82 protein-coding genes and 1 pseudogene (1 of these 83 running past the window's edge) are annotated in these 115,343 nt (G+C 48.4%); 49 read left to right on the forward strand and 34 right to left on the reverse strand.

The annotated features are described in order from the left end of the window. Positions 1–125 precede the first annotated feature (125 nt). Positions 126–1,019 (reverse strand): LysR substrate-binding domain-containing protein, encoded by an 894-nt coding sequence (locus ACLHR0_RS25250; RefSeq protein ID WP_436490379.1) that lies wholly within the window; start codon positions 1,017–1,019, stop codon positions 126–128. Positions 1,020–1,093: 74 nt separating this feature from the next. Here ACLHR0_RS25250 and ACLHR0_RS25255 point away from each other — a divergent pair, with 74 nt between their 5' ends. The 7 genes from ACLHR0_RS25255 (at position 1,094) to rpiA (ending at position 8,856) form a co-directional block, all read left to right on the forward strand. After that, complete coding sequence (locus ACLHR0_RS25255; protein ID WP_436490381.1) at positions 1,094–1,270, forward strand: hypothetical protein; 177 nt, start codon at positions 1,094–1,096, stop codon at positions 1,268–1,270. A gap of 3 nt (positions 1,271–1,273) precedes the next feature. Continuing rightward, the gene (locus tag ACLHR0_RS25260; RefSeq protein WP_429050629.1) at positions 1,274–1,660 is read left to right on the forward strand and encodes a tautomerase family protein; all 387 of its coding nucleotides are present in this window, start codon (positions 1,274–1,276) and stop codon (positions 1,658–1,660) included. Between the two features lie 73 nt (positions 1,661–1,733). Beyond that, positions 1,734–2,660 (forward strand): YihY/virulence factor BrkB family protein, encoded by a 927-nt coding sequence (locus ACLHR0_RS25265; RefSeq protein WP_429050628.1) that lies wholly within the window; start codon positions 1,734–1,736, stop codon positions 2,658–2,660. 115 nt (positions 2,661–2,775) lie between these two features. Then, complete coding sequence (locus ACLHR0_RS25270) at positions 2,776–4,155, forward strand: MFS transporter (protein ID WP_436490384.1); 1,380 nt, start codon at positions 2,776–2,778, stop codon at positions 4,153–4,155. Continuing rightward, positions 4,155–5,363 carry an AGE family epimerase/isomerase gene (locus tag ACLHR0_RS25275; RefSeq protein WP_436490386.1) on the forward strand — a complete coding sequence of 403 codons (1,209 nt, stop codon included), beginning with the start codon at positions 4,155–4,157 and terminating at the stop codon, positions 5,361–5,363. The genes ACLHR0_RS25270 and ACLHR0_RS25275 overlap by 1 nt, the downstream gene beginning before the upstream one ends. Before the next feature lie 268 nt (positions 5,364–5,631). Further along, positions 5,632–8,076, forward strand: a complete 2,445-nt coding sequence (locus tag ACLHR0_RS25280; protein WP_436490388.1) for a glycosyl hydrolase family 95 catalytic domain-containing protein — start codon at positions 5,632–5,634, stop codon at positions 8,074–8,076. Between the two features lie 78 nt (positions 8,077–8,154). Continuing rightward, positions 8,155–8,856, forward strand: a complete 702-nt coding sequence (gene rpiA, locus ACLHR0_RS25285; RefSeq protein ID WP_436490390.1) for a ribose-5-phosphate isomerase RpiA — start codon at positions 8,155–8,157, stop codon at positions 8,854–8,856. On the opposite strand, the gene ACLHR0_RS25290 is transcribed toward rpiA, so the two are convergent. After that, the gene (locus ACLHR0_RS25290) at positions 8,844–11,540 is read right to left on the reverse strand and encodes a family 78 glycoside hydrolase catalytic domain (RefSeq protein ID WP_436490392.1); all 2,697 of its coding nucleotides are present in this window, start codon (positions 11,538–11,540) and stop codon (positions 8,844–8,846) included. The genes rpiA and ACLHR0_RS25290 overlap by 13 nt on opposite strands. Positions 11,541–11,656: 116 nt before the next feature. Here ACLHR0_RS25290 and ACLHR0_RS25295 point away from each other — a divergent pair, with 116 nt between their 5' ends. The 4 genes from ACLHR0_RS25295 to ACLHR0_RS25310 all read left to right on the forward strand — a co-directional run bounded on the left by ACLHR0_RS25295 (position 11,657) and on the right by ACLHR0_RS25310 (position 14,667). Then, positions 11,657–12,199 carry a TetR/AcrR family transcriptional regulator gene (locus ACLHR0_RS25295; RefSeq protein WP_436490393.1) on the forward strand — a complete coding sequence of 181 codons (543 nt, stop codon included), beginning with the start codon at positions 11,657–11,659 and terminating at the stop codon, positions 12,197–12,199. Positions 12,200–12,325: 126 nt separating this feature from the next. Continuing rightward, the gene (locus tag ACLHR0_RS25300; protein WP_370908195.1) at positions 12,326–12,766 is read left to right on the forward strand and encodes a DUF1348 family protein; all 441 of its coding nucleotides are present in this window, start codon (positions 12,326–12,328) and stop codon (positions 12,764–12,766) included. Between the two features lie 79 nt (positions 12,767–12,845). Continuing rightward, positions 12,846–13,748 carry a helix-turn-helix domain-containing protein gene (locus ACLHR0_RS25305; protein ID WP_429050621.1) on the forward strand — a complete coding sequence of 301 codons (903 nt, stop codon included), beginning with the start codon at positions 12,846–12,848 and terminating at the stop codon, positions 13,746–13,748. An 82-nt stretch (positions 13,749–13,830) separates the two neighbouring features. Beyond that, complete coding sequence (locus ACLHR0_RS25310; RefSeq protein WP_436490395.1) at positions 13,831–14,667, forward strand: oxidoreductase; 837 nt, start codon at positions 13,831–13,833, stop codon at positions 14,665–14,667. Between the two features lie 244 nt (positions 14,668–14,911). Here ACLHR0_RS25310 and ACLHR0_RS25315 read toward each other — a convergent pair whose 3' ends face one another. Further along, positions 14,912–17,029, reverse strand: a complete 2,118-nt coding sequence (locus ACLHR0_RS25315; protein ID WP_429050619.1) for a DNA topoisomerase 3 — start codon at positions 17,027–17,029, stop codon at positions 14,912–14,914. A 161-nt stretch (positions 17,030–17,190) separates the two neighbouring features. Between ACLHR0_RS25315 and ACLHR0_RS25320 the strand changes: the two genes are divergently transcribed. Further along, the gene (locus ACLHR0_RS25320) at positions 17,191–19,389 is read left to right on the forward strand and encodes a S41 family peptidase (protein ID WP_436490397.1); all 2,199 of its coding nucleotides are present in this window, start codon (positions 17,191–17,193) and stop codon (positions 19,387–19,389) included. A 1-nt stretch (position 19,390) separates the two neighbouring features. Here the strand turns inward: ACLHR0_RS25320 and ACLHR0_RS25325 are convergent, their stop codons facing one another. Further along, positions 19,391–23,092 (reverse strand): hypothetical protein, encoded by a 3,702-nt coding sequence (locus ACLHR0_RS25325; protein ID WP_436490399.1) that lies wholly within the window; start codon positions 23,090–23,092, stop codon positions 19,391–19,393. A gap of 58 nt (positions 23,093–23,150) precedes the next feature. Next, a complete protein-coding gene (locus ACLHR0_RS25330; RefSeq protein ID WP_370908189.1) occupies positions 23,151–23,834 on the reverse strand; it encodes a VIT1/CCC1 transporter family protein in 684 nt (227 codons plus the stop codon). A gap of 105 nt (positions 23,835–23,939) precedes the next feature. Between ACLHR0_RS25330 and ACLHR0_RS25335 the strand changes: the two genes are divergently transcribed. Then, entirely contained in the window at positions 23,940–24,824 is an 885-nt protein-coding gene (locus tag ACLHR0_RS25335; RefSeq protein WP_436490401.1) for a carbohydrate kinase family protein, read from the forward strand. Positions 24,825–24,858: 34 nt separating this feature from the next. On the opposite strand, the gene ACLHR0_RS25340 is transcribed toward ACLHR0_RS25335, so the two are convergent. Next, complete coding sequence (locus tag ACLHR0_RS25340) at positions 24,859–25,431, reverse strand: DUF1579 domain-containing protein (protein WP_436490403.1); 573 nt, start codon at positions 25,429–25,431, stop codon at positions 24,859–24,861. 154 nt (positions 25,432–25,585) lie between these two features. Between ACLHR0_RS25340 and ACLHR0_RS25345 the strand changes: the two genes are divergently transcribed. The 5 genes from ACLHR0_RS25345 to ACLHR0_RS25365 all read left to right on the forward strand — a co-directional run bounded on the left by ACLHR0_RS25345 (position 25,586) and on the right by ACLHR0_RS25365 (position 34,106). Further along, on the forward strand, positions 25,586–27,922 hold the full coding sequence (locus ACLHR0_RS25345) for a GAF domain-containing protein (RefSeq protein WP_436490405.1): 2,337 nt from the start codon (positions 25,586–25,588) through the stop codon (positions 27,920–27,922). A 108-nt stretch (positions 27,923–28,030) separates the two neighbouring features. After that, complete coding sequence (locus ACLHR0_RS25350; RefSeq protein ID WP_436490407.1) at positions 28,031–29,449, forward strand: phytoene desaturase family protein; 1,419 nt, start codon at positions 28,031–28,033, stop codon at positions 29,447–29,449. 25 nt (positions 29,450–29,474) lie between these two features. Beyond that, the gene (locus tag ACLHR0_RS25355; protein WP_436490409.1) at positions 29,475–30,728 is read left to right on the forward strand and encodes a YeiH family protein; all 1,254 of its coding nucleotides are present in this window, start codon (positions 29,475–29,477) and stop codon (positions 30,726–30,728) included. Positions 30,729–30,764: 36 nt separating this feature from the next. Continuing rightward, a complete protein-coding gene (locus ACLHR0_RS25360) occupies positions 30,765–32,429 on the forward strand; it encodes a hypothetical protein (RefSeq protein WP_436490410.1) in 1,665 nt (554 codons plus the stop codon). A 27-nt stretch (positions 32,430–32,456) separates the two neighbouring features. Continuing rightward, entirely contained in the window at positions 32,457–34,106 is a 1,650-nt protein-coding gene (locus ACLHR0_RS25365; RefSeq protein WP_436490412.1) for a hypothetical protein, read from the forward strand. On the opposite strand, the gene ACLHR0_RS25370 is transcribed toward ACLHR0_RS25365, so the two are convergent. Beyond that, entirely contained in the window at positions 34,103–36,601 is a 2,499-nt protein-coding gene (locus ACLHR0_RS25370) for an Hsp70 family protein (RefSeq protein WP_436490414.1), read from the reverse strand. The two genes, ACLHR0_RS25365 and ACLHR0_RS25370, sit on opposite strands and share 4 nt — an antisense overlap. Before the next feature lie 4 nt (positions 36,602–36,605). After that, positions 36,606–36,929: a hypothetical protein gene (locus ACLHR0_RS25375; RefSeq protein WP_370908180.1), complete on the reverse strand. Its 324-nt coding sequence runs from the start codon at positions 36,927–36,929 to the stop codon at positions 36,606–36,608. Positions 36,930–37,076: 147 nt separating this feature from the next. Here ACLHR0_RS25375 and glgX point away from each other — a divergent pair, with 147 nt between their 5' ends. After that, complete coding sequence (glgX, locus tag ACLHR0_RS25380) at positions 37,077–39,200, forward strand: glycogen debranching protein GlgX (RefSeq protein WP_436490416.1); 2,124 nt, start codon at positions 37,077–37,079, stop codon at positions 39,198–39,200. On the opposite strand, the gene treY is transcribed toward glgX, so the two are convergent. Genes treY through ACLHR0_RS25400 form a run of 4 tightly spaced genes read right to left on the reverse strand, consistent with a single transcriptional unit; the run spans position 39,192 to position 45,695 of the window. Further along, positions 39,192–41,846 carry a malto-oligosyltrehalose synthase gene (treY, locus tag ACLHR0_RS25385; protein ID WP_436490418.1) on the reverse strand — a complete coding sequence of 885 codons (2,655 nt, stop codon included), beginning with the start codon at positions 41,844–41,846 and terminating at the stop codon, positions 39,192–39,194. The two genes, glgX and treY, sit on opposite strands and share 9 nt — an antisense overlap. Further along, a complete protein-coding gene (gene treZ / locus ACLHR0_RS25390) occupies positions 41,836–43,650 on the reverse strand; it encodes a malto-oligosyltrehalose trehalohydrolase (protein WP_436490420.1) in 1,815 nt (604 codons plus the stop codon). The genes treY and treZ overlap by 11 nt, the downstream gene beginning before the upstream one ends. Before the next feature lie 4 nt (positions 43,651–43,654). After that, the gene (malQ, locus tag ACLHR0_RS25395; protein ID WP_436490421.1) at positions 43,655–45,163 is read right to left on the reverse strand and encodes a 4-alpha-glucanotransferase; all 1,509 of its coding nucleotides are present in this window, start codon (positions 45,161–45,163) and stop codon (positions 43,655–43,657) included. 22 nt (positions 45,164–45,185) lie between these two features. Continuing rightward, entirely contained in the window at positions 45,186–45,695 is a 510-nt protein-coding gene (locus ACLHR0_RS25400; protein WP_436490423.1) for a hypothetical protein, read from the reverse strand. Positions 45,696–45,961: 266 nt separating this feature from the next. Here ACLHR0_RS25400 and ligD point away from each other — a divergent pair, with 266 nt between their 5' ends. The 6 genes from ligD (at position 45,962) to ACLHR0_RS25430 (ending at position 54,520) form a co-directional block, all read left to right on the forward strand. After that, positions 45,962–48,031 carry a DNA ligase D gene (ligD, locus tag ACLHR0_RS25405; protein ID WP_436490425.1) on the forward strand — a complete coding sequence of 690 codons (2,070 nt, stop codon included), beginning with the start codon at positions 45,962–45,964 and terminating at the stop codon, positions 48,029–48,031. Between the two features lie 57 nt (positions 48,032–48,088). Beyond that, entirely contained in the window at positions 48,089–49,804 is a 1,716-nt protein-coding gene (locus ACLHR0_RS25410) for a GMC oxidoreductase (protein WP_436490427.1), read from the forward strand. Positions 49,805–49,869: 65 nt separating this feature from the next. Beyond that, a complete protein-coding gene (locus ACLHR0_RS25415) occupies positions 49,870–50,214 on the forward strand; it encodes a hypothetical protein (RefSeq protein WP_429050599.1) in 345 nt (114 codons plus the stop codon). A gap of 473 nt (positions 50,215–50,687) precedes the next feature. Then, positions 50,688–51,545 carry a sugar phosphate isomerase/epimerase family protein gene (locus tag ACLHR0_RS25420; protein ID WP_436490429.1) on the forward strand — a complete coding sequence of 286 codons (858 nt, stop codon included), beginning with the start codon at positions 50,688–50,690 and terminating at the stop codon, positions 51,543–51,545. A gap of 27 nt (positions 51,546–51,572) precedes the next feature. After that, positions 51,573–52,937 (forward strand): Gfo/Idh/MocA family protein, encoded by a 1,365-nt coding sequence (locus ACLHR0_RS25425; RefSeq protein WP_429050597.1) that lies wholly within the window; start codon positions 51,573–51,575, stop codon positions 52,935–52,937. A gap of 146 nt (positions 52,938–53,083) precedes the next feature. Next, positions 53,084–54,520, forward strand: a complete 1,437-nt coding sequence (locus tag ACLHR0_RS25430; RefSeq protein WP_436490432.1) for an arylsulfatase — start codon at positions 53,084–53,086, stop codon at positions 54,518–54,520. A gap of 222 nt (positions 54,521–54,742) precedes the next feature. On the opposite strand, the gene ACLHR0_RS25435 is transcribed toward ACLHR0_RS25430, so the two are convergent. Continuing rightward, positions 54,743–55,732: an aldo/keto reductase gene (locus tag ACLHR0_RS25435; protein WP_429050595.1), complete on the reverse strand. Its 990-nt coding sequence runs from the start codon at positions 55,730–55,732 to the stop codon at positions 54,743–54,745. A gap of 149 nt (positions 55,733–55,881) precedes the next feature. On the opposite strand from ACLHR0_RS25435, the gene ACLHR0_RS25440 reads away from it, so the two are divergent. The 5 genes from ACLHR0_RS25440 to ACLHR0_RS25460 all read left to right on the forward strand — a co-directional run bounded on the left by ACLHR0_RS25440 (position 55,882) and on the right by ACLHR0_RS25460 (position 60,944). Continuing rightward, positions 55,882–56,787, forward strand: coding sequence for a helix-turn-helix domain-containing protein (locus tag ACLHR0_RS25440; protein WP_429050594.1), 906 nt, complete (start codon positions 55,882–55,884; stop codon positions 56,785–56,787). Positions 56,788–56,844: 57 nt separating this feature from the next. Continuing rightward, positions 56,845–57,273, forward strand: a complete 429-nt coding sequence (locus tag ACLHR0_RS25445; RefSeq protein WP_429050593.1) for an SRPBCC family protein — start codon at positions 56,845–56,847, stop codon at positions 57,271–57,273. A 292-nt stretch (positions 57,274–57,565) separates the two neighbouring features. Next, positions 57,566–58,612 carry a type II asparaginase gene (locus tag ACLHR0_RS25450; protein WP_436490435.1) on the forward strand — a complete coding sequence of 349 codons (1,047 nt, stop codon included), beginning with the start codon at positions 57,566–57,568 and terminating at the stop codon, positions 58,610–58,612. A 17-nt stretch (positions 58,613–58,629) separates the two neighbouring features. Continuing rightward, positions 58,630–60,273, forward strand: a complete 1,644-nt coding sequence (gene aspD, locus ACLHR0_RS25455) for an aspartate 4-decarboxylase (protein ID WP_436490437.1) — start codon at positions 58,630–58,632, stop codon at positions 60,271–60,273. A 104-nt stretch (positions 60,274–60,377) separates the two neighbouring features. Next, a complete protein-coding gene (locus ACLHR0_RS25460; RefSeq protein WP_436490439.1) occupies positions 60,378–60,944 on the forward strand; it encodes a YceI family protein in 567 nt (188 codons plus the stop codon). 50 nt (positions 60,945–60,994) lie between these two features. Here ACLHR0_RS25460 and ACLHR0_RS25465 read toward each other — a convergent pair whose 3' ends face one another. Beyond that, positions 60,995–61,426 carry a GNAT family N-acetyltransferase gene (locus ACLHR0_RS25465; RefSeq protein WP_429050589.1) on the reverse strand — a complete coding sequence of 144 codons (432 nt, stop codon included), beginning with the start codon at positions 61,424–61,426 and terminating at the stop codon, positions 60,995–60,997. A gap of 20 nt (positions 61,427–61,446) precedes the next feature. Continuing rightward, on the reverse strand, positions 61,447–61,884 hold the full coding sequence (locus tag ACLHR0_RS25470; RefSeq protein WP_370908161.1) for a carboxymuconolactone decarboxylase family protein: 438 nt from the start codon (positions 61,882–61,884) through the stop codon (positions 61,447–61,449). Between the two features lie 90 nt (positions 61,885–61,974). Between ACLHR0_RS25470 and ACLHR0_RS25475 the strand changes: the two genes are divergently transcribed. Further along, positions 61,975–63,462, forward strand: a complete 1,488-nt coding sequence (locus ACLHR0_RS25475) for a PLP-dependent aminotransferase family protein (RefSeq protein ID WP_436490441.1) — start codon at positions 61,975–61,977, stop codon at positions 63,460–63,462. Between the two features lie 189 nt (positions 63,463–63,651). Here ACLHR0_RS25475 and ACLHR0_RS25480 read toward each other — a convergent pair whose 3' ends face one another. The 6 genes from ACLHR0_RS25480 to ACLHR0_RS25505 form a co-directional block, all read right to left on the reverse strand. After that, the gene (locus ACLHR0_RS25480) at positions 63,652–66,270 is read right to left on the reverse strand and encodes a putative LPS assembly protein LptD (RefSeq protein ID WP_436490443.1); all 2,619 of its coding nucleotides are present in this window, start codon (positions 66,268–66,270) and stop codon (positions 63,652–63,654) included. Positions 66,271–66,710: 440 nt separating this feature from the next. Continuing rightward, the gene (locus ACLHR0_RS25485) at positions 66,711–67,112 is read right to left on the reverse strand and encodes a hypothetical protein (protein WP_429050586.1); all 402 of its coding nucleotides are present in this window, start codon (positions 67,110–67,112) and stop codon (positions 66,711–66,713) included. Between the two features lie 23 nt (positions 67,113–67,135). Beyond that, a complete protein-coding gene (locus ACLHR0_RS25490; protein WP_436490445.1) occupies positions 67,136–68,533 on the reverse strand; it encodes a DUF4302 domain-containing protein in 1,398 nt (465 codons plus the stop codon). Between the two features lie 26 nt (positions 68,534–68,559). Beyond that, the gene (locus ACLHR0_RS25495; RefSeq protein WP_429050585.1) at positions 68,560–69,447 is read right to left on the reverse strand and encodes a substrate import-associated zinc metallohydrolase lipoprotein; all 888 of its coding nucleotides are present in this window, start codon (positions 69,445–69,447) and stop codon (positions 68,560–68,562) included. Positions 69,448–69,480: 33 nt separating this feature from the next. Further along, positions 69,481–70,908, reverse strand: coding sequence for a RagB/SusD family nutrient uptake outer membrane protein (locus tag ACLHR0_RS25500; RefSeq protein ID WP_429050584.1), 1,428 nt, complete (start codon positions 70,906–70,908; stop codon positions 69,481–69,483). A 17-nt stretch (positions 70,909–70,925) separates the two neighbouring features. Further along, complete coding sequence (locus ACLHR0_RS25505) at positions 70,926–74,288, reverse strand: SusC/RagA family TonB-linked outer membrane protein (protein ID WP_429063198.1); 3,363 nt, start codon at positions 74,286–74,288, stop codon at positions 70,926–70,928. Positions 74,289–74,666: 378 nt separating this feature from the next. Between ACLHR0_RS25505 and ACLHR0_RS25510 the strand changes: the two genes are divergently transcribed. Together ACLHR0_RS25510 and ACLHR0_RS25515 are read left to right on the forward strand one after the other, a co-directional pair. Then, positions 74,667–75,248, forward strand: coding sequence for an RNA polymerase sigma factor (locus ACLHR0_RS25510; RefSeq protein WP_370908153.1), 582 nt, complete (start codon positions 74,667–74,669; stop codon positions 75,246–75,248). A gap of 156 nt (positions 75,249–75,404) precedes the next feature. Beyond that, the gene (locus ACLHR0_RS25515; RefSeq protein WP_436490448.1) at positions 75,405–76,052 is read left to right on the forward strand and encodes a hypothetical protein; all 648 of its coding nucleotides are present in this window, start codon (positions 75,405–75,407) and stop codon (positions 76,050–76,052) included. A gap of 170 nt (positions 76,053–76,222) precedes the next feature. On the opposite strand, the gene ACLHR0_RS25520 is transcribed toward ACLHR0_RS25515, so the two are convergent. Then, positions 76,223–78,061 (reverse strand): hypothetical protein, encoded by a 1,839-nt coding sequence (locus ACLHR0_RS25520; RefSeq protein ID WP_436490450.1) that lies wholly within the window; start codon positions 78,059–78,061, stop codon positions 76,223–76,225. 272 nt (positions 78,062–78,333) lie between these two features. Between ACLHR0_RS25520 and ACLHR0_RS25525 the strand changes: the two genes are divergently transcribed. The 15 genes and pseudogenes from ACLHR0_RS25525 to ACLHR0_RS25595 all read left to right on the forward strand — a co-directional run bounded on the left by ACLHR0_RS25525 (position 78,334) and on the right by ACLHR0_RS25595 (position 102,561). Next, positions 78,334–78,906 (forward strand): sigma-70 family RNA polymerase sigma factor, encoded by a 573-nt coding sequence (locus tag ACLHR0_RS25525; RefSeq protein WP_370908150.1) that lies wholly within the window; start codon positions 78,334–78,336, stop codon positions 78,904–78,906. A 67-nt stretch (positions 78,907–78,973) separates the two neighbouring features. Next, positions 78,974–80,014, forward strand: a complete 1,041-nt coding sequence (locus ACLHR0_RS25530; protein ID WP_436490452.1) for a FecR family protein — start codon at positions 78,974–78,976, stop codon at positions 80,012–80,014. 178 nt (positions 80,015–80,192) lie between these two features. Further along, entirely contained in the window at positions 80,193–83,366 is a 3,174-nt protein-coding gene (locus tag ACLHR0_RS25535) for a SusC/RagA family TonB-linked outer membrane protein (protein ID WP_436490453.1), read from the forward strand. Positions 83,367–83,390: 24 nt separating this feature from the next. After that, positions 83,391–84,791, forward strand: a complete 1,401-nt coding sequence (locus tag ACLHR0_RS25540; protein ID WP_436490455.1) for a RagB/SusD family nutrient uptake outer membrane protein — start codon at positions 83,391–83,393, stop codon at positions 84,789–84,791. A gap of 72 nt (positions 84,792–84,863) precedes the next feature. Next, positions 84,864–86,324 carry a glycoside hydrolase family 30 protein gene (locus ACLHR0_RS25545; RefSeq protein WP_436490457.1) on the forward strand — a complete coding sequence of 487 codons (1,461 nt, stop codon included), beginning with the start codon at positions 84,864–84,866 and terminating at the stop codon, positions 86,322–86,324. 228 nt (positions 86,325–86,552) lie between these two features. Further along, positions 86,553–86,696 (forward strand): DUF6934 family protein, encoded by a 144-nt coding sequence (locus ACLHR0_RS25550; protein ID WP_436490459.1) that lies wholly within the window; start codon positions 86,553–86,555, stop codon positions 86,694–86,696. A gap of 2 nt (positions 86,697–86,698) precedes the next feature. Then, positions 86,699–87,010: pseudogene (locus ACLHR0_RS25555) on the forward strand (DUF6934 family protein); the annotation flags it as partial. A 392-nt stretch (positions 87,011–87,402) separates the two neighbouring features. Next, positions 87,403–89,781, forward strand: coding sequence for an ABC transporter permease (locus ACLHR0_RS25560; protein ID WP_436490461.1), 2,379 nt, complete (start codon positions 87,403–87,405; stop codon positions 89,779–89,781). A gap of 274 nt (positions 89,782–90,055) precedes the next feature. Continuing rightward, entirely contained in the window at positions 90,056–92,527 is a 2,472-nt protein-coding gene (locus ACLHR0_RS25565; RefSeq protein ID WP_436490462.1) for a glycoside hydrolase family 95 protein, read from the forward strand. Positions 92,528–92,709: 182 nt separating this feature from the next. Continuing rightward, positions 92,710–93,300, forward strand: a complete 591-nt coding sequence (locus tag ACLHR0_RS25570; protein WP_370908142.1) for an RNA polymerase sigma factor — start codon at positions 92,710–92,712, stop codon at positions 93,298–93,300. A 90-nt stretch (positions 93,301–93,390) separates the two neighbouring features. Continuing rightward, positions 93,391–94,383, forward strand: a complete 993-nt coding sequence (locus tag ACLHR0_RS25575) for a FecR family protein (protein WP_436490465.1) — start codon at positions 93,391–93,393, stop codon at positions 94,381–94,383. 299 nt (positions 94,384–94,682) lie between these two features. Further along, positions 94,683–98,105, forward strand: a complete 3,423-nt coding sequence (locus ACLHR0_RS25580; RefSeq protein WP_436490466.1) for a TonB-dependent receptor — start codon at positions 94,683–94,685, stop codon at positions 98,103–98,105. A gap of 20 nt (positions 98,106–98,125) precedes the next feature. Beyond that, positions 98,126–99,892 (forward strand): RagB/SusD family nutrient uptake outer membrane protein, encoded by a 1,767-nt coding sequence (locus ACLHR0_RS25585; protein WP_436490467.1) that lies wholly within the window; start codon positions 98,126–98,128, stop codon positions 99,890–99,892. A 32-nt stretch (positions 99,893–99,924) separates the two neighbouring features. Further along, positions 99,925–100,908 (forward strand): BT_3987 domain-containing protein, encoded by a 984-nt coding sequence (locus ACLHR0_RS25590; RefSeq protein WP_436490469.1) that lies wholly within the window; start codon positions 99,925–99,927, stop codon positions 100,906–100,908. Positions 100,909–100,962: 54 nt separating this feature from the next. Continuing rightward, positions 100,963–102,561, forward strand: coding sequence for a GxGYxYP domain-containing protein (locus tag ACLHR0_RS25595; RefSeq protein WP_436490471.1), 1,599 nt, complete (start codon positions 100,963–100,965; stop codon positions 102,559–102,561). Positions 102,562–102,785: 224 nt separating this feature from the next. On the opposite strand, the gene ACLHR0_RS25600 is transcribed toward ACLHR0_RS25595, so the two are convergent. The 4 genes from ACLHR0_RS25600 to ACLHR0_RS25615 all read right to left on the reverse strand — a co-directional run bounded on the left by ACLHR0_RS25600 (position 102,786) and on the right by ACLHR0_RS25615 (position 106,098). Further along, positions 102,786–103,172, reverse strand: coding sequence for a DUF3037 domain-containing protein (locus ACLHR0_RS25600; protein WP_436490473.1), 387 nt, complete (start codon positions 103,170–103,172; stop codon positions 102,786–102,788). Further along, complete coding sequence (locus ACLHR0_RS25605; RefSeq protein ID WP_429050574.1) at positions 103,150–103,953, reverse strand: HipA family kinase; 804 nt, start codon at positions 103,951–103,953, stop codon at positions 103,150–103,152. Before ACLHR0_RS25605 ends, ACLHR0_RS25600 begins: the two co-directional genes overlap by 23 nt. Before the next feature lie 82 nt (positions 103,954–104,035). Further along, positions 104,036–105,103 (reverse strand): winged helix DNA-binding domain-containing protein, encoded by a 1,068-nt coding sequence (locus ACLHR0_RS25610; RefSeq protein ID WP_436490475.1) that lies wholly within the window; start codon positions 105,101–105,103, stop codon positions 104,036–104,038. Positions 105,104–105,156: 53 nt separating this feature from the next. Continuing rightward, positions 105,157–106,098 (reverse strand): helix-turn-helix transcriptional regulator, encoded by a 942-nt coding sequence (locus tag ACLHR0_RS25615; RefSeq protein WP_436490476.1) that lies wholly within the window; start codon positions 106,096–106,098, stop codon positions 105,157–105,159. 106 nt (positions 106,099–106,204) lie between these two features. Here ACLHR0_RS25615 and ACLHR0_RS25620 point away from each other — a divergent pair, with 106 nt between their 5' ends. Beyond that, positions 106,205–107,158, forward strand: a complete 954-nt coding sequence (locus tag ACLHR0_RS25620; RefSeq protein WP_436490478.1) for a hypothetical protein — start codon at positions 106,205–106,207, stop codon at positions 107,156–107,158. Here the strand turns inward: ACLHR0_RS25620 and ACLHR0_RS25625 are convergent. The 8 genes from ACLHR0_RS25625 to ACLHR0_RS25660 form a co-directional block, all read right to left on the reverse strand. Then, on the reverse strand, positions 107,147–107,536 hold the full coding sequence (locus ACLHR0_RS25625) for a winged helix-turn-helix transcriptional regulator (RefSeq protein WP_436490480.1): 390 nt from the start codon (positions 107,534–107,536) through the stop codon (positions 107,147–107,149). The two genes, ACLHR0_RS25620 and ACLHR0_RS25625, sit on opposite strands and share 12 nt — an antisense overlap. A 366-nt stretch (positions 107,537–107,902) precedes the next feature. Next, positions 107,903–108,754, reverse strand: coding sequence for an aldo/keto reductase (locus ACLHR0_RS25630; protein ID WP_436490482.1), 852 nt, complete (start codon positions 108,752–108,754; stop codon positions 107,903–107,905). A 195-nt stretch (positions 108,755–108,949) separates the two neighbouring features. Then, the gene (locus ACLHR0_RS25635) at positions 108,950–109,531 is read right to left on the reverse strand and encodes a zeta toxin family protein (RefSeq protein ID WP_436490484.1); all 582 of its coding nucleotides are present in this window, start codon (positions 109,529–109,531) and stop codon (positions 108,950–108,952) included. Beyond that, positions 109,518–109,799, reverse strand: a complete 282-nt coding sequence (locus ACLHR0_RS25640) for a hypothetical protein (RefSeq protein ID WP_429050566.1) — start codon at positions 109,797–109,799, stop codon at positions 109,518–109,520. Before ACLHR0_RS25640 ends, ACLHR0_RS25635 begins: the two co-directional genes overlap by 14 nt. Before the next feature lie 128 nt (positions 109,800–109,927). Beyond that, positions 109,928–111,745, reverse strand: coding sequence for a cytochrome-c peroxidase (locus ACLHR0_RS25645; RefSeq protein ID WP_436490487.1), 1,818 nt, complete (start codon positions 111,743–111,745; stop codon positions 109,928–109,930). Continuing rightward, complete coding sequence (locus ACLHR0_RS25650; protein ID WP_436490489.1) at positions 111,732–113,300, reverse strand: purple acid phosphatase family protein; 1,569 nt, start codon at positions 113,298–113,300, stop codon at positions 111,732–111,734. The genes ACLHR0_RS25645 and ACLHR0_RS25650 overlap by 14 nt, the downstream gene beginning before the upstream one ends. Positions 113,301–113,310: 10 nt before the next feature. Beyond that, positions 113,311–114,396 carry a phytase gene (locus ACLHR0_RS25655; protein WP_436490491.1) on the reverse strand — a complete coding sequence of 362 codons (1,086 nt, stop codon included), beginning with the start codon at positions 114,394–114,396 and terminating at the stop codon, positions 113,311–113,313. 18 nt (positions 114,397–114,414) lie between these two features. Further along, positions 114,415–115,343 carry the 3' portion of a hypothetical protein gene (locus ACLHR0_RS25660; RefSeq protein ID WP_436490493.1) on the reverse strand. Its footprint extends 337 nt past the window's final position, so only the last 929 of its 1,266 coding nucleotides appear in the window; its start codon lies beyond the right edge, outside the window; its stop codon occupies positions 114,415–114,417.

A 115,343-nucleotide genomic window follows, 5' to 3' on the forward strand; every position in this document is an offset into this window, starting at 1 on the left:
TGCTAAAGCAAGCTGACATTAACTATTTATTCTCTTAAAAAACACCTGATCATCATAATGATTATTAGGCCATCTTTTGGCTAAAACAAAGAAGCTGTCTCAATTAATTATGAGACAGCTTCTTTTTATTTTTTCTTCGCTCGTTTCCGAAGCTCATTCACCTGTGCAGTGATGGTTTCAAAGAGGATATCGGTAAGCCGTTTTACAGCCGGGGAGGGCGTTTTTTTACGGATGAGCATAAACACGGCAACATCAGGTAGTGCTGGCAAACCACTGGTCTTTGTGAGTGCTACACAGCCTGCAGGCAGTCCCATTTCTGTGCGGATGGTGATACCCAATCCGGCCTGGGCTGCAGCCCACATCCCTGCTACGCTGCTGCTGGTGAGCGCCGGCCGCCACGTACGTTTAGCTTTTTCCAGCGCTGCCAGCCCCGCACTGCGGAACAGGCATGGCGCTTCAAACAGCAGCAGCGGCAACGGCCGCAGCTGCGCGATGTGCTTTTGCGTGTTACCAATCCATCGTATAGGTACATGCCCTATCAGGATGGCATCATCTGGTATATCTTTTCCAAAGGAAAGTACCACATCCAGTTTACCGCGTTGCAGCTGCTGTTGCAGCACCGCCTGCCGGTCGATCGTCACCTCCACTTCCATGTGCGGATGTACAGCGGCAAACCGTGCCAGCACCACCGGAAGACCACTTTCCGCAAAGTCTGCCGGCAATCCCAGTTTTACCTTCCCTGCTATATGCGTGGCCGTTAGGGCATTGATCGCCTGCTGGTTAACATCCAGCAGTTGCCGGGCATATCCCAGCAATATTTCGCCGGCAGGAGTGAGCTGCCAGCCTCGTCCCTGCCTGATAAATAACTGTTGGCCGGTAATTTCCTCCAGCCGCTGCATCTGCAAACTTACAGCCGATTGCGACCTCGCTACCTGGTCGGCCGCCCGCGCAAAACTATCCAGATCCACTGCCAGCACAAAAGTACGGAGCAGGTCCATCTCCAGGAGGTCTGTTATCATAGTTTAGTTTTATTAAAGTATAATGTTAAATGTTTCAATATTGCAAATGTATAAAACCATAGTAAATTTGATTCATGAAAAACAAATTACTGATCATGAGCATGCTAACTACCGGGGCAGCGGCCGCACAAATGCCAACTGCCCGCAAAACATTGTTGCAGCAGGACCTGACTGGCCTGACTGTAGAAACAGTAAAGATGGACCAGGCCACTTTGGCGCCGGAGCAGCCTACTATCATCATAAATAAATAAGCCATGCCTTTTGTACAGATCTACCTGGGAAAACATCTTTCCCAACAAAATAAAAAAGATATTTCCCTCGCTGTTCATCAGAGTCTCGTGGATATCTTCAGTATTCCTGTAACGGATTATTTCCAGGTGATCCATGCCATGGAACCCGGCGATATTCTTTACCCGGAAAGCTACTTTGAGGTGCCGCACACCGAAAACCTGCTCTTTATCCGTATCACCGCCAGGGCCGGCAGAACACCGGATATGAAACAGGCGCTGTATGAAAAGATAGCCAGCCGTATAGCAGCCGCTACACCAGTAAGTGCAGATGACGTTATCATCATCTTCGTGGAAAATGACCTGGCGGATTGGTCTTTCGGCCGCGGTATTGCGCAGATGGTGAAGAAATAGCAATATCGCCGGTTTTAATTTCCTGCAACCATTTAACCGGCAAAGCAAATTTATCGGTAAATTGGGCGCAGGTATGGACACTGTTACAACAGAAAAACAATTGCCGCGCTGGCAGCTTTTCCTGCTTTCCTTCAAAGAAGCATACAAGGCACTGCAGGCCAGCGATCCGCTGCGGATGGCGGGTGCCACTGCCTTTTTTACCACTTTTGCCTTACCAGCTATCCTGATCATTATTATCCAGTTGTTACGTATTATTTTCCGGATACAACATGCCGGTCAGCGTCTTATGATCCAGCTGGAAGGAATGTTTGGAAAGGAAACAACCGAAGCCATCCTGGGAACACTGAGAGCCTTCCGGAGCATTGCGCAGAACTGGATCATCGCCATTGCCGGCTTTATTTTCCTGTTGTTTGTGGCCACTACGCTCTTCAAAATTATTAAAGGCTCGCTGAATGAACTGTGGAAAATAAGATTGATCCATAAAAGCAGTTTTGGAGAAATTATGGTATCCCGGCTGAAAGCAGTATTGGTGATCGTTTTCGCAGGAGTTTTGTTTATCATCGACCTGGTGGCGGAAACTGCGCGCATCTTTCTTGGAAAGTATATAGACCTGTATCTGCCTGCCCTGGGCAGTTATTATAACAGCACGCTCAACTATGTTATTTCTGTGATCATTGTTACCATCTGGTTTTTCCTGGTGTTCCATTTCCTGCCGGACGGCCGCCCGCGATGGAGGGTAGGGATTACCGGCGCACTGGTAACCAGCATCCTGTTTAACATCGGGAAAATGGTGTTGAAAGTAATGCTCACCTACAGCAGTATTAACAGCATTTATGGGGCTTCTGCGTCTACTGTGCTGGTGCTGTTGTTTATGTTTTATTCTTCCCTGATCTTTTATTTCGGCGCCTGCTTTACCTATGCCTGGGGCGCTCTTACCGGCAGACCCGTGGAGCCATTGCATTACGCCGGCAGGTTTGAAATTACTCCTGCGGAAGACTAATCTCCTCAATGGATAACAAAGCACCCTGAATAGATAAATAAGTATTATAAAAATGATCTTTTATAGAGATAGATTTGCTGATTGTATAAAGTAATTTTTAAGCAGAATTCCACCTATGGGCGACACAATTTCTTTAAAGGAAAAAATAGGGTATGGCTTTGGAGATATGGCTTCTTCCATGTTCTGGAAGTTGTTTGGTATGTACCTGTTGTTTTTTTATACAGATGTGATGGGCATCGCTGCTGCTGCTGTAGGCACTATGTTCCTGATTACCCGTATATGGGATACTTTCTTTGACCCGGTAGTAGGTACTTTGTCTGACAGAACCCATTCCAGGTGGGGGAAGTTCAGACCCTACATTTTATATATGGCAGTGCCTTTTGGCGTTATAGGCGTACTTACTTTCACTACGCCGGATTACGGCGCCACCGGCAAACTGGTATACGCTTACATTACCTATTCCGCCATGATGATGATCTATTCCCTGATTAACGTGCCTTACGCATCGTTACTGGGAGTGATCTCTGCCGACGGAAAGGAAAGGAATACGCTGGCCTCTTTCAGGATGGCCTTTGCTTTTGGTGGCAGTCTTATTGCGCTGGCGTTGATAGAGCCGCTGGTAAATTTTTTTAGTAAAGCCGGAGGAGAAAATAACCTGCAAATGGGCTGGCAGCTGGGCGTGGCAGTGATCGCCGTAATTTGTGTGATCTTATTTCTGCTATGCTTTGCCTGGGTAAAAGAAAGAGTGCAGCCTATAAAAGAGGAGCAGTCGTCACTGAAAGAAGACGTAAAGGATCTCTGGAAAAATAAGCCCTGGTGGATATTGCTGGGAGCGGGTATTGCCGCACTGATCTTCAACTCTATCCGCGACGGCGCCACCCTGTACTATTTCAAATATTATATACAGAATGCGCAGGCTTTTAAACTGGGCAGTGTCAGCATTACCTATTCCACGCTGTACCTTGTACTAGGCCAGGCGGCAAATATAGCAGGCGTAATCCTGGCTTCTCCCATTGGTAATAAAATAGGTAAGAAGAATACTTACCTGGGCGCTATGCTGATAGCTTCTATCCTGAGTATCGGGTTTTACTGGCTGGGCCGCGGACAACTCACCCTGATCTTTATATTCCAGTTCCTGATTAGTATTTGCGCAGGTATTATTTTCCCATTGTTATGGTCGATGTACGCAGATATCGCGGACTATTCCGAGTGGAAAAACGGTCGCCGTGCCACTGGCCTGATCTTCTCTTCCTCGTCGATGTCGCAGAAGTTTGGCTGGACGATCGGCGGAGCGCTCACCGGCTGGCTGCTGGGCGCCTTTGGTTTTAAAGCCAACGAAGTACAGGCCGATGCTGCACAAAACGGCATACTGTTAATGCTTAGTTTTTTACCGGCCATCGGGTCGGTATTGTCTATCATATTTATCGCCATGTACCCGCTCTCTGAAGAGCGCATCGCTACTATCTCTGCTGAACTGGAACAAAGAAGGAAATAATGCAACAGGAATTAAAGACATCACTGGAAAAAGAACTTACCGCCATCCTGGACTACTGGATGAAATATACGCCGGACGAAACATATGGCGGCTTCCTTGGCAAGCTGGGAAATGATAATGTTCCCATACCGGGAGCGGCAAAGGGTGCGGTATTAAATGCCCGCATCCTGTGGACATTTGCAGCCGCCTACAACACTACTCGCAACCCGGCCTACCTGGCAATAGCAGATCGTGCATACCGGTATTTTAATACACACTTTATTGATCCTGCTTACGGGGGCGTATACTGGACGGTAGACTATACCGGCCAGCCGGCCGAAACAAAGAAACAGGTATATGCCATTGCATTTGCCCTTTACGCATACAGTGAATACTACAAAGCGGCGCCACACCCGGAGGTACTGTCTACCGCCATTTCCCTGTACAACAACATAGAACAGCACAGTTATGATCCGGTTCATGATGGTTACTTTGAAGCATTCACACGGGAGTGGCAGGAAATAGTGGATCTGCGTCTCAGTGCAAAAGATGCCAATGAAAAGAAAACCATGAATACCCACCTGCATGTAGTGGAAGCGTATGCGAATCTATACACCGTTTGGCCGGACGAGAAACTACGTATACAAATACAACGGTTATTGCAGGTATTTCACGATAAGATCATCGATAAAAAAAGCGGGCATCTGCATTTGTTTTTTGATGAACAATGGCAGGTAAAAGGTAATCATGTATCATACGGACATGACATTGAAGCCAGCTGGCTCCTGCTGGAAGCAGCAGAAATTATCGGCGATCCCACACTCACTGAACAATACCGCAAACTGGCCCTGGTGATCACCAATGCCACCCTGCAGGGCGGCATAGATAAGGATGGTGGCCTCTGGTACGAATATGAGACCTCCCGGCGCCACATGAATACAGAGAAACACTGGTGGCCACAAGCCGAAGCGCTGGTGGGCTTTATCAACGCCTGGCAACTGCAACCACATGGCCGTTACCTGCAACACGCACAAAACACCTGGAACTTTATAACGCAACACATCATCGACAAAACCAACGGCGAATGGTTCTGGGGCGTGTACGCGGATTACAGCATCATCCCGGAAGACAAAGCCGGACTATGGAAATGCCCTTACCACAATGCGCGGGCGTGCATGGAAGGAATAAAGCGGTTATGCGAAGGTTGTCTTGGCTCAGGATTACGCTGATTATACTGATTACCTTGATTTTACTTTTTGGGATTTTATAAAGGATTTTAGTTGATTTTGGGAGATATAAGCGAAAATATCCGCTTATATCTCCCAAAATCCTTTACAAAATCCAAAAAGTAAAATCAAGGTAATCAGTATAATCAGCGTAATCCTGAGCCAAGACAACCTTCGCACACCAATACAGAATTCGCATTTTTTAATTTGTAATTAGCAATTACTCCTTATAGGTTTCCCCAGCATAACTATTTTATATATCTTGAAGCATATGAACTGCAAGATATATTCCACGCTGCAAGCTGCATTTTTATTGGGCGCCCTTACGTTATCGGCGCAATCTGATGTAACGGTACGGTTCAGTGAACCAGCCCGGCATTTCACGGCATCTGCCCCGTTGGGAAATGGGCGTATGGGAGCTATGGTATTTGGCAACACCAACAGGGAACGGATTGTATTAAACGAAATATCGATGTGGGCTGGCGGTGTGCAGGATGCCGACAGCAAAGAAGCAGGCAATTACCTGCCACAGATAAGGACATTACTGCTGGAAGGGAAAAATATTGAAGCGCAGAAAATGCTGCAGCAATATTTTGTGTGCAAAGGCCCCGGAAGCAGTGGTGGCGCCAATGTGAAGTTTGGTTGCTATCAAACCCTGGGCGACCTTTTTATCCAGTGGAAAGATACCACGTCGGCGGTAAGCAACTACCAGCGGCAACTAAGGCTGGATAGCGCCATCAGCGCCGTAAGCTGGGAAAAGAACGGGGTTACTTTTAAGGAAGAAGTACTGGTATCAGCTCCAGGGCAGGTGGCCGTAGTACGCCTCAGCGCCAGCAAACCTGGCAGTCTTTCTTTCAGTACCGGCTTATACCGGAAGGAACGCGCCGCCCTGAAAGTGGTAAACGGCAACCTGGAAATGAGCGGTACGCTCAATGGCGGCAACAACGACCCCGGTGTTCAGTATGCAGCCGTACTGAAAGTAATACCCAAAGGCGGTACCCGTACACAAAGCAATGACCAGATCATCATTACCGGCGCTACTGAATGTTTATTACTGGTAGCCGCCCGTACCAATATGAACTGGCCGGAGGTGGAAACACCAGGTCCGGCCCCGCTGCCGAAAACGCTGGCAGATATCAATAAAGCCACCACATCTTCCTGGCAGGCGTTATTACAGTCGCACGTAAAGGACTATACGTCGTTCTTTAACCGTTGTCGTATATCCTTTACCGATAACAGCAATGATGAGGTGAAGACCCTCGCTACCATCGACCGGCTGCAACGCCTGCACGATGGTAAAAAGGACGCTTCCCTGGCCTCCCTGTATTTTAATTTCGGACGGTACCTGCTGATCAGCTCCTCCCGCAATGGCGGCATGCCGGCCAACTTACAGGGGCTTTGGGCAGAAGAATACCAGACACCATGGAACGCCGATTATCATCTCAACATTAATGTACAGATGAACTATTGGCCGGCAGAAGTAACAAACCTGTCGGATTGCCACCAGCCACTGTTTACACTGGCCAGGCAAATGGCGAAATACGGTCAGCGCACCGCCCGCACCTACTATAAAGCAGATGGCTGGGTGGCGCATGTGATCAACAACCCATGGGGCTTTACTTCTCCCGGTGAAGGGGCCGACTGGGGTTCTACGTTAACCGGTGGCGCCTGGGTAGCTACCCATCTCTGGAAACATTACCAGTATACCAACGATAAAAAATTCCTGAAAGAAATATACCCGGTACTGAAAGGCGCCGCTGTTTTTTATAAAGATATCCTGATCACAGAACCATCGCATCAGTGGCTGGTGACTGCGCCATCCAACTCGCCGGAAAATGCGTACATCCTGCCCAACGGGCAGCAGGGACAAACCTGCATGGGACCAACCATGGATATGCAGATCGGAAGGGATTTACTCAAAGCCAACCAGGAAGCGGCCCGCATCCTGCAAACGGATAAAGGCTGGGCAGATACGCTGCAGGGAGTACTGGCCAAACTGGCGCCAAACCAGGTGAGCCCCAGTACCGGCGGTGTGCAGGAATGGCTGGAAGATTATAAAGAAGCAGATCCGCATCACCGGCACGTATCACCATTGTATGGTTTGTATCCGTATGACGAAATTACACCGTGGGATACACCGGAATTAGCTGCGGCAGCAGAAAAAACACTGCTTAGAAGAGGCGATGGTGGCACCGGCTGGTCGCGCGCCTGGAAAATTGCTTTCTGGGCCCGCTTAGGCAACGGTAATCACGCCTATACCATGTTGCAGGAATTATTGGCGCCTGCCGCCGCTACCAGCGAAATCAGTATGCGCTCCGGGGCAGGTACTTACGCCAACCTGTTCTGCTCACATCCGCCGTTCCAGATTGATGGTAACTTAGGCGCCGTGGCCGGTATCGCGGAAATGCTGCTGCAAAGCCATGGGGGCGATAACGTAATCCGCCTGCTACCCGCCCTGCCGGATAAGGAGGAATTTGCTGCCGGCCAGGTAAAGGGACTTTGCGCTATCAATGGTTTTGTAGTGGATTTCAGCTGGAAAAATAAAACAGTGCAGGAACTCAACCTGCTCTCCAATACCGGTGCGGAGTGCCGCCTGTTGCTGCCGGAAAGCGCTGTGGTAAAGGATCGAAGCGGAGCAGTGATACCGCATCAGTATAGTAACGGCGTATTGCGCTTCGCTACAAAGAAAGGAATGAAGTATCATATAGCAGTATAAAGTGGCGGAGTTTTGTCTTACTCAGTCTAACCTGAGTAAGACAAAAAAATCGCATCTTTACCTTTCATAACAACCCATATGGAAGATCTGAAACAAGTGGCTGCAAAGGCAGCGTTGGATTATATAAAACCCGGCAATACCATCGGGCTGGGTGCAGGCAGTACCATTGCACACCTGGTGAACTACCTGAAAACGGAGGAAACGTTATTTAAAAGCATTACCACGGTTACCTCTTCCTTTAACACACAGCAACTACTGCAGGAACACGGATTCAACACTAAACAACCAGGAGACGTATCCCGGCTGGATATTTATTTTGACGGATGCGATCAGTTTGATCATCAGCTGAATGCCCTGAAGAGCGGTGGTGGTATTCATACACGGGAAAAATTGCTGGCCGCAATGGCAGATAAATTCATCCTTATCGGCGATGGCTCCAAATACGTAGCGCAGTTGTACACTACTTTTCCCGTAGTGATAGAAGTGATCCCGGAAGCAGTTCCCTTTGTGCTGAAGCAGCTGAAGAAAATATTTTCACTAGCTAACCCGGTGATCCGGCTTAGTAATAAAAAAGATGGGGCAGTGATTACCGAGAATGGCAACATGCTTGTTGATATCTGGTTCCGTTCCTTCCCGCCATTAGACAGCCTCAATTATCGTTTAAAGGACATTCCGGGTATTCTCGAAACATCGCTTTTCTATAATATGGCGCATGCTGCCATCATAGCGGGAAAGAAGGGAGTAGAAATTATTCAGAAAGACCCTGCTTACCTGATCTGAAACTCTTTCGTACCTGCGGTTACATGATAACGTAACCCTTTACCGGTGTTTTCTGTAATTACCGGTTTATCGTTTTCATATATTTTTTGTGTGGGTGAGATGTGAAAAAAGATGTCTGCACCGGCATTTGCGGGCACTGTCACACGGTAGGTGATGGCCGTACCGTTTCTTTTCCAGGAAGAAACCACGGTTCCGTAAGGGCTGTCATGACTTCCTTCAAAATGATCCAGGCCTTCTACGAAATTAGGAGATAACAGGATGTTTTTAAACCCGGGCGCATTTTCATCCGGCTTAATACCAGCGAGTCCCTTGTACAGCCAGGCGCCTATTTCACCAAACATGATGTGATTGCGCGAAAGATCTGAAGAGGCATTGATATCCCAGTTTTCGAAGAGGGTAGTAGCGCCGTTCATGATCCACCAGCCCCACGATGGAAAAGTGCGTTGCGCGGCCAGTTTCCAGGCTACATCTGCATAGCCGTTTTCGCTCAGCGCATTCAGGATACTTTTGGTGCCCAGCAAACCCACGTCGAGGTGAAAGTTATCTGCGGCCACTCTCTTTGCGAGATTGGCGGCTACCTTGCTTTTCATGGCATCGGGCACTAATCCCCAGTACAGGGCAACGCTTTGCTCTGTTTGTACGCCTTCTCCATAGATACCGGTTTCACGGTTCAGGTATTTGGCATTAAAAGCGGTTTTGATCTTCTCTGCCAGTGCGCTGTATTTACTATGGTCTGATGTTCTGCCAAACAATTTCGCCGCTTTGGCCAGGATCAGCGCGTCGGCATAGTAGTAAGCCGAGGATGTGAATTCCACGGGTGATTTTGATTTTACCGGCACCCAGTCGCCGAGGCCCCAGGTGGTTAGTCCGGACGGACTAATCGCCGTGATCCGGTCCACATAACGGCGCATGTTATCATAGGAGGCCGAGAGCAGTGTAGTATCTCCGTAAAACAGGTAGATGTTCCACGGAATGATGGCGATGGTGCTGGTCCAGTCCGGGCCATTGCCCCATTCATATCCCCAGCCGCCGGTGGGAATGATAGAGGGCAGCACCCCGTTGGGCTGCTGCTCGTCGCGGTGGTCTGCCAGCCATTTTTCATAGATGGTGATGCCATCGTAACTATACAACCCGGTTTCAATGGCAATCTGTGCATCTCCTGTCCAGCCGTTCTTTTCGCGCTGCGGGCAATCCGTTGGATAACCGAACAGGTTGGAGAGATAGGCATTATTGGTGGCCGTGAATAATTTATTGATCATGGTATCGGAGCCATGAATGTGGCCTGCCGGAGGTACATTGCTGTGCATGAAATAGCCGGTGAGACTTTCCTTATTGAGCTGTACCGGTTTACTGCTGGTCACTTCCACATATTGAAAGCCTTTATAGTTGAAGCGGGGCATAAAGGTTTCTTCTCCTTTGCCGCCGAGGATAAAAATATCTGTCTGGAAAGGATCGGTGTCATCTGTAGGGCGATAATGCACTATAATATTGGAGAGGTCTACAAATCCTTTTTTATCCAGTTGCTCGCCGTGCTTCAGCTTAATGATAGTACCGGCTGCACCGCTTACGCGGATCTTACTTACGCCGGCAATATTTCTGCCCAGGTCATATATCCAGGTGCTGTCGTTGGGATGGGTAACGGCGGCAGCAGGAATTTCCTCCACATTTTCGATGGGATATAATTGTTGCGATACAATGTTTTGGGAAGGCGCGGCACGGTAAATAACCTCTTTCCATTTGTTGTCGTCGAAATTAACGGTGTTCCATCCTGGTTGTTCTTTGCGGGCGTCATAATGTTCTGCGGTATAAATGCTGTTAAATACGATAGGTCCCAATGCCGTTTTCCAGTCTTTCCCAGAGGTAACAGTTTCCACGGTGCCATCAGTATAGGTTACCCGCAGATCGAGGCAGAATGCCGGCCGGCCGCGCCACGGCGCTTCATGAAAGTTCCATACGGCGGTGGACTGGTGATTATACCAGCCATTACCAAGCATTACGCCGATGGCGTTTTTACCGGATTGCAGCAGGGAGGTAACATCGTAGGTAACGTATAGCGTGCGGCGATCGAAGCGGGTGTACATGGGATCGAGGCGATGGTTGCCTGCTTTTTCCCCGTTGATATACAGTTCATACAGGCCTGCTACGGCGATATAGGCGCGGGCAGACTTTATGGATTTCGTAGCGGTGAAAATTTTTCTGAAGTTGGCGGCGGGTTTCAGGCGGGTGTCCTCACCGTCGCTGATCCAGGCGCCTTTCCAGTTGCTTTGCTGCAACATGCCTGTTTCAAACCAGGAGCGGCGGGGAGTGGATTTTACGCCGTCTTTATCCCATATTTCCACGCTCCAGTAGTAGCGGGTAAATGGTTGCAGCGGTTTCCCGGAGTAGCTGGTAAGTATATCTGCGCGGTTAATTTTGCCGGAAGTCCACAACGGGTGGGTGTCCAGGGTCAGTGAATCGGTGGATATGCGGATCTGGTAGGCCGTTTGGCGCGCGCCCGGGCGCGCATCTTCCAGTTGCCACGACAGCCGCGGATGAGCAGCGTCTACACCGAGCGGCATTACCAGGTGTTCGCATTTCAGATGGGAAGCTTCACAGGTAGTGGCTTTTGCACCGGCGTACACCGTTGATACTGCACACCATAAAATTAAAAGATACAGAAATAGTTTCCGGAATGTTGAATACATGCTAAACGCTTGATTATTTTGCCAACAAGATAAAGTAAGCCGTACTTTTTTTTAATTGTTTTATGTAAATGGAAAAAAGATAGATCGATCTGTCTATTTTGTACTATCTTTGTTCCATGAAGAAGAAAACAGGAGATCCAAAGCAGCGTTTGCTGGATACTGCCACTGCACTTTTCTATAACCAGGGATATCACGCCACAGGCATTAACCAGGTGATTGAGGAAGCTGGTGTGGCGAGAGCCAGTTTGTACCTGCATTATGAATCGAAGGAATCTTTGCTCCTGGCGTTTTTACATCAGCGTCATATCGACTGGATGGCCGGGCTGAAAAGCTTTACAGACGAGGCCGGCAAGCCGAAGGATAAAATTGCGGCAGCGTTTGACTTCCTGTTTGATAATAATGAAAGGGAGCATTTCAGGGGCTGCGCCTTTTTGAATATCCTGTCGGAAACTACGGAGAAGGACACAGCGGTGTTGACGGTCATACAGGATCATAAAAAAGATCTGCGTGCTTTTTTAGGTGAGATCCTCACCAATGAGAAGCAATTGGTAAAGGATCATGTATACCTGTTGTTTGAATCCGCGATCGTGGAAAGTCAGCTTTACCGGAACCAGTGGCCGGTGCAGGAAGCGAGGAAAATGGCATTGGGATTGTTGTAATGCGGACCACGTGCATATTTCATCTCTATAAATTTAAAGATGCCCGGCATCTTTTTTTTAATCTTTTAAAATAGACAGATCGATCTATCTGTAATATTATACTGATCACTTTTAAACAATTATCTCATGGAACAGAAATTCCCCCTTCCTCCATTTACGCATGAAACCGCCCTGCAAAAAGTGCAGATGGCAGAAGACGCCTGGAACAGCCGTGATCCGCAAAAGGTATCACTGGTATACACGCCCGACACCGTATGGCGCAACCGCGACCAGTTTATCAACGGCCGGGAAGAAGTAGTGGCCTTTCTTACAAAGAAATGGCAGCGGGAGCTGGACTACCGCCTGAAAAAAGAACTCTGGAGCTTTACAGATAACCACATTGCCGTATGCTTTGAGTATGAATGGCATGATCATGCCGGTAACTGGTTCCGGTCGTACGGCAATGAGCTGTGGGAGTTTAATGCCGATGGATTCATGCAACGCAGGCTGGCTGCCATAAACGATGTGCCTATTAAAAGCAGCGAACGGAAATTCCGTGAACCGGAAGATTTAATACTGGCCTGTTAAAGAGATGTGATTATTATGGTTACCCGGGAAATCATAATAATCACTACTAATCATAGTGTGAATTTTGTAACTTCGCTGAATGAACAAAACAGAAACACTCCAGGAGTTTTACGAACATAAGTTCCAGGCAGTACCTGATAAGTTACAGCAGGATATAGGTCACTTTAATGTATTCCGGCTGGAGGACTGCATTGTAGACGGCGCTTCAACGGTGAAATACAGCCGCCGTGACTTTTACAAGGTAAGCCTGCTAAGGGGAGCCAACCTTTATCACTATGCAGATAAAACCATTGAAGTAAAAGGCAGCACCCTGATTTTCTTTAACCCGCAGGTCCCTTACGGATGGGAGCCCCTGACGAACGACATCAGCGGCTATTTCTGCATATTCCGGGAGTCCTTTTTTACAGGCGCCACCCGTGGCAACATCCACGACCTGCCCATGATGATGCCGGGGGGTATTCCTTCTTATATACTGACAAAGGCCCAGGACAAAGAAGTATCACAGCTCTTTAAAAAGATGCTCACAGAAATCAATACGGACTACGTTTATAAATACGACCTGCTGCGTAGCTACCTTACAGAAATCATCCACTACGCCTTAAAGATGCAGCCCTCCGAAACCCTGTACCAGCACGCAGATGCGAAGTCGCGTATCACGGCGGTATTTACCGACCTGCTGGAGCGGCAATTCCCTATTGAATCGCCGGCACAGCGGTTTGCATTGCGTTCTGCCAACGATTTCGCAAAACAGTTGTCTGTGCACGTGAATCACCTGAACCGGGCCATCCGCGAAACCACAGGAAAAACCACCACGGCGCACATTGCAGAGCGCGTAACGGCAGAAGCAAAGGCTTTATTAAAGCATACTAACTGGAATGTGGCAGAAATCAGCTATGCCCTTGGATTTGAGGAACCTGCTCACTTCAGCAACTTTTTCAAAAAACAAACCAGTATCCCTCCCGGCGCTTTCCGCGTTGTTTGATTTTTGCAATTATTGGTTTGAATAGCGTAACACGCAGCAGCATTCCCTGTTCTACTTTTGTGTTAACAAAAAACACAAGATCATGGACAACAAAAAAGTATGGTTTGTAACCGGCGCCTCCAAAGGATTAGGCCGCTCCCTCGTAAAACAATTATTAAACAAAGGATATAAAGTAGCCGCCACCTCACGTAGTATCGACGACCTGCGCAAAATTGCAACGGACGCGGATTTCCTGCCCCTGGCCGTTGACCTTAATAATGAAAATAGCATACAGGCAGCAGTAAAGGAAACTATCAGCCGTTTCGGTCGCATCGACGTACTGGTGAACAACGCCGGGTACGGACAATTAGGCAGCATTGAAGAGCTGTCGGATGCAGAATCACGAAGCAATTTTGATGTGAATGTATTTGGCCTCCTGAATGTAACCCGCAGTATCCTGCCACAAATGAGAACGCAACAGTCCGGGCACATCATCAACATTTCCTCTATCGCTGGTCTTACCGGTAGCTTCCCCGGCTTCGGTATCTATTGCGCTACCAAGTTCGCGGTAAACGGTTTATCTGAATCGTTGGCGGTTGAAGTGAAACCTTTTGGCATCTCTGTAACCATCGTTTCCCCTGGTTATTTCAGAACCGATTTCCTCTCTTCCGGCTCCCTGGGCCTGCCTGTGAACCAACTGGCCGCATACGAGTCGGTTCGTGCTGCCCAGCACGCGCATCAGGAGGAGATTAACGGCAACCAGCCAGGTGATCCCGAAAAAGCAGTAGCCGCCATTATCGACGTAGCCGCTGCAGACAATGCACCGCTGCATCTCTTCCTCGGAGAAGACGCCTACAATCTCGCGTATCAAAAAATAGCCACGTTGGAAGCTGACCTGGAGCAGTGGAAGGATGTGACGGTGGGAACGGCGATTGTGTAGGATGGATCGCAGCGTATTTTGTCTTGGCTCAGGATTACGCTGATTATACTGATTAACTGGATTTTTACTTTTTTGATTTTATAAAGGATTAAGGGAGATAGCAGCGGATATTCGCTCTTATCTCCCTTAATTATTATTTTAAGAAAATCAAAAAAATCTAAAAAAATCCAAAAGTAAAAATCCAGTTAATCAGTATAATCAGCGTAATCCTGAGCCAAGACAAAATACGCTGCGATCCCCCGCACTAAGTCAACGTGACATTAAAGTCCGCCCCCAGCTCGAGCCTCCCTTCGCGCTCCTCCGTGCTGCCAGGAACCTGGAGCCCTTTTATTTTGGCGGTTTTGCCTTTGGTCAGCAGGTCCGCAATGTGTTTGTCGGTTAATTTTTTGCCCAGTATTTCGAACGGAAGTTTGAAGCCGCATTCTTTAAAATTGGCGCAGCCATAGGCGGTGTTGCCTTTTTTGAGCGGATGCGTTTTGCATTTCGGGCATTGCATTTCCGCTATCACTACGGCCTTTTTGGGCTTAGGTTCCTTTTTGGGTTTCTCTTTTTCTTCCGGTACAGGCGGCGGATCAGGGGCAATGGTGATGAACTTGTAGCTGGATGTTTTTACTTCTTTGGTAAGGTCAACTACCATCTGGATCAGTTCATCTTTGAAGGTGTCCATCGCGTACTCGCCTTTTTCTATGAGGCGTAGTTTACGTTCCCACTGACCGGTTAGTTCGGCGCTTTTCAGCAGCTCTGTTTGTATGGTGTCAATGAGATCCATGCCGGTTTGGGTGGCATAGATATTTTTCTTTTTCTTCTCGATATATTTTCTGCGGAACAGGGTTTCGATGATATTGGCGCGGGTGGAAGGCCGGCCGATGCCATTGTCTTTCAGCAATTCCCTCATTTCCTCATCATCTACCTGCTTGCCGGCAGTTTCCATTGCTCGCAGCAAGGTCGCTTCTGTAAAGGCTTTGGGCGGAGAGGTTTTGCCCTGGTGGATGCGTGGGGTATGTGGCCCGCTTTCACCCACTTCAAAGTGAGGGAGTATTTTCTCTTCTTCTTCCCCTTCCTTTTTCTCTTTTACATCGTTGGCATATACTTCTTTCCATCCCGGTTCTATAATCTGTTTACCGGTTACTTTGAAAGGTACCTGTCCTACTTTACCGAGTACGGTGGTATTGGAGATCTTACATTCCGGGTAGAAAGCGGCAATAAAGCGGCGGGCTACCAGGTCGTAGATCCTTTTTTCTTCCAGGGGAAGACCACCGGGATGCTGACCGGTCGGTATGATGGCATGGTGATCTGTTACTTTTTTATCGTCGAAAACAGTCTTTAGCTTTGGGATAGGAGCAGCCAGCAGCGGTGCGGTGAGCGCGTTGTAGGGCGTCATATCCTGCAGGATACCGGCAATTTTCGGGTGCAGGTCTTCCGAGAGATAAGTGGTATCCACCCTGGGGTAGGTAGTCAGCTTTTTCTCGTAAAGGTTCTGAATATATTTGAGCGTATCATCTGCAGAGAAGCCGAATTTTTTATTGGCTTCCACCTGCAGGGCGGTGAGGTCAAACAGGCGCGGGTTGCCTTCTTTTCCGTCTTTCTTTTCGAAGGAAGTCACCTCAAACGGGTGTTCTTTGAGATAGGCGAGCCCTTTGGCGGCTTTATCCGGTGTTTTCAGGCGGTCGATGGCCGCGGTGAATTCTGTTTCCCGGTAAATGGTTTTCAGTTCCCAGTAGTCTTCCGACACAAAGGCATTGATTTCCTTTTGCCGCTGCACAATCATGGCCAGGGTAGGTGTTTGCACCCTTCCGATGGACAGTACCACCTTACCCTGCGCGAATTTTTTAGTGAACAGCCGGGTGGCGTTCATGCCCAGGAGCCAGTCGCCGATAGCGCGTGCGCTGCCTGCGGCGTACAGGTTGTTATATTGCTCGGATGCTTTCAGGTTTTGAAAGCCATCGCGGATAGCCTCCACTGTCAGAGATGAAATCCAGAGCCTTTTAATGGGGGCGGCGCATTTCGCTTTCAGCAGCACCCAGCGCTGGATTAGTTCTCCTTCCTGCCCGGCATCCCCGCAATTTATCACTTCTTCACACGCCTGCACCAGGCTTTCTATAATTTTAAACTGTTTTTGTACACCTGAATTTTCAATTAGTTTGATACCGAAGCTGGGAGGGATCATGGGCAGATCTTCCAGTCGCCAGAACTTCCATTGCTCGTAATAATCGTGCGGCTCCTTGAGGGTACAGAAATGTCCGAAAGTCCAGGTTACCTGGTAGCCATTGCCCTCATAGTAGCCATCTTTGCGTTGTTTCGCACCGATCACTTCTGCAATATCCCTTGCCACGCTTGGTTTTTCAGCAATGCAAACTTTCATATTCGTTTAAAATTGGGTAACAAATGTCGGATAAAAAGTTGTAAATGAAAGAAGGTTAAAATACGCCAAAAATCTTAAAATAATCAAGTACACACTTTAACTTTTAGTCTGCAAAAATACCTGTTATTTTAAGGAAGATTTGAAACTAACATCTTTTCCTTATGCGCTTTCCTGCCCTTGTATTATCGTGTGCCTTATCGCTTCCCGCTGTAGCACAATACCCTGCATCTTTTGACGGAAGCTTCGAAAGTAAAAAACCGGGAGGCGCTTTGCCTGACGGGTGGGTCGACTGGGGCGGTAAATACCGACTGGCCGTCGACGACAGCATCTATTACGAAGGACATGGAGCATTGCGCATTACACCATTTGAAAAAAGAGGGATGAATGATTATGGTTGTACCGTGATACGTATACCGGTTACTTTTGCCGGGAAAACCATTTCGCTCAAAGGCTACCTGAAGCTGGATGCAGTTACCGATGGCTATGCCGGCCTGTTTATGCGGGTAGACGATAAATCGGGTGCCGTATACAAAATGGATAATATGCAGAAGCGGCGGCTGCAGGGAACTACCGGCTGGCAGCAATACAACATTACCCTTTCCCTCCCGTCCGGTGGCGGCACAGTATACGCCGGCGCCATTAATCACAGCAATGGTAACGTATGGGCGGATAACCTGGAAGTATTGATTGATGGCAAACCATTGAAGGAAGCACCACCGCTCCACGTGTATAAAGCCGACAGTGATCATGCGTTTGACAAAGGCTCGGGTATCAGTATTTCCAGTCTTACCCCGCTGCAGGCAACACACCTGGAAGTACTTGGAAAGGTTTGGGGCTTCCTGAAATATTATCATCCTGCGATAATGGCCGGGGAGTACAACTGGGACTATGAATTATTCCGGATCTTACCGGCAGTATTGAGCAGTACCAGCGAAACGGCCAGGAATGAGGTCCTGCTTCGGTGGACCAACCAGCTTACGGCGCCGCAGGAGTTCCGGCGTATGCACACCGGTAAAATGGTGATTAAATTCACCCCTGATCTCGACTGGATTTCAGATGAGAAAACATTAGGTACGGCATTATCGGCAGCCCTGAAGACAGTGGCCGCCATGAACCGCGATGATGCCAGTTATTACCTCGGACTGGAGCCTGCTGGTAATCCGGCATTTAAAAATGAGCAGGCCTATAACACCATGGCCTATCCTGACGCCGGTTTCCGCCTGCTGGCATTATACCGCTACTGGAATATCATACAGTATTGGTTTCCTTATAAGCACCTGATCACCGAAGGCTGGAATAATAAACTGGCGGAGTATATACCGGCAATGATTAACGCGGCAGATACTGCGGCATACCAAACTGCGCTGCTGCGGCTGATTGCAGGTATCCACGATTCGCATGCCGGTATATATGGCGCCAATGTGGTGATTCGCAATACAGACAGGTTTAGAACGTTGCCACTGCGGGCACGGTTTGTGGAAAACAAGGCGGTGCTGGTGAAAGTGGGTGATGAAAAATACGGATTGCAGGTTGGTGATGTGATTACCGCTGTTAATAAAGAGCCGGTGACGGCTATGGTACAACGATTATTGCCGCTTGCTTCTGCTTCCAACTATGCCACGCAACTGAACAGGATTGAACGGATCCTGTTTCAAACGCAGGACAGTACCCTGCAGCTGGAATACGAAAGAGAGGGTAAGATCAGCAGTGTAACGCTCGCTACCACTACTTATAAACAAGCCATCATAGCGGGCGACCGCCCATCTGTTTCCTGGAAGATGATCGGGGAAGACGTAGGATATGTATATCCCGGTTATTTTAAGAATACACAAATGGATTCGGTAGGTGAAGCTTTTAAAAACACCAAAGGAATGGTGATAGATATGCGTTCTTATCCCGCAGACAACCTCCTGGCTTCACTTGTGAAGTATGTGCTGCCGTCGCCTGTACCTTTTGCCAAGTTTACTGTTGGCAGTGTACAGCAGCCAGGGTTGTTTGGCGTGACAGGTGAAATGAAGGCCGGCGCAAAGAACAAAGATTATTACAGAGGCAAGATAGTTATCCTGGTGGATGCCACCACGCAAAGCAACGCCGAGTTTGTAACCATGGCGCTCCGGCTGGCGCCGCGTGCTGTGGTGCTGGGCAGTACTACCGCCGGTGCAGATGGAAATGTTTCTTATTTCGCACTTCCCGGTGGCGTGCAAACGCTCATCACCGGCATTGGCGTGTACTATCCTGATGGACGGGAAACGCAACGGGTGGGGATTGTACCGGATATTGTAATGGAGCCAACGGTGAAGGGTATACGTGAAAACAGGGACGAGCTGCTGGACAAGGCCCTGGCTATTATCAGGGAATAAGTTACTTTTTTGGTAAAGAATATTTCTTTGCTACTTTATTATATTTCTTCAGGTACTTCCGGTCTTTTTTAACGCCTACGGCTGTTACAATACCGGAAGTTTCTGCTTTTACCCAATAGTTGAAAATGAACTTTTCCCGGTCGCGGATAAAGAACATCCGGGTGGGCCGTTGATTGCGGTTTTTCAGGAAGAGGTTGGCCAGGAACGTTTCCAGGTTAGCCATGAAACCCTGCCGCGTGGAATCCTTTTTATTCAGCACCTGTACGTTCAGGTTGTGATAATAAAAATTCATGGCGCCAAGTGTAGCGTATTTATTTCCGGACCATTGTGAGAAGATCGTATCCGCATAACCGCGTCTTACTTTTACAGCTGCCATCGGGATGGCTACGGCATTAAAATCTTTCAGGTCCATTGGAGCAAGATAGCTTTCTGCTGTAAAGCCGGAAAGGGAATCTCCATAGGATTCATGATAGGAAAAGTAACGGATAGGATTTTCCAGGAGCCTGCCGGTAGCCTGTACCAGGAGGCTGTCGGCGTTGCCGTAGGTGTTGCCGAAATGGGTGATCAGGGCGTTGATATCCGTAATGGGTACGGCTGACCATTTGTTCGTGGACTTCGACGATTCATTGACCGTTACCGCAGATTGTTGTACCACAATGGAATCTACCCGGAGCGCAAATGGAATGGTATGAATTAATTTTGTGGGCATCCATTTTTCAATGCCGTGTTCAAACGGAATTCGTTTATCCCTCGCCGTTGTCAGCTGTGTATTGTCCACCGTAATTTTACGGATCGCAATGGTGGTGTCGCCGGGTTGGTGATGCATATTGATACCGCTGATCTGCAATGCATCTCCTTTCACTGTAATGTAATCGCGTTGCCAGTGGGCAGTCCGGAAAGTTTCCTCTGCCGAAAGGTTGGGCGTCACTTCAAAGTTACGCACCTGAAATGTTTGGGTGGCCGGATCCAGTTTAAAGTTCTCCGCGTTGACATGAACCTGTTTATTGCGATAGTGCAATCCGCCGTCACGGAGCGTGGTATTGTTGATGAATGAGGTCCACTTTATTTTATGACCCTGGCTCCAGGAGAAGGATGCATCTTTAAACATGCCCGATAATTTTTGTAATACCAGTTCAAGCGTATCGGCCTGGTGCAGGGAGAACTGTGCCTCCTGCCAGGCGAGGTCCACACCTGAGCGGAGCGACAGGTGACCGGACTTCTCCTTATGCAACGAACCTTTACTGAGTTGCAGGGATAGCTGCGGAACGGAAGCAGTTGTACCGGTATGACTGTAGGAGAGCGCCGATAACTGTATGTTCATATCGCCATATTGTAACAGGTGTTGACTGCCGGTATTTACTTCCAGTTGGTTCCCCGTTAGCCAGGCCTGTGTTTCCAGGTGGGTGGTGTCGTGTTCTTTGATGCTGGTATGCGAAACAGCGGCATTGCCCGTAGCCAGTTTACTAATGGCTATCCTGCTGAAGTCAGTGTTATGGATGTTGGTTTGTATATCGAGAGAAGGGGTGGTTATTTTAGTATGCCCGTTACTGTTATGCAGTGTGGCTGCGGCATCGGTAATGTACGTATAACCGTTGCTGTTAAACCGCACGTTGCCAATGGTAGCATCCATTTTTTTACTGTGATGGCTGATGTGGTTAAGCTGGCCTGTGGCGGATGCCCAGGTAAAGAAGTGCTGCCGGGTGCGCATATCTTTCAAAGCTATTTTATCCGCATTAAAACTACTGTGTTCACCGGCGCCTTCGCTGTTGAACTGCACCTTGCCTATATCCAGCCGGGCAACCCGTATTACCGGCAAATCCTTTGCAGGACCTTCTTTTTTAGCGCCATTGTGACGTGCCTGTATATCGATGGCCCCGATCCTTAACACATCTACCTGTATATCCTTTGATTGCTGAAATACGTCCCAGTCGAATACTTCCCAGTAAAGATCCCTTGCCGCTATGCGGGTGCCGTTTTCCAGTGCCACGGCCACTTTCGTGGCTTTGTTATGCCGGTGTGTACCATCGAAACTGTAGTTATCCATGGTGATATTAGCTTTATCGGATATTACATTCACCTGCAGAATATGCAGGTTAGGCATGGAATGTTTGATATCCACCAGCGAATCGCTGAGCAGGAAGTTATGCAGCAGGATATCGGTGTTCAGGTTTTTTACCATCAGCGTTACCTTTGATTTGCCGGTGGAAGTAAAATTGATATTGCCATCTACTATCCGGAAGGTGTTCACCTGTATCAGTTCACTGAGGCCATGCAGCGTTTGGTAGAAGGCCGGCATTTTAATAGCGGTGCTGTCTATAGGAACTTTGCCTTTAACCCGTTTCTTTGCTTTGGTAAGAAAGGTAATACCCGGTTGATAGAGCACTGCGCTGGTGGCTTTTAAACGCTTTCTCAGCAGGTGTTCCAGGCTTACGTTGTTGAGCCGCAGGGAAGGAGCGCGGAATGTTAATCCTTTGCCGGAATGGTTCATCGGCGTGGGGCTGTATTCCACGTTGTTAAAGATCACATCGTTCCGTTGCAGGATAAATTCGTCCACACTGAGCTGGAACATGCTGTCGAGCGAATAGAACTTTATTTTATCGAGGTTGAGTGCGATGCTGTCGGCGGTGATGGCTGGTGTGGAATCATGTGCAATATTGAGGTTATAAATATTCAGGTTGGTACGTTTGGTGGTGCCGGTAGACACATTTCCACGAAGCAGCAGTTCGCCGTCTTTTACTTCGATGTACCGGAAGTTCATTCGTTTGAACAGGGTATTGGGCAGGCTGTCCAGCGCTATCTTTTTATCTTTGGTGCTCACCTTCTTGCCAGGGAGTTTCAATACTGGGCGGATACATACAAGCGTATCAATCAGTAATTCTTCCCGCATATAAATAGCGGGAAGATGCCGGGCGTTAAAGTAGAACTTATCTGCCTGCAGCGACATTTCCCCTTTTGTGGCAGTGGCGGCACTGAAGATGGTCGCCGAGTCGAGTTCAAAAATCTGTTTTTTACCGGAGAAGTGCAGCCGCCTGAAGCTGATAGTATTCCTGCCATCCGGGAGGATCCAGTGTTGGCGGTCGAATGAGAAGTCCACATCATCAGATCCAAGAATATGATTATCGGAGTTGGTAACCTTGGAGAAGTTGAGGATAGAGAAATTAAAATGATCGACGTGCAGGGGTGGCGGCCCATTTACCTTGCTGTATACCAGGGAACCGTTTTGCAGGTGAACGATGCGGGCATTTACATATTGCAGGGTTTGTTCCAGGTGCTGTACTAAAGATGAAAGCTGGAATCCTTCCTGGCGGGAGCCGCGCGCCACATGTTCATGGATAATGAGCGCAGGGCTGATCACGGAGAGGCTGTCGACCAGCAGTTTTTTATGCAATATCAGCGCGCGCCAGGATTGTATGGAAAGATACACCCTGGGAATGGACACATCGAAATGAGCGGCCACGTTAACGGTGTCTTTCCCGGTGAGCCGTGCGCCGCTGATTACAATATTTCTTTTGAAAAGGGAGAAGTCAATATCATCCGCGTCGAACCTATAGGCGTTCCCGGATTCTTTGCTGACGATGTATTGTATGATGTTTACGAACTTATGTTCTACAAGATAATATAACAGCACACCAATGGCTATCCTGAGGATGAGCAGGACCACCAATACTTTCAGCCATATTTTTGCTTTGGGCGATATCTTCATATTCCTGGTATGCGAATGATCTGATTACAAACAGCCGGGCCTTGTATATGTTCATTTTTCAGGAAACCAATTTTGCGATGGCAAAAGCTGCTGCTGCAGCAAGCACACCTATCATGGTTACTTTCAGGGCTCCCTGCACGGGAGGTTGACCGGTTACTTTACTTTTAAAATAGCCAAATACAAACAGGCAGATGATGGTGAGCGCAGTGGAACCTATCAAACCGCGTTGAGGCGTGTCCGTGAAAAGATAAGCCGATAGTGGCAGCAGTCCTCCTACAAAATAGGAGGCGCCGATGGTGAGCGCGCTTTGCCGCGCCCTGTTTGGGTTGGGTGCTTCCAGTCCCAGTTCAAATTTCATCATGAAGTTCACCCATTTGGTTTTGTCTTTCGACAGTTCAGTGGCAATCAGGTGTTGTACTTCGGGACTGAGGCCATATTCCGCAAACACTTCCTTCACTTCTTCCATTTCTTTGTCGGGTACAGTTTCCACTTCTGTATATTCTCTTCTTAATTCGCTTTCATAGTGTTCCAGTTCTGTTTTCCCGGCGAGGTATCCGCCGAGGCCCATGGCGATACAGCCGGCTACGATTTCGGCGATACCAGCAGTGAGGATGATGTTGTTGCTGCTCACGGCGCCGCTGAGTCCTGCGGCCAGGGCAAAGGGCACGGTTAATCCGTCGCTCATGCCAATGACCATGTCTGTGATAAAATCTGAGCTTTTTAAGTGTTCTTCCTGGTGCATCTTTTTCCGGGTTTTAGGGGGCTTCGCGTTATAAATATAAGTGCTTTATCGTATTTTGTCTGAACAATGTAAGGGATCATCACCTTTAATCAAAATAGGAAAGTTATGGCAAACGGGATTGTATGTTTTGGTGAAATGCTCTGGGATATTTTACCGGAGAAAGAATTACCCGGTGGCGCGGTGATGAATGTAGCTTACCACCTGCAGAAGCTGGGAGAGCAGGTGTCGCTGGTATCCCGTGTGGGACGCGATGCCCGCGGGCAGGGGTTGCTGGACATGCTGCACCGGTATGGGCTGGATACCAGCCTGGTTCAGACCGATGAACAGCAGGAAACGGGGAAAGTATATGCGGATATGACTGATCCGCATAATGTGCATTATGATATCGTATACCCGGCGGCGTGGGATTTTATTGATTACACACCGGCATTGGCGGCGCGGCTAAAGGATACGGCTACACGTTATTTTATATTCGGAAGTCTTTGTTCGCGCGACAAGGTATCGTTGCATACGTTGCAGCAGGCATTGAAGGAGGAAGTGGTGAAGGTGCTGGATATTAATTTAAGGGAGCCGCATTATACGCAGGCGCATGTGGAATGGTTACTGGCGGAGTGTGATATCCTGAAGCTGAATACGGATGAACTGGCGCTGATCAGCGGATGGTATCATCCTTATGTGGATAAGGAGCAGGCCGTGCGTATGTTATCGGAGCGTTTTGGGATTGCGACTATCGTGGTAACGATGGGCGGTGAGGGTGCGTTGTTGTTTATGAATGATATTTTTTATGTGGAACCTGGTATTGTGGTGAAGGTGGCAGATACCATCGGAAGCGGGGACGCGTTCCTGGCGGGGTTCCTGCATAGTGTGATCCGTGGGCGTGCGGCGCGGGAGTGCCTGGTGTTTGCCAATGCCCTCGGAGCGCTGGTGGCATCTTATGCGGGAGGTGCACCGGACTATGAGGTGAATGATATTTTAAAGCAGAGGAAATAGCTTCCACCCGGAAGTTAATTCCCCTGCCAGATTGTTATTTGCGGGTGTATTTGATTTCCATGTCTTTTGTTTCTTTCCCGTCGGTTAACCGGTACATTTCCATGGTGTGATGGTCTTTATCCTGCCATTTTAATACCTGGCGTACGTTGTGTTCTTTGCCGGTGGCAGGGTCCAGGCCTTTGCCGGTAAATTCAAGTCCATCGCCGGATTTGAGGGGTTCACCTTCCATCACCATGATGCCGGTGCCCATGTTATCCACCCAGGTGGAAAAGTATTTTTTCTTTGCATTGTCGTACGCCATGGTACTAATGCCTTCGAAGTCCATGCCCATCATGTTGGCAGTGTAACGGCCTTCACAATAGCGGCCGCCGAGGATCATCTTGTAAGTGGCGGTGCCGGTTGATTTGCTGGGCGGTGCATCCGGTTTTTCCCAGAAGGTCATGTCGGCTGTCCATTCGCCATCGGTTTCTGCCATTTTCTGGTGTGCGGGGCCTGGTGTCATGTAGTCTGCCCACGCTTTCATCATGGCGGCAGAGTCTTGCTGGGCAAAGGTTGCGGAGTTAATTAACAGGCATAACGCAGCTGTTAACAGGTAAATTGTTTTCATGATTTGCAGCTGTTTAAGAGATGTTCGTAATGGGGTGAAATTACAGTCCAACAAGGTAAGATATTTATTGCTTTCCGCGATCGCATGCGTGTTACACCTCGTAAATAGCCAGGATTTCCCCTACCTTTGATCCTGAAAAAGAATTTTCCCCTTTATGCAAACAACCATCTTGGATGTGTCAGGAAATAAGGCGCAGCCACTGGCCATAGATGCAGCCATTTCCTTTGAACCATTTATCGCCTATCTCAGGCAGCGGATCCACGAAGAACCCACCGTGAAAGCCCGGTTGTATAAAGAAGCGCTGGCCGCGTTTGAAGCATCGGATATTGGCCGGCGGGATATTCCCCTGGAAGAAACCCCTCAGTATTCCGGCCTGCTGGAATATGTATATGCCTGCCTTTCTCCGGCCATGAGCCCGGAATATCAGCTGGCCTGGGGACTCAGCTTCCCGTTCCTTCCCACTACTTTTTATGGTACAGACCTTATCTATCAACTGCTGGCAAATAATTCGCCGGAGTATAATTACGAAGTAACCCGCACACCGGCAGATTACCACCGGGAGCGCCTGCAGCTGGTGTATTCACTGATCCTGCAACGGCTGTATAATTTCCAGGCGCCGGTAAAAACGGAGCAACACCATGCAGGAGTAAATACAGCTACCGGTTTGCTGCAATATTATGCGGTGGCCATCAGCACCGACTTTGTTGACGTGACGGCGAAGGGTGAGCTGCCGGACATTGACTTTGTGCAGTTGTATACGCATTTTAGTGAAGGCGGTGGTGAAGAGATACTGGAAGATATGTTGCCGCTGGACCTGTTCAGCTTCCGTGGATTTTGTGTGATCACCGTAACAGATGTAACGGCGGAGAAAGCGGTGGAGAATATTGCCGGTATGCGGTTATCGCGTACTACATTGATTGATGAACAGAATTACGAACGGGTGATCTTATCGCTTAAATCGCTGGTGCGTGACAGCAGGATTGAATTCGACCTGTTTCCTTTCCTGCGCGTAAATGATAATCCCGTATATAGTTTTGAAAAAGGTGGAACGGGTGTATTGTTTGCCGTGTGGGGTGAAAGCCGCCTGTCGCCGGAAGAATTCAGCAGGAATGCGAAAGCCTTTATGTCGAAACCACTTTTCTTTTTTTCCGGGGATATCGTAAAAGAAACGCGGGAAGAATATTCCTTCCTGGAACATTTCCGTCAGCAGGGGGTAAAGTCGCTGGCTATTATGCCCATTTTCCATATGGGTGAACCGGTGGGGGCATTTGCGGCACATACCTGGAGCGATCATAGTTTTGACGAGAAAACGCTGTCGCTGCTGGAACCTGCCATAGGCGCAATAGGCCAGCTACTACAGATCTATATAGACGAATTTAACGGGGAGATAGAGCAGGTGATCAAAGAGAAATTTACTTCCATACAACCGGCCGTGCAGTGGAAATTTAATGAGGCAGCCTGGCATTACCTGTACAGGGTGAAAAAGAACCGGCCGGCTGTCATCACCAATATATTGTTTAAAGAAGTATACCCTTTGTATGGCGCCATTGATATCCGGAATTCTACTATAGAAAGAAATAAGGCCATCATCGCTGACCTGGACAGTCATTTAAGCATCCTTGCCAATACCCTGGACTTGCTGCGCAAGTACCAGCAGAATGACCTGCTGCAGGAAATGATCTATCATAGCCAGCGGTGGCAGCAGGCCCTGTTGCATCAACAGCTGAGCCCTTCCGATGAAAACGCGCTGAACAGGTTCCTGGAAGAGGAATCGGTGAATTACCTGCAACATATTGCGGCGCAATATCCTGATACCCGCGAAACGATTAACACCTGCCTGCAAAGCATGGCGGGTAATGTGAATAAAGATGCGCTGGAAACATCTATGCAGCTGATCACCCAGGCGGCAAACAACTACCTGGAGTCAGAGAAAGCCAAGTTGCAGGATTCTTATCCCTGTTATTTTGAAAAGTTCAGAACGGATGGCGTGGAGTATGATATTTACATTGGTCAGTCTATTGCACCGGCACGGCCTTTCAATCATTTCCATCTCAAAAACCTCCGGTTATGGCAGTTATCTTCCATGGTAGCCATCACCAAACTAACCCACTCGCTGATCGCCCAAATGGAGAAGGAGTTGTTTACCACCCAGCTTATTTTTGTGCATAACCATCCTATCGATATCAGCTTCCGGGCAGATGAACGGAAGTTTGATGTGGAGGGCGCGTATAATATCCGTTACCAGATGATCAAGAAGCGGATTGATAAAGTACATATCCGGAATACCGAAGAACGGTTAACCCAGCCCGATAAAATTGCGTTGATCTATTCCGACAAAGACGACGTAGATGATTATCTGCCGTTTATCCGCTATTTACAGGAAACCGGTGTGCTGCAGCCGGAGCTGGAGGAACTGGAACTGGAAGACCTGCAGGGCCTCAGCGGTTTGAAAGCGCTGCGCCTGGGCGTGGTGGTGGAAGACGCGAAATAAAATATTATCTTTCTCAAAAATAATTTGCATTCCCGTTAATAGTATACTAAGTTTGTAGACTAATAAATCAGCGCGGGGGTAGTACCTCTCAACCGCGGTAAGCAGCTCATGAAGAAAAAAGATTACGATGTAATAGTGGTAGGGTCCGGACCCAATGGCTTATCTGCCGCCATCAGGCTGCAACAGCAAGGGGTATCGGTATTACTGCTGGAAGCAAAGGACGTCATTGGCGGGGGCATGCGTACTGCCGAGCTTACGTTGCCGGGGTTTTACCACGACGTATGTTCTGCGGTGCACCCGATGGCGATGGGGTCTCCTTTTTTTTCCAAATTGCCGCTGGCAGATTACGGTTTGGAGTTCGCCTATTCCCCGCTGGAAGCGGCCCACCCGTTTGACGATGGTACTGCAGCCTTCCTGGCCCGCTCGCTGGACGATACCGCCCGTGCGCTGGGAGCAGATGAAAAAGTGTACCGGGAACTGATAAAACCGGTGGCCGACAATTGGGAGGCGGTGGCGGAAGATAGCCTGGGACCCTTTTCGTTTCCGCGGCATCCATTGATCATGGCCCGTTTTGGGTTGAATGCGCTGCGCTCAGCATCGGCTGTTGCCAACAGGTTTTCCACTACGGCAGCCAGGGGCTTATGGGCCGGCATGACGGCACACTCCATACAACCCTTAACCAATGTGGCTTCTGCGGCCATCGGCATCGTATTGTCGGCGGTAGGCCACCGCTATGGATGGCCGGTTCCCAAAGGCGGTTCACAGGCCATTGGCAATGCCCTGGCCCAATACTTTGTTTCGTTAGGCGGAAAAATTCAAACAGGCGTGCACGTTAGTTCACTGTCGCAATTGCCGTCGCATCACGCAGTGGTGTTTGATCTCACGCCAAAACAACTGCTCACTATTGCCGGTGATCAGTTTTCACCATTCTATAAACGGCAGCTGTCGCGCTATCGTTACGGTCCGGGCGTGTTTAAAATGGACTGGGCGCTGAGCGGTCCCATTCCTTTTACAGCGCCGGAATGCAGGCAGGCCATCACGGTACACCTGGGAGGCACCTTTGAGGAAATTGCTTTCTCGGAGCAACAGGCATACGATGGTAAGATCTGTAAGGCGCCTTTTGTATTGTTATCGCAGCAAAGCCTGTTTGATGAAAGGGCGCCCGCCGGAAAGCATACAGCATGGGCGTATTGTCACGTGCCCAACGGCAGCGATGCGGATATGACCCAGATCATTGAGCAGCAGATAGAACGCTTTGCACCGGGATTCCGCGACCTGATCCTGGCAAAACATACCATGAATGCACAACAGATGGAAATATATAATCCAAACTATGTAGGCGGCGATATCAACGGCGGCATCATCGACATCAGGCAGTTGTACACGCGCCCTGCCTGCCGCATTTCACCTTACCGGACTTCTGCCCAAGGAATCTATATCTGTTCCTCTGCCACACCGCCGGGGGGCGGCGTTCATGGCATGTGCGGCTACCATGCTGCCAACACTGTGCTGAAAGATTTTTTTTAAACCGTCACTATCTTAATGAATAAATATGCCTGGAGTTAAGTCTTATTTACAGGAAGATTGGGCCATTGTCGTACTAGGGTTCCTGATCATCCTGCTTTCGCTGGCCGGAGTACATGTTGCTTTACCGGATTACAAATGGAGCACCGCCGGTGACCTTACCACGAAGGTGCTGACCGGCGCCAACTTTTTAAAGATCGGCGCACAGTTTATTTACGTGTTGCTGGTGGCCCTGCTCGGGTCCTTTCTTACCGGCAGATCACTAAAAAATACCCTGCTGGTATTCCCGGCAGTGTTTATATTAACCACATTGGCGCTGATTGTAGCGGGTAATGCCGCGTTGAATGAACTGGGACTGGAAGCGGTAATTTTCAGCCTCATCATCGGGTTGCTGATCGGTAACCTGTTTAAACTGCCTGCCTGGTTCCGGGAATCCCTTACGTCGGAGTTTTTTGTGAAGATAGGGCTGGTATTGCTCGGCACCACCGTTATTTTTTCAGATGTGCTGAAAGCCGGTTCCCTTGGACTGATACAGGCATTGGTGGTCGTTATTTCTGTTTGGTATTTTTCCTATTGGGTATGTAAGCAACTGAAAATAGATAAAGAGCTGACCATGATGTTGTCCAGCGCGGTGTCTATTTGCGGGGTGTCTGCCGCCATCGCTACTTCCGGCGCTATTAAAGGCGATTCAAAGAAGTTATCGCTGGTGATCTCACTGGTATTGATCACCGCCATCCCGATGATGATCTTTATGCCGATGATTGCCCATCATTTCCAGTTCCCCGAAGAAGTAACAGGGGCCTGGCTGGGCGGTAGTATAGATACTACCGGGGCAGTGGTAGCATCCGGATCGCTGGTAGGTGAAACTGCACTGAAGATCAGCACCATTGTGAAGTTTTCGCAGAATGTGTTACTGGGTATTGCCGCTTTTGCGATTTCCGTATACTGGACGTATACCAAACATCCGAATGCGGCCGATAAGGAGCAAAAGCCCACGCTGAAAGTGATCTGGGACAGGTTTCCAAAATTTGTGATCGGCTTTATCATCGCGTCGCTGGTATTCTCCTTTTTGTTGTCGCCCGCTGCTATTGCGCCGGTGAAAGGATCGCTGAAAAGTTTACAGGGACTGTGGTTTGCGCTGGCATTTACCAGTATCGGGCTGGAAACAAATTTCAAGGACCTGATCGGCACAGAAAGCAGGAAACCGGTATATGCATTCCTGATAGCCCAAACGTTTAACGTAATTGTTACACTGATACTGGCTTACCTGCTGTTTTCCTGAACCGGCTGATTACTTTTTTTAGTATTTTGCCGGTATATGAAATACCTGAATCCCTTTGCTTTCCTGGAGAAGATGAATGGCGGACCCGTATCAACGGAGGATACTGCTGCGATATCCCTTCTCCGGAAAAAAATGATGGCAGAGCTGGAATTATCGGAAGAAAAGGTATTACGGGCAGGAGCGCAATGGTTCAGCAAAAACAACCTGCTGCTTTTTTTTGATGAACTGCAGTCGCCCGGCAAATTACACTTACATCAACAGATCAGGGATGATAACGTCCTGTTGGTTTTCCTGGAAACAGGTAAGCTGACAGGATTTTTTAATCATAACCCGCTTTACAATACGCCTGCCTTCCTCACTTTTATAGCGCCGTTTTATGAGCCCGTGTTTACCACTGCGGTACTCGATAGCCTGAAACAACAGCAGGCGCCGGTAGTAGAGCAACTGTATGCGAACCCGCTGCTAATGGACGGCGAACACCAGCACCGGAGTTATGATAAAATATTCCGGGCATTACAGGAATCCTATAAAATACTGGAAGCAGCAGAACAACGCAGGACGGCGGATCCCCGCTCGGGGTGGAAGGACGCAGCGCCGTATGTGAATTTGCAACAGGTACAGGTGTTGAATGCATTGCCGGAAATTTTCCAGGAGTTCAGAAACGACTCTGGTATCCTCATGATCAACTTCGCACTGGCGCTGGATGGTACCCGTGAAAATAAAAAAGCGCTGGAAATCCTGTATGCCGTAAAAGCGTTGAAATGCGGCGCGTATGTGAGAGAAGAAACAGTCAAATATTTACAGCAACTGGAAGAAAAAGCTGCCAGCCGCAAATCATTGCTGGGCAGGTTTTTCGGGAGAGAGTATAAAACGAAACAACAACGCCGGAAACTGCTCCGCGATACTTTGCTGAAAGGAGGGATTGCGCTGGTAATTATTACGGCCATCATCATCGGTGCGCGCTTTGAACAGGAACAGGTACCCCGTATAAAGGTCCGGGAAAGTGCGAACAGCATTTTTACCGGCGCCCGCACATCGCTGACTATGCAGTATCTTTTATCACAGTTACTGATGGACAATGAAAAGCGTGCGAAGAAGCTATTGGAAGGTACCAGGCTGCCAGTTCCTGCCACAGGCGCAGATGTGTATGGCGCCGATTTTATGAAAGCCGTACGGATGCAGGGAGATTACGGCGCCGGCTTTGTGCGTCCGCCTTTTGGCCGGTCGAGGAAGTGGGCGCCGGAAGACAGCTCCCGGAACGATGCCGCGCACCGGCAAAGTATGCAGGTAATTAACCGCCAGGATGGAGCGCTGATTACAATGGTGCAAACGCCCGACTCTTTTTACTCGTGTTACATAGCGCCGTTCGACAGCGCCTTTGTGCCCCTGCCGCTTTCCATAAGCAGGGTATACTTTTATGCCGGCACAGGCTGGGACCCGGAATGGAAGGCGGAGTATGCAATGGACTACGTACCATCTTATCGTGCTAAAGGTTTTTTTCTTATGCCTGTTTATGATGCGCTCTCATTCCTGAAAACCTCCTGCCTGCAGCTCAACCTGGATAGCAGCTACTGGCAGCACTCCAACCGTTATATCCCGGTAGAAGTTTTCTTATCCGAAAAGAACCAACTGCAACAGCAACTGCAACTCCGGCAGCTGACCAATAATTTCAACGGCGTAGACCTGATTCCGATGGAGTAGCCGCTTTTTTATTTATTTTGCTTTCTTATGAAATATGTGAATCCCCTTAGTTTCCTGGAAGCCGTTCATGGTGGACCCGTAGATACCGGGAACAGTGCTGCGTTATCCCTTCTCCGGAAAAAAATGCTGGCAGAACTGGAACTGTCCGATGATAAGCAACTTAAAGTAAATGATTGGGTATTCAATAAGCACCAGCTCCTGCAGTTTTTTGACCAGCTGTCGGCAGGCAATGAGCTGCGCTATCATGCGCAGATCGCCGCCGACCCCGTACTGCTGCATTTCCTGGAAACGGGTGATATCACCGGCCGGTTTGCCAATAACCCGCTTTACGAAGAACATGCGTTTCTGAAATTTATCTCTCCTTATTATGAACCGCTGTTTACAAATGCGGTACTGGATAGTTTGAAACATCAGCGGCTGCAAAATACCTCCCATCTTTTTGCCAATCCCTGGCTGCTGGATGGGGAACATACTACTACCAGTTATGGGCGGATATTCCGTTATCTGAGAGTGCTGGAAGAACAGGTGAAAATTGTTATTACTAAGCTCAGAGCGGCGGAGGTGATTCCATGGAAAGAGTTATCAGTTTTTGCTAACATTACGCTCATACAGCAACTAAATGTGCTGCCGCGTGAGTTTCATGAGTTTAGAAGTGACTATGGTATTTGTTTAATAAACCTGGGCCTGGCTACCTACCGGGATGATTTTAAAAATGGAATGTCTGCACTTGAACTCGTGGGAAAGCTGCATACTACGACCTATGTACAGGAGGAAAAGGAGCGTTGGAGACTGAAGATGAAAGGCTACAGGAAAGAGCAGCGGGCAAACAGATCGCTTGCGCAGTGGGTAGGACATTTTATAGGCCCGCTTAAACCGCGATGGATAAGTGAGGAAGGTGCAGGAACGTTAATTCTTCTCATATCGGCTTTAGTGTTTTTCAGCATGATGTCCAGGATAATAACAAAGAAGCCACAGCCGAAGGCAACTACCGAGGTCGTGTATTTTACTCATGACCCCACTTATCAACCTGTAAAATATCTCCTGGCTAATTTACAAATGGACGCGGCATATACGTTGAACAAGTATGCTGGTAAAATGCCGGAAACAGGCGACGATGTATACGGCCCTGATTTAATGGCGGCGTTGAAAGTACCCTTCAGGAAAACCACCGATACCACTGTATCGGAGACGGCGGAAGAGCAGCTGACGGATAGTAAGCCGGGAGGAACGGAGTCCACTCCGAAAGCAAAATCGGCTCCGCGGCAAAGCCTGCATCTCTATAACCGGTTAATAGCCCCGGCAATCGCCATGATTCAGACACCGGACAGTTTTTATTCCTGCTATATCGCCCCTGGCGACAGTGCTTTTGTGCCGTTACAGCTCACGATTAACCAGCTGTACGTATATGTTGGACAAAACTGGGATGGAAGTATGGAGGCAAGGGGAGCAATGGACGATATCCGTGCTTACCGGGTCAAAGGTTTTTTTATTCTGCCTTATAAAAATTCCAAAGACTTCCTCAAAGAAAGCAGCCTTATTTTCAAACTGGATCCCAATTACTGGGCCACTTCCAACCGGAATATCCCTATTGAAATCGGGCTCACAGACAGTACCAGTCTCCACTTCAACCTGCTGGAAAATAATGCCGCAGGCATAGAGCTGGAAATCGCCAATTAGCCGATCCCGGTTCCTTTCAGCTGATCGGCTTCTTTTTTGGTATCCGGCATGAGGTTGTACAGTTGATTCACCGCTACTTTCAGTTCTTCATAATTTTTCCGTTCCAGCGCTCTTTCTCCGATTTCCTTGAAACGGGCAGCTGTTTGCGGGTCAGTATAATCTTCTGTACTTACATTGGCATAGTAATAATACGCATTGATCCAGGTTTCGGGTTTATTGCGTCTTATTTCCCAGGTGAGGTCATTCAGCTCATCAATTTTTGCTTTGATTGCATAGTAGCTTTGTGAAGAAAGACAGGCGCTTTCATCGGCAATGACCTTTTCAAAACGGAGCATGCGGGCGCTGTCTTCTTCTTCCCGGATATTATACAAACAATATTCTTTCCGTTTAAAATAGAGTTCGGTAATTTCCACGATCAGCTGGTCTTTCCCGGTGCTGTCGAGGTGTTGCGCGAGTTTACGTTTCTTTTCTTCCAGCTGATATTTTTCATCGGTCACATCGTCTGTGCTGAGCAGTTCCAGGCGGTTGCTGATATGATCAAGATCCACCATGATATCTTGTACCGTGGCAGCCAGTTCATATTGCTGGCTTCTCCTGAATGATTTTATTTTTTCAGATGCACTCAGGCGCAGCTGCCGGATATCGTCGAGCAGTTTACCAGTGTTTATTTTCCTGACCATCGGGTTGAATACTTCGGAGAATTCCTGTTCGTTCATGAGCAATACTGCTTTCACGGACAGGTCCCTGCTTTCGCTGATCTGCAAAGTAATTTCCACATCGGAGCCTTTTACAAGGTCGGTGATGAGGTCTGTGCTTTTTATTTCAATCATGCCGAGAGGGATACAACTGCCCGGGATGGCATAGCGACTGCCTTCCAGTACGTTGATCAGCAGGCTGTCCTGGCTGGTGCGCAGGATGGTTTTCATCACTTCTTTGATGATTGTTTTCCTCAGCGGGAGGATGGCGTTCTTTTCAAAGATAAGTTCCAGCTTGGTCGTATTATTTTCCAGGTCATCTATTTCAATGCAGATATCGTTGGGCAGTGGCTGACCATGAATGTTGAACTTGCCCTGGGAAATAGCGATCACCGGTGCCTGTACCGGCAGTTCGTTGTGGGCGGCATCGAATACCAGGATATTAAATGCGTTGCTGGTATTTTCAGCCAGCAGCAACATTTCGGATATGCGTTCCTGCAGCGGTTTGATGCCGCTGTCGTAGCCGCCGTCGGTACGCACAATGCGATAGCTTAGTCCGGCTACAGGACCGGTTACGATGGCAGTGAAATATTCTTCTTTATCGGCAGTGTTTTTCTGGTAGGCAGTTTTAAACCGGATGTCCGGTATGCCTGCTGCCAAAGGTTTGCTGGCTGCGGATTTGGACGGGGTAATTGTTTTGGTACCGGCATACCATGCTGCGCCTGCGGCTACAGCAGTGGTAGGATCTACGCTGCAATTAACCGGGATGCCCAGTTGTGCGGTAACCAGGTTTTTTACCAGCGGGATGTAGGTACTGCCGCCGATCATCACTACTTCTTTGATATCGGCAGCGGTGAGGTGGTTACGGTCGATGATCCTTTTTACCAGATCAACGGAATATTGTATGCGGTCGTATATAACGGTTTCAAATTGTTCGCGGGTGATGGTGAGATAAATATCCTGTGTCTGTCCGCCGGCATCAGTGATCTCGAATTCTATTTCTGCAGAAGAACTGGCGGTGAGCTGCACTTTTACTTCTTCTGCCTTTTTAAGCAGGATATGATACAGGGTATTGTATTTACCGCGTGCGCTGCGCATCTCGTTGAGCAGGTCGGGGAAGGCGTGTTGTTGTTGCAGGGCAGGGATCACCAGTTGCTCTATGATGGCGATGTCGAAGTCAACGCCGCCAAGATAGTTATCTCCTTCATGATCGGTAACACGCATTTCACCATCCACAATTTTCACGAGGGCCACGTCGAAAGTGCCACCGCCAAGATCATACACCAGCCATTGGCCCTGCAGGGAGGTAGCGTTGGCCTGTTTGTTGGCAAAAGCCAGGCTGGCGGCAATGGGCTCCTGCAACAGCAGTACTTCACTGAAGCCCGCATCGTTGCCGGCTTTCTTGGTAGCGTTCGACTGGATCGTGTCAAAAGAAGCGGGGATCGTGATGATCACTGCTTCCGGTTTTTCACCGGTATAGATAAAGTTTTTGAGTTCGCGGAGTACCAGGGCAGAGAGTTCTACCGGTGTTTTAAAATCGCTGGTATTGGGCACAAAAAAAGATTCCGATGTTCCCATTTTTCTTTTGAAAGAAGAAAATACATTTTCCGGATCTTTCTCTATTAGTTCACGGGCTTTGTCGCCAACAATGATCCTGTCTTTCCGGAAGGCCACCACCGAAGGCAGTGTTTCTTTCTGGCCAAACGGGTTTTTGAAGATTTCCACGGCGCCGTTCTGGAACCTGGCGATCAGGGAGTTGGTGGTGCCCAGGTCGATACCGAAATTAATTTGGTTGTTCATAGGTTTATTTTGCGGCGGCAATGACTACCCCTTTTTGTAAAATGGACTTTTGTCCCCCGGCAGTATAATATACAACAGGTTTGATCACATTTACTATTTCCATGTCCGGCGACATATCACCGGTGATACTGGCTTCGTAATCCACCCGTGTTTCCCGGTACGGTTCACCCAATGGATTAAGAATGGTATATCCGGCTTCTTCAAAATGCTGTTTGATCCGGTCTATATTACGTTGCAGGGATAGCAGCTCCGGTTTGGTACTTGTTTTCTTGTCCAGTTCAAAAACCTGGTTAATGATCCGGATATGCAGGGTAGATAGTGGGTCCATTATTCAAATGCTGGTCTAAGCAAATATATGGATAATTTAATCTGTTTACAGGGGCGGTCAAGGAAAACGTTTCCTATGTATGGCATCGGCTTTGATGAGAGGAAGTTCCTGCTGAATAACTATATTCTAAAAGTAGTAACCTGATATATGGAAACAACAACATATCCCGGAAGCCCTTTCCCGTTGGGCGCCACCTGGGACGGCCAGGGCGTAAACTTTGCGTTGTATGCAGAAAATGCTACCCGGGTGGAGCTGTGCCTGTTTAATGATCCTGCAGGAAGCGCATACGATACTGTCCGTCTTTCGGACCGCAGCAGTAATGTATGGCATGTCTATCTCCCTGGTGCGAAGCCTGGTCTTTTATACGGCTACCGGGTACATGGCCCGTATGAACCGGCAGAAGGACACCGCTTTAACCCCAATAAGCTGCTGATAGATCCCTATGCGAAAGCGGTGAGCGGAACTATCAACTGGCATAATTCGCTGTTCGGATATGAACCGGGGCATCCGGATGAAGACCTGAGCTACAGTGAAACAGACAGCGCACCTTTTGTTCCCAAAAGTGTGGTGATAGATCAACAGTTTAACTGGGGCGGTGACAAGCCGCCTAAAACTCCTTATCAGCAAAGCATTATTTATGAAACGCATGTAAAGGGTTTCACCAAACTGCATCCCGGTATTCCGGATGAAATACGCGGCACTTACAGGGGCATGGCGCATCCGGCCACCATTGATTATATAAAGCAGCTGGGCGTTACCGCGGTGGAGTTGATGCCGGTACATCATTTTGTGGCCGACCGTTACCTGGTAGATAAAGGATTAACGAATTACTGGGGATATAACAGCATTGGTTTTTTTGCGCCGGATGCACGATATGCCGCTTCCGGCTGTTGTGGTGAACAGGTCACGGAATTTAAGGAGATGGTAAAAGCGCTGCATGCCGCCGGTATTGAGGTAATACTGGACGTGGTATACAACCACACCGCCGAGGGCAATCACCTGGGACCCACCCTTTCCTTCAAAGGCGTGGACAACGCGGTGTATTACCGCCTTACAGAAGATAAAAGGTATTACATGGATTATACCGGTACCGGCAATACGTTGAATGCACGGTTGCCGAATGTACTGCGCCTGATCATGGACAGCCTGCGTTACTGGATTACAGACATGCATGTGGATGGTTTTCGCTTCGACCTGGCAGCTACGCTGGCGCGTGAGCTGCATGAAGTAGACCGGCTCAGCGCCTTCTTCGACATCATCCACCAGGACCCGGTTATTTCACAGGTAAAGCTTATTGCGGAACCCTGGGATGTGGGCGAAGGCGGCTACCAGGTAGGTAAGTTTCCGCCCGGCTGGGCAGAGTGGAACGGCAAATACCGCGACAGTATCCGTGATTACTGGCGGGGAGCCGACAGCACGCTCGCGGAATTTGCTTCCCGGATCACCGGCAGTGCGGATCTTTATAAAGAAGATTATCGCCGCCCCACTGCCAGCGTTAATTTCATTACCGCGCATGATGGATTCACCTTGCACGACCTGGTATCTTATAATGAGAAACATAATGAAGCCAACGGGGAAGACAATAAAGACGGAGAAAGTCATAACCGCTCCTGGAACTGCGGCAATGAAGGACCCTCGCATGATCCGCTGGTGAATACATTACGACTCCGGCAAAAAAGAAACTTCATCGCCACCCTGTTCTTATCACAAGGCGTTCCGATGTTGCTGGCCGGCGACGAAGCAGGAAGAACACAGCAGGGAAACAATAATGCCTATTGCCAGGATAATGAAGTGAGCTGGCTGAACTGGGCAGGCATAGATGAAGAACTACTTGCCTTTACAAAAAAGATGATTGCGCTTCGCCGGCAGCACCCGGTATTCTGCCGCAAGCGCTGGTTCCGGGGCGAGCCGGTGGAGAGTGTGGGCGTAGAGGATATCGCCTGGTTCCTGCCGGAAGGTACGCCTATGTCTGAAGAGCACTGGGATACCGACTTTGCCCGTTCCCTGGGTGTTTATCTCAATGGACTCAGTTTACGCACCCGCGATGAAAAAGGAAACAAAATCCTGGACGACAGCTTTTATATCATCTTTAACGCACATCATGATGAACTGGGTTTTCAGCTACCGCCGGCAGCATATGGCGACCGCTGGAAGATGGTGGTGAACACTGCCACCAATGAGGAAGGCGATGAATATACCGCCGGCAGCCAGTTGATGGCAGCGGGCAGATCGCTTATTTTATTAATGAAGGAAGAAGATAAATCAGCCTGATACCATTTCCAGCAGGGCAACCGGGAAGCGATCCAATAATGCCAGCGGAAGCTTCCCGTTTTCTGTTGTTATCCTTTCTCCCGTAAATATATTACGCCATTGCTGTGGCATATTGTTATCCAGCACCAACCACCGCTGGCCCATATTATTATCCGCATTTAATAGCGGCGCTATTACCAGGCAGATATCCTGTTCATGTTGCCGGGCATAGGCTATCAGCGGATCCTGGTCGCCGCTGAGCGGGAGATAGTCGCCTTGCTGAAAAAGTGCAGCATGTGCTTTCCTGAATTGTAAAGCTTTGGCAGCAACAAATAATTTCTCCCAGGCAAAGTGGCGGTTTTCCTTCAGCAGTTTTATTAACGCGGCCGGATCATCTTCTTCCAGCTGCTGCATCAGTGACAGCATATTGATGCGGTTGAGATAATTTACCGGGCGGCGGTTATCGGGATCTACAAAGCTGAAGTCCCACAGTTCGCAGCCCTGGTAGATATCCGGTATGCCCGGCGCCGTAATTTTCAGCAGCAGCTGGCTGAGTGAATATATAGGCGCATGCTGGTTGATCTTTTCCATAAAAATGCGGAGGCTTTCCAGGAAGCCATGATCCGGGGAAAACAACCGTTGGATAAAATGCAGGCAGCTGTTTTCATAAGCTTCGTCCGGCGCAGTCCAGTTGCTGTGTTCTTTTGATTCGCGCAGCGCTTTGATGAGATAATCGGAAAGCCGTGTGATAAAATCTTCTCCGGGATCATTGTTTTCAGGAAAGCCTGCGATGATGGATTGGTAGATGAAGTATTCATCATTTTGCGCCGGTGCGGTTTCTTCGCGGAAAATGCTGTTCATGGCATGCCATTGCTGTACCTGCTGAATCCAAAGGTCGGGAAGCAGGGTGAGTACATTTAAGCGGATGCGCGCATCTTCGCCACGTTTGGTGTCGTGCGTGGCAGTAGCATTCAGTGATCCCGGAAATAATTCCTGCCGTTTGATACTGCGTTCGTGAAAAGTCGCCGGTGTGCATTTATAACCTGCGGGTGAATCTCCTACTTCGTTGTGCGAAAGCAGGGCATTATACACATAAAATACGGTGTCTTCCACGCCCTTTGCGGTGAGCGGGCCGGTAAACTGCATCAGTCTTTTTAAAAACTTTAAAGCAACAGCAGGTTTTTCGAAATCTTCCTCCCACCAGGAGCGGATCAGGGTAAACTCCTCTGTTAATGCAGGCACACGTTGTGCGGCAGCGGTAAGCGCTTCTTCAAGAATATGTATGTCGTTTTCAGGCAGTGGCCATATTTCAGGATAAACACGGTATACAGGCATGCATACCATCCATAATCCCAGCGCCGCTTTCAGCTTCTGGCGGTCGGTGTTTTTTGGCGCCAGCTGGTATTGGAACAACAGGTGCACCAGGTTATCCCATTCGGCGCTGAGTTGTGTTTGCAGGATCATTGTTTTTTTATTCTGCACCAGCTGACGGTATTTGGCGAGTCCGGGGAACAGGGCCCGGTAAAAGCGGCTGATCTTTTCATCGCCCCAGTGATTGGTGAGCAGGTGATTTACATCCGACAAAAATTCATAGCCGGTGGCGCCATCCAGGTGCCAGTTCTCCGGCAATGACTCTCCTTCTGCCAGGATCTTTTCTGCTATAATGTAACAGTTGTCCCCAAAGCGTTCGCGGAGCCTGCGTACATACATAGCCGGTTCCATCAGGCCGTCGATATGATCGATGCGTAGTCCCTGGATAAGACCTTCCTGGTATAGCTCGTGCAGGAATTTGTGCCAGGTGTCAAATACCTGTTTGTCTTCCATCCGCAGGGTGAGGAGTCCATTTACGGTAAAGAAGCGGCGGTAGTTGATCCGTTGCTCCACTTCGCGCCAGTAGGTAAAAAGATAGTATTGTTGTTCCAGCAACAGGGTGAGCAGCGCTTCGTGGTTGTTCACCTGTTCCAGGAATGTGTTGAGTATGGTTGTTTGCAGCAAACCGGTAAACAGCCGTTGCTTCTGTGCAGACCAATCTTCCGGCGATAATGGCAGCCGGCTGTTTTGTTTGAGGGTAAGCAGGCATTCGTATATCTGCGGATGTAAATCGTCGAAGGCATCGAGGAGAATATCATAGGCGGTAGCCGACAGCGGGAATTGCAGTCCGCCGGTATCGAATTTAAAACCTTCCGTATCAGCTGTAAAGGCGATCTGTTTTTCAGTGATGGCCTGCGGCAATGGCCGGTCGAGGAAAGGAACCATCAGCCGGCCGTGGAGTTGCGGATCGCGGTACTCCCAATCGATATCAAAGAAATGATACCAGGGGGAGGAAGGGCCTCTTTCCAATGTATCCATCAGCCAGGCATTGCCGGGATGCAGCGCCATGTGATTGGGTACAATGTCCTGTATCCAGGTCATGCCGCGTTGTTTGAGTGCAGCGCTGATCCTGCGGAGGTCGTCCAGTGTGCCAATGGCAGGGTTGATGCGGTGGGGATGAATGCCATCGTATCCGTGTAAACTGCCGGGTACTGCATCGAATATGGGAGATGCATAAATGGTGGTGATGCCCAGTTGTTGCAGGTAGTCGAGTATTTCTTCCAGGTGTGCAAAGGTAAATGCATCATTGAACTGTATGCGGTACGTGGAAAGAGGGTAAGTAGTATCAGTTTTCATAAGCAATTATTTCATAAACAACAGCAGATAAAGGTGGTATTACCAGTTGGTTTTCGTTTTCAGCTGGAGGTAATGTACCTGGTCCGTTGAACCGCGTACTGGCAGAATCAAATATCTGCCGCAGTTTGCCGTGGGTGGTGTAGGGTACTGTTTGCGTATTGGAATCGAAATTAAATATGATCAGCAGCGTATCAGCGTTCATGCGGCGCTCCAGTATCAGCAGGCGTTCATTTTCTGCACGATGCACACGGGTGCCTTCCCGGGCGGTGTTGTAAAGAGCCGGTTGTTGTTTACGCAGCGCCAGCAATGCTTTATAGCAGTTGAGCAGGGCCGTGTTGTTATCACCAGTGGTATTCCAGCTTAATTTACTTCGCTGAAAAGTAGCAGCGTCCTGTGGATCGGGCGCTTCGCCGGCGTGTGCAAATTCCCGCTGCCGTCCTTCCTTTACTGCCTTCATGAGTGCGGGGTCTGTATGAGAGGTGAAAAACAGGAACGGATTTTTTTCTCCATATTCTTCTCCCATAAATAATAAGGGAATAAAGGGAGATAATATGACGGTGGCAGCAGCCAGTTTGAGCGCTTCAAACGGAACCAGTGACGACAGCCGTTCACCCAGCATCCTGTTGCCGGTTTGGTCGTGGTTTTGTGAAAAAACAACGAACTGGTGGAACGGGTTACCGGAAGGTTCCCTGCCGAATTTCCTTTTGCGGTGAACGGAATACTGGCCGGTATAAACGTAGGCGTTTTCAAAGGAGCGGGCGAGATGTGACACGGCGCCAAAGTCTTCGTAATATCCTTGCTGCTCACCGGTTAGGAGGCTATGCAAGGCATGATGGAATTCATCCACCCACTGCGCATCAAGGCCGTAACCTCCTGCTGATGCGGAGTTGATAAAGCGTGGATCGTTGAGGTCTATTTCACCGATCAGCACTTTCCGCTTGCCGGTGCGCTCCTGCAGGTCTTTTACGGCTGCCGACAGCTCTTCTGTGAAATGCACAGCGCTGTTGTCGGAGAACGCGTGCACCGCATCGAGACGGAGGCCATCGATATGAAACTCCTCCAGCCACATTAAGGCGTTTTGTATATAAAAGTTACGGACGCCATCGCACCAGGGGCCGTCGAAGTTAACGGCATCGCCCCAGGGTGTTTTATACTTATCGGTGAACCAGGGCGCGAAGTCGGAGAAGTAGTTGCCTTCCGGGCCCTGGTGATTATATACCACATCCAGGATCACAGCGATGTCCAATGCATGGGCTGCATTAACAAGCGTTTTCAGTTCATCCGGTGTGCCATAGCTGTTGTGTACCGCGAACGGATATACGCCGTCGTATCCCCAGTTGCGGTTACCCGGAAATTGCGCGATGGGCATTATTTCAATGGCTGTAATGCCAAGTTCTTTCAGGTAATGCAGGTGTTGGATGATGCCCCGGAAGTTGCCTCCGGCAGAGAATGTGCCTGTATGTATTTCATAGATGATCATTTTTTCGGGGTCAATACCGGTCCAGTGATCATCTGTAAATGTGAACGACGTTTCAGGAATAACGGATGGGCCGTGTACGCCTTCCGGCTGCCAGCGGGAAGCCGGGTCGGGGCGTTGCAGCTGGTTATCCAGCAGGTAGGTGTACCGTGTTCCGGGGCGTATGTCCGTTAGCGTTAGTTCCCAATATCCTTCCGCTGAACGTTCCATTGGTAAGAGGCGGTCGTGCAGTTGCAACGCCACTTCCTTACGGAAAGGCGCCCACAGCCGGAAGGTGGTAGCTCCATCTGCGTTGGTGAATATTCCTGCCAAATCGTATCTGTTCATAAAATTACCGGTTATACAGCTGTGTCCATTTTTTTAATCTTGTGATGGTCTTTTTGTCGAACTGCCCCGGCAGCATTCGCCATGCCCAATGTTGCCCTTCTGCTGCGGGTTTGTTCATTCTGGCGGCAGCGCCGAGCCCAAGTACATCCTGCATGGGCAGTATGGCATTGGCCGCAACAGAAGCATATATCATGCGGGCAGGCAGGAGGTGTTTTTTCTTTTTACCGGGCGTAATGCCGGCGTATTGTTTCAGGCGATTGCATGCAGCCGGCGATGCCTCTTCTTCTATCCATCCGGCAATGGTATTGTTATCGTGTGTGCCGGTATATGCGTAGCAGTTTTGCGGATAGTGATGGGGGATATGCACACTTACGGGCATATCATCGCCGAAGGCGAACTGTAATACTTTCATACCTGGTAACCGGAACTGGTCCCGGAGGTCTGTCACCGCTTTATCGATGTCGCCGAGGTCTTCTGCTACAAAAGGATTGCCGGGAAAAGTGCTGATCATGGCTTTCAGCAGGTCGCCACCCGGACCTGGTTGCCATTCGCCGGTTTTTGCAGTGGGCGCCGTGGCGGGCACCTGCCAGAAAGCGGCAAAGGCGCGGAAGTGGTCGAGCCGGAGAAGGTCGAACCAATGCATGTTCCGTTTAATCCTTTGCATCCACCAGTCGTAGCCGGTACTTTTAAGTTGTGGCCAGTGATAGATGGGCATATTCCACCGTTGCCCGTTTTCGTTAAAATAATCCGGCGGTACGCCCGCTACGCTGGTCATGTTACCTTTATCGTCCAGCAGGAAAAGTTCGCGGTGGCTCCATACATCTGCTGCCGCGTGGCTGATATAAAAAGGCAGGTCTCCGAACAATTGAATGTTCCGCTGGTGGCAATATGTTTTCAGTTGCTGCCACTGCCGGTCGAAGATGAACTGCCACCACTGTTCCTTTAAACTGATGGCGGCGTATTCAGTGCTGAGACGGGCATCTTTCTTACGGTCGGGCGCATCCCATTCCTGCCAGGGTTTGCCGCCGTATTTGACAGACAGCGCTTTGTGCGTGGCATAACTTTTCAGCCATGCTGCCTCACGATTGCAGAAGGCGTCAAAGTCGGCCGCTATTGCAGGATAAACGCCGTTGCTGTAATTTAACCAGGCCGATTCCAGGATGGCCATTTTATACCGCGCGGCCACATTGAAATCCACCGTATCTGCCGAAGGCAAAGTAAATTTTACCAACATCTCTTTATCCAGCAATCCGTCTTCCATCAGCAATTCCGGGCTGATCAGCAAAATGTTTCCCGCCATAGCGGATAACGCACTGTACGGGGATGCATTGGAAATATCAACAGGATTTACAGGCAGCACCTGCCATATCTGCTGGCCACTGTTGTGCAGCTGGTCAGCAAACTTCCGTGCAGCAGGCCCCATATCTCCTATTCCAAAAGGGCCGGGCAATGAAGTAATATGCAGGAGTATCCCTGCCTTCCTTGCTATATTGCCGGAAGGTTGTAACGCCATATGTTGTATTTAAAATAACGGATCAGGCAGATAATCGACGGGGCGCTTCCTGTGTTGTTTGATTTCCGTGCATCATTTCCTTTATCAGTGAAGCCACGTTGCTCAGCACCGGAACAGGTTCTGAGATAACTGTCCTGCTGTAATCCTTTTCAAAGATGATTTTCAGTGCATCTCTTAAACAATAAATATCAGACTGCTTGGGCAAACAGTCCGAGAAGCCATGCGTGCTGAGGTTATCAAGGGGTAGCTGCTCTGCGGCCGCTGCAAAATGTATCACAGGTACAGTGGCCAGCCTTTTTAACCTGCGGATTTGCTGAATAAACAAGGCAGCATGTGCAACTGGTACCCCCGAACTAATAAATATATAATCGGGGACGAAACCGGGTTGTAGTTTCAGATAGGCAAGCGCCTCAAAGGTGTTGTCCTGGCAAACACAGGCCTGGTTAACTTTCAGCAGGTCTAAGGACAGGTAAAACTGGATGCGTTGATCTGCTTTTTCTTCAACGAGAAGGCTGGTAATTTTCTTTTTCATACGACACAATATTGGGATCTGGTTACATTTTAATCCGGAAACAAATCAGGTGCCGGATGATGATATGATTATAAAATGGCTGTGGTGGCCGGTTATCGGGATCTGTCTTTTTTTATAAGTGGGGATAATATCACTCAATTGTGTAATAATGCCGCAGTGGGTAAACAGCCTGAAGGATTTGTTACAGGCTCATCTGGCGCGGTTATCACGCAGGCTTCGCTTTTATTAACGGTTACTTTTGGCATAAGAATTACTATTAAGAAAGTATGCGAACATCAACGGTTAAAAAGAAAAGATCTTCTCCCCCGGCAAAGGCCGGCAAGGTGTCCGGAAAACTGCAAACACTATTCCGGAAGTATGGTTTTACAGATGCACCGGAGAAGCCTTTCCCCAAAACAGTGAAGCCTATGCTGGCAACGCTGGTAGACCAGCCCCCCGGTGGAGAAGGCTGGCTGTACGAAGTCAAATGGGATGGTTACCGTGCTGTTGCCTTATGTAAAAATGGTGACGTAAACCTGATATCAAGGAATAACAAATCTTTTAATGATAAATTTTATCCTGTTCACCAGGCATTGCTGCAGTTGAATAAAAATGCAGTGATTGATGGTGAAATTTGTGTACTCAATGAAAAGGGAATCGCTCATTTTGGCGCGCTGCAAAACTGGCGGAGCGAGGCGGATGGGGAACTGATCTATTATATTTTTGACCTGTTATGGTACGACGGAAAGGATCTTACCGGCTTGCCGCTTACCAGCAGAAGGGGGCTGCTGGAGGCCCTTATCCCGGGAACAGACATCATTCGTTACAGCGAATCTTTTAGTACGTCCGCCACTGATCTCCTGGCAGCTACAAAGAAAATGGGAATGGAAGGGATTATGGCGAAGAAAGCAGACAGTTTTTATATCCAGGACAGGAGCAGGGACTGGCTAAAAATAAAATCCAATAAAAGGCACGAAGTAGTGATCGGCGGGTTTACTAATAACGAAGGTTCTCCCAAAGCATTCAGCTCCCTGCTGGTAGGCGTGTATGAAAACGGGAAGCTGCGGTATACCGGTAAAATCGGCACCGGGTTTAATACCAGGCAGCAGCAAGAATTGATGCAGCGCTTTCAGCCATTGAAAATAAAGAAATGTCCTTTTATAGAAACGCCTGATGTAAACCAGCCTTCCCGCTTCCGGCCAAACCCGCCGGTGGCAACCGCTACCTGGTTGAAGCCCGAATTGGTTTGTGAAGTGAGCTATGCAGAAATCACGGGCGACGGCGTCATGCGGCATCCAAGCTTTGAAGGCATGCGGACCGACAAGCCAGCCAAGGCTGTTACCGCCGAAGAACCCGCTGAATTAGTGGATATACTCCCTCAAAAAGAAAAGACGAAAACCGTGCGGTTAACCAAACCGGTTGGTACGCGCAGCCGCAAATCGTTGTTGAATCCAACAGAGGCAACACAGGTAAAACAGGTGAGCCAGCATCAGTTGAAGTTCAGTAACCTTGGAAAAAAATTCTGGCCTAAAGAAGGATACACTAAACGGGATATGCTGAATTACTATTACCAGATGGCGCCTTACATCCTTCCTTATCTTCAACACCGCCCCCAGTCGCTTAACCGTTTTCCCAATGGTATAGAAGGTAAAAGTTTTTATCAGAAAGATGTGACCGCTGTAGCGCCTGAATGGGTCAAACAATTTCCCTACCGCACCAGCGAAGGGGAAGACAAAAATTTCCTGGTAGTAGAAGATGAAGCCAGTTTACTCTGGATGGCTAACCTTGGAGCCATTGAAATGAATCCCTGGAACAGCACCATTCATAACCCGGATAATCCCGACTGGTGTCTGATTGACCTGGATCCCGATAAGGGTAATACTTTCGCGCAGGTGATTCAAACTGCGCAGGTGGTGCATGAGGTACTGGAGGGATTAGGAATTAAAAGTTATCCTAAAACTTCCGGCTCTACGGGCATTCACATTTATATTCCCCTGAACGCAAAATATTCCTATGATCAGTGCCAGCTTTTCGGAAAGCTGGTTGCCACCAAAGCACAGGAGCAGTTGCCAACGTTTACCAGTATTGAGCGGATGACCCGCAACCGGAAGGGAAAGATCTACATCGATTATTTGCAGAACCGGCCCAAGGCTACGCTTGCCGCACCTTATTCATTGCGGCCCAAGCCAGGAGCCACGGTTTCCATGCCCCTGTATTGGGAGGAAGTGCGGAAAGGATTAAAGATGACCGATTTTACCATTGAGAACGCATTGGCACGTGTCAAATCGGAAGGGGATCTTTTTAAACCGGTATTGGGAAGGGGGATTAATCTGGAACGGTTGCTGAAAAAATTTTAGGTGACGCGGATAGCCCGTGTTTCCCTATTTTAGCAATTCATTTCCACAATCCATGTTATGAAAGAGCGTTCCTTCTTCATCAATGCAACAGGCATTCAGCAAAATACATTTGACGCTATTGTGATCGGCTCGGGGATCAGCGGCGGGTGGGCTGCGAAAGAGTTATGTGAACAGGGATTAAAAACGCTGGTGCTCGAGCGGGGAAAAAATGTGGAGCATGTAAAAGATTATCCGACTGCGACTAAAGCGCCGTGGGAATTTAAGCATCGCGGGCAAATGACGAAGGAGTTTTTACAGGAGAATCCTTTGATCTCAAAGACTGCGGGGTTTGGAGAAGATACTGCACATTTTTTTATCAAAGATAAAGATCATCCTTACATACAGGAAAAGCCATTTGATTGGATACGCGGCTACCAGGTAGGAGGGAAGTCGCTCACCTGGGGACGTGCCTGCCAGCGTTGGAGTGACTTTGAATTTACGGCCCCCGAGCGGTATGGATATGGCCCCGGCTGGCCCATTAATTATGAAACGGTTGCGCCCTGGTATTCGCATGTTGAAAAGTTCATTGGCGTATGCGGTACCCGAGATGGCATTGAAGCCATGCCGGATGGCGAATTTCTGCCGCCATTTGATCTTAACTGCGCAGAAGCAGCGATACAGCAAAAGATCCATGCAAATTACAAAGACCGTCACCTTGTACATGCAAGGTGGGCGCATCTTACCGAGCCGAAAGAAATACATTTCCAGCAGGGCCGTGTAAAATGCCAGGCCAGGAATTTATGTATGCGGGGATGTCCTTTCGGCGGCTACTTCAGCTCCGTTTCCTCTACACTGCCGTGGGCAAAGAAAACCGGGAACCTTACGATACGGCCTTTTTCTGTTGTGCATTCCATCATTTACGACGAACAAAAAGGCAAAGCCACGGGTGTGCGGGTAATTGATACCAACACAAAACAGGTCACCGATTTTTTTGCACGGATCATTTTTGTAAATGCCTCGGCGCTGAACAGCAACCTGGTGTTGCTCAACTCTACCAGCCGTCGTTTCCCTGACGGTCTTGGTAACGACAGCGGGTTGCTGGGTAAGTATGTAGCGTTTCATAATTACAGGGCGTCGGTGAGTGCCGGTATAGAAGGAATGGATGATCAATACTACTATGGGCGTAATCCTACGGAGCCTATCATTGCCAACTACCGGAACCTGCACCGCCAGGACACTGATTATGTAGGTGGGTTCACCACTTTTATGGGCGCGCATCGCGGGCGGGGAAACGGGGAGGGCATAGGCGCTGCGTGTAAGGAAGCATTATCCGAACCGGGCGCCTGGAGCACTTATATGTATATGCAGGGAGAAACTATTCAGAAAGCAACCAACCTGGTGAGATTAAGTACCGATCAAAAGGATCAGTGGGGCATACCATTGTTGGTGATGTCTGTTGATTATGATGATAACGACGAAAAGATGATCCGTGACTTCCTGACGCAAAGTGCAGAGATGCTGGAGAAGGCAGGTTGTAAAAATATTCAGCAGCATGATAACAAGCAGGCCCCGGGTCTGGACATACACGAAATGGGAGGTTGCCGCATGGGGAAAGATGCCCGTACTTCGTTGCTGAACGAATGGAACCAGCTGCATCATTGTAAAAATGTATTTGTAACAGATGGCGCTGCCATGGCGAGTACCGGCAATCAAAGCCCTTCGCTTTTATATATGGCGCTCACGGCAAGGGCTGCGAGCTATGCGGTGAGTGAAATGAAGAAGGGAAATTTGTAACAACCGTTTTTTTATTGAGGGTTTGTCGGAATTTATAGTTATATTAATATAGAAAATATAAAAAGATGAAAATTGCCGCCTCAAAAATACTTCCTTCCATTAACGAATTAGCGGAGACTTTAAAGCAAAAGTTTTCCGACAGGTATTCATATGAACTATTTGATTTCGGTAACAAGCAAAGTATTTTTGTGGAGAAGTCTGCTTTTGTATCGATCCAGGTAACAAGAGAAGAAAATGAAATTATGATAGAGAGAATTGCAAAACCATCTATTTTCACGGCGGTTTTCTTTTTAGTGGATCTTATTGTTACGGGTAGCGGCAATGTATTGTACCGGCTTTCGCCATTCCATTCAGAACAGCAAAAACTCGAACAGGAATTAAGTGCCTTTTTAAAAAAGGAATATAATTAGTCAGCACTTCTTTCTGCTTTTCCTTCCCATATAAATTCAAAAATTACCTTTTATTTCGTCAGGCTATCCCGATGAACGCAGAATACAGGCTATGATTTGTCAATCGCTGGGTACCTACCAGTGTTTTACCAATCATAGCCTGTGTTGTTTTTCGGCGGGTAAAAAGGGGAGATAGTGCATGGGGAGTGCATGCTTAGTGCATGAGGAGTGCATGGGGAGTGCATGCGAACAGTATTAGTACTGTATGGATGATCCATGGTATACCCATGGATGAGGCAACTCAGAAGTATCGGTGAAGTAGTCACGGCACGACCGGGAAGCGTGTTTTTAGCTACTGTGTCCCTGGTTCACGGCCAGGTCCAGGCGAACCATATAGCCCTCCATTTTCCCGCCCCCGTCTTTTTGTTTTGTTTTTCCGGAATTAGATATTATCTTAAAGCTGTTCCTTTTTCCACATAAACTTACCAGACGTTATGAAAACTTGGTTGCTACTCCTTTTAGCCGTTGTCTTCTCCCCGTTTTTGCAATCGAATGCACAGTCGTTGCCTGCCATCGGCATCTGTTCTTCTTTTTCCAACGACAGTCTCGCTGCTGCCAACGGGTTTACTTTCATGGAAGAAACCGTGCGGAAGATCCTTTCACCTGCACTGAGCGAGGCCCAGTTCAGGGAACAGCTGCATGCCATCCGCAGCAGTAAATGCAAGATCCAGAGTTGTAACGTATTTATTCCCGGAACCATGAAACTAACCGGCAACGAAGTAGACGAAGCTAAAGTGCTGGGGTATGTGGACTCCGTGATGCAACGGGCAAAAATCGCCGGAATAAAGATCATTGTACTGGGCAGCGGGGAAGCCAGGAAAATACCGGAGGGCGCAGACCGGGCCAAATGTAAACAACAATTCATTCAACTGTGCCGTAAAATGGCAGTGGTGGCGGGAAAATATAACGTGACCATTGCTATGGAAAACCTCAATTCCACCGAGACTAATTTTGTGAATACCCTGTCAGAAGGCAATGAGATTGTTACCGCCATACAACATCCTAACTTCCGGCTTACGGCAGATATCTATCATATGCTTAAAGAGCATGAATCTCCTGCCAGCATCGAAAATGCCAAAGCAGTACTGGTACATTGCCATATCGCGGAAAGGGATAAACGTACACCTCCCGGTGTAGCCGGCGACGATTTCCGGCCCTATTTTGCCGCCCTGCATAAAATCGGATATACCGGTCATATTATGATGGAATGCCGCTGGGACGACCCTGCTACGCAGTACAAACCAGCCTTCGACTACCTCGAAGGACAACTGAAAGAAGCTTACGCCAAATAAACAACACACTATAAAAAACGCCTTTATATGTCTGAATCAAAAAAAACAAGACGGGAATTCCTGCAACAGTCGTTACTGGCAGGAGCCGGCCTCACGATCAGTGCTATGGGAATGCCCGCCAGCAGCTACGCCCGCATCATGGGCGCCAACGACCGTGTAAATGTGGGACTGGTAGGATTCTCCGATCGCGCACGCCAGGCCCTGTTGCCATCTTTCTTTAATAACAACAAGGAACTGAACTTCGACCTGGTGGCTGTATCTGATATATGGAACCGCCGCAGGGACGAAGGAAAGGCTTTCCTGCAGCAGAAAACCGGGCATAATGTACAGGCCTGTATGAATAACGATGAGCTGTACAATATCAAAGGACTGGATGCGGTATTCATCGCCTCCGCCGATTTTCAGCATGCTTATCATACCATTGAAGCAGTAAAAAACAAGTGCGACGTATACAGTGAAAAACCTTTCGCGGAAACAATGGAAGATGCCCGCAGTGCTCTCAAAGCCGTGAAAGACTCGGGCCGCATTATGCAGGTGGGTACACAGCGCCGCAGTGGTCCAAGCTATCATGCAGCCGCCAACTTTATCCAGCAGGGAAAATTTGGTCCCATTACGATGGTGGAAATGACCTGGAACGTTAACCAGCCAGGCCGCTGGCGCCGCCCGGACCTGGTAAATTCCATTAAAGAATCAGATACCGACTGGAAACGCTTCCTGGCAGGTCGCCCGCAGGATAGCTGGGACCCGCGCAAATATCTCGAATACCGCCTCTTCTGGCCCTACTCTTCCGGTATCTTCGGACAGTGGATGACACACCAGATAGACACCGTGCATTGGTTCAGCGGATTGAAACATCCACGCAGCGCGGTCGCCAACGGCGGCATTTATATGTGGAAAGACGGCCGTAAAAATCCGGATACCCTCACCGCAGTTTTCGACTACGGTCCGGAGAATGATCCTACCAACGGTTTCCAGGTAATGTACAGCAGCCGTTTCCACAACTCCGCCGGCGGTACCAAAGAAATTTATTACTCCAATGGTGGCACTATTGATATGTCTACCAACAAAATAAGCGCTACCGGTGGTCTCACAGAAAGAGAAGCCCAGGAAATGGGGATGCACGCCAACCTGCTGACGCCTCAAACGCTCAGCAATGACGAAGCTGCCACCACCAGCGCCAACACCGGCGGCGACCCGCTCACCAACGCGCATGTACGCAACTGGATGACATCGGTACGTGAACGTAAGCAACCCAATGCGCCGATCGAAGCAGCCTACTCACATTCTATTGCACTCATCATGGGTAATGCGGCCTACCGCACCGGCATGAAAGCCACCTTTGATGAAGCCACCCAGGAAGTAATGGTGGGAGGTAAAGTATTTAAAATGTAAAACACGAGGCGGAGGGAAGACATTCCCTCCGCTTTAATAATCAGTTTGTCCCCCATTAGTCCGCGCGTTACCCCATTGTTGAAAAAAGACGGGAATACTTTGTATTTTGGATCAGCGAAGTAATTGCAAGGTATAGCAACATGAACATGAAAATTTTTAACACATTGCTGCCCATTGCAGCAGGATTTACCCTGTTAACCGCACCCGTAGCGGCACAGCAAAAGAAAACACCCCCTCCCAATATTGTTTTTATTCTGGCCGACGACCTGGGTTATGGCGACCTGAGTGCATATGGTCAACGAAAATTCAATACGCCCCATATCGATCAGCTGGCAAAGCAGGGCATGCGGTTTACACAATTCTATGCAGGTACATCGGTATGCGCACCCTCCCGTGCGTCGCTGGTTACCGGCCTGCATACAGGTCATACTTTTATCCGCGGCAATAAAGAAATACAGCCCGAAGGACAACAGCCTATAGCCGACACCGTTATCACGCTAATGGAAGTACTGAAAAAAGCCGGGTATACTTCCGGCATCTTTGGTAAGTGGGGACTGGGCCCGGTAGGCTCGGAAGGTGATCCGATGAAGCAAGGGTCAGACCGGTTTTATGGCTATAACTGCCAGCGCGAATCGCACCGCTTTTTCCCGACACACCTGTGGGACAACGATACCAAAGTGGTACTGGAACAAAACGGCCGGCTGGAGCACATGAACACTTATGCGCCGGATCTCATCCAGCAGCAGGCACTCCGCTTCCTGGATGATAATAAAAACAAACCTTTTTTTTTATACCTCACCTACACCCTGCCACATGCAGAGCTGCAGGTGCCGGATGATAGCCTCTTCCGGCATTTTAAAGGCAAGTTTGAAGAGAAGCCCTATAAAGGCAACGACTACGGTCCTAACGCCACCGTGCCCGGTTACGCTTCACAGCAATATCCGCATGCTACCTTTGCCACCATGGTTACCAGGTTGGATAATTATGTAGGAGAGGTGATGGCGCGCTTAAAAGAACTGGGCCTGGATAAAAATACCCTGGTAATTTTTACGAGCGACAACGGTCCGCATAAAGAAGGCGGCGCCGATCCGGCATTCTTCAACAGCAGCGGAGGTTTCCGCGGTGTTAAACGCGACCTGTACGAAGGCGGTATCCGTGAACCATTTATTGCACGCTGGCCCGGCAACATCAAAGCCGGCAGCACCAACAGCTTCCAGGGCGCTTTCTGGGACATCATGCCCACACTGGCGCAACTCACCAACGCACCCGCAGTACTCTATACAGATGGCGTGTCACTACTACCCACCCTCACCGGTAAAAAAGGACAGCAACCACATAACTATCTCTACTGGGAATTCCATGAAGACGGCGGCCGCCAGGCCGTGCGGCAGGGAAATTGGAAAGCCGTGCGCCTCCACGCCGCACAACACCCCGATGGAGCCGTGGAATTATACGACCTTTCCACCGACCCCGGAGAAACAAAGAACATAGCCGCCGCCCATCCCGATATTACGCGCAAACTGGCCGCCTACATGCGCGAAGCGCATGTGGAGACGGCGTTGTATCCTTTCCAGGAGAAGTAAGCGAATTTTGTCTTGGCTCAGGATTACGCTGATTTTGCTGATTACCTGGATTTTTACTTTTGGATTTTTTAAAGATTTTTAGATTTTTTTTAATAATAATTAAGGGAGATAGCAGCGATATATCCGCTGCTATCTCCCTTAATCCTTTAAAAAATCCAAAAGTAAAAATCCAGGTAATCAGCAAAATCAGCGTAATCCTGAGCCAAGACAAAATCCGCGCTACTAGCTCCGATCCACCAGTTTGTTCATTGCTTCACTATACCTTTCCCCGGTGTTGGGATACTTCCGCAGTAAGTCTTCCAGGTTTTGCAGATCAGCAGGTGTTAAACTCACGTCTACTGCGCCGGCGTTATCGAGGAGGTATTTTCTTCTTTTGGTGCCCGGAATCGGGATGATATTTTCGCCCTGTGCTAATACCCATGCCAGTGCCAGTTGAGCAGGGGTACAGTTTTTACCGGCAGCCAGTTCCGCAAATCCGGCGGCCAGCAGGCGGTTGTTTTCCGCATGTTCGCCCTGGTAGCGGGGGAGAGATTTCCGGAAGTCGTTGTCAGCAAGATTGGATATATCGAGGTCGTTGGTAACGAGGCCCCGCGCAAGCGGACTGAATGGCACAAAGCTGATGCCCATCTCTTTGCAGGCCGGCAGGATCTCTTTCTCCACATCCCTTGTTAACAAAGAGTATTCACTCTGTAATGCGCTGATGGGGTGAACGGCATGCGCTTTACGCAGGCTGGTAACAGAAGCTTCAGAGAGGCCGAGGTAGCGTACCTTTCCTTCCTTCACCAGGTCTGCCATGGCGCCTACCATTTCTTCCACCGGCACATTCGGATCGATGCGGTGGGCATAATATAAATCAATCACATCCGTTTGTAATCTTTTTAAGCTGGCTTCCACGGCTTTCTTCATGTACGCGGGTGAACCATCGAACTGCACGGCGCCGGGCGAAGCAGGCGAAGAAGTGAATCCAAATTTGGTGGCCAGGAATATTTTGCTGCGGTTAGGCTTCAATACTTTCGCAATCAGCTCTTCATTTTTACCGGCAGCATACACATCCGCGGTGTCCCAGAAATTGATCCCGATTTCCAGGGCTTTTTCCAGCGTGGCAATGGATTCCACGTCGTCCGGTGTGCCATAGGCATGGCTCATTCCCATGCAGCCCAGTCCAATGGCTGACAATTGTACGTCTGTTGTTCCGAGTGTTCTGTACTTCATATAATGTAATTTCGGGTTGCTGTAATACAATGAGGCAAAGATAGGCGGCGTAATACTTGTATAGTTGTAATTATGACAGTATTAATTGTGCAAATCAAAGATACCCCCTGCACGAAAGGTACCGAATATTCGTATTTTTAAGACCCATTATGAACCACGATAAACAACATCAGTTAGTTACCGCATTCAGCGTTACCGATATCACCGACTGGTTTTGCGATGATATCCGGTTAACGCATACCGTTTCCCGTTACACAAAGCCCGATAAAATCCGTGCCAGCAACGATACCGATGTGGTACGCCTCCATTTTGGTATGAAAGGCGATTATGCTTTTTCGTATAAACAACTGGACCGTTCTTTTGACCTCATCGGCGGGCATCATAATATTATGTATTCAAATGGCTTTGAGATCGAAATAATGCCCAAAGCCACTGAGATAGAAACATTCGGGATCCAGTTCTCCAAAAAACAATTCCTGGAATTTACCGAAAACGGGAATGAACACCTGCAACGGTTTTGTGAAGCCGTGCTGAGTGGAAAAAGCGTATTGCTGTCTGAAAACTGGGGCCCTATTGACGCGGGTATTCAACAGGTAATCAGCCAGATACTGAACTGCCGTTTTACGGGTCAGCTGAAAAAATTATTCCTCCTGTCAAAGAGTATTGAATTGCTGGTGCTATCGGCCGAAGCATATAATTACACCGCGAAGAAAGACATCTTTATAAAAAATAAAACAGATAAAGAAAAGATCATTGCTGTCAGAGACCTGATCAACGACCGGCTTAGTAACCCGCCTGGCCTCAGTGAAATAGCGCAACTCGTAGGACTGAACGAATATAAACTCAAACGCGGTTTTAAAGAAACATTTAATTCCACGGTGTTCGATTATCTCACCGGGCAACGCCTGGAGCTGGCTAACCAGTACCTGCAGGGAACACAGAAAACATCCGCTGAAATAGCCTATGAGCTGGGCTATTCCACGCCCCAGCATTTTAATAATGCTTTTAAAAAGAAGTTCGGGGTCACTCCCAATTCCGTTAGAATTAATCCGTAAAATGCAATCGGGCGGAACAGCCGTTGCTTAATATTGTACTATCAAAAACAATGTATTATGGACAAGCAGTTAAAACTTTCGGAAAGTACCAGTATCAACGCGCCCGTTTCAAAAGTATGGGCCGCCATCACTGATAAGACCCTGATCAAACAATATTTTTTTGGAACAGATGTTACCAGCGACTGGAAAGTGGGCAGTCCTGTGATCTGGTCCGGTGAATGGGAAGGACAACACTACGAAGAAAAAGGCGAAGTACTGGCGATGGAGCCGGACAAAAAACTATCTTTCACCTATCTGAGTTCCGGCAAAGAAGATAAACCGGAAAACTATTCCGTCATCGTTTATACCCTGAACAGCAACGGTAACGGCGCTACCGGCTTTACCATCACCCAGGAAAATTTTGAAAACCAGGAAGCCTGCGATCATTCGCGCGACAACTGGCGGCAGGTGCTGGCCGGCCTGAAGAAGGTCGCAGAGAGCGTGTGATGCGGATTTTGTCTTGGCTCAGGATTACGCTGATTATACTGATTACCTGGATTTTATTCTTTTGGATTTTATAAAGGATTAAGGGAGATAGAAGCGGATATATTCGCTCTTATCTCCCTTAATTATTATTTTAAGAAAATCTAAAAATCTAAAAAAATCCAAAAGTAAAAATCCAGGTAATCAGTATAATCAGCGTAATCCTGAGCCAAGACAAAATCCGCATGAACAATCCGCGGACTTCCGTTGTTCTAATATCCTGACAACTCCGCCAAACAATCTAAAGGTATTACGTATGAAAATCTTAAGTACTTTAATCATTGTATTATTTGTTTGCATATCCTCCATTGCCCAGAAACCACGTGTGATCATCCTGGCTACCGGCGGCACTATTGCCGGGGAAGGCGCTTCTGCCGACAGGGCGGCTTACACGGCAGGTAAGGTGCCTATTGCATCTTTACTGAAAGCGGTGCCGGGTATTGAGAAAATTGCTGACATTACCGGCGAACAGGTAGCGAATGTAGGCAGCCAGGATATGACCATTGATATCTGGATGAAGCTGAATAAACGGATCAATGAAATATATGCGAACAACGAAGCCGATGGTATTGTGATCACGCACGGTACCGATACGCAGGAAGAAACGGCGTATTTCCTGAACCTCACCGAACGTTCGGATAAGCCGGTGGTGCTCACCGGCTCCATGCGGCCTTCTACCGCTATCAGCGCGGATGGCCCCAAAAATTTATTTGATGCCGTTACCGTGGCTGCCAGTCCCAAATCTGCGGGTCGGGGTGTACTGCTGGTATTTAATGAAAGCATTTTCGACGGCCGTGATGTATCAAAAGGAAATACAACCAAAGTAGATGCCTTCTATGCGCCCAACCTGGGACCATTGGGCCAGGTGTACGATGGCAGGGTGGCCTATTACCAGAACGCCATGCGGAAAGCAAATAAAGCAACCCCTTTTGATATTGCCGGCGTTACCTCACTGCCCAAAGTAGGCATCGCCTATATGTATGCAGATGCAGACCCGGTAGCCATTAATAATTTTGTAAAAGACGGCTACAAGGGAATTATTATTGCAGGTGTGGGCAACGGTAATTTCAACAAAGCCTTTTACAACGCTATCGACGAAGCCATAAAGAAAGGCGTGGTGGTAGTGCGTTCCAGTCATGTTGGCTCCGGACGCGTTACGCAATACGATGAAGTAGACGACAAAGCGCTGGGTACCATTGTGAGTGATGACCTCAACCCGCAGAAAGCCAGGATCCTCCTGATGCTCGGACTTACCAAAACAACCAATAAGGATATGTTGCAGAGTTACTTTTTCACCTATTGACCCGAAAACATCATTTTATGGGACTGTCGTATATCAAAACTACCGTGGCAGAACAACGTGCGCTGCAGAAATTAAGCCCTTTTGAACTGAAGGATACGCTGATTTCACTGGCACAGAACACCGCACAGAAGAGTATTGAAGTAATGCTGAATGCAGGACGTGGTAATCCAAACTGGACCGCCGCCACACCACGGGAAGCCTTCTTCCTGCTGGGGCAATTCGGTATTGCAGAATGCCGTCGTAATATGCCCGAAGAGCATGGATTTACCGGTGTGCCGGAGAAAAGCGGTATTGCCGATCGTTTCAAGAGTTTTCTGGCCCTGCATAAAAATGCGCCTGGCGCAGCGCTGCTGCAACAGGCCTATTTATACGGACAAAACGTACACCAGTTTAACGACGATGCCTTTGTATTTGAACTGGCGGAAAGCGTGATCGGCAATGAATACCCGGTGCCCGGCCGCATGCTGGCGCACATGGAACCAATTGTGCATGATTATATTGTTCAGGAGATGTGCGGGGGGGAAAAGCAGAAAGGCAAATTCGACCTGTTTGCCGTAGAAGGCGGCACCGCGGCGATGTGTTATATTTTCGATTCACTGATGCAGAATAAACTGCTGAAACAGGGATCAAAGATTGCATTGATGGTGCCTGTTTTTACGCCTTACCTGGAAATACCGGAACTGGACCGGTACCAGTTTGAAGTGGTGTATATCAACGCAAAGGGCGAAACCAAAGAAGGCCGGCATACCTGGCAGTACCCGGATGAAGAACTGGAAAAATTAAAGGATCCCGGCATCAAAGTATTGTTTTGCGTAAACCCCAGCAATCCGCCATCAAGGGCGCTGGCGCCTGATGCGCTGGATAAGCTGTCAAAGATTGTAAAGAAAGATAACCCCCATTTGATGATTGTAACGGATGATGTATATGGCACGTTTGTGAACGGGTTCCAGTCGTTGCTGGCAAAAATTCCCTACAACACCATTTGCGTATACTCCTTCTCCAAATATTTTGGTTGTACCGGCTGGCGTTTAGGCGTGATCGCTATTCATGAAGATAATATCTTTGATGAACAGATTGCCGCTTTACCGGCTACTGCAAAAAAAGATCTGGCAAAGCGGTATAGTACCACTACCTTGCACCCGGAAAAAATGAAGTTCATTGACCGCATGGTGGCCGACAGCCGCCAGGTGGCGCTGAACCATACGGCGGGATTGTCGTTGCCGCAGCAAACGCAAATGACTTTATTCAGCCTGTTTGCGTTGCTCGACAAAGAAAACAATTATAAACAGGTAGCGCAAACGCTGGTGCATAAACGGCTGAAGCTATTGTGGGATAAGCTGGAACAACAGCAGCTGGAAGATCCGCTTAATACCGGTTATTATTCTGAAATAGATATTGCATCCTGGGCATCGAAAATTTATGGAGATGATTTCCTGAAATGGTTGCAGAAAAAAATGCAGCCCACCGACATTCTTTTCCGGCTGGCAGAAAAAACAGCGATCGTATTACTGAATGGTGGCGGTTTTGCGGGCCCCGAATGGTCGGTAAGGGTATCACTGGCCAATTTACCTACCGATGCTTATACATTGATAGGAGAGAGCCTCACTGAAATTATGCACGAATATGTGAGCGCATATAAAGAAGAAACCGGTAAAAAGTAGCTTTTTTTCATAATGATAGATGTACGGCAGGTGGCATTGCAAGGGCTGCCTGCTGTTTTTTTTATGATTTGGTAATAAGCGGGGAATTGGTCAACTTAGCAGGTATGAAAGCACCCAAAAACGCATGGCGTATATGGCTGTTATGCCTCCTGGCATTTTGCAGTGTATCTGTACACGCGCAACATTATGTTCCCACAGACGCTGGTTCCAAAGTACAGTTTACCATTATCAATCACCTGGTTTTTACGTCTACGGTGAATGGCTATTTCAAAGGATTAAAAGGGAGTATCCGTTTTGATCCGCGTGATCTGAAGTCGTCGTCAATAAACGCTACCGTGGATGTAAATACCATCAGCACCGGTATTGGTAAGCGCGACAGGGACCTGCTGGAGGAGAAATATTTTAATGCGGCAAAATACCCGGTGATGAAGATCGTTTCTTCCGCCATTGCAGCCACAGACAAACCCTCTACGTACCAGCTCACTGCGGCGCTTACCATCAAGGGAATTACTCGGACCATCACCTTTCCGTTTACAGCAGTAGTATCTGCGGAAGCGGCGCAGCTGACCGGTAAGTTTACTATTAACCGGAAGGACTTCCAGGTGGGGCCGGATAATGCCATCGATGATAAGCTCACAGTAACGCTGAATGTACAGGCAAAAAAACAGTAACGGTGATACGCCGTGTGCCCGTACCCGGGTATCATCGTTACCGGCAGCCGTTACAATGGTTGCGAAAAATGGTGGGCGGAGATACGGAATCCCTGCCGGTGATACAGCCGGTGCGCAGGATACAGCCCGTGTCCGGAGTCCAGCTGTACAGAACGCAATCCTTCACTTTTCGCCAGCGCTTTTATATGATCCAGCAACAGGGCAGCATAACCCCGGCCCTGGTATTCAGGAAGGCAGGCCAGATCATCTATATAAATTGTTTTCCCGGTAAATAGCTTGTTCATATGACGGAAGCCTGCAAAGGCCGCCACTTTGGAAGGATCTTCTTCTGCCGTGATATACACAATTTCATACTTTTCAGATTGCATTTCTTTCAGCTGGGGTAACAGCTGTTCCCGTTCCAGGAAGGGACGGAGAAAAAGAATGACTTCACTGCAGGCCTGCAGGTCGGCTTCACTGCGGGCAGTTTTTACAGACACCATATCGCTTGGTTTAAATGGGCTTATTGAGGAATGCGCCGGGTGGTAATCCCGATACGGTCCCACGCGTTAATAATATTCACCGCCATGATCAGCTGGGCAGTACCATTCAGGCCAAATGCGGCAAGCGCTTTTTCATAGGTTTCATCAGTAAGACCTTTTTCGCTGATGAGCGTAATTTCTTCCGTCATAGCCAGGATAATCCTTTCTTCTTCGGTGAATTGCGGTGATTCACGCCATACGGGGAGCAGCAGCAACCGCTGCGTGGTTTCACCTAAATTAAGCGCATCCTTGCTATGTTTATTTACACAAAAGGCGCAGCCATTAATCTGAGAGGCACGTATTCTTATCAGCTCATGATGGAGCGGGGCAATGCCGGTAGTAGCGAGATATTTTTCCAGTCCGAGCATAGCGGCGTAGGCGCCTGGTTCCGTTTCGTTCATCAAAAATCTGGTTGTCATCGTCAATTGTTTTGTATTAAAAATGATCCACAAATTTACCATCAACTGGAGTATCTTAGTAGTCCACTTTGTAATTGTTAAGTAGTCCAGATGCTGCCATTTAAAACGCTCATACAAACAGATAAAACGCTGAAATTGCCGGTGTACCAGCAAATTGCCAACCGGCTCATCGGGCTTATCCAGGAAGGGATCCTGAAACCCGGGCTGTTCCTGCCGGGCAGCCGGGTATTGGCGTTGCAGCTGGAGGTGCACCGGAAAACGGTGATTGCGGCTTATGATGAGCTGGTGAGCCAGGACTGGCTGGTGGCAATGCCGCGCAAGGGTGTGATGGTGGCGGCTAATTTGCCGGTGATGAAGCCCAGGACCTACCGGGACGCTGCCTCTCCCTATGAGGATGCAGCAGCCTTTCCATTTCACGAGGTTCCTACCATCACATTGGCAGGTGTGCCGCCGGCTGCCGGTACGCTGATCATCAACGATGGTTTCCCGGATGCGCGGTTGGCGCCGCTGGCCGACTGGGTAAAGGAATGCCGCTCGGTGATTGAAAGTCCCCGGTATGCCAAGCTGCTGATGTATGGTGGCGCTACCGGGCTGGAATCGCTGCGGAAGCAGATGCTGGAGTACCTTTCTGATACACGCGGATTAAACATCAGTATGCCGCACATCATGATTACCCGTGGTGCGCAAATGGCTATCTACCTGGCTGCCGCGTTGCTCATTAAAAAAGATGACCTGGTAATTGTTGGTAGTCCGAACTATTTTTTTGCAGACCTCTGTTTCGAACAGCTCGGCGCAAAGCTGCTGCGGGTGCCGGTAGATGAAGAAGGTATTGATGTGGATATGATTGAACAACTTTGCAGCAAGCGAAAAATAAAGATGCTGTACCTGGTTACGCATCATCACCATCCTACCACGGTTACGCTGAGCGCAGCGCGGCGAATGAAGCTGCTGGCTGTGATCCGGAAATACAAACTGCCTGTGATAGAAGATGATTACGACTATGATTTCCACTACAGCTCGGCGCCCATTTTACCGCTAGCCAGTGCAGATCATGGAGGTAACGTCATTTACATCGGGTCGTTTACCAAATCGCTGGGACTATCTATCCGAATCGGGTTTATGATTGCTCCTGCGGATTTCATTGAGGCCGCCGCCAACCTGCGCCGGCTGATGGACCTGCGCGGGGATAATCTTTCTGAGCAGGCATTGGCCAACCTGCTTGCGGATGGTACCATAGAGCGGCATCTTAAAAAATCAAATAAAATTTATAAAGAAAGACGGGACCTGCTTTGTCATTTACTGAGCACCAAACTCGGCGACGCAGTAAAGTTTACGGTTCCTTCCGGCGGAATGGCTATCTGGTTGCGCTTCTCCAAAAAATACCCGCTCAAAAAAATCGCTGCAAAGGCAGCGGAACTCGGCCTGCACATGACAAGCGGCGGGCAATACCACTATGGCGCTGCATCGCAGAATGCGCTACGCTTCGGCTTCGCTTCCCTCAACAATAAAGAAATTGCTGCGGTGGTGGCGGTGCTCGAAGAGGTGTGCGAATTTTGTCTTGGCTCAGGATTACGCTGATTATACTGATTACCCGGATTTTTACTTTTGGATTTTATAAAGGATTAAGGGAGATATAAGCGGATATATTTGCTTATATCTCCCTTAATTATTATTTAATAAAATCTAAAAAATCCCAAAAAAATCAAAAAAGTAAAAATCCGGGTAATCAGTATAATCAGCGTAATCCTGAGCCAAGACAAAATTCGCTTACTGGTCGAAGAACTGCCTGGTGCGGTTAAGCCGGAGATCTTTCAGCAGGCTGGCTTTGGCGCTGATCGTAAAGCTGAACTGCCGGTAGGTACCGAAGGGAATGAGGTTGATGGAGAGATTGAAGTCGTGCAGATCCCGCGAGATATACATGTTGGTGTAGGCGATTTCCATGTTGGTAAAATCGAAGCCGCTGTTCAGGCCAATCTTCCATTTGGGCGTGAGACTGAAGTCGCCGTTAAAACTTACATATTGCGTGATACGTTTCACTACGCCCCCGGAGTCGGGGATGATGGTGTTGGTATACGATAGGCTATAAGAAAGATCTATGCGCCAGGGGATATCGAAGTCCACGTATTCACCGGGATTGTTGCGTATTTGCGCCAGCTGGCGTTGTTGCGCGGCAAAGGCGGCGTCGCCACCCTGGACGTTTTGGAGGGAATCCATTGTTTGTTCTTTGGCGGCGCCCTTTTTATCTTTCGATTGGAAGGAGGTGCTCATGGAAATGCTGGCGTTGGTTAAACGACCCAGGCTGATTTTTCCCTGCTGCCACACGTATTTATCGATGCGGCGGCCGCGGGCATCTACCTGGTAGGGGTCGAGATTGCCGCTGGCGGAGATGTTCAGTTTATCGAACAGGTTGGTACGGGCGTATAAGCTGAAAGTCGACAACTTAAAGGAGTCGGCCACCAGGTTGTAGCTGCCGTTGATGCCAAAACCATCCAGTAGTTTTATTTTCTTTTCATGGCGCCCGGTCGTATCTTTTTTCGAGAATACTTTCATCTCCAGGTTATTATCCAGTCCGAAGTTAATACCTCCAAAAGCACCAGGGGAAGGTACCCCGATGATGGCTCCGTCGAAGTCGGATACCATTTGTTTATCGCCTTCCTTGTTGTATTGCAGCTCATGGTAATATTGACTGGAAAGGTCCGGGCGGTAGCTCACACTCATGGTGGGCCGCATCACATGGCGGATGGCTTTGATCTTCGAGTTTTTGTTAAAGGTGTACATACCGTACATGGCAGTAGACAGTGACATGCTGGCGCTGATGTCGCGGGCACTGTAAAATCCGGGAATGTAGGTGGTATCAATAGCGCCACCCGCGGTATCCGATCCAAGGTTCTTTTTATTGGGATCCCATTTGCGGACGAATTTCTTGGTATACCAGTATTCTGTATAGTTAATCCCTGGTGATAACGTAAAGGTTTTTTTAAACACCGGGATAGAGAATGAGATCGGGATATTGTGCTGCATGCCGGTTTGCATGGCGTCAAACATGGCTTGTTTACCAAACAGGGAATCCTTGAAGTTAGCCTGGTTGCGCAGGATAGTATTATATGAGATCCCGATCTTTTCGTACCACTTTGGTGTGCCCACCATTTCCTTTGGCTGGAAAGGATAGATCGTGTTCACCGTGAAAGTGGCGTCCGGGAAGGAGATAGACACATCACGGGTGCTCAGGTTCTGGGAGTGGTTCAACCCCATGGTGAGGTTGTAGGGCTTCCCCTGCCAGGTTTTGGAGAACGTAATAGACGACCCGATGTTATTATTTACACGTGTGTTGTAATCATACACGTTGTACTTGTTATAGGAAGAGGTGCCAAAGTTCACGGCAGCGCCGAAATTTACACCGGGGCGTGCTTTGCTGTCCATGCTATGGTTCCAGGTGACCCGGAAATCTTTGGAGGTACTGAACTCTGATTTCACTTCCGGATCGCCGAAGCGGGTGTTGGCAAAGTCGAAGTTAAAGCCGCCGTTGTATTTATAGCGTTTCCGGTAAGTGGGACTGGCTTTGATGCCCCAGCTGCCGTACGAGTAGAGGTCTATCCGCGTGGTGAGGTCGAAGTTGTCGCCCAGGCCGAGGTAGTACCCGCCGTTTTCCAGGCCTATCCCTTTCTGTTGATTCACCACGTACTGCGGCGGCAGTATCCCGGAGCGCTGACCGTGGGTGATGGGGAAAATGGCGAAGGGTATATACAGCGGTGTGGGTATGCCTTCAATTTCCAGGTTAGCCGGGCCGGAGATCACCAGTTTATCGGGGATCACTTTTATTTTGCGGGCGCGGAATTGGAAGTGTGGGGTATCGAGATCGCAGGTGGTAAAAGTATTTTTAAAACCGAAGATGGTATTGTCCGGCATCCGTTTGGATTGCTGGCTGGTGATAAATCCTTCTCCGTATACCGACCTGGTATTATAAATTTTTGCTTTCCGGGAGGTAATATTAAACTGCATGGTATCAGATTCGAAGCTCTGGCCGTTGTCTGTCATTACGGGGCGGCCAATGGCTTTGCCGGCGGTGTCGGTCATTTTGGTGGCTTCCACCATCCCGTTTTCCTGGTCGAAGCTGATACGCTCCGCGGTGATGTTGGTTTCTTTATATTTGGTATCGCCGCTACCGTACAGGAGTATACGTTTTTTGGGTATCTGCATTACGATAGAGTCTTTCGCCTTGTAATGGATAGGAGCATCCATGCTATCGGGTGAGGCGATGGGCAAAGTATCGGCAGGGAGGCTGTCCAATGCATCCGGTGAAACAATGAGGGCCGTATGAGGTACGCCTGCGGCAATAAGAATAAGGGCAATCAGTAAAACCGAAAGTAGCTGGCAAAGTATTTTCATGTATGCAATTGGATGGCATCCGTGGAGCGAAAATAGTACCGGAATGGTTACGTTTGCTTCGTGTAACTGGTTACAAAAAGGATAGTGACGGGGAACATTTAAGCAAAAGGGAATGCAGATCAGCCGGGATGGCTGTGAGAGATATTTTGGAAGCTGTTGGTGGAAAGTGGAAGGGGTTGATACTTTAACATTTTATTTTGTAAAGGATCGCGCGGATTTTGTCTTGGCTCAGGATTACGCTGATTTTACTGATTACCTGGATTTTTACTTTTTTGATTTTTTTTGGATTGTTTGATTTTCTTAAAATGATAATTAAGGGAGATAAAAGCGAATATCCGCTTCTATCTCCCTTAATCCTTTATAAATCAAAAAAGTAAAAATCCAGGTAATCAGTAAAATCAGCGTAATCCTGAGCCAAGACAAAATCCGCTGCGATCACCCTAATAAAATAATCCTCGTAATAAATTTTTCTTGTCGTCCAGTGGTGGCTTTGATGCCAGGAACGCAGACATTTGCTGGCTGCTCAGCACTGTGGCAAGTTTTGTTTTAAAGTCGTTGAACAGGGCGGGCTGCTGCTGCCTGTAAACGCTGAGGTCTTGTTTGTTTGCCAGCGCCAATGTTCTTTTGGCGTCGAGGTAGTTCAGGATTATTTTATTTACCTGTGGTTTTTGTGTATCGGTTACTGAAATGTTTTTCAGGTAGATCATGCTATAATCGGTATTGGCCCTTGTTTGATTATAGCCTTGTTTTACCTGGTTCACCGGCGACAGGTTACTCTGTTGGGCCTGCGCTAATTTGCCGCCCAGTAGAGTTATAACAGCTATGAAGAATATCTTTTTCATCTGATAAAATTTAAATAATAAAATTACTGGTGGTTCCATGTTATCCATCCCAGGGCATCGCCGGCAGTTACCATATCCATGGTAGTTCCATCTGCTTTACGAACAATGTAAAAACCTGCGGAGTTAGCGAAATAAGGGGGTGCTGTTTTCCCGGTATTAAAAACATTGTTGGTAGCGATAATGCTTGGCGGATTCACGATCGGATCGCCGCCGTCGAGCATTTCGAAAGTGAGGCGGCCGCCGCTCTGTAAATAGGGGTATGCCACTCCGCCTGCAAACAGGTAAGGATAACCGTTGGTGGCTCCTACGAAGAAGGGCGACAACACATCATAGAAATCGCCACCACCTGCGTCTACCAGGCCGGGGTAGTATACATACCGGTAATAGGTACGGCCGGGAAAGGTTAGTCCCCGGATATTGTAAGCATCATCCACTCCGCTGATATGGAAGCCCGGAACGGTGAGCCAGGGGTTATCGAGGCCTTCGTTGTAGAAAGCCAGTGCAACGCCTGGTTCCGGCGATATGGGCGCCAGTGCCGGCGAAATGGTAGCCGGCGTACCGTTGACGCTCGCGCTGATAGTACGCGTACCAGGGTTCCAGACGAGGTTGTCGAGGGATTTGACCGTGAGTCCGCCGATGGTAACGGGTTCCTGCAGTATGATGCTGTGCGGTGCAAACTGGCAGCCCACATTGGTAATGTTTTGACTGCCGGCTGTTTTAATATCAAATGATCTGCCGCCAACACCGGGAGTTATTTCGAAGACAACGCCACCGGTATTCACCCGCTTGAAATATTCGAGGATTTTATTGAAGGTGCTGTAAGAACCGAATCCATTGGTATTAAACAAGGTTTGCTCGGCTTGTGTGGCTTTTACCATCACCGCTTCCGCCTGATTCAGGTTACCTTTCAAACGGATGGTGTCGCCCAGTTCCGCTGCGGCAACGTTATCTGCAAAAGCAAATTCAAAATCGGTTCCCCATCCGAACCCTGATCCAAAGGGACTGTTAGATATAGCGGCATCCGGATCGCAGGGCAGATGAACATAGCTGTAGGTATCAAAGATCAGCGTAGGACGCTGGTTAGCTTTGATGCGGTAGCCGGTATTGTTAAAAACAGTGGCAGCTCCCATGTTAAAATCCGACAACATCGATACCTGGCTGTTTTTGTCGAATTTCATATAGTAGGAGAACACCGCTTTAGGCCCGTTGCGGGTAACGCCGCCATTGGTGGAGGTACCGTTGGTGAATTGGGTAACCACCCATCCATAGGGAGCGTCTGTAAGTTTTTGCTGATAGGTGGCCAGGGCCTGTGCTATCCTTACATCTGTTGGTATCCCGTCAATATTAAGGTCAGATTTCCTGTCGCACGCAGAGAGCATCACTGCCAGGCCGAGGAAATAATATATCCATATCTTTTTCATAAATAATAATTCAGGGTGATCAACAATTATTGATAATAGGCGGCCAGTGCTCTGCGGCATTTGCGTTGCAGGGCGTAAAAGTCGATGGACCACGACCGGGCGAAATAATCCACTACCGCTGCTTCTTTTGCTTTGATGGCCTCATACCCGGGTGTTCCCGGACCATCTGTCTGATCGGCCAGTATTTTCTCATAGTCATCATACCCATCGTTGCCATTGTCGGCGCCTATCAGCAGGGAAGCGACCATTTCCACGAAATCTTCGTTGGGGTCCGACTCTGCATAAGCGGTAATAAATCCGTCCATCCGCGCTTCCTGATCGGCGATATTATACCAGTTGCCGGTGTATCGTGGTGTGATCTGTTTAAATGAAGGAGGAACCACGATATTCTGATTCAGGATATGACCAAACTCATGGTGCATGGTATGTCCCATCCGTTTCAGCGTATTGGAATCTTTTGCCTGCGCCGTGAAGTTATTAAACTCGAACAGCACCATGGAAGTGCCGCCTTCCGCCTGGCCGAGAATGATGGAACCGTTGCTCAGGTATTGTGCGGACCCTGCCACTTTAAACGTTTTCGGCAGGTATCTTCTCAGGAAAACGTTGCTGCCGGTTTGTTCGTTGTAAGGTCTGAAAGTAACGGCCAGCAAAGCTTTTAATGCCGGGATCATTTTCTCTGCCTTTGGCGGCACAATTTCGTAAGGAAAGTCCAGCTGGCCGGGCAGCCATTTATAGTAAACGGCGATGTTATAAGGTACCGTGAGGCTATCATGTATAAAAATATCTTCCGGTGTGTTGGCGGTAGAGTCGCCGCCAAGTCCAACCGGGGGAGTGGTGAGGCTCACCTTCTCTTTCTTACAGGCGCTTCCCATTAGTAGTAGCAGGAAGATGCCGGTGATTATCTGTAGTTTCATTGGTTTCATTTTAAAAGGTTTACAACAGATGAATTATCTCGGGTTCAATGCCATACCGTCGTTAACTGCTTCCGGCGGTAGTTGTAACAATCTTCGTTTATCGCCGGGCGCCAGTGTCGTGTTAAAATTAGGCGAGCCGGTATGTACTACCGGGATATCAAGCCGGAGGATATCGAACCAGCGTAGACCTTCCTGCATGTAAGTAACCCTTTTCATATAGAGTGTAGTTTCAATCATGGATGCGTCCTGCGGCAGGCCATAGAACGACATCATTTTTGCGATGGTGACGTTGTGCCGGGATGGACTGTAGCCAGAAATATTTTTGCTCACCCAGGTATTCATATCCGTAACAGCGGCGGTGTAATTCTTTAAGCGGATATTCGCTTCAATCCTGTTCAGCAGTACTTCATCCATGCTGAGGAGCGACATCACAGTAACATCCGACTTAAATTTCGGGAAGTTAAAATACTGCGGGCCGGAGCCATATATAGACATCGCCAGGTTGCCGCCGGTCACATTGTCCGACAGGAAATATTCCTGGTTAATTTCGGTGCCTATGCCATAGCGGTAGCTGTAGTAGTTATCAGGATATTTTGTGCCGGGCGCTTCCTGCAGTAAAATATTAGCAGGATTGGATGCGTGGTTGTAGTATACCACCATGTCATCGTACGACATGCCATAGAATGCGTCCTGGTCACGGATCAGGTTAGCCGGGTTGACGCTGCCAAAAACAGCGGTGGCATGTGCAACCACTTTGGCATAATCCCTTTTGAATAGATAAAACCTTGCGGCGAAAGCATTTGCAGCCTGGCGCGTGAAATGGTATTTAGGCGCATTGGCATACAGCTCATCTTTCAGCAGGGGTAAACCAGTGGTGAGGTCACTTTCAATTTTCTGGTATACCGCCGCTACATTGCTCCTGTCGTATTTATTGAAAACGGAGGTGCTGATGGTGGTCATGTAGGGCACACCCGGATCGTTGGCGGCAGTGGCCGGGTTATATGCTTTGGCAAACAGGGTTACCAGCATAAAGTGTGCATAGGCTCTGCATACCAGGGCTTCTCCTTTTTGCGCGGAATAATTCGCTGAGTCCGGGCCGTTGCAGTAAGACAATGCCTGGTTAGCCACCGCAATAGCGGCATAGCAGGAATCCCAGTAGGCAATGGGCCCATCGGCAGAAATATCATCTGCATCCTGGTATTTAAAAGTTTGCGTATTGATCTGGAAAGTTTGCGGATCAATACCTACGCCGGTGTTGCCTTTGTCTTCCACATTATCGCTCAGCGCTTCACAAAACAACATGTAACTCGCATGCGGATAGGCGGTCGTGAGCAGCTGGGTTACCTGCTCCGGTGAGGTGATCACCGTCCTGTTATCGGGCAGTGTTTCGAGGTACTTCTTACAGCCGGGTAATGTTAGTACAGCGGCAAATAAGCCTATATAGATCAGTAGTTTTTTCATAATGAATACTTTTTGGATTAGAGGCTTACTTTCAGTGAAACGGTTACCTGTTTGTTGACAGGCATTGCTACCCCGCCGGTATTATAAAATTCCGGGTCCTGCCCATGCAGGCGTTCGTCGGCGTAGATAAGCCATAAGTTGTTTCCTGTAGCCGTGAGTGATCCGCCTTTTAATCCTATGCGGCCCAGCAATGGCGCGGGGATCTGGTAACTGAGGGTCACTGATTTTAATCTTACAAATCCACCATCTGCTATGCGGTCGCTGGAAAAATTATAGTTATTATATGGATAGGCTGTATTTGACAGCAGATCTGTTTGTGTATAGATGTCTGCCACAGAGGGGATATTGGTTTTCTTCTCATCTCCGGGTAAACTCCATCTTCCTTTAAATTCATTTGGCAGCGAGTTAAAATCGGTGTAATCGGTAGTGTATACCGGTGTAAGCCTGATCTTATTTCCTGCCTGGTAAGTAATGAGTGCGCTGAGGGAGAAATCCTTATACCGGAAGGTGTTGCTCCAGCCGCCGGTAATGGTCGGATCGGCGGGGCCTTCGTACTTCAGGTATTTCACATTATGACTTTGCAGGTACACGCCGGACGATACCGTGCCGGTGTCGTTGATAAAGCGTGCCACGCCGGTGTATGGGTCCAGTCCTGCGTTTTGCAGGGAGAACAGTCCGCGTACAGGGTAGCCTTCCAGTGCGCCGCCACCTTCACCCACCAGGTCGAAGATGACCGGGTTGTTTCTGGCATTGGTGATAAGGGTATTATTATAACTGAAGATGAACGTACTCGTAAGGCCTACATTTTTTTGCGCGATGATTTTGCCGGTAAGGGCTACATCCACGCCATGTGATTTCATATCGGCATAGTTGGCGAATTGATTTACCTGTCCGCCTACGCCGGAAGTTTTAATAAGACCGATCAGGTCAAAACTTTTTCTCCGGTAGTAGTCGAAGGTAAGTCCGAGTCTTTCATCAAAAAATCCCATATCCGCTCCGAGGTCCAGTTCATATTTTTTCTCCCAGGTAAGATCCGAGTTTTCGAGCGCCTGTATGAGGATGGCTGTTTGCTGATCTACGAGATATGGCCGGGCGGTAACAAAGGACCGCAGGATAGCGGTGGTATTGGTAGCGGCGCCGGTGCTGGCGTTCAGGCCATAGCTGGCTTTGAGCATCAGGTGACTGACCGCGGAAGAGTTTTTAAGGAATGCTTCCTGGTCCACATTCCAGTTACCGGCAACGGTCCAGGTAGGCAGCCAGCGTGCACTGGGAGAGCTGCCAAGCCTGTTGGAACCATCTTCACGGACGGTGGCCTGCAGGGTGTATTTACTTTTATAGGTATAACTGGCATTGGCGTAAAAGGCGATGAACCGGTCGAAGTCGTTGCTCACACCATAGTAGGTTTGGTTTTTCTCTGTCATTTTTTTGATGAAGAGATAATCTACAAACGGTGTTCCGCCGCTGTTGTATTGATAACCCACGCCTACGTTGTTGGACGTCTGGCGGTCGGCATATTTTACTTCCTGGCCAACCAGTGCGGATACCTGGTGTTCATCGTCGTTGAACGACTGGTTATAGTTGAACTGGTTACGGAACGTATAGTTTTTCAGTTCCACATCATTTCTCCGGTAAAATCCTCCGTAGGGCAGTACTACTACAGCCGGGTCGTTGGGGAAGTCGGGGTTTTTGTAGAGAAATGGATTCCGCTGATTGATGATGCTGTTGCCATTGGCGCGGTAGGAATTGGCTTCATTGGAGTTTTCATTTGATTTATGCTCCGCACTTGTCCGTGCATAACGGATGGCGCCGGTAAAATCATAATTAAAGTGGGGACTGAATTTATAATTCAGGTTACCCTGTAATCTGAAATCGATGACGTTAAGGTCTGTAAAATTATTCCTGGTTTCTTCAATGATGTTGAAGGGGGCAAAGTTTCGCGTAAAGTATTCGAGTTGACCGTTTTCATCGTACGCCCTGAGTGCCCTGCTGGTGCTGAGTGCGTAGGAGAAAGGATTGATATCGAAGTCCCTGGTATAGGTGCCCTGTACTTTGTCAGATACGCGGTCTTCTGTGCCTGGTGCGCGTTGCTGGCGTACGTTACCGTTGATCTGGAGGCCGTAGCTTAGCTTATTATTAGGTGTATAGTTGGCGCGCATATTCACCGTATATCGCTTCACGTTGTCTGCAATGGTCCATCCGGCGTCGTTATAGAAGCTGGTGGAAAGATACAGTTGTGATTTTTCGTTGCCGGTGGACAGGCTCAGTGAGTGTTCCTGGGTGAGGGAATTACGGAACAGGATATCGAACCAGTCGGTGTTTGCGTTGGCATATTGCATGAGCCATTGCTGCCGTGCTTCCGGGGTGTTCAGTACCGAAAATTTATCGCTGCCATCGGGATATTGGAGCAGGCGCCCCAGTTTTCCGTAGATGCCCGACGTACGTTCGTTGATCTGTTCGGAATACTGGAGCAGTTGTTTACGTTCCAGTTCAGCATATACCGACATCTGGTCGGCGGAGTTCATGATATCGTAGTTTTCGTAGGAGGGTTTCAGTTGTACGCCGAAGTTGCCGGTATACGCCACTGCCGCCCTGCCTGCCTTACCTTTTTTGGTGGTGATAACGATTACGCCGTTCATGGCGCGGGCGCCATAGAGCGCGGTAGCCGCCGCATCTTTCAGGATATCGAACGTTTCAATATCGTTAGCATTCAGTCCGGCTACGGCAGACCCCAGGAGCGTATTGATATTACCGCTGGTGAGCTGTTCGTTGGAAACGTTTACAATATCTTCCAGTACCACGCCGTCTACCACCCACAGTGGCTTGTTTTCACCGGAGATAGAAGTAGCGCCGCGGATACGCACTTTAGGCGCAGAACCGAATGTACCGGAAACGTTTTGCACGCTTACCCCGGCAGCACGGCCCTCCAGCATACGGCTTACGTCCTGTACGCCGTCTATTTTCACATTATCCCCTTTGAGGGTAACGGCAGCGCCGGCAAATTTCTTACGGTCGATATTCTGGAAACCGGTTACTACTACGCCTCCCAGTTCTGTTACATCTTCTTCGAGGGAAATTACCAGGTTGTTGGTGGCTCTTACTTCGCGGGTTTTATAGCCCACGGCAGATATCACGAGCGTGGCGCCATCCGGTACTTCGAGGTCAAATGCACCTGCGGTGTTGGTAATAGCGCCCCTCGTAGTGCCTTTTACTTTTACCGAGGCGCCGGGTAGTGGTTCTCCTTTGTTGTTGCGGATGATTCCGTGCACAGGTGCCGCAGCTTTGACGGTTTGCCGCAGTACGCCGGGAGGGAGTTTTTCCAGGGAATCCCTGGCGCTTGCCTGCAAAGAAAGCGCGAGCAGAAAAAGGGACAGTAGCTTCATAGTTAACAGCGATTTAATTGAATATAATCCGGGCAATGTAGGGTAGGGAAACGCACCCAGCTTTCTACATCTTTTGGTTGAATGCATATGAGGCAATAAGGGTTTAATATTACATTCTGGTTGATATCACTATCGCTTCCCGGCAGTATTGATGATGGCTCCGACTTGATAAATAAAGCAAAAACTTACCGGGTATCTTATCTTCTTCAGTACTTTATCATAGTGTATAAGGCTAATTTAACTAAAATTATTATACCATCAGGAGCAAAAAAACAGGAACGGTTAATTTCGTCCCGGCAACGGTTGCGCATTTTGCCGTAAACGATTTTTGCTGTATTTTGCCCCTTCTTATGAAACTAATCCCATTATTCCAACATCATGCATGATAATGAATTATGGTACTCCTATAAAGAAGGAGATGTAAAAGCCCTGGAAGGATTATATGAATTGTATTATTCCCCGCTCACGAACTACGGATTTAAATTTACGCCCGATAATGTATGCATAGAAGAAAGCATGCAGGATCTTTTCCTGAAGCTATGGCAAAACAGGGAGCGTATTGAAAGTCCGGCAGTGGTGAAACAGTACATGTATCTTTCTTTCCGGCGTATCCTGCTTCGGAAGCTGGATTATAATCCTTCGCGGCATGAGGAAGAGCTGAGTGGAGAACATATTCCTTTTCAACTGGAACTTATCGGCGGGCATCCGATGGTGAGGAAAGAGCGTATGGAGGAACTTACTGCCAAAGTAGATATGTTGCTCTCTATTCTTACTAACCGGCAACGGGAGGCGGTATTCCTGAAATACTATGAGGATCTTTCTTACGAAGAGATCGCTGACATTATGCACATGAATGTAGTGGGCGCCTACAAGCTGATATATAGTGCGCTCGAAAGTTTGCGCGAACAGTTTGGCGACTTCACTTTACTCCTGATCCTTTACGTTTTAAAACGGGCCTGAGAATTGAAACTAATGGATAAAAAAGGAAGTGTCACTTTTTTATTTTTGGTCGTTCGGTGTTGTTATCTTTTTTAAAACTTAGTGCTGGGTACATTGTAAGTTGTTGATATTCAATATGTTTTTTATTTTTCGTTGATTTGAATTATAATTGCATAAATGATCTCAGATGAAATCAGACAAAAACTTCAAAATATCATTAGAGGAGATGTCCTCGAAGGGCAAGAAGATCATTGCACAACAATCAGAAATCTCCTTGTCCAAAGCTTTGGCTCAAGTCCGACTGTTAAAGGAGAATTCGAAAGTCGCTCAATTCTCAAAGAAAAGCAGGCTACCTTCCTAAAAACTCACGTTGAAAAAAATGGTGGATGGCTAACAGCCCTACCAAAGGGAAGTCAATATTTAACCCACGGAGGTGAAGCCAAAATTTATCTTGCTTCAGATCAAAGACATGTAATCAAAATTAATGATGCTGTTTATTACGCTACCTGGTTGGAGTATTTTAATAGTCTGGTAATCCATAATATACTGTTTCCTAATACCGCCTATGAGTTGATTGGTATTACCTCTAATAAAGATGCACCGTTACTCGCTGTCCTCAAACAGCCATTTGTTGAAGGGGAGCAAGCAGACCTGACAGCAATCAGGGAACATCTCACCTACAATGGTTTTCTAAACACCAGGCGACAGGATTATTTCAATGAAGAGTTTGGGTTGATATTAGAAGACATGCATGATGAAAACGTTATCGCAAAGAACGACGTACTTTTTTTTATTGATACTGTTTTTTACATTATGGCGAAATAATTTGTGAATAAAAGGCTGCCCTTTTGAAAAGGGACTAAAAAAGTATCTTGAAACAAAAAAGGTAATCGGCCATACGGAATCTGGTTTTAAAAACTTCATACAAATCAAATAAAAAGGGGCAGTTCATAAATCATGAACCGCCCCATTCCTTTTAAGACAGCTTTTTTATGTTAAGCTGTTTTGCAGAAAGCAATATGATCATGTACCTGTGGTATTTTCTGGTAGCCGTTGGTAAGACCTAATTGCAGATCCAGCCAGAGAATATACGCGCAGGGTTCCATTCCGGCGGTAGAGAATACCAGGCTGTTGTTATGGTATTCCGCTGCTGCTGGTGGTGGTCCGCCGTGGAAGGACGCCGGGAGTACCGGGTTGCCTTCAAAGCGGATGGTGAATGCCTCGATGTGCGGGTGGGCAATGGTGTATTGCGCGGTAACGGTAGTGGTGATGCCTCCGCAACCATGGCCGCTGCCGGTAGTTTCCCCGATTTCCAGCATGGCTGCCGCGAGGATATTTTCATCGCCGGTATAGCCCCATCCCGGGTGTCTTCTTTGTTTATAATTCACATTGGACACGACTATTTTCTCCAAGGTGTTGATAGCGGTGAGTGTAGTAGTGCCAACTTTTCTTGCTTCGAAGATAATTTTGAAAGTATGGATGCCTGCCCTTTGCGTAGGTGGTACGGCGTTGCCGGCTACGAGCACAGCGGGGGCGGTGAGATCGAAATTATCCCTTGCGAAGGTGGTGCCGGCGGCATTGAGTGCCAGCTGGGAAGTGTTGAGGATAGCCAGTACACCATTAGTAGGGGTGAAGATACCAGTGGTTAAGTTATTGCCGCGTGGTACCGGGATCCACACTTCTCCGGCGCCGTTGATGGCCGGGGTAACAATGACTGCGTCGTGCGTCCAGGTGGTGGGGCCGGTTTGTTTCAGCAGTTCACCGATCTTGAATGGCAGCAGGGCGCTGAGTACCTGTGTGGCGCTGAGTTCGTAGCTGGTGTCGGCGTTGATGATGCGGAAGCGGTATTCCATTTCATTGGAGTTGGTGCCGCTGGGCAGGGTGCCGTTAAGATCAAGCGCACCGTAGAAAGAAAGACGCGGCACATCTGTAGTATAACCCTGTGCATCAAACTGGGCGCCGGTGGGGCCTATGTCGTAGGCGCCTACTCTTTCAAAGAGGGCGGGTACTTCATTATTAGGTGTGATATCATCCGGTACGCAGAGTTCTATGCAGAAGCAGGGGCCGCGGTTGGTACGGTCGGCGCGATGGCCCACGCTGCGGTCTTCTTTCAGCAATACGGCGCCCGATACGGGTTCGGTGATGCTGAAATAGAGATCGGGTCCTGCCGGCCATTCCACATTGAGCCAGGGCGACAGCAGCGTTTGGCTGAAGTCGGCCATGGTATAATCTATCCGGAAATGCCCGGTGGCATCGGTGAGCTGACTGCCGAGCGGGTCGTCCTGGAGCCAGTCTACATCAAAAGCGGCTACGCGCAGGCCTTCGAGGGGTTTCTGGGTTTTACAGTTGATCACGCGGCCGCAAATGACCCATGCATCGTATTTCGCGCGGATGAGACACCACCAGCGGTTGGGGATTACATATTCCCAGGAGGCGAAGAAATCATTTTCCTGTCCGCGCCACCGTGGTTGGAGGGTAGTGATATGAAACTGCAGGGTAGGCAGTTTGCCCGGGTAAGGTTTGGGGCGTGGCACATTGCCGCATTCGAAGTCGATCTCGAAGGCTTCGCCTTCATATTTACTTTCCCTTCCAAGAGAAAAGGCGAAGTTGCCTTCCGCATCGGTGAGGGCTTCTGCCAGCAGGTTGCCGGCTTTCTTTTTGGCTTCTTCTGCAGATACTTCATGGAAGGTTTCCTTCTCTGCAGCAGTAGCCTGCAGGACAACTTCCCGGGAAACGGCGGCCCGGTAAAGCCGGATCTTAACATTGGCAATGGCTTCTATGCAATATTTATCGCACAGGAGGCCCTTTAAATTGCCTTTGAACTGGTAGCTCATGACATTATTTTTTGGGGTTATTTTAAATCGGAAGCAGGTGCTTTTGGGGTGTTCTTCACTAGAATTTTTTGGGGACTGTTTGTGCTGTTATAATGGCCCCTGCTTCTTTAACAAATCTCCACCTAAATTCCTTCGTTATCAAGAGGATAAGTGCGGGAAATGCCAAATGCGTATATATCGCGCGGTGGCGGGAATGCGCTGATAAATGGAAAGGTATTTTGGGCATCCGGGATAAAAGCGCTTATTTTGCCGGTTAGGTTTGGTAGAGCAACATGAAAGAAGATAGCAGCAATTATTCCCTGTATGATGAGGAGGATTTGGTGACAGCTTTCCAGGTGAGTGAGGATATGCGTGCGTTTGAAGAAATCTATAAAAGATTCTGGTTCAAACTATACAGCGCTGCTGTGAAGCGCACAAGTTCCCAGCACGAGGCGGAAGAGCTGATCCAGACCATTTTTGAGCGGTTGTGGACCAACCGGCGCAAGGTGGTGATCCATAATATAGGCGCTTACCTGGCTGTTTCGCTCAGAAATAGCCTGCACGATTCCCAGCGCAGGAAGATGACGGCAGAAAAATACATGGAAACACTGGACACCGATCCATTGGTAAATACAACGGAAGAAGATGTAAACAGGGAGCTTCTCCTGAAAGACATCGAAAAAACGTTGCGGGAGCTGCCGGAGAAAACCCAGGCCGTTTTCCGGTTGAGCCGTTTTGAAAATAAGTCGGTCCGCGAAATAGCAGGCAACCTCGATCTCACCGAAAAGGCCGTGGAATATCATATCACAAAGGCTATAAAACTGCTGCGGCAGCGGCTCCGCGGCTATATGTCTTCCTTCCTGTAAAATTCTTTAAATTTTTTTTAGGGGTTTAATTCAGTTATGCGTCAATGTAATCAGATAAACTGATTCCATGAGCCAATATGAATTCGATGACCTGCTTGAAAAATATCTTTCGGGGCAATGCACCCCGCAGGAGGAAAAACTGGTATTGGCCTGGTACCGTTCATTTATCAACGAAAGTGAAATAGAGATATCTGCAGAAGAAAAGCAGCGCATTGAAAGCCGGATCTGGTCCAATGTAACTGCCACTGTTGGCAGTGGGGAACCGGAAACACCGGTAGTGCGGATGTGGCCCCGGCAGGTAGCGCGGTTAGCTATTGCGGGCTGCCTCGTACTGGCCGTTACAGGCGCCTGGTATTGGTGGTCGCAGCAACGGACCATTACGCCAAGGAACATATTTACGCAGGAGCCTATCCCGGGAGGATACGTATCCGTTTTCAATGAAACGGACAACAACCGGGAAGTGGTACTGAGTGACGGATCGGAGGTGAGGCTGGAACCGGGAAGCATAGTGTATTATCCGCCTGCATTCAGTGGTCATACAAGAGATGTGTACCTCAGCGGAAACGCATTTTTCCGGATAGCGCACGATGCCAGCAGGCATTTTATCGTACACACCAGCGAAGGAGTGCTGGCAGAGGTATTGGGAACCAGTTTTTATGTGAGCCACGACAAAGTAAGTCATAAAGTAGAAGTAGCCGTGGTAACCGGGAAAGTATCTGTTTATGAACGGAAGAAAAAGAATGATACTTTATTTACAGCATCTGCCAACAGCATTATTATTACACCCAACCAGAAGGTTACATATAAAACAGAAAATAACCAGTTCACCACCTCGCTGGTAGATGATCCAAAGCCGGTAACAGCAGCGGAAAAGCAGCCCACGTTCAGTTATGAAGATGCTTCGCTGGAAGAGGTATTAAAGGCTTTGGAGGATACTTATGCCATTACCATTGAAACAGATAACGGGCAATTCAGCCGTTGTCATTTTACAGGAGATATCACGAAACAACATCTATACGAGAAGCTGGACATTATTTGCCAATCTGTTCAGGCTTCATATGAAGTAAAGGGTACCACCATTTATATAAAAGGGAAAGGATGTAATTAATGAACATACTATAAAAGTCACTAAAACAAAAAAACTGGTAATGTGGGGCATTACCAGTTTAGTAAAATTAACCGTTTGCCGCGGTTAAAATGCGCTATGTCCGCAAACTTTCAATTAACGAAACAAAGCCACACAAGTTATGAAAAAAAAGCGATTCGCTGCCGTAATCTACTACGTTATGAGATTAACTGCTGTTCAACTTATTCTTGCTTCCGTTTTTTCACTGTCGCTGTACGCCAATAAGGTGAACTCACAGTCTGTGCTGGAAAAACCGATCTCCATTTCGGCAGAGCAAACTTCCGTGAGGAAGCTGCTGAACCAGATCCGGACCCAGACGGGCGTGAATTTCACCTATAGCAGCGATATGGTGGATGTAAACCGGAAGGTATCCGTAGAGCTGAAATCCAGACAGCTGAAGGAGTTTTTTGATGATATTTTAAAGCCTATGGGCATCGACTTTAAGGTGATCGACAGCCAGCAGATCCTGCTGTTCCTCACACCTGCCGATGGCCGTCAGAATATAGTGGTAACCGGTGTGGTAAACGGTGAAGACGGTTTACCGGTGCCCGGCGCTACCGTGAGAGTAAAAGGCAGCACCACAGGCACCACCACCTCCCCGGATGGTAAATTCACCCTTCCGGTCCCCGACAAACAGGCGGTACTGGTGATTTCGTTTATTGGTTATCAACCGCAGGAAGTGGTGGTAGGAGAACAAACGCACATCACCGTAAAGCTGACCGCAGAAAACAGTAAGCTGAATGAAGTGGTGGTAGTGGGTTATGGCACCCAGCGGAAGAAAGATATTACTGGTGCAGTATCTGTTGTGAAAGCAGACGCTTTTGAAAGCAGACCGATTGTAAGCGCCGCAGCAGGCTTACAGGGCCAGGCCGCCGGTGTAACCGTTACCGCGCCTTCCGGCAAACCCGGTGCAGGACTGAACGTGAGCATCCGTGGTAATACCTCCCTGAATGCCAGCAATAACCCACTGTTTGTAGTAGACGGGGTGATTGTGCCAAACATTGATTTCCTGAATCCGAGCGATATTGAAAGTTTCTCTGTGCTGAAAGATGCGTCTTCCGCCGCTATCTATGGCGCCAGCGGAGCGAATGGCGTGGTGCTCGTTACCACTAAAAAAGGAACCAGCCAGTCGAAAGTATTTGTAAACGCCTATACCGGCATGTCCAATTTCGCTAAGAAAATGGATGTACTAAATACAGCTCAATATCAAACGCTGATGGGCGAACTGGGCATCACCGATCCCAATAACCTGAACACCGACTGGCAGAAAGAAACATTTAAAACCGGCCGTGAGCAGAATATCCAGGTAGGTGTTTCCGGTGGTACCGAGAAAGGACATTACTATGTGTCCGGCGGTTACCAGAAACAAAAAGGAGTGGTGGCGCCGGCAGATTATGACCGTTATTCTGTAAGGGCCAACATCGATAATAAAGTGAAAGACTGGCTGACACTGGCCTCCAACCTGTCGTTCAACAGATCCGTTTACGTAGATGTGCCGGATAACAGCGGCGTAGCGAGAGGAGGCACCATCCTGTCGGCCTTAACATCACCGCCAACCATCGGTATTTATAACGCAGATGGCACCTATACATCTAACCCAAATAACAAAAGCTGGCAGAATCCTATCGCCTATGCTTTTGCACCACAGCAGAAAGCCATCAACAACCGTTTCCTGGGAAATGTAAGTGCGGACTTCACCATCCTGCCGGAACTGCATTTCCGTTCTAACCTCGGTGCGGAATCGGAAGGCTACCGGTATGATTATTTCCTGGACCCTTATTCTACTGATTACGGCGCGAAGGAAAAAATTGGTTATGGTAAATCCCAGTCGATCGAACGTTTTGTATGGTTATGGGAAAACACCGTGAGCTATAACAAACAGTTTGGCAAACACAATGTGGGTGCTATGGTTGGTCATACCATGCAGGAATCTGATTATAATTTCACCGATGATATTGCCAAAGGATATACCAGTGATAAGATACCTACGCTGACAGGTTCCACTATCCGTGAAAAACAGGAAGTAACGAAAAGTCAATGGGGCAAACGTTCTTACCTGGGCCGCCTGAATTATGGCTATGCCGATAAATACCTGTTCACCGCTACCATGCGATATGATGGCTCATCGAGGTTTGCACCCGATGCACGTTACGGATGGTTCCCGTCTGTATCAGCAGCATGGCGTATTTCCAATGAAGACTTCTTCAGCAAAGACGGTATCGTAAATGACCTGAAAATCCGTGCAGGCTGGGGTAAAACCGGAAACGACGGTATCGGCGATTACGACTGGCGCCGGCTGTTCAGCAGCAATGGCACCGGTGGTTTGAACTTCACCAACCTGCCAAAGAACGACCTGACCTGGGAGAAAACTACCCAGAGCAACGTGGGTGTGGACCTGAGTATCCTGAACAGCCGCATCAATATTACCGCTGATGCCTATATCAAGAAAACGAATGACCTGTTGGTGGATATCCAGCCACCCGCCAGTTCCGGCTTTGGTACCCAACGTTACAATGTGGGCAGCATAGAAAATAAAGGAGTAGAACTGAGTGTGAATGCACTGATCATCGATAAAGAAGTGAAATGGAATGCCAATGGTAATATTTCCATGAACCGCAATAAGGTCTTGAACCTCGGTCCTACACCAAGTTTAGGTTATGGAGATGTGTATGAAAGAGGTAACGCTATCCGCGTAGAACCGGGTCATCCCCTCGGTGCATTTTATGGTTACGTAGCACAGGGCGTTGATCCTGCTACCGGTAACATGATTTACGCAGACCTGGATGGCGACAAGAAGTTGTCTGATGGTGACCGCACCTGGATCGGCAATGCACAACCCGACTTTATCTATGGTTTCACAAATAGCATCAGTTACAAAGGCTTTGACCTGAATCTTTTCTTCCAGGGTATCCAGGGCAACGAGATATTCAACGCCACTCGTATGGAACTGGAAGGTTTGTACGACTCCAAGAACCAGAGTACCGCAGTATTGCGCCGCTGGAAACAGGCAGGGGATGTTACAGATATCCCAAAAGCTGAAAAAGGAAATACCATCAACAGTGCATCATCTTCCCGCTTCGTGGAAAACGGTTCTTACCTGCGCCTGAAATCAGCTACGCTGAGCTATAAATTTTCAAATGACCTGTTGAAACATATCGGCGTTGGCCGTTTGAATGTGTACGTGACAGGACAAAACCTGCTGACATTTACCAGGTACAAAGGACTGGATCCGGAGGTGAGCAAGGATGCAGCCAACGGTCCGGCTATGGGTATCGATTATGGAACCTATCCACAATCACGCGCCTTTATCTTTGGTTTGAATGCTGAGTTTTAGTCTTAACAATTAATTATTCCAAGTATGAAACAATTCACTTCTTATATAGCTACCGGTTTTCTCAGCGTGTCTTTGTTGTCATCCTGCACAAAGGATCTGCTGGACAAGAAGCCAATTTCCCAGTCGGAAACTGCCACTGCAGAGTCGCTGCTGCTGGGCGCCTACGATAATATGTATGATGAGTACTACACCTCCGATTTCCTGACCAACGGAGATGTGTCTGCAGATAATGGTTATGCAGGTGGTGACAACGCGGCAAACTTTTCCATTGATAAGTTCACCGTTAATTCCATCAACGGTAACGTGAAAAGAGACTGGAAATACCTGTACACCGATATAAAAAACTGTAACCTGATCCTCAGCATCACCCCCACCACGGATGATAAAGGATTAACACCTGAACGCCGCGAGGAGATCATGGGAGAGGCATCTTTCCTGCGCGCATGGCATTACTTCAACCTGATCAGAAGCTGGAAGGAAATCCCGATCATCACTGCTATTCCAACAGACCTGCAAAGTATGTACGTGGCTAAAAAGCCTGCGGAAGAAGTATATGCGCTGATCATTCAGGACCTGGAATATGCATTGACCCGTGTCCGTGATAATCCGCCTGCAGGTAACAAAGGGATTGTGGCGAAAGGAGCCGTAAATGCTTTGCTGGCAAAAGTATATGCACAGAAACCCAATCCCGACTGGAACAAAGTAGCTGCCTACTGTGATGCCGTAACCGCCGGTGGTTACGACCTGGTGCCGGATTTTGCTACCCTGTTTACCGTAGCAGGAAAGAATAATATTGAGTCCATCTGGGAAACACAATTTGATGGTGTTTTACACCAGAACTGGGTAACGGGTATGAATACACCGTTTATGTGGGGCGACTGGAAAAAATTCAATATTCCTTCGCATACAATCGTAGCTGCCTTTGATGCGGAAGGCGACGCGGTGCGGAAAGCGGCCAGCATTAAATTTGTGAATGTTTCCTGGACGGACGACTATTGGAAACAACCGGTCCCGGTGATCTATAAATACAACGACGCCGATGGTAAAAGCAATACTTACCGCCTGCGTTATGCCGACATCCTGTTGCTGAAAGCGGAAGCGTTAACAGAGCTGAACAAGCTGGATAACACTGCCAACGGCGCGCAATACTACATCAATAAAATCAGGCATCGTGCAAAGCTGGGCGACACCCCGGCCAAAACACAGGCAGCACTGCGCCTGGCAGTGGAAAAGGAAAGACAGCTGGAACTGGCGTTTGAAGGCCATCGCTGGTATGATTTGCTCCGCACTAACCGCGCCATCCCGGTAATGAATGCACAGAAAGATGGCAATGGCAACAACCTGAACTACAACGTAACTACGGATAAATTATACTTCCCTATTTCGCAGGACGAAATAGACAGCAATCCTAACATTAATAAGTAAGTGCAATTATAAAAATGAAAACGGAACAGGAGCCTGGATAACACCAGGCTCTTTGTTTAAATACCCTTTCATATGCAAAAAATATTTCGCCCTATATTATTTGCCGGCGGCCTTGCGCTGGCACTCTTCGCCTGCTCCGGCAGTAAAGGCATTACACAACCCTTAACACCGGTAGACACCAGTGGTGCTAACGGCGCCACAGTTAACTGGTGGGTTACCACCGGGGATCAGCAAAGCCTGTTGAAACCTGGAAACGGGCAGCCGGTATTCAGTAGCCCCAACGCCAACGGTTATACGACTATTGAAGTGGACAGCAGCACAGCTTTCCAGGAAGTAGATGGCTTTGGCTATACTCTTACCGGCGGCAGCGCGCAGCTGATCAATGCCATGAATGCCACCGCGAAGCAGCAACTGTTGCAGGAGCTGTTTGGTAATACCGCTAACAGCATTGGCATCAGTTACCTGCGCATCAGCATAGGCGCCTCTGATCTGAATGCCACGCCTTTTACCTATAATGATGTACCGGCAGGACAGACCGATTTATCATTGACGCATTTTTCACTGGAGGCAGATATGTCCGCAGGCACAGGTTTGATCCCTTTGCTGAAAGAAATACTGCTGATCAATCCGCAGCTGAAAATACTCGCAACGCCATGGAGCCCACCGGTATGGATGAAGGACAATGCTTCTTTTAAAGGAGGCGTCCTGCAAATAAAGTATTACGAAGTGTATGCACAATACCTGGTGAAATACCTGCAGCAGATGAAAGCAGCCGGTATTACTATTGATGCCATCACACCACAAAATGAACCATTGAATCCCGACAATAATCCCAGTCTGAAAATGGTGGCGGAAGCGCAGCGCGACTTTATCAAAAACAACCTGGGGCCGGCCTTTGCGGCGGCGGGAATCGCCACCAAAATTATTATATACGATCACAACTGCGATCACCCGGATTATCCGCTGACCATCCTCGCCGACGCAGCGGCCGCGAAGTTTGTGCATGGCAGTGCCTTTCACCTCTATGCTGGCGACATCAGCGCGTTATCTACTGTTCATGCTGCGGCGCCTGATAAGGCCTTGTATTTTACCGAGCAATGGACCAGTGCTACCGGCGGTTTCGACGGCGACCTGAAATGGCATATAAAAAATGTGATCATCGGGAGCATGCGTAATTATAGTCGTACTGCGCTGGAATGGAACCTGGCCAACGATCCTAATTACGGTCCGCATACCCCCGGCGGCTGCACCGAATGCAAAGGTGCGCTTACCGTCAGCGGCAGCAATGTTACGCGGAATGTGGCCTACTATATCATTGCACATGCATCCAAATTTGTACCTGCGGGTTCCGTACGGATTAGCAGCAACAATGGCGGGAATTTATACAGTGTGGCCTTTAAACGCCCAGATGGAAAAAAGGCGCTGATTGTATTGAATGATAATAATGCAGCTGCTTCTTTTAACCTGAAGTACCAGGGGAAGCAGGTGGTGCCTGTTTTACCTGCAGGCAGTGTGGCTACTTTTGTGTGGTAATTTTTTTTTCGGAGTTATGAAAGATGATCAGTTTTTACTGGTCATCTTTTTTTTGTTAATCATTTTCTTTTAACCTGTTCTTTACGGATGTTTTGTATTGGAAAGATACATTTGTTGGCATATTGTTTAACCCATAAGAACCTGGTGAAAGGCGGGAGCTATTGGATCTGCGCCGGGCGGCGGTCGAACTGTTTGAAATTTACTAAGGGATGTCATTAAATTGAATGAATGAATTTGGAGAGGTATGAATGTACTGCTGATTCTCAATTCAGTAGTTTTACGTTTGATAGCATAGGTCCGAACGGAACCATTAGAAAGGTTATAAATTATGAGCAGATTCCTGGTATTTTTTACCTGATGGTTCTGCTGTAAGGAATTTGGCATTTGGTGACTGGAACGAAGTGGAGGAAAGAATTGATGATGGCATTGTTTCTAATAATAATGACAGGGATAAAGTGCTTGCAACCGTTGCCTCCACAATTATTTCGTTTACAGAAAAGCATGGAAAAATACCTGTCTATGCAGAGGGCAGTTCTCCGGCGAAAACCAGACTATATCAAATGGGGATCAATGCCCATCTGGATACAATTAAATCATTGTTTTGGATTTATGGCCGCATTGAAGGAGAATGGGAAGTATTTGAGTCAGGGGTTAATTTTGAGGCATTTCTGGTAATTCGGAAATAGTCTTATTTTTGTTGATAACAAATGTTTGATTATGTTTTTAAAGTATGTAAGAAAGAAGAAAAATATACCTTCAAATATCAGGGTTTGTAATGCTATGAGGGATTACAGCAAAGAAGACTTTTTTATCAAAAAATTGGAAGCCGCAAGAATTGCCATTATTAAATGGGGGCTTCCCAAAGAATTATACGTTAAATAATGCAACTTTCTTCAGATTAGAGCATATTCCTACCTGTGTCCATTTCCGAACACCCCCTGTCTTAAATCCGGACAAATTATATTTTTAATACATTCAATTCCGCCTGATTCTAATACCCCTCGTCACTGGCATTTTCTTCGCAGTCATGTGCGCGGTCCCGTGAGATAGATATCTTTCAAAATCCAATTTCCTGCTGATGTTTAAAAACTATCTCAAAATTGCCTGGCGCAATCTCTGGAGAAATAAAGTTTTTTCTTTTATCAATGTAATGGGCCTCACTATTGGTCTTACTGCCTGCTTTTTCATTTTCCTGTATGTACATTTTGAACTTAGCTATGATAAGTTTCATAGTAAGGGAGACCGTATCTACCGCGTTATCTGTGACATAAAAACGCCCAGCGAAATGATAAAAAGCGGAAGTACGCCATGGACGTTTGGGCCGAACATGCAGCACGACTTTCCGGAGGTAGAAGCATTTACGCGGCTAAACCGCGCTAATTTGCTGGTGAAGAAAGGTAACCTGAGTTTCCAGGAAGAGCATTCCATGTTTGCGGATTCGTCGATCTTCCGGGTATTTGATTTCAAACTTATTTATGGTAACCCGGCTACAGCGCTGAGAGATGTGAACGCTGTGGTGCTTAGTAAAACAGCTGCTAAGAAATATTTCGGGAATACAGATCCGGTAGGACAAACCGTGCAGCTCACCGGCGAGCTGGTACCGGTCACGGTCACCGGCGTGATGGAAGACATGCCACAGAATTCGCTGATCAAAGCAGATATGCTGGTGTCGATGTCTTTTTTGGTGAGTAGAAATCCGCGCCTCGATGACTCGTGGGGCAATTTCGGCGCAACTACTTTCCTGCTGCTGAAACCTAATACAGACGCTGCTGCGCTTGCGGCAAAGTTCCCGGATTTTATAGAGCGGCATAATGGCGACGAGAGAAGAAAGGCCAAAATGCTCTATACCGTTTTACTGCAACCGCTGGAGCAGATCTACCTGCATTCCGACCGGTCCTCTTTTGAGAATGGCAGTATCACGAATGTGTACATTTTTTCCGTTATTGCCATTTTTATATTGTTTATTGCCTGTATTAACTTCATCAATCTTACCACTGCGAGGTCGGTAGAGCGGGCGAAAGAGATTGGTGTACGTAAAGTAGTAGGCGCCACCCGTGCGGAGCTAATCCGGCAGTTTATCGGAGAATGCGTGTTGTTATGTTTAATGGCATTTGTATTCACTATTATATTGTTTGCAGTATTGCTGCCATCCTTTAACCTGCTGGCGGGTAAAACGATCAGCACCGGTTTGTTTGCCAATGCCTGGTACATCGGGGCATTGCTGGCGGCAGCCATAGGGATAGGTTTGCTGGCGGGTGTATACCCGGCGCTGGTGCTGTCGTCCTTTAAACCGGTAACGGTATTGAAGGGCCGGTTCTCTACCGGTACCAGAGGCATTTTCCTCCGCAAAGGACTGGTGGTAACACAATTTGCTATTTCCATTGCACTGATCACAGGCACTATTGTGGTGTACCTGCAAATGCATTATATACACAGTAAAGACCTGGGCTTTAACAAAGACCAGGTGCTGGTGATCGATACACATGGCGACCCGGCGAAACATACTTTCAGGACATCTATTGAAGATATTCCAAAAGTAAATTCCGTTACCATTTCATCAGGTATCCCCGGCGGGGAAACCAATGGCGCTTACTCAGAAATTCAGAACAAACAAGGCGATATGCAGGTGGCCAACCTGGACCTGTATTCCGTGGATTATAATTTTTTGCAGCAATATAAAATGAAGATAGTTGCCGGACGCGGGTTTTCCCGCGACTATGGCAGCGACTCTGCCCATGCCCTGGTGATCAACGAAGCAGCCGCAAAGCTGTTTGGCTACGCCACTCCCGATGAAGCTATTGGCAGGGGCTACCGGCAATGGGGCCATGAAGGCACTATTATAGGTGTGGTAAAGGATTTTCATTTCCGCTCACTGCAGCAGGATATTAAGCCGCTTACCATCCGGATGGAGCCGCAGGATTGCGAAGTGGTGTCTGTGAATGTAGCCCCAGGTGATCTGTCAGGTACCATCGCCGCTATTGAACGGAAGTGGAAAACGCTGATCCCTAACCGGCCTTTCAGTTATTATTTCCTGGACGAATTCTTCGACAGGCAATACCGCGCCGAAGAACGTTTTGGTAAACTCTTTTTCGACTTCGCCCTGCTGGCGATTATTATTTCTTGTCTTGGTTTACTAGGACTGGCTTCTTACAGCGCCATACAACGTACCCGCGAAATAGGCATCCGCAAAGTAATGGGAGCATCTGTTACAGATATCGTGAACCTGTTGTCAAAAGAATTTCTTAAACTGGTATTAATCTCCTTTGTTATAGCCACACCGGTAGCCTGGTATTTTATGCACAAATGGCTGCAGGAGTTTGCCTACCGGATCAGTATTGGTTGGTGGGTATTCGCCGTATCGGGCATCATTGCAGGTATCATTGCCATTGGCACAATCAGCTACCAGGCGCTGAAAGCCGCGTTGGCAGACCCGGTGAAAAGCATGCGGGCAGAATAGCGTCCCCATACCGGCAGTTCCGGAAAACTTTTATCATCTTATCATGAGCGCCCTGCTCCTAGGAAATTAACGCGTTTGGAAATGCCCCCTGAAGGCAAAACAAAGGCGAAGAAAATTGCCATTATTTTCGATGGTGCACAGCCAATTATAATTTGTATTTTGTTCCTTGCCGACGCATTTTTTCTGAAAAAATGCGTCGGCCCCAATGATCAGTCCGGCGTTTTGAAAGAAAACAGTCCGGAGTAGCTAAAATTCCACTTAATTGCAAAAACTCATGCGAAGGAACAAACACACTATAGCCGTTTGCGTTATAGCATTGCTAACATCGCTGCCTGCATTGGCGCAGCGCACAGAACTGAAACTCAGGTACGACAAGCCTTCGGGCAAAATATGGGAAGCCGCATTACCGGTGGGCAATGGTCGCCTGGCCGCTATGGTGTATGGCAATCCCGGAAGCGAACTGATACGGCTAAACGAAAATACGGTTTGGAGCGGAAGTCCCAACCGCAACGATAACCCCCATGCACTGGCTGCACTGCCGGAAATCAGGCAACTGATCTTCGATGGTAAAATGAAAGAGGCCAGCGAGATGGCGGCAAAAAATATCCAGTCAGAAAAAATCAACGGCATGTGCTATCAGCCGGTGGGAGACCTGGAACTGGTTTTTCCCGGTCATGAGCAGTACGCCGGTTATGCGCGGGAACTGGATCTGCAAACAGCGGTAACCGCTACCAGCTACACGGTAAACGGCGTAAAGTATACCAGGCAGGTATTTGCTTCTATACCGGATCAGGCGATAATTATTCAGCTTACTGCCAGTAAGCCCGGCAGTATTACTTTTAACGCCGGCATGAAGAGCCAGCAAAAATCGAATGTAGTTACCAGCGGGAATAATGAACTGGTGTTATCCGGTATCAGCGGAGACAGAGAAGGCGTACCGGGAAAAGTGAAATTCCAGTCGCAGGTAAGGTTTAAAACCAGCGGTGGTAAAGCCTCCGCCAATGGTAGCGCCATTAGTGTTGCCGGCGCTGATGCGGTAACCATCTATGTGTCTGTTGCCACCAACTTTGTAAACTACGCCGACATTAGCGGCGATGAAGTAAAGCGCACCACGGCGTATATGTCGAAGGTATGGCCAAAGAATTTCGCAGGTCTGCTGAAAGATCATATAGCGGCTTACCAGCACTTTTTTAACCGCGTACAACTGGATTTAGGAACTACCGATTCTATCAAAAATACAACAGATATCCGGTTAAGGGATTTCAGGAACGGCAACGATCCGCAGCTGGTAACATTGTATTTCCAGTTTGGCAGGTACCTGCTGATAGCTGCTTCTCAACCAGGTGGCCAGCCGGCAAACCTGCAGGGCATCTGGAACCCGCTCATGAACCCACCCTGGGGAAGTAAGTATACGATCAACATCAATACAGAAATGAATTACTGGCCTGCGGAAGAAACAAACCTTTCTGAAATGCATGAGCCACTGATAGAAATGGTGAAGGACCTATCTGTTACCGGGCGGGAAACGGCAAAAGTGATGTATGGCGCCGGCGGATGGGTAGCGCATCATAACACTGACCTGTGGCGTATAACAGGCCCGGTAGACGGGATTTATTCTGCTATGTGGCCAATGGGAGGCGCCTGGTTAAGCCGGCACACATGGGAAAGGTATTTGTTTAACGGGGACAAGAAATATCTGCAAACAGTATATCCCGCATTGAAAGGCGCGGCGCAGTTTTACCTGGACTTTCTGGTAGAAGAGCCGGTGCATAAGTGGCTGGTGGTATCGCCTTCCATGTCGCCGGAAAATAGCCCGAAAGCCTACCCCGGCATATCCATCGCGGCAGGCGCCACCATGGATAATCAACTGGTATTTGATCTGTTTACCAATACCATCCATGCTGCTGAAATCTTACAAACTGATAAAGTGCTGGTGGAAAAAATGAAAGCCGCCCGGAAACGCTTACCGCCTATGCAGGTGGGCCAGCATAACCAGTTGCAGGAATGGTTGCAGGACCTGGATAATCCGGACGACAAGCACCGTCACGTGTCGCATTTATTTGGCTTGTATCCTGCCAACCAGATCTCTCCCTACCGCACGCCTGTTTTGTTCAGCGCTGCACGTACTTCGCTGCTGCAACGTGGTGATGTGTCCACGGGCTGGTCGATGGGCTGGAAGGTAAACCTCTGGGCGCGTTTGCTGGATGGCAATCATGCCTGGAAGCTGATCAAAGACCAGCTTACCCCGGTGGACGTAAGTAATGTAAAGTATGGTGGCGGCGGTACTTACCCCAATCTTTTTGATGCGCATCCTCCTTTCCAGATCGACGGGAACTATGGCTGCACCGCAGGGATCTGTGAAATGCTGCTGCAAAGCCAGGATGGCGCCATCCACCTGTTGCCGGCGCTTCCGGACGATTGGAAGAACGGGCGTGTGAGCGGCCTGCGTGCAAGGGGAGGTTTTGAAATCCGGGAGATGGTATGGGAAAATGGTCAGCTCAGTAAAATCACCATCCGTTCCACGCTGGGTGGCAATTGCCGTCTCCGCGTACCCAATGCGCTCCGGGAAAACGGACAGTTGAAAGCAGCCGGTGGTGATCAAACCAATCCTTTCTTTGAAGTAACACCAACAGCTCCGGCCCTGGTGAGTGAAAAAGCTAAGGTAGAAGAACTGCCGTTGCCCCAGACAATATTATACGACCTGGATACACAGGCAGGAAAGACGTATACTTTTGTAAAGCAATAGATAATTAATATACTTTGTACAGGTAAAGACCGGTGGGAGCTTCTTTCACCGGTCTTTCCTGTTTGTTGACATATGGTTTTGAAAAAAAAGTTTACTTTCGGGGTATAGCGCCAGAGATCATTCAGCGCGCCAGCAATCAGACCAACTATCTTATTATTTATAAGCGTCATTTACTACCGGATTTGGAAAATAACACGGAATCACTGGATGTGCAATTGATTCTTCGGCTACAGGCGGGAGATGAGACGGCGTTTCGTGAGGTATTTGACCGGTTTAATCAGAAAATATACGGCCTGGCCTGTCATTTCCTGAAAAATAAAGAGCAGGGAAAGGAAGTGGTACAGGAAACGATGCTTCGGTTTTGGGAACACCGGTTAAAGCTGAGTACAGATTATGCCCTGGCGCCTTATGTTTATACCATTGCCCGGCGGGTCACTTTAAATATGTTGCGGCAGGCGGCCAGTAGCCGTGCTGCTTCCATGAAACTCTGGCAATCTGTTCCTGCTTACCACAACGATACAGAGGAAGCCATACTGGGGGCAGATCTCGAAAGGGTTACCGTGCAGATATTGAATATTTTGCCTCCCCGGCAACAGGAAATTTTCCGTCTGAGCAGGTTTGAAGGGCTCTCTTATGAAGAAATAGCCGTCCGTATGAACATCTCCACCCATACTGTCAAATACCATATGATGGCTGCGCTGAAAGTATTGCGTACCCACTTTAATGAAGCCGAAATTGTTTTTGGCTTCCTGGCATTCTCCCTGTTATTTTAAAAAAATATTTTTTTTGACTACCCGATAGCCCCCCTCTGCGTGTATTGCACTATACCGGCTTTTTTCTGCCCGGGATAAATTGTATTTCACGTGGATGAACATCGTATACATCTTTTGCTGACAAAACTGGCAGGCAACACCATCAATGAACAGGAATTTGAAGAATTGATGTTGCTGTTGCGGCAGGCTGAATCCGATGATGCGGTTCAGTCGCCATTCGACAAAACCTGGTCGGGACTTACGCCCGCCTCGCAGCTGTCACCTGTAGAAGCCCAATCACTTTATGACCAGATTAAAGAGAACCCCCGTTTTTCGGAGGATGTTCCCGTTTTGAAACCCCGTCGCTGGCTTGCGTATGCCGCGGGGATACTGGTGTTGATCGGAGCAGGTGTAGCGGCCTGGCTGCTCACCAAACCTGCCGGACAACCTGCTTTGGTGTATGAAGAAGTATTGGCGCCCGCAGGCAAGCGGGTACGACTGGTACTGGAAGACAGCACGGAAGTATGGCTGAATAACGGCAGTAAACTGAAGTACCCGGTTGCCTTTACTGGTAACACCCGGGAATTATATATTGAGGGAGAAGCCTGTTTTGACGTTACCCGCAGGGATCAGCAGCCGTTTATTGTGCATAGTGGTGATGTAGCGGTGAAAGTACTGGGAACAGTGTTCAATATACAAGCCTATCAGCAGTCGCAGTTGGCGGTAACGGTGGTTAGCGGAAAAGTGAGTGTGGCAGCAGGAACTACCTCATTAGGCATCTTATATCCCAACCAAAAACTGGAGTATGAAGCGGCAAGCCGGCAGGCGAAAGTTGTTACGGTGAATGCAGCATCATTGCTGGCCTGGAAAAAGGGGGAGCTTATCATGGATAATGTAACAATGGAGCAGGCTGCCGCCATCATTGGGCGGTGGTATAATGTACAGGTGGAACTGGGGAATGACGCCATCCGCAACTGCCGTTTTTCTCTTTCTTTTTTACACGGGGAGAATATCGGGGAAGTGATGAAAATGATCTGTGAGCTCAACGGGTGTTCCTGGAAGATGAGCGGCAGCAACATTATTATCAGTGGAAAGGGATGTTAACACGGTTTATTTATTCATCACTATAATCATGTACCATGAAAAAATTCCACTTCAATTAGCCCGTATAGCGGCAAAGGAATTACGTTATGAAATCAGTTTAAAAAAGTATCGCCGTGGAGGCAACCACGACGATACCTGAAAAATTGGTTACAGGTACAGGCAAGTACCGGTAACCGGATGGTTTTTAAACTCAGTATGTCAACCGATTAAAACCAAACAAATCTATGATTTTTTCAGTAAGTAAGGGACGGATGCGCCCTTATGAGCGTCTTATCCTGAACAAAACAATCCTTTGGATTATGAGATGTTCCACGATAACACTGGCCATAGTGCTTTTTTGCTGTCAGCTATTGATGGCTGGCAGAACAAACGGCCAGGATATCCACCAGACAAAAATTGCACTGGGTATTTCGGGCAAAAGCCTGGAGGCCACGTTAAAAGAAATTGAGCAGCGAACAGATTTCCGCTTTGGTTACAGGGCCGCAGAACTAAGCCGTACCGGCGAGGTGAACCTGCCCGCCGGTACGCGGACGGTTGCCGCCACGCTGGATCTCCTGCTGGCAAAAACAAATCTCACCTACCGGCAAAACGACCGCTATATTTTTATTGTGCCTAAACCGGCTCCTCCCAAAACGGTCATACAGGAAAAACGTATATCCGGAACAGTTACCTCCGCCAGAGGCGAGTTGCTTCCGGGGGTAAATGTGCGGCTGAAAGGCACCTCCACAGGTGCTAATACCGATGCAGAAGGCCGTTTTAATATCCCTGCCGGCAACAATGAAAATGCTATCCTCGTATTTTCATTTATCGGGTATGTTACAAAAGAAGTACCTGTTGCCGGGCAATCCCATATCGATGTACAGTTGAAAGAAGGCTCCACTGCACTGGGAGAGGTTATTGTAGTAGGGTATGGCACGCAACAGAAAGCCACTACCACCGCCGCAGTATCCACGGTGAAAGGAAAGGATTTTGCACAAAAGCCGGTGGTCAATCTTACCAATAACCTCGTAGGGCGGGCGCCTGGTATTATCGCAGACCAGGGCAGTGGCGAACCTGGCCAGGATGGCTCCCGCCTTCGCATCAGGGGTACCTCCACGTTAGGTAACGCCAATCCTCTGCTGGTAGTAGATGGTATTTACCGTGATTTTTCCCGGCTGGACCCTGCTTCTATTGAGTCCATCACCATCCTGAAAGACGCGGCAGCAGTGGCGCCCTATGGCCTGGCCGGCGCTAATGGTGTAATACTGGTGACTACCAAAAAAGGTAAAACCGGCGTACCTACCTTGTCCTATAACGGCTATGTTGGTATCCAAAATCCAACGCGTATGCCCCAAATGGTTAATTCATGGGAGTATGCACTATTAAGTAATGAAGCTAACGCGAACAGCGGATTAAGTCCTGCTTTTACTCCTGAGGAAGTAGCACAATATAAAAAAACTGTTACCGGCGCCGCAGATGCGGATCCCGACAAATATCCCAACAGCAGCGGGCTCCGGGACGTAATACAAAGAAATGCATTGCTCACTAATCACAATGTGCAGCTCTCCGGTGGAACAGAAAAGATCCGGTATTACATGGGATTAGGTTACACCAACCAGGATGGGCAGTTTTCTACCACCAACCTGAAAAAATATAACGTGTTGGCCAACCTGGAAGTGCAGGCTACCAGCACTACCCGCGTAGGACTATCGCTGAGTGGCTGGGTAGAAGACCAGCAGTACTCCGGTTATGCCGATCCTTACAATGGCGATGCCAACAATCGCTACGCTGCTGCCGGCGGGGGAATTATGTACCAGGCATTCAGAACACCGCCTACATCTGCCATTTATTACAGCAACGGCCTGTGGGGTAGTTATATTACGAACTCCCTGGTAGGCACCATTAACCACAGCGGTTATGTGAAAAATGAGAATACACAGATCATGACCACCTTTTCAGTAGAACAGCAGTTGCCTTTCGTGAAGGGCCTCAGCATTAAAGGAGTGGCCAGCTATGATCCCTATACTACCTATACCAAGGTATGGCAAACACCGATACCAACCTACAGCGTAAACTTCAGTACTAACCCTTACGAATATACGCAACGGCTGATAGGCCCTGCAAAGCCGTCGCTCCAGCTGAGCAACAGCCAGAATAAAGCGTTTACCTACCAGGGGCATATCAACTATCACAACACGTTTGGTGCGCACGATGTTACTTTCCTCGGTGTAGCGGAATCGCGGATACAGAAAGGCTGGAATGTAGATGCCAGCAGGAGGAATTACCCTATAGATATTGATGAACTGGACCGTGGCGGCGTAGCCAACGGCGATATCAGTAATGGCGGTTCTTCTTCAGAACAGCGGCAGGTGGGTTATGTATACAGGTTGAGCTACGGTTATGCGGGCAAGTATCTGGCGGAAGTATCCGGCAGGTATGATGGTCATTATTATTTTGCCCCCGGCCGCAAATACGGATTCTTTCCCGCGTTTTCACTGGGCTGGAACATAGGCCAGGAGAACTTTATAAAAGACCATTACAGCTGGATCAATTTACTGAAGATCCGGGCTTCCTATGGCGAATCCGGTAATCTTGCAGGAGGTCCGTTCCAGTATATGAGCGGTTACGCCGTTTATAATAATGCAGCTGTATTAGGTAATGCACTTACTACAGGGATCTATGAAACCATCCAGGGAAATGCCTTTATCACCTGGGAGCGGGCAAAGAAAACAGATATAGGGGTAGATGGAATTTTGTGGGATGGCGCCCTCACATTCGGGGTGGATTATTTTTATGAAAAGCGTTCGAACATGCTGGTGCCGCCTACGGTAACTGTACCAGCGGAGTATGGAACAGGACTGTCTGAATTAAATGCCGCTGTTATGAGTAACCACGGGATTGAGCTGAGCCTGGGTACTTCGCATACTTTTTCCAATGGGTTAAAGCTGGATGTCAATGGCAACTTTACTTATGCGCAAAATAAGCTGTTGCAGATATTTGAATCGGATGCCACTTTTAATAATCCCAATCGTCGCCGCACCGGCCGGGCCAACGGTACCCAGTTCGGATTAAAGGCGCTGGGCTACTATAAACCGGATGATTTTAATGCGGACGGAACGTTGAAAGCGGGCATTGCCTCCCTGGCCAATGCACCGGTGAAGCCGGGAGATCTCAGGTATGCAGATCTGAGTGGCCCGGATGGTAAAGCCGATGGTGTGATAGATGATAATGATGAAACCGTGATCGGTCGCCCCAACGGCGTGCCGCAAATGATCTTCGGCTTATCGCCTGCCATATCCTGGAAAGGCTTCGACCTGAACTTCCTGTTACAGGGTGCCGCGCAGATCAGTTTACCGGTGGGCGGTAACCTGGTATATCCTTTCGATCAGCAGGGTTCTGCCAGCAAGTTATATTATGATAACCACTGGACGCCTGCCAACCCGGATGCATTATATCCGCGTGCTACCAATCAGCCGGTGGCCTACAACACCCGGTTCTCTTCCTGGTGGGTGAGAGATGCATCTTATCTGAAACTGAGAAGCGCGGAATTTGGTTATACCCTGCCGTCTTCCCTCACCAAACGCTGGTATATGCAGCAACTGCGCGTATATGTGTCCGGGCAGAACTTATGGACATGGACGCCAAACATGAAGGAAATGATTGATCCGGAAGCCCGTTCTTCTAACGGACAGTATTACTTCCAGCAACAGGTATTTTCATTCGGACTGAACGTAACCTTTTAACATCCAAACCGCCAACAGCCATGTTCAAGATAAAACAATACCCTTTATTACTGATTGCTACGCTCCTGTTTATTTCCTGTAAAAAGGATTTCCTGGATGTACAGGCACGCGATAGGGTGGGAGATGATGCCGTATGGGCATCTACCAATAATGCCGACCTCTTTCTCAACGATATTTATAACCAGTTGCCGGATCTCAATAATGAAACGGAACACCTGGAACAATATACAGATAACTCAGATGTAGGCGTTACCTGGATGGCCGGTTACAGCAGTATCCGGGTGGCTAATATTACGCCCTCCAACCTGCCCCGCGGACCGTGGGACATGTGGTACTGGGGTAAAGAAAGTAACAATGACACCCGCACCGGGAACTATGAGAAAATCCGGAAATGCAATCTCTTTATTACAAAAGTAGGTGCGTCCGCATTACCGGAAGATTATAAAAAAGAAAGAATTGCAGAAGCCCGTTTTCTGAGGGCCATGTACTATCACTGGTTATGGATGGCTTATGGCGGCGTACCCATTATCACCAATGTGCTGGATAATCTTACCCAGGGAGATGATATTTATGTGCCTAGAAGTACGGCTAAACAAACGTTCGGGTTCATCGATAAAGAACTGGGAGAAATTGCAGACATCCTGCCCGAAAAACAGTCCGAACCCGGCCGTGCCACCAAAGGTGCAGCACTTACCCTGAAAGGCTGGTGTGAATTGTTTTATGCCAGCCCGCTACGTAATTCAGGAGATGTGGCCAATCCAGGCGGTGATCTTGAAAGATGGAAACTGGCTGCGAAAACCAATAAGCAGGTAATAGATCTTGGCGTGTATGATCTTTATCCCGACTTCCGTAACCTGTTCCTCCGGGTGGGCAACAATAGCACAGAATCCATTTTTGCCAGGCAGTATATGGAAGGAAAAGGCGGGCAGCTGGAAGGTAAGGAAGGACCTACCATTGTAAACGGTGTGCAGCAGGCCTGGGGCAATTTTCAGCCCACACAGGAACTGGTAGATGAATTTTCGATGGCCAACGGTAAAGCGATCTATGAGCCAGGTTCCGGTTATAACCCGCAACAACCATATGTGGGAAGGGAAAAAAGGTTTTACCAGACCATCCTCTTTAATGGTTCGCCCTGGCAGGGAGATACGCTTCGCATGGTAGTGGGGCTTGGACGGAAAACAGCTAACGAAATCGATCTCGGGTATACCAGCGATGTTACCCATACCGGCTACTATGCCTGCAAGCGGCTGGACGAAAAGATTGTGGGAAGTGATAACCGCGCCAACAGCACATCTTACCAGAACTATATGTTTTTCCGCTTTGGAGAAGTATTACTCAGTTTCGCAGAAGCAGAAAATGAAGTGAATGGTCCTACAGCGGAAGTGCTGGCGGCAGTAAACAGGGTGCGTACACGCGCCGGCAACCTGCCTACAATAGAAGCTACTTACGGAACCGTGAACAAACAACAGATGAGGGATATTATCCGCCGGGAGCGCAGGGTGGAACTTGCGTTTGAAGACAGGCGCTGGTGGGATGTGCTGCGCTGGAAAATTGCAGACCGTTTGATGGATGGTTCAACAGGCGTGTTAAACCGGCCTGAAAAAGGCATTGTCATAACGGGAACGACTACCCTTACTTATACGCCTTCAAATGTGAGCAACCGCTTGTTCCTGCCAAAAATGTACCTCATGCCTGTTCCGCAGCATGTACTGGACCGCAACCCTGCAATCCGTGCCCAGAGCGGCGGGGAAGACAACTGGCAGAACGGGCAGAATCCAGGGTATTGATTTTTGCACTCACCTCCTTTAATTCCGATTTTATGAACAGATTATCCAGCTATATTTTTTTCCTGCTCATCACAGGCGTTATTGTTTTTACCGCCTGTAAGAAGGATCATTCCGCTACGCCAACTGTATACATGCCCAACGCATTGGGTGTGGTAAAGGTAACGTTTGAGATGGCAGATACGCCTTACATAGTACCTGTGAGCGCCGTTATTACCGGCTCGGAATATGCCACGGTAGTCAATGCGGTAGCCGGCAACGATATTGTAGTACACTTTAAGGCAGCCCCGGCAAAGGTGGATTTCTTTAATGAACAGAATGGCACTGATTACCGTGTATTACCGGAAGGCAGCTACGAAATGCCCGCTGTTGCTACTATTACGAAAGGCGCTTCTATTACCGCAGCAACAGGACTGAAAATTTATGCCAAAGGGAAAATAGACCCTTTCCAGGATTATATGATCCCTGTCAGCATTGAAAACATTGAAGGAGCCAGCGCCAGCGCTTACCAGCAAACTACTTACTATGTGGTAAATGCTACCGCAGACCTGAACAGCATGGTGCCTTATGATCAGGCTAAATGGACAATCGCAGGCTTTTCTACGGAAGAACCGGCGGAAGGTGGTGGCAACGGGCTGGCCGCAAGAGCGATAGACAACGACCCGTCTACCTTCTGGAATTCCAAATGGTCTGGTGGAGAACCCGGCCCTCCCCATTATTTTATAGTGGATATGGGAGAAGAAAAAGCGGTACATGGCATCGGCATCATGGACCGTTATTTTGAAGGCAGCTGGCAAACCGATGGCCACGGCCAGCCACAGGATATAACTGTTTCCGTTAGTGCGGATAATGCCGCCTGGACAGACGTAGCTGTATTAAAAGATATACCGCACGATCCCGGCCAGCCCTGGTACAAATATTTTGTATCTACGCTGAAACAGGCACGGTACGTGAAGTTCACCGTAACAAAGGTATACGGCACTTCCAGTACCAACATTGCGGAGGTACAGGTGTTTTAATGCAGGCACCACATTTCTTCCACTTATTTTATCACAACAGATCACATTTCTTATATGAGAAATAGCCCGACTTTTGCCTTGTTTATTGCCACTATGCTGGCAGTTGTTACCGCCTGCGGTAAAAAGAATACTGTTGAAGTTCCCGTAACGCCGCCACCAGGAACAGATACCACCATACTAAAAACTGGTGTGCTTCATCAAAAGGGAACAGCGCTCACGGCATTGTGCGTGATTCCTGCCAGCTCACTCACCGCGGAACAAAAAGTGTTGATCGCCAGCCTCCAGGGTGTAGTCGCAAAAACTTCCGGTGAACAAATATATATAGATGAAGGAGGCGCTTCTTCTGTATGGAAAAATTATCTCGCTGAAAAATATAAAATAAGGATCACTAACTATACGTCGTGGGCGGAACTGCTCCGTCATTTCGCTCCTAAAGTGAGCGGCTATGTGCTGTATAATCGCGTTAAAAATATCAGGTCCCTCAGCGCTGCCAATTCCCTGTGTGGCCCCCTGAATGCCATTGCAGTGGATGCCAGCCTGGAAACGGCGGTGATCACTGCCGGTATTAAAACAAAAAAAGCGGATATGCGTGCCCGTGATGAGAAGTGGGTGTGGGAACATTATCCTGCAACATTCAGCCGGTCGTTGGCCGCAGAACAGAACCCTGCTATTGATCACCATCTCCGGGATTACATTACGCTCACCAATTCGTTTACTTTTTACGACGGGGAAACACCCTGGCGTGCCGATGTGTTAAAGTCGCTTCAACCCGAAGCCTTTTGTTTTGGATACGGGAAGGAAGAGTTTTCAATGGTGGCCAATGCAGCAGCTGCCGGCGTGGTAATGTTGCCAACCGATCTGGCAGCCAACCTGGCGCCGCTGAGCAGCATATACGATGAAACGCCGTTAAAACAACCGGCCCGCACTACACCGGCAGCAGAACAAAATGTACACTATGTTGCTTTCCTGCTGAGCGATGGGGATAACGTGGGCTACGATCTGTGGAGTATGCAGCAGTATTTTAGTCACCCGCTGAGAGGTACGTTCAACATGGGCTATACCATTAGTCCTTCCCTGGCAGACCTGGCGCCCGCGGCCATGCGCTGGTATTATGAAAAGGCAGCCAATACAGATAAAGGCAGGGATTTCTTTGTAGCCGGGCCAAGTGGAAGCGGATATACGTTTCCCAGTAAAATGCCGGCAGCTGCACTCGATCAATACCTTCGCCGCCTGAATACTTTTATGGAGAAATCCGATCTGAATATTGTGAACATCCTGGATCAGGGTGCGCTGGAAAGAATGGACCTGTGGGATAAATATCTTGCGCAACCTAACATAGATGCTTTATTATATACCGGTTACGGGGAAGCGCCCGGTGGCAGCATCCGCTTTTCCGCCAATGGTAAACCCATTATAGAAGCGGGTGATAACCTGTGGGCAGGCTTAGAGGAAGAAGCCACTGTGATCAGCAATATCAATGCAAGACCAGCAGACCCGCATAGCCGTTCGGGTTATACACTGGTATTTGTACACACCTGGACAAAAGACATGTCGGCCATAAACACAGTAATCGCCGGACTAAACAAAAATGTGCGGGTAGTAACCCCGGACGCTTTTGTGCAACTGGTACGTAAAAACCTGGGCACGAAATAACGGCTGCGTGATGTTGTAAGCGCGTATGTTGTCTTACTCAGGATTACGCTGATTATACTGATTCAGGGGATTTGATCACTTTTGATTTTAAAAGATTCGGGGAGATTTAAGCGGATGTATTCGCTTAAATCTCCCCGAATCTTTTAAAATCCTTTATAAAATCCAAAAAGTAAAATCAAGCAAATCAGTATAATCAGCGTAATCCTGAGTAAGACAACATACGCTCAAAGCACCAGCTGCCGGTGCAACCGCATCAGCGTATCTTCCGCATTGGCGCTGCAAAAACCGGGATGTACCCTCGATGTTTGCACCACGCTGCTGCGCGTGGCAGTTAGCCAGCGGAAGCGGCTGGCAATATCCAGTGCCCCGATCGGGCCGCCTGCTTTGCTGCCGTTGGAAATTTCCACAAAGGCATCCAGGTAGGGGCGGATGGTATTGACATCTGTTTCAGGAGAAAGTGCGTGTAATTTTTCTTCGTTTAATGTATATACTGCCCGTAAAAATTTTTGTTGCCTGCAATAGAGGATAACACCAACATTCAGAAACTCTTCCCGCTCTACGCTTGGCACCACCCGTATTACAGCGTATTCATATAAGTGATTGTCTTGCATGTTGTGCTTCTTTTACAAAAATGCCGGAGTGGCTGATCCGGTTTGTTAAAAATTCAAAATATACCTGGCGTCTTTCTTCCGGTGTAACATCGTTGCTGTCGTCGCTGCGCAGCCATTCTTCGGGAATGATGTTTACAACGGCGCGTATCCGTTCCGGTGTGAGGATCAGGTTGAAGGCAGCATCTACTTGTTCCAGTTCACTTGCCTGTGGCAGCAGCACATGATCCTTTACCTGTACAAAGGGACGGAGGGACTGTTCCTGCCAGTTTTGCCAGGAGTGATGAAAATAGAGCGAGGCCCCGTGATCAATAAGCCATAGTTCATTGCGCCACATGAGCATGTTGGTGTTGCGGGCAGTACGGTCTACATTGGTCAGGAGGCAGTCGAGCCACACGATCTTCGATGCAGTTAAAGCATCGATGGTATTTACCGTAGGGTCGTATGTGGTGGCGCCGGATAAATAGTGCAGGGCAAGATTGAGGCCCACGCTTTTTTTCAGGAGGTCCTGTATTTCCTCGTCGGGTTCTGTACGGCCAAAGGCGGCGTCGAGATGGGCAAATACAAGTTCCGGTATTTTCAGTTTGAGTATCCTGGCCAGTTCACCGCCTATTAGTTCAGCGATGAGCGCTTTTACGCCTTGTCCGGCGCCTCTGAACTTCAGGGCATACAGGAATCCGTCGTCTGCTTCGGCGATGGCCGGCAGCGAACCCCCTTCACGTAACGGCGTTACGTAGCGGGTTACATTCACCGTTCTTAGCTGAAGTTGAATATCGTCTATCATCTGATAATCTGGTTATCGTTTTCTAATATGAGTCTATAGTCAAACAAAGTAACCAAATATCAGGCACTTTTGCCACAGGCTTTTATATAGCGGTTACGCTTTGCAGCTCCTTTCCCATAAAAGCCGCATAGGCAGCAGCTGCGGTGTCTACTGCTGTTTTCTTGCCGGGGGAAACCAGTTGTGTGGTAAGGGCAATATGCCGGTTCCCTTCTTTCCGGTTCCAGATACCACCAATTTTTCCATTGATCACTACTACGGGCTTAAAGATGCCATAACCGGCGGTGGATTGATGTTCGGCCGGGAGGATATCGCTGCGGTCTTTGTAGGCCACGGCGTATTCATCGTACCAGGGCAGGAGCAAGGTAGAGGGAGTGGTGCGTTTAGTCAGTGGTGTGCCGCCGGTAAACCAATAGGCCTGGCCGTTGACGACCGTATGAGTGAGCTGTGCTTTGTTGAGCTGCAGTCCTGTTTTGATATCGGATATATTTAACCCGCTCCACCACTGGAAGTCCTGGATAGTAGCAGGTCCCCTGCTGCTGAAGTAGCACAGGGTGAGGCGGGCGATGGCTTCCTCCCGGCCGGGCGCCGCGGTGGCGGGTACACGGTCGGCAAGCAAGGCATAGGTGAATTGTTTTCCCTGCCTTGGGCCGCTGCAGATAAGTCCATCCAGCTCCGCATCCATCAGGAGAAATCCGAGCCGGATATCATCGGTGTTGATCTTTGCTTTGGCGAGCAGCGGAAGCAGGGCTGTGCGGGGAAGGTAGGTATGATCGCTGAGCGCTTTGGTAATAATGGCGCTGCTGCGTTTCAGGTCTTTGTCGGAGATGCCCAGTTTTACATGCAGCCGTTTATTAAAGGCTTTTATTTTAGGCGCTGTCAGTTGCAGCATCCAGCGGATGTCTTCCGGCGCCACAAAGTGCCAGGTAGGGCGCAGTACATGAGTGCGCAGGATCTTTCCTTCGTTAAAATCCTTTTCAATGGAGGCGTCGGTGCTGCCTTTAATACGGTTCCCGATGGCCCATTTGGCGCCTGCATAATCCTGCGCCTGGATGCAGCCCATCCAGCGTACCAGGTCGGCAGGCCGGGTAAACCGGGAATGGAGGAGCTGCTGCTGATGCAGCCGGTGTTGTATGATCTGCAAGCTGTTCATATCTCAAAATTACCGGTGGGGTGTGACAACGGTATGTCAGTTGAGAAAACGGGTCAGGAAACTTTTTTCAGCATCTCCCGCAAACGGTCTTTTACCAGGGTTTTAAGGGAAGCTGGTGAAATAATGTCTGCCTGGTCAGCGAAGGTGATATACCAGCGGGAAAATGCTTGTATACAGGGCGCTTCAAACTCCATGCGGGTGTGGGTTTTGCCTGCTTTCTCGCTGTTAAAGCCATAATTATATTTCTGTTCCGTAAGATACCTGGCCATATCGTTATGCACGTTGATCACTACCGGGAACGACTGCCCGTTATTTTTAGGTTTGTTTGCCAGGTATTCCGTCAGGGAGATGTGTTCCTGGTGAAATGGCCGGCCGGTATCTTTTACCGAAAGCATCCGCTCTGTTCTGAAAGGATGATATTTTTTGGAGGTGGTACAAAAGGCGATGGCATTCCAGCTGCCGTTTTCCCGGAAAATACCAATGGGCTCTATGTCCCTTTCGTTAACACCGGTTTCGGTGGCATACCGGATATGCAGCACTTTCTTTTCACCCACTGCCCTGATGAGCAGGGGAAGGGTGTCGTTGAGCAGGTGATTATGTTCAGATACCTTATGTTTAACGGCAATATTTTCTTCCAGGTCTTCCAGCACTTTTTTCTGTGCATTACGCAGTACAGCTTTTACTTTGAACATCGCGCCTTTAAAGCGTTCGCTGTTTTGCAGGTCGGCATGGTGTTCCAGCATTTTTTCCGCCATCAGGAAGGCAATCACTTCTTCTTCGGTAAACATTACCGGCGGCAGGCGATAGCCTTCCATAATGGAATATCCCAGTCCTTTTTCGCCGATAACAGGCACCCCGGCCTGTTCCAGGGATCGTACATCGCGGTACACCGTACGCAGGCTCACATCAAAGCGGTCGGCAATTTCCTGGGCCAGCACCAGTTTTTTGGATTGCAGGTGAATGAGAATAGCGGTTAATCGGTCGAAGCGGTTCATTGTTGGAATCAGTTGTAGGTTGAAGTAACTAAATTACTGATTTCCCGGGATATCGTTTTTGCGCCGTGAATACTACCTTTGCCGGCACAGATAATAGCTTAAAGTTATGATGAAACGTTTGTTTGTTGTGGTATGCCTCCTGGCCGGATGGGTAACCGCCTGTTTTGCACAGTCGGATGAGTACCTGAAAAAGAAGAATGTCCCCGATACCATTTTACAAAACCGCACCCTGTTACTGGCAGGTACTTTTAATGCACAGAAAGCGCTGCTGCAACTGTTCCCCGGAAAATATTACAATCTCACCAAAGATAGTTACCGGAATGAGCTGATCAACTGGGAATGCAAAACCTGTAAACCCAAACCTTACCCGGATGTAAATGAAGACGGCAACCCTGTATTTCCTTACCCCGAAGGCGTGGCCACCCGCCTGATCAATGAAATGGATTTTAAAGACGCCACAGGCTTACAGTATAAGGTGATCAGTTTTAACCATTCGGTATTTGATGAAGAAGGTTTCCAGACTTCGCGTTTCACCGGCGGACTCCTCGGCCTTGCCAAGTTTGTACTCACCGACGAGGGCTGGAAACTAAGGATGTTTCAACCGGCTATCCAGGCGTACGGCGCTTTTTCTAAGTGCCCCACGCCAAAGCCACTGCTGATAGGCGATGATCAGTATGCGTTTATGATTAAACATAGCAACGGACCTGCAGGTGGTCCATACTATGGCGATTATTTCCTGGTTGCCGGGATCAATGGCGGCTATCAGCAGGTAATGGCTGCTCACAACGCAGAACGAACAGAAGTCGGAGCGGAGGAAGGGTTATCCAGCTGGAGCAGTGAGTATACGGTGCCGGCGGGCGATAAAAAGTACTTCCGCGATATTGTAATCACCTTTAAGGGAACCGCTACTGCCACGGATACCGACGGGCTTCCGGATGAAGTGAAAAGCCTGCTGAAAGGCAAAAAGAAAATACGGTTTACGGCCGTGAAAAGATATGTATACATGGGCAGCAAAGGCTATCAGCTGCAGCTGCCGGTGAAGGCTACGTTAATCAACTGATGCCGTTTCCAGGGCAGGCAATTTCAGGCTGCGCCCTGTGATTTTTTTCCGGTGCATGGCGCCCCATACCGTTAATGAATGGAGCACATCTCCCAGGGTGTCACTGTAATCGGTCAGCTCATACTCCATAAGTTGACTGCCGGCTACTGGTATTTTTCTCACAAAACCATTCAGCTCCAGCTCTTTCAGTTCATTCGACAATACCTTTGCCGAAATACCTTCCACTAAACGCTGCAGTTCATTAAACCGCCTGCGGTGATCTATCATAGCCACAATGATCTTCAGTTTCCACTTGCCGCCAATGGCATACATGGCGTCTCCCACTGCTGCGAGCGAGGCAGCACATACTTCTGCTGAAGGATGATGTCTTTTATCCATTTGCATATATTTTAACTTCCCTGGGTTAGCAGTAACCAAAGGTAAGTAGTTTTCGAAATAAATTCGCGGAGGTTGTCTTGAGCACTGATTACGCTGATTTTAAGGATTGGATCAGGTTGGATTTTAAAAAGATTCGGGGAGAAGTAAGCGAAGATCGCGGCGAATTTTGTCTTTCTCAGGATTACGCTGATTTTACTGATTTTACTTTTTGGATTTTTTTTGATTTTAAAGGATCAGGGAGATATAAGCGGATATATTCGCTCGTATCTCCCTGAATATTTTAATAAAATCCAGAAAATCAAAAAAGTAAAAATCCGGGTAATCAGTAAAATCAGCGTAATCAGTGCTCAAGACAACCTCCGCGTGTTATTTACTCAGCGCATCGAAGTCCTCGTCAGAGAGCGTGATCGATCCTGCTTTAAGGTTTTCTTCCAGGTGGGCAATGCTTTTGGTGCCAGGTATCAGCAGGATGTTGCTGGCGCGTTTCAGCAGCCAGGCCAGTGCAATCTGCGCGGTAGTGGCGTTGTGGCGGGCAGCAATTTTGCTGATCTTTTCTTCCAGGGTATGCGGACCGGAAGCCAGCGGGTACCAGGGAATAAACGCAATGCCTCTTTCAGTGGTATAATCCAGTACGGATTCCCATTGGCGGTTACCGAGGTTATACAGGTTTTGTACAGACACAACAGGTACTACCTTTTCTGCCTGCTCGATCTGTTCAATAGTTACTTCAGACAGCCCCACATGTTTAATTTTACCGGCTTTTACTGCTGCTACTACCGGCGCCAGGGTTTCTTCCACCGGGATGTTAGGATCAATGCGGTGCAACTGCCAGAGATCTATTATGTCCGTCTTCAGATTTTTGAGGCTGTTGTCGATGTCTTTGGCAATCCATTCCGGGCGGCCATCAGGTACCCACTGGTTGGGGCCGGGGCGCTGAAAGCCACCTTTGGTAGCGATAATGAGGCCTTTTTGATAGGGATGCAGCGCATCCGCAATGAGGCGTTCATTGGTCCCCGGACCATAAGCCGCCGCAGTGTCAATAAAGTTCACACCGGAAGCTACCGCTTGTTGTAATACCTTAATGGCATTGGGACGGTTGGCTGCATCGCCAAATACGCCGTTGCCGGTTAATTGCATAGCGCCGTAACCCACACGGTTAATATTGAATTCGCCTCCTAAAAGAAAGGTGGCGGCGGGAGATATTTGTGTTTTTTCCATTTTTTTATGATTTGCTGGATCAAAGGTAGGGGTAACGGCTGATCCGGAAATTGTGAAAATAACAGGAAGAGTTGTATAAATCAAAGAATGAGGGGACGGGATATTAATTTTTTTTCACAGTTTTAAGCTGGGCATGCAGATAATCTGCCACCATCTTAGCAATTGAAGGTAGTCCTTTCTTTAACCAGGTCTTTTTCAATGAAGATTCTTTAGCCATTTTACTACTTCGTTATCTTCCAGTTTAACAAGTAAAGTAGGTTTAATCATTCCGTCATACAGGCAAATAACCTTAAATGTATTGCTATAGTTGTTGATGTGTTCCAGATTTTTCTCATAAACGCCCTTAATGGTCCTTGCATCTACAGCATGTCCACCTTCTTTCACTCTTAGCCTCACTCTTTGCTCACAATCTTTTATTTTATCGAGACATAGGTAGTTAAGTTGAATTTGATAGCCTTTGTTTTCAAAACGGTCTATGTACTTCGAGTAATCAGGATGGGATAAGGGCGTTTCCAAAACAAAGTGGTGATTTGCAAGAATGGCTTCGTCCATTTTAGAAATCAAAAAATCTTCCATCATTTGTGCGGAGCGGTTTTTGATCTGGTCTGGTGACATTCCATCTTTCTCCAGTTGTTTTTCAATATTTGTCCGCGTTAAGTCCCTGTCGAAAGGTAAAACGCCTTCAAATAGTGAAGGTAACATGGATTCAATGTGTGTGGACTTACCTGCTCCGTTTGGCCCGGAAATGACTAGTAGTGTTGGCTTAGAGTAATCCATTTTCTCTCCGGTACTGTTGCCTGATGGTATTAGATTCCAGATCTGATAAACGACGCACAAGCCGCGTTTCTATTTCAGCACCAATAGTATAAACTTCTTGAATTTCAATATGACCATCTGCATATTCATAAAAACCTTGTCCCTCCGGTAGTTTATCAGAGAGCATCAGGAATGGCAGGTTATTGCTAAAATTTCTTTTTCTTATTTTTTCAATAGTAGCAGTAAATTTTCTATCCTGCAAAGCAATTTCAGATTCAATATTTGTCATATGGATAATGCTAAATTACTGTGTAAACATACTAAAATGCAAGCTGAAATCCAATTTTGAATGCCGTTTATAAAGTGTTGATAATTAGTTGCTTGCAAGGGAATGTTATTCGCCTTTTTTTGTCTGTATTATCTTCGGGTTTCCATCTTATCCGTCAACGCATGAATAAACGCTATCAGGTCCTTAATCTCCGCTTCCCGGAGATTAAGCGGCGTGGAAGAAAGCGTTTGATAAGGATCAGTCATTCCCACTCCATTGCCGCCGCCGGCATTATAAAATTCCATTACTTTTTCAAGATCCCGGAATGCGCCATTATGCATGTAGGGGGCGGTCATAGCGCTGTTGCGTACAGTGGGCGTTTTGAAGGCGCGCTGATAATAAGCAATGGGGAAAAATTCAAACCTGCCGGCATCCGTATCGCGTCGTGGATGCTGGAGATCATCATTAGCGGGCATGCCGAGGTTTTCAAATTCCGTGAACTGGTATAAGGGTGGTGTGAGGCCGTTGAACAGCGGGGCAAAGTGACAGGTAGCGCATTGCGCTTTCCCGGTGAATAAGTTGAAACCCCGGATCTGCGCGGGTGTCATGGCGTTTTTGTTGCCGGCAAAATATTCATCCATTGCGCTGTTCATAGGAGCGAGGGTGCTTAGGTAAGCAGCAATGGCGGTGGCCAGGTGAGGCATGGTAACAGCGACGCTGTCTTCCGGGAAGGCGGCCGCAAAGGCTTCGCGGTAATGCGCGCTGTCTTTTAACCGGCTGACGATCACGGCAGGATGGCCGTTCATTTCCTGCGGGTTGCTGATCACGGTGAGTATTTGTTTTGATAAGGTACCCGCTCTTCCATCCCAGAACTGCGCATATTGGAATGCGGTATAGGTAAGGCCCGGCGCATTTCTTCTTACCATGGTTTTATTATCCAGCGTCCTGCTGGTGCGGAGTCCATCGCTGAAGTATAATTCCGGGCGGTGACAGGTACCACAATGGCGGGTGTTGTTCCCGGAGAGTGCCTTTTCGAAGAATAGTCGTTTTCCCAATGCCTTTTCATTTTCCGTATATACGGCGCCGTTAGTAAAAGCTTTGAGGTCTATGGCGTTTTTACTGAAAAGGTTTGGAGCGTTATAGTTCAGCGCGCTGCGGGTGTGCTGGTCCAGTTGTAAAGCGCGTATCAGTGCGCCGGTGCTCTCCTGCAGGGGCAAACCGCAGGCGGTGAGGAATTCCAGCCGGTTAAAGTCATCGAAACCCGGATGCGTTTCCAGGTATTGTATACAAAAGGTGAGGTAATGGGCTACGGATTTTGTTTCGGGAGAAGAGCTGCTGAGCCAGGGTTCCATCACTGCCTGGATAGTTCGCATCGATTGCGCGGTTTCTGCAATGCCTGTTTTTAATTCCGGTGCATCGTAACCGGTGATGCCTCCTGCGTATAGGCGTACCAGTTCGAGCCGTATGCTTTCCATAATGGCTTTGTCGCTGGTAGTAAACTGGTAGAGCAGCGACGTAAGATCGGCGGCGGCAGTACGGATTACCAGCGCTTCTGTTACCAGTTCTTTTTTCCGGGAGAAAGGTTCTTTCTCAAACAACAGTACCGCTATCTGCTGTAACCCTGATGGCGCCTGGTACTCCATGTACGGTTCATCTATTTCCGTTTTGGCCGGGCGGTTATACACCATGGAAGAAGAGAAGAAAAAGTAATCAAGAAAAAACTCGATCCTTTTGTATTGTAACCGGCATTTTTTTAGCGCTTCTTTAGCGGCTATTAGGCTGGCCGGATCATCTTTATCAATTGCCTGTATGGCCTGTTCCAGTTCCAGGGAAGCCGCCGAAAATCCGTTGGCGCCCTCCCTGAAAATGGCAATAGTATGGGTAACACCGCGGTCATCCGTGGATGGTGTAAAGCTATAAGCTACCAGCAGGCTGAATAACAGCCAGATGACCTTATTTCGATACATATACGGTGAAAGTATCTTTTACATTATTGTATGCATCCACCACGGTATATTTTGTGGTGGAAGCCGTGGGAGTTACGGTAATACTCCGTGTAGTGTCTTTACGGTTATTCCATTTATAAGTACCAATGAACGACGCGGTTAATGTTGCTGCTTCGCCTTTTTTGATACGGATATTGGTATTCCGGTTTACATTTTTCATCATGGTAAACTGGTCGCGGGTGGTGCCATCTGCGCAGATCCATTTCAGGTCGAGGCGGTTGTCCTGTATTTCAAGAATGCTGGAGCCGCCGTGTTCTGCGTCTGCAAAATACATGGCATTATGCGGGTAAACGGTTTGTTTGCCTCCCAGCTTACCGGCGGAGCCGCTCACTACGTATACAGTACCGGTGGTATGGATGCTGTCCTTGATGTATGGTGCAGAATTGCTGCCGCCATCGTACCGGCCGGAAGAATTGCTCACGTTATGTTTGATAGGATCAAAGCTGTTAGCCGGGCCGTAGTGCCCCTTGATCATCCTGGATCTTTCGTAATCATGACTATGCCCGTTCAATACCAGGTCTACCCCGTTGCGCTCCAGGATCCGGATAAAGTTTTCCCGGATGTGTACCAGCTCATCTTCTTCATCGGAATTATGGGAGCCCATGGTATACGGCGGATGGTGCCAGTAGGCAATAACCCAGCCTTTATTTTTATTTTCGGCGAGGTCTTTCTTTATCCAGGTAACCTGCGGACCGGTGGTGTCGTACAGGCGGTAGGCGCTGTCTTCTTTGCCGTAGCTGTCCAGCGACAGGAAGTGAATGTTCCCGATATCAAAGGAATAGAACGAAGCCGAGTGGGAAGGTGATCCGCCGGATTCTCCTTCAGATGGCATGGAGAAGTTCTGGTAGTAGTTTGTTTGGTGCGACTGCTGCGCGGCAGCGGCGGAGATATCGGTATCATGGTAGTCATGATTGCCGGGCGCCGGGAACAGGGGATATTTCTTCAGCAGGTCATCTTTATAAACATTAAAAAACTTGCTTTGATATTCCGCATCGGTGCCGTTGGGATAAGCATTATCGCCTAATAATATCCATGCATTCAGGTAATTGCTGCCGATGTATTTTACCAGTTGTTCCTTTACCAGTTGCTGGTTGGGAGAGCCGTCGCCGCAATCGCCCAATGCTGCAATGCGGTACAGGTCTGTTTTACCGGCTTCGGGCAGGGTCATAAAGTAATTGTCTGTGTTGCCCTGCAATACCTCCTTATAGCCGCCAATGGAATAATAGTAGCGGGTGTTGGGCTGCAGGTGGGTAAGCAATACTTTATGTTCTGTTACCAGGTTGGCATCGTCTGCCTGCTGATCCAGCTTATCCGGAGCGGTGCCGTATTTCACACGGCTGCGGGCAGATGCATCGGTGCGCCAGCGGATCAGCATCTGCTGTGTACCTGCTGCCTGCAGGTAAGGACCACGGATCAGCTTTGCAGCGATGGGGTCTTTTTTAACAGCAGCATCCTGTGCCTGCACCGGGCCTAAACCGGCCAACAGGCACAGCGAAGCGAGAAAGATAGATTTCATATATGGGACACTATTTTTTTGTTGGCGCTGATTCCAGCTCTTTACCGGCGATATCTTCCCAGCGATAATAATGGAAGGTCCGGTCGTCGCTCATCACTACAAATAATCCATGTTTGAAAGTATTGTTCAGTGGCACATTTACCATATCAGAGCCATCGCTGTGGCTGGCGCTTACTTTCACTGTTTTCAGCAACGTATGTGTTGTTCCTGCTCTGTTGAAGATATGAAATTTGTTGGCACCCTGGTCAGATACCAGGATATATCCTTTGGTGGGAGACGTTTTATAAATGGAGATGCCTTCATGATCTTCTGTAAAACCGGTGGTACCGAAAACTGTTAATTCTTCATTACCTTTTTCGGGATCAGCATAATATTGCCGTACGCCGTACTGTTCATCCGAATAATAAACATAACCGGCTTCGTTATCTACCGCAATAGCTTCTATTTCCTTTTTGCCACTGTAGTGGCCAAACTTACGTACCAGCGTGGCTTTTATTTTTCCTGCACCGTTATCAGAGATACGGTATTGCCATAAATAGGTCCCATCCTGCGGACCGGTTTTGCGGCCTGCTATAACATAGTGTTCGTTCTTCTTATTAGTGTAAACAGCTACGCCCATAAGATCACGGAACTGTGTGCCGGTTTCACCTTCAAATGCCGGGATGCCGCCATCATCGATGGGCTGCATGTCTGGTAATGAATAGAAGCGGAGTTTATGCGTGATGCGTTCCGTGGTAACGGCATAGTCTATACGTTTTCCGTTGAGGAGCAATCCGTATGCAATGTCTACATTATTGGGGCGTTGCAGGTTGGCTACTACCTGTTTGATCTTCCCTTCGAGGTCAAACACATACAGGGCGCCCTGGGCCGATTTATCGGTACCTATCACCAGGCTCTGGGCGGGATTCTGTGGGTTTACCCAGATCGCCGGATCATCTGAATCAAACTTTACAGCTTCGGTGATAACCGCCGGCTGAATAATAGCAGTATCCGTATATACCTGCCCGTTAGCCCGGCTCGCCGGTCTTGCGCAGGCAAGAAAACACAGCAGTCCGGGTAGAACTGCTGCGGAAAATAATATATTGCGTGTAGTCATTACTGTGAGATCGCTGTTTTAGTTTTTAGTGCCAAATGCACCAATAAAAGACGAAGGAGCGGGAGAAGCGTAATTATTCCCATTCAGCTCCAGACCGTTCGGGAAATTACGGGTAAAAGCAGTGGTACCCTTGCCCAGCGCGGGTGAACCGGCCTGTAAATGAAAGTCCCAGCTGGTGTTAAAGTCAGGGCTATCCATTGGTGTGTTCAGCGGATAACTTACAAATTTCGGATCATTCTCACCGGCTTTGGTACTAATAACGTCGTTGGCGCCGCTAACAATATCTTTCGCAGGCTGGAACTGATCTACGGTAGTTTGATTAAATCCGTAATAAAGATTGTTGCTGATCACCGAGCGACTGTCCTCTACTTTTTTAGTATCTCTCTTAATACCAAAACGTGTGTTGGCAAACAGGTTATTGTGCAGTTCCACGAATACTGTGGCCTCTACCCAAACGGAGCCGCCTTTTACAGTAGGTCTTCTCCAGCCGGTGTTGAGCATGGTGTTGTTATAGGCAATCACGTGCGCCTGTGGCGTGCGCTCACCGGAATTGGATAACTTAAGGGCGTTGGTATTGGTAGAGTAGAAGAGATTATAACTTACATCCGCGATGCAGCCGGATTTGATGTTAATACCCTCTCCGCCGGTAATACCGGTAGTATAGAATTTATTATTGGAGAAGATAATCTTACCGCCTTCAATGTAGGTGCAGTCTTCATTAAAATTGCGGAAGATACAGTTATTAACAACCAGCTTGCCATTCACATTACTGTACCATAGCGCGGGCAGCGCTTCGCCGCTCACAGCTTTATACAAACCCAGTTTTACAGAGGTAGATGATTCGGTGGTAACAGCACCGCCGTATTCAAGGATGGTATTGTCTAACAATAGCTCTGCACAGGATTTAGCCGCAAGGATACCGCCCCATTGTTTACCAAACTTGCGGC

It is taken from the genome of Chitinophaga sp. ARDCPP14 (assembly GCF_051362515.1).
Lineage (GTDB): Bacteria > Bacteroidota > Bacteroidia > Chitinophagales > Chitinophagaceae > Chitinophaga.

Bases quoted from the DNA above. Each gene is read 5' to 3' on its own strand.
- ACLHR0_RS25645 (WP_436490487.1), bottom strand. From the start codon at position 111,745: ATGTATCGAAATAAGGTCATCTGGCTGTTATTCAGCCTGCTGGTAGCT.
- ACLHR0_RS25625 (WP_436490480.1), bottom strand. From the start codon at position 107,536: ATGGATAAAAGACATCATCCTTCAGCAGAAGTATGTGCTGCCTCGCTC.
- ACLHR0_RS25260 (WP_429050629.1), top strand. From the start codon at position 1,274: ATGCCTTTTGTACAGATCTACCTGGGAAAACATCTTTCCCAACAAAAT.
- ACLHR0_RS25530 (WP_436490452.1), top strand. From the start codon at position 78,974: ATGAGCCAATATGAATTCGATGACCTGCTTGAAAAATATCTTTCGGGG.
- ACLHR0_RS25490 (WP_436490445.1), bottom strand. From the start codon at position 68,533: ATGAAAAAGATATGGATATATTATTTCCTCGGCCTGGCAGTGATGCTC.
- ACLHR0_RS25585 (WP_436490467.1), top strand. From the start codon at position 98,126: ATGTTCAAGATAAAACAATACCCTTTATTACTGATTGCTACGCTCCTG.
- ACLHR0_RS25250 (WP_436490379.1), bottom strand. From the start codon at position 1,019: ATGATAACAGACCTCCTGGAGATGGACCTGCTCCGTACTTTTGTGCTG.
- ACLHR0_RS25445 (WP_429050593.1), top strand. From the start codon at position 56,845: ATGGACAAGCAGTTAAAACTTTCGGAAAGTACCAGTATCAACGCGCCC.
- aspD (WP_436490437.1), top strand. From the start codon at position 58,630: ATGGGACTGTCGTATATCAAAACTACCGTGGCAGAACAACGTGCGCTG.
- ACLHR0_RS25610 (WP_436490475.1), bottom strand. From the start codon at position 105,103: ATGAACAGCTTGCAGATCATACAACACCGGCTGCATCAGCAGCAGCTC.
- treZ (WP_436490420.1), bottom strand. From the start codon at position 43,650: ATGAACAGATACGATTTGGCAGGAATATTCACCAACGCAGATGGAGCT.
- ACLHR0_RS25425 (WP_429050597.1), top strand. From the start codon at position 51,573: ATGTCTGAATCAAAAAAAACAAGACGGGAATTCCTGCAACAGTCGTTA.
- ACLHR0_RS25340 (WP_436490403.1), bottom strand. From the start codon at position 25,431: ATGAAAACAATTTACCTGTTAACAGCTGCGTTATGCCTGTTAATTAAC.
- ACLHR0_RS25560 (WP_436490461.1), top strand. From the start codon at position 87,403: ATGTTTAAAAACTATCTCAAAATTGCCTGGCGCAATCTCTGGAGAAAT.
- ACLHR0_RS25600 (WP_436490473.1), bottom strand. From the start codon at position 103,172: ATGCAAGACAATCACTTATATGAATACGCTGTAATACGGGTGGTGCCA.
- ACLHR0_RS25255 (WP_436490381.1), top strand. From the start codon at position 1,094: ATGAAAAACAAATTACTGATCATGAGCATGCTAACTACCGGGGCAGCG.
- ACLHR0_RS25485 (WP_429050586.1), bottom strand. From the start codon at position 67,112: ATGAAAAAGATATTCTTCATAGCTGTTATAACTCTACTGGGCGGCAAA.
- ACLHR0_RS25535 (WP_436490453.1), top strand. From the start codon at position 80,193: ATGAGATTAACTGCTGTTCAACTTATTCTTGCTTCCGTTTTTTCACTG.
- ACLHR0_RS25545 (WP_436490457.1), top strand. From the start codon at position 84,864: ATGCAAAAAATATTTCGCCCTATATTATTTGCCGGCGGCCTTGCGCTG.
- ACLHR0_RS25605 (WP_429050574.1), bottom strand. From the start codon at position 103,953: ATGATAGACGATATTCAACTTCAGCTAAGAACGGTGAATGTAACCCGC.
- ACLHR0_RS25400 (WP_436490423.1), bottom strand. From the start codon at position 45,695: ATGAAAAAGAAAATTACCAGCCTTCTCGTTGAAGAAAAAGCAGATCAA.
- ACLHR0_RS25435 (WP_429050595.1), bottom strand. From the start codon at position 55,732: ATGAAGTACAGAACACTCGGAACAACAGACGTACAATTGTCAGCCATT.
- ACLHR0_RS25650 (WP_436490489.1), bottom strand. From the start codon at position 113,300: ATGAAATCTATCTTTCTCGCTTCGCTGTGCCTGTTGGCCGGTTTAGGC.
- ACLHR0_RS25470 (WP_370908161.1), bottom strand. From the start codon at position 61,884: ATGACAACCAGATTTTTGATGAACGAAACGGAACCAGGCGCCTACGCC.
- ACLHR0_RS25265 (WP_429050628.1), top strand. From the start codon at position 1,734: ATGGACACTGTTACAACAGAAAAACAATTGCCGCGCTGGCAGCTTTTC.
- ACLHR0_RS25590 (WP_436490469.1), top strand. From the start codon at position 99,925: ATGAACAGATTATCCAGCTATATTTTTTTCCTGCTCATCACAGGCGTT.
- ACLHR0_RS25325 (WP_436490399.1), bottom strand. From the start codon at position 23,092: ATGAAGATATCGCCCAAAGCAAAAATATGGCTGAAAGTATTGGTGGTC.
- ACLHR0_RS25320 (WP_436490397.1), top strand. From the start codon at position 17,191: ATGCGCTTTCCTGCCCTTGTATTATCGTGTGCCTTATCGCTTCCCGCT.
- ACLHR0_RS25565 (WP_436490462.1), top strand. From the start codon at position 90,056: ATGCGAAGGAACAAACACACTATAGCCGTTTGCGTTATAGCATTGCTA.
- ACLHR0_RS25630 (WP_436490482.1), bottom strand. From the start codon at position 108,754: ATGGAAAAAACACAAATATCTCCCGCCGCCACCTTTCTTTTAGGAGGC.
- treY (WP_436490418.1), bottom strand. From the start codon at position 41,846: ATGAAAACTGATACTACTTACCCTCTTTCCACGTACCGCATACAGTTC.
- ACLHR0_RS25375 (WP_370908180.1), bottom strand. From the start codon at position 36,929: ATGGACCCACTATCTACCCTGCATATCCGGATCATTAACCAGGTTTTT.
- ACLHR0_RS25450 (WP_436490435.1), top strand. From the start codon at position 57,566: ATGAAAATCTTAAGTACTTTAATCATTGTATTATTTGTTTGCATATCC.
- ACLHR0_RS25315 (WP_429050619.1), bottom strand. From the start codon at position 17,029: ATGAAAGTTTGCATTGCTGAAAAACCAAGCGTGGCAAGGGATATTGCA.
- ACLHR0_RS25345 (WP_436490405.1), top strand. From the start codon at position 25,586: ATGCAAACAACCATCTTGGATGTGTCAGGAAATAAGGCGCAGCCACTG.
- ACLHR0_RS25270 (WP_436490384.1), top strand. From the start codon at position 2,776: ATGGGCGACACAATTTCTTTAAAGGAAAAAATAGGGTATGGCTTTGGA.
- ACLHR0_RS25635 (WP_436490484.1), bottom strand. From the start codon at position 109,531: ATGGATTACTCTAAGCCAACACTACTAGTCATTTCCGGGCCAAACGGA.
- ACLHR0_RS25300 (WP_370908195.1), top strand. From the start codon at position 12,326: ATGGAACAGAAATTCCCCCTTCCTCCATTTACGCATGAAACCGCCCTG.
- ACLHR0_RS25525 (WP_370908150.1), top strand. From the start codon at position 78,334: ATGAAAGAAGATAGCAGCAATTATTCCCTGTATGATGAGGAGGATTTG.
- malQ (WP_436490421.1), bottom strand. From the start codon at position 45,163: ATGGCGTTACAACCTTCCGGCAATATAGCAAGGAAGGCAGGGATACTC.
- ACLHR0_RS25360 (WP_436490410.1), top strand. From the start codon at position 30,765: ATGAAATACCTGAATCCCTTTGCTTTCCTGGAGAAGATGAATGGCGGA.
- ACLHR0_RS25335 (WP_436490401.1), top strand. From the start codon at position 23,940: ATGGCAAACGGGATTGTATGTTTTGGTGAAATGCTCTGGGATATTTTA.
- ACLHR0_RS25330 (WP_370908189.1), bottom strand. From the start codon at position 23,834: ATGCACCAGGAAGAACACTTAAAAAGCTCAGATTTTATCACAGACATG.
- ACLHR0_RS25370 (WP_436490414.1), bottom strand. From the start codon at position 36,601: ATGAACAACCAAATTAATTTCGGTATCGACCTGGGCACCACCAACTCC.
- ACLHR0_RS25640 (WP_429050566.1), bottom strand. From the start codon at position 109,799: ATGACAAATATTGAATCTGAAATTGCTTTGCAGGATAGAAAATTTACT.
- ACLHR0_RS25595 (WP_436490471.1), top strand. From the start codon at position 100,963: ATGAGAAATAGCCCGACTTTTGCCTTGTTTATTGCCACTATGCTGGCA.
- ACLHR0_RS25410 (WP_436490427.1), top strand. From the start codon at position 48,089: ATGAAAGAGCGTTCCTTCTTCATCAATGCAACAGGCATTCAGCAAAAT.
- ACLHR0_RS25355 (WP_436490409.1), top strand. From the start codon at position 29,475: ATGCCTGGAGTTAAGTCTTATTTACAGGAAGATTGGGCCATTGTCGTA.
- ACLHR0_RS25495 (WP_429050585.1), bottom strand. From the start codon at position 69,447: ATGAAACTACAGATAATCACCGGCATCTTCCTGCTACTACTAATGGGA.
- ACLHR0_RS25295 (WP_436490393.1), top strand. From the start codon at position 11,657: ATGAAGAAGAAAACAGGAGATCCAAAGCAGCGTTTGCTGGATACTGCC.
- ACLHR0_RS25275 (WP_436490386.1), top strand. From the start codon at position 4,155: ATGCAACAGGAATTAAAGACATCACTGGAAAAAGAACTTACCGCCATC.
- ACLHR0_RS25290 (WP_436490392.1), bottom strand. From the start codon at position 11,540: ATGTATTCAACATTCCGGAAACTATTTCTGTATCTTTTAATTTTATGG.
- rpiA (WP_436490390.1), top strand. From the start codon at position 8,155: ATGGAAGATCTGAAACAAGTGGCTGCAAAGGCAGCGTTGGATTATATA.
- ACLHR0_RS25415 (WP_429050599.1), top strand. From the start codon at position 49,870: ATGAAAATTGCCGCCTCAAAAATACTTCCTTCCATTAACGAATTAGCG.
- ACLHR0_RS25365 (WP_436490412.1), top strand. From the start codon at position 32,457: ATGAAATATGTGAATCCCCTTAGTTTCCTGGAAGCCGTTCATGGTGGA.
- ligD (WP_436490425.1), top strand. From the start codon at position 45,962: ATGCGAACATCAACGGTTAAAAAGAAAAGATCTTCTCCCCCGGCAAAG.
- ACLHR0_RS25615 (WP_436490476.1), bottom strand. From the start codon at position 106,098: ATGAACCGCTTCGACCGATTAACCGCTATTCTCATTCACCTGCAATCC.
- ACLHR0_RS25480 (WP_436490443.1), bottom strand. From the start codon at position 66,270: ATGAAAATACTTTGCCAGCTACTTTCGGTTTTACTGATTGCCCTTATT.
- ACLHR0_RS25475 (WP_436490441.1), top strand. From the start codon at position 61,975: ATGCTGCCATTTAAAACGCTCATACAAACAGATAAAACGCTGAAATTG.
- ACLHR0_RS25465 (WP_429050589.1), bottom strand. From the start codon at position 61,426: ATGGTGTCTGTAAAAACTGCCCGCAGTGAAGCCGACCTGCAGGCCTGC.
- ACLHR0_RS25440 (WP_429050594.1), top strand. From the start codon at position 55,882: ATGAACCACGATAAACAACATCAGTTAGTTACCGCATTCAGCGTTACC.
- ACLHR0_RS25420 (WP_436490429.1), top strand. From the start codon at position 50,688: ATGAAAACTTGGTTGCTACTCCTTTTAGCCGTTGTCTTCTCCCCGTTT.
- ACLHR0_RS25540 (WP_436490455.1), top strand. From the start codon at position 83,391: ATGAAACAATTCACTTCTTATATAGCTACCGGTTTTCTCAGCGTGTCT.
- ACLHR0_RS25655 (WP_436490491.1), bottom strand. From the start codon at position 114,396: ATGACTACACGCAATATATTATTTTCCGCAGCAGTTCTACCCGGACTG.
- ACLHR0_RS25505 (WP_429063198.1), bottom strand. From the start codon at position 74,288: ATGAAGCTACTGTCCCTTTTTCTGCTCGCGCTTTCTTTGCAGGCAAGC.
- ACLHR0_RS25510 (WP_370908153.1), top strand. From the start codon at position 74,667: ATGCATGATAATGAATTATGGTACTCCTATAAAGAAGGAGATGTAAAA.
- ACLHR0_RS25430 (WP_436490432.1), top strand. From the start codon at position 53,084: ATGAAAATTTTTAACACATTGCTGCCCATTGCAGCAGGATTTACCCTG.
- ACLHR0_RS25620 (WP_436490478.1), top strand. From the start codon at position 106,205: ATGATGAAACGTTTGTTTGTTGTGGTATGCCTCCTGGCCGGATGGGTA.
- ACLHR0_RS25350 (WP_436490407.1), top strand. From the start codon at position 28,031: ATGAAGAAAAAAGATTACGATGTAATAGTGGTAGGGTCCGGACCCAAT.
- glgX (WP_436490416.1), top strand. From the start codon at position 37,077: ATGGAAACAACAACATATCCCGGAAGCCCTTTCCCGTTGGGCGCCACC.
- ACLHR0_RS25280 (WP_436490388.1), top strand. From the start codon at position 5,632: ATGAACTGCAAGATATATTCCACGCTGCAAGCTGCATTTTTATTGGGC.
- ACLHR0_RS25520 (WP_436490450.1), bottom strand. From the start codon at position 78,061: ATGAGCTACCAGTTCAAAGGCAATTTAAAGGGCCTCCTGTGCGATAAA.
- ACLHR0_RS25310 (WP_436490395.1), top strand. From the start codon at position 13,831: ATGGACAACAAAAAAGTATGGTTTGTAACCGGCGCCTCCAAAGGATTA.
- ACLHR0_RS25500 (WP_429050584.1), bottom strand. From the start codon at position 70,908: ATGAAAAAACTACTGATCTATATAGGCTTATTTGCCGCTGTACTAACA.
- ACLHR0_RS25460 (WP_436490439.1), top strand. From the start codon at position 60,378: ATGAAAGCACCCAAAAACGCATGGCGTATATGGCTGTTATGCCTCCTG.
- ACLHR0_RS25515 (WP_436490448.1), top strand. From the start codon at position 75,405: ATGATCTCAGATGAAATCAGACAAAAACTTCAAAATATCATTAGAGGA.
- ACLHR0_RS25550 (WP_436490459.1), top strand. From the start codon at position 86,553: ATGAATTTGGAGAGGTATGAATGTACTGCTGATTCTCAATTCAGTAGT.
- ACLHR0_RS25580 (WP_436490466.1), top strand. From the start codon at position 94,683: ATGAGATGTTCCACGATAACACTGGCCATAGTGCTTTTTTGCTGTCAG.
- ACLHR0_RS25305 (WP_429050621.1), top strand. From the start codon at position 12,846: ATGAACAAAACAGAAACACTCCAGGAGTTTTACGAACATAAGTTCCAG.